This is a genomic window from Agromyces flavus (genome assembly GCF_900104685.1).
GTDB classification, from domain to species: Bacteria; Actinomycetota; Actinomycetes; order Actinomycetales; family Microbacteriaceae; genus Agromyces; species Agromyces flavus.
This window is the reverse complement of the sequence record NZ_LT629755.1, coordinates 1,077,576-1,192,918: the sequence shown is the minus strand read 5'-3', so window position 1 is coordinate 1,192,918 and position 115,343 is coordinate 1,077,576. Positions and strand designations below refer to the sequence as shown.

At 71.0% G+C, this 115,343-nt stretch carries 102 protein-coding genes and 2 tRNA genes (2 of these 104 cut by a window edge); 30 read left to right on the top strand and 74 right to left on the bottom strand.

What is annotated here, in order from left to right; genetic code table 11:
* From glgC to BLT99_RS05630, 3 genes are all read left to right on the top strand, one after another.
* Nucleotides 1-992 carry the 3' portion of a glucose-1-phosphate adenylyltransferase gene (glgC, locus tag BLT99_RS05640; protein ID WP_092670008.1) on the top strand. The gene continues 259 nt to the left of window position 1, outside the view, so only the last 992 of its 1,251 coding nucleotides appear in the window; its start codon lies off the left edge, out of view; its stop codon occupies nt 990-992.
* Nucleotides 989-1,651: a phosphoserine phosphatase SerB gene (serB, locus tag BLT99_RS05635; protein ID WP_229724633.1), complete on the top strand. Its 663-nt coding sequence runs from the start codon at nt 989-991 to the stop codon at nt 1,649-1,651. The genes glgC and serB overlap by 4 nt, the downstream gene beginning before the upstream one ends.
* Before the next feature lie 80 nt (nt 1,652-1,731).
* Entirely contained in the window at nt 1,732-2,676 is a 945-nt protein-coding gene (locus BLT99_RS05630) for an SMP-30/gluconolactonase/LRE family protein (protein ID WP_092670006.1), read from the top strand.
* A 20-nt stretch (nt 2,677-2,696) separates the two neighbouring features.
* Here the strand turns inward: BLT99_RS05630 and BLT99_RS05625 are convergent, their stop codons facing one another.
* Nucleotides 2,697-3,407: a beta-ketoacyl-ACP reductase gene (locus tag BLT99_RS05625; protein WP_092670004.1), complete on the bottom strand. Its 711-nt coding sequence runs from the start codon at nt 3,405-3,407 to the stop codon at nt 2,697-2,699.
* A 142-nt stretch (nt 3,408-3,549) separates the two neighbouring features.
* Between BLT99_RS05625 and BLT99_RS05620 the strand changes: the two genes are divergently transcribed.
* The 3 genes from BLT99_RS05620 to BLT99_RS05610 are packed head-to-tail and all read left to right on the top strand — an operon-like array spanning nt 3,550 to nt 5,089.
* The gene (locus BLT99_RS05620) at nt 3,550-3,960 is read left to right on the top strand and encodes a DUF3099 domain-containing protein (protein ID WP_092670002.1); all 411 of its coding nucleotides are present in this window, start codon (nt 3,550-3,552) and stop codon (nt 3,958-3,960) included.
* Nucleotides 3,957-4,235 (top strand): hypothetical protein, encoded by a 279-nt coding sequence (locus tag BLT99_RS05615; protein ID WP_371874213.1) that lies wholly within the window; start codon nt 3,957-3,959, stop codon nt 4,233-4,235. Before BLT99_RS05620 ends, BLT99_RS05615 begins: the two co-directional genes overlap by 4 nt.
* A complete protein-coding gene (locus BLT99_RS05610; protein WP_092670000.1) occupies nt 4,232-5,089 on the top strand; it encodes an SURF1 family cytochrome oxidase biogenesis protein in 858 nt (285 codons plus the stop codon). Before BLT99_RS05615 ends, BLT99_RS05610 begins: the two co-directional genes overlap by 4 nt.
* Nucleotides 5,090-5,157: 68 nt before the next feature.
* On the opposite strand, the gene BLT99_RS05605 is transcribed toward BLT99_RS05610, so the two are convergent.
* Nucleotides 5,158-6,756 carry an ABC-F family ATP-binding cassette domain-containing protein gene (locus BLT99_RS05605; protein ID WP_092669998.1) on the bottom strand — a complete coding sequence of 533 codons (1,599 nt, stop codon included), beginning with the start codon at nt 6,754-6,756 and terminating at the stop codon, nt 5,158-5,160.
* Between the two features lie 110 nt (nt 6,757-6,866).
* Between BLT99_RS05605 and BLT99_RS05600 the strand changes: the two genes are divergently transcribed.
* Nucleotides 6,867-7,976 (top strand): winged helix DNA-binding domain-containing protein, encoded by a 1,110-nt coding sequence (locus BLT99_RS05600; protein WP_157674939.1) that lies wholly within the window; start codon nt 6,867-6,869, stop codon nt 7,974-7,976.
* Between the two features lie 87 nt (nt 7,977-8,063).
* On the opposite strand, the gene BLT99_RS05595 is transcribed toward BLT99_RS05600, so the two are convergent.
* Together BLT99_RS05595 and BLT99_RS05590 are read right to left on the bottom strand one after the other, a co-directional pair.
* Nucleotides 8,064-8,630: a YceI family protein gene (locus BLT99_RS05595; RefSeq protein WP_092669994.1), complete on the bottom strand. Its 567-nt coding sequence runs from the start codon at nt 8,628-8,630 to the stop codon at nt 8,064-8,066.
* A gap of 72 nt (nt 8,631-8,702) precedes the next feature.
* Nucleotides 8,703-9,881: a glycoside hydrolase family 3 N-terminal domain-containing protein gene (locus BLT99_RS05590; protein WP_092669992.1), complete on the bottom strand. Its 1,179-nt coding sequence runs from the start codon at nt 9,879-9,881 to the stop codon at nt 8,703-8,705.
* Nucleotides 9,882-10,019: 138 nt separating this feature from the next.
* Between BLT99_RS05590 and BLT99_RS05585 the strand changes: the two genes are divergently transcribed.
* The 4 genes from BLT99_RS05585 to BLT99_RS05570 all read left to right on the top strand — a co-directional run bounded on the left by BLT99_RS05585 (nt 10,020) and on the right by BLT99_RS05570 (nt 14,271).
* Nucleotides 10,020-10,514 (top strand): Lrp/AsnC family transcriptional regulator, encoded by a 495-nt coding sequence (locus BLT99_RS05585; protein WP_092669990.1) that lies wholly within the window; start codon nt 10,020-10,022, stop codon nt 10,512-10,514.
* Nucleotides 10,515-10,622: 108 nt separating this feature from the next.
* Nucleotides 10,623-11,753 carry a pyruvate dehydrogenase (acetyl-transferring) E1 component subunit alpha gene (gene pdhA, locus BLT99_RS05580; protein ID WP_092669988.1) on the top strand — a complete coding sequence of 377 codons (1,131 nt, stop codon included), beginning with the start codon at nt 10,623-10,625 and terminating at the stop codon, nt 11,751-11,753.
* Complete coding sequence (locus BLT99_RS05575; protein ID WP_092669986.1) at nt 11,750-12,778, top strand: alpha-ketoacid dehydrogenase subunit beta; 1,029 nt, start codon at nt 11,750-11,752, stop codon at nt 12,776-12,778. Before pdhA ends, BLT99_RS05575 begins: the two co-directional genes overlap by 4 nt.
* Nucleotides 12,775-14,271, top strand: a complete 1,497-nt coding sequence (locus BLT99_RS05570) for a dihydrolipoamide acetyltransferase family protein (protein ID WP_092669984.1) — start codon at nt 12,775-12,777, stop codon at nt 14,269-14,271. Before BLT99_RS05575 ends, BLT99_RS05570 begins: the two co-directional genes overlap by 4 nt.
* A gap of 67 nt (nt 14,272-14,338) precedes the next feature.
* Here BLT99_RS05570 and BLT99_RS05565 read toward each other — a convergent pair whose 3' ends face one another.
* Nucleotides 14,339-14,854, bottom strand: a complete 516-nt coding sequence (locus tag BLT99_RS05565; protein ID WP_092669982.1) for a hypothetical protein — start codon at nt 14,852-14,854, stop codon at nt 14,339-14,341.
* A 121-nt stretch (nt 14,855-14,975) separates the two neighbouring features.
* Between BLT99_RS05565 and BLT99_RS05560 the strand changes: the two genes are divergently transcribed.
* Together BLT99_RS05560 and BLT99_RS05555 are read left to right on the top strand one after the other, a co-directional pair.
* Nucleotides 14,976-15,761 carry an alpha/beta fold hydrolase gene (locus tag BLT99_RS05560; RefSeq protein ID WP_157674938.1) on the top strand — a complete coding sequence of 262 codons (786 nt, stop codon included), beginning with the start codon at nt 14,976-14,978 and terminating at the stop codon, nt 15,759-15,761.
* Nucleotides 15,762-15,773: 12 nt separating this feature from the next.
* On the top strand, nt 15,774-15,989 hold the full coding sequence (locus tag BLT99_RS05555) for a hypothetical protein (protein WP_092669978.1): 216 nt from the start codon (nt 15,774-15,776) through the stop codon (nt 15,987-15,989).
* Nucleotides 15,990-16,053: 64 nt separating this feature from the next.
* Here BLT99_RS05555 and BLT99_RS05550 read toward each other — a convergent pair.
* The 10 genes from BLT99_RS05550 to rplU form a co-directional block, all read right to left on the bottom strand.
* Nucleotides 16,054-16,126 (bottom strand) — tRNA-Ala (locus BLT99_RS05550).
* Between the two features lie 79 nt (nt 16,127-16,205).
* Nucleotides 16,206-16,613: a ribosome silencing factor gene (gene rsfS / locus BLT99_RS05545; protein WP_092669976.1), complete on the bottom strand. Its 408-nt coding sequence runs from the start codon at nt 16,611-16,613 to the stop codon at nt 16,206-16,208.
* A gap of 31 nt (nt 16,614-16,644) precedes the next feature.
* Entirely contained in the window at nt 16,645-17,955 is a 1,311-nt protein-coding gene (locus BLT99_RS05540) for a hypothetical protein (protein WP_092669974.1), read from the bottom strand.
* Nucleotides 17,952-18,551 (bottom strand): nicotinate-nucleotide adenylyltransferase, encoded by a 600-nt coding sequence (nadD, locus tag BLT99_RS05535; protein ID WP_268238581.1) that lies wholly within the window; start codon nt 18,549-18,551, stop codon nt 17,952-17,954. Before nadD ends, BLT99_RS05540 begins: the two co-directional genes overlap by 4 nt.
* Before the next feature lie 16 nt (nt 18,552-18,567).
* Nucleotides 18,568-18,786 carry a hypothetical protein gene (locus tag BLT99_RS05530; RefSeq protein ID WP_092669969.1) on the bottom strand — a complete coding sequence of 73 codons (219 nt, stop codon included), beginning with the start codon at nt 18,784-18,786 and terminating at the stop codon, nt 18,568-18,570.
* A 79-nt stretch (nt 18,787-18,865) separates the two neighbouring features.
* Nucleotides 18,866-20,161 (bottom strand): glutamate-5-semialdehyde dehydrogenase, encoded by a 1,296-nt coding sequence (locus BLT99_RS05525; RefSeq protein WP_092669967.1) that lies wholly within the window; start codon nt 20,159-20,161, stop codon nt 18,866-18,868.
* Between the two features lie 46 nt (nt 20,162-20,207).
* A complete protein-coding gene (proB, locus tag BLT99_RS05520; protein ID WP_092669965.1) occupies nt 20,208-20,996 on the bottom strand; it encodes a glutamate 5-kinase in 789 nt (262 codons plus the stop codon).
* A complete protein-coding gene (gene obgE / locus BLT99_RS05515) occupies nt 20,993-22,552 on the bottom strand; it encodes a GTPase ObgE (protein WP_092669963.1) in 1,560 nt (519 codons plus the stop codon). Before obgE ends, proB begins: the two co-directional genes overlap by 4 nt.
* Nucleotides 22,553-22,622: 70 nt before the next feature.
* Nucleotides 22,623-22,880, bottom strand: a complete 258-nt coding sequence (rpmA, locus tag BLT99_RS05510; protein WP_092669961.1) for a 50S ribosomal protein L27 — start codon at nt 22,878-22,880, stop codon at nt 22,623-22,625.
* Between the two features lie 21 nt (nt 22,881-22,901).
* Nucleotides 22,902-23,210, bottom strand: coding sequence for a 50S ribosomal protein L21 (gene rplU, locus BLT99_RS05505; protein ID WP_092669959.1), 309 nt, complete (start codon nt 23,208-23,210; stop codon nt 22,902-22,904).
* 241 nt (nt 23,211-23,451) lie between these two features.
* On the opposite strand from rplU, the gene BLT99_RS05500 reads away from it, so the two are divergent.
* Both BLT99_RS05500 and BLT99_RS05495 read left to right on the top strand, forming a co-directional pair.
* Nucleotides 23,452-23,862: a hypothetical protein gene (locus BLT99_RS05500; RefSeq protein ID WP_092669957.1), complete on the top strand. Its 411-nt coding sequence runs from the start codon at nt 23,452-23,454 to the stop codon at nt 23,860-23,862.
* A gap of 19 nt (nt 23,863-23,881) precedes the next feature.
* Nucleotides 23,882-24,157, top strand: a complete 276-nt coding sequence (locus BLT99_RS05495; RefSeq protein WP_229724637.1) for a DUF4031 domain-containing protein — start codon at nt 23,882-23,884, stop codon at nt 24,155-24,157.
* On the opposite strand, the gene BLT99_RS05490 is transcribed toward BLT99_RS05495, so the two are convergent.
* Nucleotides 24,143-26,827 (bottom strand): Rne/Rng family ribonuclease, encoded by a 2,685-nt coding sequence (locus tag BLT99_RS05490; RefSeq protein ID WP_092669953.1) that lies wholly within the window; start codon nt 26,825-26,827, stop codon nt 24,143-24,145. The two genes, BLT99_RS05495 and BLT99_RS05490, sit on opposite strands and share 15 nt — an antisense overlap.
* A gap of 271 nt (nt 26,828-27,098) precedes the next feature.
* Here BLT99_RS05490 and BLT99_RS05485 point away from each other — a divergent pair, with 271 nt between their 5' ends.
* Entirely contained in the window at nt 27,099-27,722 is a 624-nt protein-coding gene (locus BLT99_RS05485; protein ID WP_092669951.1) for a vitamin K epoxide reductase family protein, read from the top strand.
* 48 nt (nt 27,723-27,770) lie between these two features.
* Here the strand turns inward: BLT99_RS05485 and ndk are convergent, their stop codons facing one another.
* The 5 genes from ndk to BLT99_RS05460 all read right to left on the bottom strand — a co-directional run bounded on the left by ndk (nt 27,771) and on the right by BLT99_RS05460 (nt 33,942).
* Nucleotides 27,771-28,193, bottom strand: a complete 423-nt coding sequence (gene ndk, locus BLT99_RS05480; RefSeq protein WP_092669949.1) for a nucleoside-diphosphate kinase — start codon at nt 28,191-28,193, stop codon at nt 27,771-27,773.
* Entirely contained in the window at nt 28,190-28,648 is a 459-nt protein-coding gene (locus BLT99_RS05475) for a DUF4233 domain-containing protein (RefSeq protein WP_092675689.1), read from the bottom strand. The genes ndk and BLT99_RS05475 overlap by 4 nt, the downstream gene beginning before the upstream one ends.
* Nucleotides 28,645-30,021 (bottom strand): bifunctional folylpolyglutamate synthase/dihydrofolate synthase, encoded by a 1,377-nt coding sequence (locus tag BLT99_RS05470; RefSeq protein ID WP_172802964.1) that lies wholly within the window; start codon nt 30,019-30,021, stop codon nt 28,645-28,647. The genes BLT99_RS05475 and BLT99_RS05470 overlap by 4 nt, the downstream gene beginning before the upstream one ends.
* Nucleotides 30,018-33,356, bottom strand: a complete 3,339-nt coding sequence (gene ileS / locus BLT99_RS05465) for an isoleucine--tRNA ligase (protein ID WP_166670919.1) — start codon at nt 33,354-33,356, stop codon at nt 30,018-30,020. The genes BLT99_RS05470 and ileS overlap by 4 nt, the downstream gene beginning before the upstream one ends.
* 235 nt (nt 33,357-33,591) lie before the next feature.
* Nucleotides 33,592-33,942: a GntR family transcriptional regulator gene (locus BLT99_RS05460; RefSeq protein ID WP_092669947.1), complete on the bottom strand. Its 351-nt coding sequence runs from the start codon at nt 33,940-33,942 to the stop codon at nt 33,592-33,594.
* Nucleotides 33,943-34,046: 104 nt separating this feature from the next.
* On the opposite strand from BLT99_RS05460, the gene BLT99_RS05455 reads away from it, so the two are divergent.
* From BLT99_RS05455 to BLT99_RS05440, 4 genes are all read left to right on the top strand, one after another.
* Nucleotides 34,047-35,390: an MFS transporter gene (locus tag BLT99_RS05455; RefSeq protein WP_229724641.1), complete on the top strand. Its 1,344-nt coding sequence runs from the start codon at nt 34,047-34,049 to the stop codon at nt 35,388-35,390.
* A 168-nt stretch (nt 35,391-35,558) separates the two neighbouring features.
* Nucleotides 35,559-38,153 (top strand): valine--tRNA ligase, encoded by a 2,595-nt coding sequence (gene valS / locus BLT99_RS05450; RefSeq protein WP_092675677.1) that lies wholly within the window; start codon nt 35,559-35,561, stop codon nt 38,151-38,153.
* Nucleotides 38,150-38,596, top strand: coding sequence for a GNAT family N-acetyltransferase (locus BLT99_RS05445; RefSeq protein WP_092669945.1), 447 nt, complete (start codon nt 38,150-38,152; stop codon nt 38,594-38,596). The genes valS and BLT99_RS05445 overlap by 4 nt, the downstream gene beginning before the upstream one ends.
* Complete coding sequence (locus BLT99_RS05440) at nt 38,596-38,832, top strand: hypothetical protein (RefSeq protein WP_092669943.1); 237 nt, start codon at nt 38,596-38,598, stop codon at nt 38,830-38,832. The genes BLT99_RS05445 and BLT99_RS05440 overlap by 1 nt, the downstream gene beginning before the upstream one ends.
* A gap of 10 nt (nt 38,833-38,842) precedes the next feature.
* On the opposite strand, the gene BLT99_RS05435 is transcribed toward BLT99_RS05440, so the two are convergent.
* The 6 genes from BLT99_RS05435 to sufB form a co-directional block, all read right to left on the bottom strand.
* Entirely contained in the window at nt 38,843-39,667 is an 825-nt protein-coding gene (locus tag BLT99_RS05435) for a class I SAM-dependent methyltransferase (protein ID WP_092669941.1), read from the bottom strand.
* A gap of 4 nt (nt 39,668-39,671) precedes the next feature.
* The gene (locus tag BLT99_RS05430; RefSeq protein ID WP_092669939.1) at nt 39,672-40,001 is read right to left on the bottom strand and encodes a metal-sulfur cluster assembly factor; all 330 of its coding nucleotides are present in this window, start codon (nt 39,999-40,001) and stop codon (nt 39,672-39,674) included.
* A 19-nt stretch (nt 40,002-40,020) separates the two neighbouring features.
* The gene (gene sufC, locus BLT99_RS05425; RefSeq protein ID WP_092669937.1) at nt 40,021-40,788 is read right to left on the bottom strand and encodes a Fe-S cluster assembly ATPase SufC; all 768 of its coding nucleotides are present in this window, start codon (nt 40,786-40,788) and stop codon (nt 40,021-40,023) included.
* A 64-nt stretch (nt 40,789-40,852) separates the two neighbouring features.
* Nucleotides 40,853-41,179, bottom strand: coding sequence for a non-heme iron oxygenase ferredoxin subunit (locus tag BLT99_RS05420; protein WP_092669935.1), 327 nt, complete (start codon nt 41,177-41,179; stop codon nt 40,853-40,855).
* Between the two features lies 1 nt (nt 41,180).
* Nucleotides 41,181-42,350: a Fe-S cluster assembly protein SufD gene (gene sufD / locus BLT99_RS05415; protein WP_229724646.1), complete on the bottom strand. Its 1,170-nt coding sequence runs from the start codon at nt 42,348-42,350 to the stop codon at nt 41,181-41,183.
* A gap of 14 nt (nt 42,351-42,364) precedes the next feature.
* Nucleotides 42,365-43,783 (bottom strand): Fe-S cluster assembly protein SufB, encoded by a 1,419-nt coding sequence (sufB, locus tag BLT99_RS05410; protein WP_092669931.1) that lies wholly within the window; start codon nt 43,781-43,783, stop codon nt 42,365-42,367.
* 249 nt (nt 43,784-44,032) lie between these two features.
* Between sufB and BLT99_RS05405 the strand changes: the two genes are divergently transcribed.
* The gene (locus tag BLT99_RS05405) at nt 44,033-44,971 is read left to right on the top strand and encodes a COX15/CtaA family protein (protein ID WP_092669929.1); all 939 of its coding nucleotides are present in this window, start codon (nt 44,033-44,035) and stop codon (nt 44,969-44,971) included.
* A gap of 10 nt (nt 44,972-44,981) precedes the next feature.
* On the opposite strand, the gene BLT99_RS05400 is transcribed toward BLT99_RS05405, so the two are convergent.
* Entirely contained in the window at nt 44,982-47,990 is a 3,009-nt protein-coding gene (locus BLT99_RS05400; RefSeq protein ID WP_092669927.1) for a helix-turn-helix transcriptional regulator, read from the bottom strand.
* 35 nt (nt 47,991-48,025) lie between these two features.
* Here BLT99_RS05400 and BLT99_RS05395 point away from each other — a divergent pair, with 35 nt between their 5' ends.
* Nucleotides 48,026-48,280 carry a hypothetical protein gene (locus BLT99_RS05395; RefSeq protein WP_092669925.1) on the top strand — a complete coding sequence of 85 codons (255 nt, stop codon included), beginning with the start codon at nt 48,026-48,028 and terminating at the stop codon, nt 48,278-48,280.
* Nucleotides 48,281-48,290: 10 nt separating this feature from the next.
* Here BLT99_RS05395 and BLT99_RS05390 read toward each other — a convergent pair whose 3' ends face one another.
* Nucleotides 48,291-49,211 carry a heme o synthase gene (locus tag BLT99_RS05390; RefSeq protein WP_092669923.1) on the bottom strand — a complete coding sequence of 307 codons (921 nt, stop codon included), beginning with the start codon at nt 49,209-49,211 and terminating at the stop codon, nt 48,291-48,293.
* A 311-nt stretch (nt 49,212-49,522) separates the two neighbouring features.
* Here BLT99_RS05390 and tkt point away from each other — a divergent pair, with 311 nt between their 5' ends.
* Genes tkt through pgl form a run of 6 tightly spaced genes read left to right on the top strand, consistent with a single transcriptional unit; the run spans nt 49,523 to nt 57,644 of the window.
* Nucleotides 49,523-51,619, top strand: coding sequence for a transketolase (gene tkt / locus BLT99_RS05385; protein WP_092669921.1), 2,097 nt, complete (start codon nt 49,523-49,525; stop codon nt 51,617-51,619).
* A 26-nt stretch (nt 51,620-51,645) separates the two neighbouring features.
* The gene (tal, locus tag BLT99_RS05380) at nt 51,646-52,758 is read left to right on the top strand and encodes a transaldolase (protein ID WP_092675675.1); all 1,113 of its coding nucleotides are present in this window, start codon (nt 51,646-51,648) and stop codon (nt 52,756-52,758) included.
* Nucleotides 52,755-54,359 carry a glucose-6-phosphate isomerase gene (locus BLT99_RS05375; RefSeq protein ID WP_092669919.1) on the top strand — a complete coding sequence of 535 codons (1,605 nt, stop codon included), beginning with the start codon at nt 52,755-52,757 and terminating at the stop codon, nt 54,357-54,359. The genes tal and BLT99_RS05375 overlap by 4 nt, the downstream gene beginning before the upstream one ends.
* A gap of 14 nt (nt 54,360-54,373) precedes the next feature.
* A complete protein-coding gene (gene zwf / locus BLT99_RS05370) occupies nt 54,374-55,915 on the top strand; it encodes a glucose-6-phosphate dehydrogenase (RefSeq protein ID WP_092675672.1) in 1,542 nt (513 codons plus the stop codon).
* Complete coding sequence (locus BLT99_RS05365) at nt 55,912-56,877, top strand: glucose-6-phosphate dehydrogenase assembly protein OpcA (RefSeq protein ID WP_092669917.1); 966 nt, start codon at nt 55,912-55,914, stop codon at nt 56,875-56,877. The genes zwf and BLT99_RS05365 overlap by 4 nt, the downstream gene beginning before the upstream one ends.
* The gene (gene pgl, locus BLT99_RS05360; RefSeq protein ID WP_092669915.1) at nt 56,874-57,644 is read left to right on the top strand and encodes a 6-phosphogluconolactonase; all 771 of its coding nucleotides are present in this window, start codon (nt 56,874-56,876) and stop codon (nt 57,642-57,644) included. Before BLT99_RS05365 ends, pgl begins: the two co-directional genes overlap by 4 nt.
* Nucleotides 57,645-57,732: 88 nt before the next feature.
* Here pgl and BLT99_RS05355 read toward each other — a convergent pair whose 3' ends face one another.
* The 12 genes from BLT99_RS05355 to coaE all read right to left on the bottom strand — a co-directional run bounded on the left by BLT99_RS05355 (nt 57,733) and on the right by coaE (nt 72,013).
* Complete coding sequence (locus BLT99_RS05355) at nt 57,733-58,101, bottom strand: RNA polymerase-binding protein RbpA (RefSeq protein WP_092669913.1); 369 nt, start codon at nt 58,099-58,101, stop codon at nt 57,733-57,735.
* A gap of 11 nt (nt 58,102-58,112) precedes the next feature.
* Nucleotides 58,113-58,364: a preprotein translocase subunit SecG gene (secG, locus tag BLT99_RS05350; RefSeq protein ID WP_067947350.1), complete on the bottom strand. Its 252-nt coding sequence runs from the start codon at nt 58,362-58,364 to the stop codon at nt 58,113-58,115.
* A 107-nt stretch (nt 58,365-58,471) separates the two neighbouring features.
* Nucleotides 58,472-59,260, bottom strand: a complete 789-nt coding sequence (tpiA, locus tag BLT99_RS05345; protein ID WP_092669911.1) for a triose-phosphate isomerase — start codon at nt 59,258-59,260, stop codon at nt 58,472-58,474.
* Entirely contained in the window at nt 59,251-60,465 is a 1,215-nt protein-coding gene (locus BLT99_RS05340) for a phosphoglycerate kinase (protein WP_092669909.1), read from the bottom strand. The genes tpiA and BLT99_RS05340 overlap by 10 nt, the downstream gene beginning before the upstream one ends.
* A gap of 10 nt (nt 60,466-60,475) precedes the next feature.
* Nucleotides 60,476-61,480 (bottom strand): type I glyceraldehyde-3-phosphate dehydrogenase, encoded by a 1,005-nt coding sequence (gap, locus tag BLT99_RS05335; protein WP_092669907.1) that lies wholly within the window; start codon nt 61,478-61,480, stop codon nt 60,476-60,478.
* Nucleotides 61,481-61,582: 102 nt separating this feature from the next.
* On the bottom strand, nt 61,583-62,209 hold the full coding sequence (locus BLT99_RS05330) for a superoxide dismutase (protein ID WP_092669905.1): 627 nt from the start codon (nt 62,207-62,209) through the stop codon (nt 61,583-61,585).
* Between the two features lie 129 nt (nt 62,210-62,338).
* Complete coding sequence (gene whiA / locus BLT99_RS05325; protein WP_092669903.1) at nt 62,339-63,319, bottom strand: DNA-binding protein WhiA; 981 nt, start codon at nt 63,317-63,319, stop codon at nt 62,339-62,341.
* Nucleotides 63,320-63,373: 54 nt separating this feature from the next.
* The gene (rapZ, locus tag BLT99_RS05320; RefSeq protein WP_092669901.1) at nt 63,374-64,246 is read right to left on the bottom strand and encodes an RNase adapter RapZ; all 873 of its coding nucleotides are present in this window, start codon (nt 64,244-64,246) and stop codon (nt 63,374-63,376) included.
* Between the two features lie 42 nt (nt 64,247-64,288).
* Entirely contained in the window at nt 64,289-66,241 is a 1,953-nt protein-coding gene (gene uvrC / locus BLT99_RS05315; protein ID WP_092669899.1) for an excinuclease ABC subunit UvrC, read from the bottom strand.
* 5 nt (nt 66,242-66,246) lie between these two features.
* Complete coding sequence (gene uvrA, locus BLT99_RS05310; protein WP_092669897.1) at nt 66,247-69,138, bottom strand: excinuclease ABC subunit UvrA; 2,892 nt, start codon at nt 69,136-69,138, stop codon at nt 66,247-66,249.
* 107 nt (nt 69,139-69,245) lie between these two features.
* The gene (gene uvrB, locus BLT99_RS05305) at nt 69,246-71,309 is read right to left on the bottom strand and encodes an excinuclease ABC subunit UvrB (protein WP_092669895.1); all 2,064 of its coding nucleotides are present in this window, start codon (nt 71,307-71,309) and stop codon (nt 69,246-69,248) included.
* Nucleotides 71,310-71,395: 86 nt separating this feature from the next.
* On the bottom strand, nt 71,396-72,013 hold the full coding sequence (gene coaE, locus BLT99_RS05300; protein WP_092669893.1) for a dephospho-CoA kinase: 618 nt from the start codon (nt 72,011-72,013) through the stop codon (nt 71,396-71,398).
* 53 nt (nt 72,014-72,066) lie between these two features.
* Here coaE and BLT99_RS05295 point away from each other — a divergent pair, with 53 nt between their 5' ends.
* Nucleotides 72,067-72,675, top strand: coding sequence for a DUF4126 domain-containing protein (locus tag BLT99_RS05295; protein WP_092669891.1), 609 nt, complete (start codon nt 72,067-72,069; stop codon nt 72,673-72,675).
* Nucleotides 72,676-72,813: 138 nt separating this feature from the next.
* Here the strand turns inward: BLT99_RS05295 and rpsA are convergent, their stop codons facing one another.
* The 5 genes from rpsA to BLT99_RS05270 all read right to left on the bottom strand — a co-directional run bounded on the left by rpsA (nt 72,814) and on the right by BLT99_RS05270 (nt 81,927).
* Nucleotides 72,814-74,262: a 30S ribosomal protein S1 gene (rpsA, locus tag BLT99_RS05290; protein ID WP_092669889.1), complete on the bottom strand. Its 1,449-nt coding sequence runs from the start codon at nt 74,260-74,262 to the stop codon at nt 72,814-72,816.
* 143 nt (nt 74,263-74,405) lie between these two features.
* Entirely contained in the window at nt 74,406-76,070 is a 1,665-nt protein-coding gene (locus BLT99_RS05285) for a DUF885 domain-containing protein (protein WP_092669887.1), read from the bottom strand.
* Between the two features lie 66 nt (nt 76,071-76,136).
* Nucleotides 76,137-78,824 (bottom strand): DNA polymerase I, encoded by a 2,688-nt coding sequence (gene polA / locus BLT99_RS05280; protein WP_092669885.1) that lies wholly within the window; start codon nt 78,822-78,824, stop codon nt 76,137-76,139.
* A 62-nt stretch (nt 78,825-78,886) separates the two neighbouring features.
* Nucleotides 78,887-81,223 carry a phosphoenolpyruvate synthase gene (ppsA, locus tag BLT99_RS05275; protein WP_092669883.1) on the bottom strand — a complete coding sequence of 779 codons (2,337 nt, stop codon included), beginning with the start codon at nt 81,221-81,223 and terminating at the stop codon, nt 78,887-78,889.
* A gap of 98 nt (nt 81,224-81,321) precedes the next feature.
* Nucleotides 81,322-81,927: an ANTAR domain-containing response regulator gene (locus tag BLT99_RS05270; RefSeq protein WP_092669881.1), complete on the bottom strand. Its 606-nt coding sequence runs from the start codon at nt 81,925-81,927 to the stop codon at nt 81,322-81,324.
* Between the two features lie 37 nt (nt 81,928-81,964).
* Here BLT99_RS05270 and BLT99_RS05265 point away from each other — a divergent pair.
* Nucleotides 81,965-82,050 (top strand) — tRNA-Leu (locus tag BLT99_RS05265).
* A gap of 96 nt (nt 82,051-82,146) precedes the next feature.
* Here the strand turns inward: BLT99_RS05265 and pyk are convergent.
* The 28 genes from pyk to BLT99_RS05125 form a co-directional block, all read right to left on the bottom strand.
* Nucleotides 82,147-83,562, bottom strand: coding sequence for a pyruvate kinase (gene pyk / locus BLT99_RS05260; protein ID WP_092669879.1), 1,416 nt, complete (start codon nt 83,560-83,562; stop codon nt 82,147-82,149).
* A gap of 68 nt (nt 83,563-83,630) precedes the next feature.
* Complete coding sequence (locus BLT99_RS05255) at nt 83,631-85,088, bottom strand: glutamate synthase subunit beta (protein WP_092669877.1); 1,458 nt, start codon at nt 85,086-85,088, stop codon at nt 83,631-83,633.
* Between the two features lie 53 nt (nt 85,089-85,141).
* Entirely contained in the window at nt 85,142-89,665 is a 4,524-nt protein-coding gene (gltB, locus tag BLT99_RS05250; RefSeq protein WP_092669875.1) for a glutamate synthase large subunit, read from the bottom strand.
* Nucleotides 89,666-89,831: 166 nt separating this feature from the next.
* Nucleotides 89,832-90,824, bottom strand: coding sequence for a prolipoprotein diacylglyceryl transferase (gene lgt / locus BLT99_RS05245; protein ID WP_092669873.1), 993 nt, complete (start codon nt 90,822-90,824; stop codon nt 89,832-89,834).
* A gap of 65 nt (nt 90,825-90,889) precedes the next feature.
* Nucleotides 90,890-91,675 carry a tryptophan synthase subunit alpha gene (trpA, locus tag BLT99_RS05240; RefSeq protein WP_092669871.1) on the bottom strand — a complete coding sequence of 262 codons (786 nt, stop codon included), beginning with the start codon at nt 91,673-91,675 and terminating at the stop codon, nt 90,890-90,892.
* Nucleotides 91,672-92,877: a tryptophan synthase subunit beta gene (gene trpB / locus BLT99_RS05235; RefSeq protein ID WP_092669869.1), complete on the bottom strand. Its 1,206-nt coding sequence runs from the start codon at nt 92,875-92,877 to the stop codon at nt 91,672-91,674. Before trpB ends, trpA begins: the two co-directional genes overlap by 4 nt.
* A 1-nt stretch (nt 92,878) precedes the next feature.
* Entirely contained in the window at nt 92,879-93,649 is a 771-nt protein-coding gene (trpC, locus tag BLT99_RS05230; protein WP_092669867.1) for an indole-3-glycerol phosphate synthase TrpC, read from the bottom strand.
* 3 nt (nt 93,650-93,652) lie between these two features.
* Complete coding sequence (locus BLT99_RS05225) at nt 93,653-93,883, bottom strand: DUF6704 family protein (protein WP_092669865.1); 231 nt, start codon at nt 93,881-93,883, stop codon at nt 93,653-93,655.
* A gap of 33 nt (nt 93,884-93,916) precedes the next feature.
* The gene (locus BLT99_RS05220; RefSeq protein ID WP_133988540.1) at nt 93,917-94,603 is read right to left on the bottom strand and encodes a Trp biosynthesis-associated membrane protein; all 687 of its coding nucleotides are present in this window, start codon (nt 94,601-94,603) and stop codon (nt 93,917-93,919) included.
* Nucleotides 94,604-94,611: 8 nt separating this feature from the next.
* On the bottom strand, nt 94,612-96,147 hold the full coding sequence (locus BLT99_RS05215; protein WP_092669861.1) for an anthranilate synthase component I: 1,536 nt from the start codon (nt 96,145-96,147) through the stop codon (nt 94,612-94,614).
* Complete coding sequence (gene hisI, locus BLT99_RS05210) at nt 96,144-96,584, bottom strand: phosphoribosyl-AMP cyclohydrolase (protein ID WP_092669859.1); 441 nt, start codon at nt 96,582-96,584, stop codon at nt 96,144-96,146. Before hisI ends, BLT99_RS05215 begins: the two co-directional genes overlap by 4 nt.
* Nucleotides 96,581-97,342: an imidazole glycerol phosphate synthase subunit HisF gene (gene hisF, locus BLT99_RS05205; protein WP_092669857.1), complete on the bottom strand. Its 762-nt coding sequence runs from the start codon at nt 97,340-97,342 to the stop codon at nt 96,581-96,583. Before hisF ends, hisI begins: the two co-directional genes overlap by 4 nt.
* 10 nt (nt 97,343-97,352) lie before the next feature.
* A complete protein-coding gene (gene hisG, locus BLT99_RS05200) occupies nt 97,353-98,192 on the bottom strand; it encodes an ATP phosphoribosyltransferase (RefSeq protein ID WP_092669855.1) in 840 nt (279 codons plus the stop codon).
* Between the two features lie 47 nt (nt 98,193-98,239).
* Complete coding sequence (locus BLT99_RS05195) at nt 98,240-98,503, bottom strand: phosphoribosyl-ATP diphosphatase (protein WP_092669853.1); 264 nt, start codon at nt 98,501-98,503, stop codon at nt 98,240-98,242.
* Between the two features lie 9 nt (nt 98,504-98,512).
* A complete protein-coding gene (gene rpe / locus BLT99_RS05190; RefSeq protein WP_092669851.1) occupies nt 98,513-99,181 on the bottom strand; it encodes a ribulose-phosphate 3-epimerase in 669 nt (222 codons plus the stop codon).
* 41 nt (nt 99,182-99,222) lie between these two features.
* Complete coding sequence (locus BLT99_RS05185) at nt 99,223-100,665, bottom strand: RsmB/NOP family class I SAM-dependent RNA methyltransferase (RefSeq protein ID WP_371874215.1); 1,443 nt, start codon at nt 100,663-100,665, stop codon at nt 99,223-99,225.
* Complete coding sequence (gene fmt, locus BLT99_RS05180; protein ID WP_092669849.1) at nt 100,662-101,627, bottom strand: methionyl-tRNA formyltransferase; 966 nt, start codon at nt 101,625-101,627, stop codon at nt 100,662-100,664. Before fmt ends, BLT99_RS05185 begins: the two co-directional genes overlap by 4 nt.
* Complete coding sequence (locus tag BLT99_RS05175; protein WP_092669847.1) at nt 101,624-103,579, bottom strand: primosomal protein N' family DNA-binding protein; 1,956 nt, start codon at nt 103,577-103,579, stop codon at nt 101,624-101,626. Before BLT99_RS05175 ends, fmt begins: the two co-directional genes overlap by 4 nt.
* 1 nt (nt 103,580) lies before the next feature.
* On the bottom strand, nt 103,581-104,774 hold the full coding sequence (metK, locus tag BLT99_RS05170; protein ID WP_092669845.1) for a methionine adenosyltransferase: 1,194 nt from the start codon (nt 104,772-104,774) through the stop codon (nt 103,581-103,583).
* Nucleotides 104,771-106,084 carry a bifunctional phosphopantothenoylcysteine decarboxylase/phosphopantothenate synthase gene (locus tag BLT99_RS05165; RefSeq protein WP_371874216.1) on the bottom strand — a complete coding sequence of 438 codons (1,314 nt, stop codon included), beginning with the start codon at nt 106,082-106,084 and terminating at the stop codon, nt 104,771-104,773. The genes metK and BLT99_RS05165 overlap by 4 nt, the downstream gene beginning before the upstream one ends.
* A 13-nt stretch (nt 106,085-106,097) precedes the next feature.
* Nucleotides 106,098-106,355: a DNA-directed RNA polymerase subunit omega gene (gene rpoZ, locus BLT99_RS05160; RefSeq protein ID WP_092669843.1), complete on the bottom strand. Its 258-nt coding sequence runs from the start codon at nt 106,353-106,355 to the stop codon at nt 106,098-106,100.
* Nucleotides 106,348-107,334 carry a guanylate kinase gene (gene gmk, locus BLT99_RS05155; protein ID WP_092669841.1) on the bottom strand — a complete coding sequence of 329 codons (987 nt, stop codon included), beginning with the start codon at nt 107,332-107,334 and terminating at the stop codon, nt 106,348-106,350. The genes rpoZ and gmk overlap by 8 nt, the downstream gene beginning before the upstream one ends.
* On the bottom strand, nt 107,327-108,205 hold the full coding sequence (gene pyrF, locus BLT99_RS05150) for an orotidine-5'-phosphate decarboxylase (protein WP_092669839.1): 879 nt from the start codon (nt 108,203-108,205) through the stop codon (nt 107,327-107,329). Before pyrF ends, gmk begins: the two co-directional genes overlap by 8 nt.
* On the bottom strand, nt 108,202-111,495 hold the full coding sequence (gene carB / locus BLT99_RS05145) for a carbamoyl-phosphate synthase large subunit (protein WP_092669837.1): 3,294 nt from the start codon (nt 111,493-111,495) through the stop codon (nt 108,202-108,204). The genes pyrF and carB overlap by 4 nt, the downstream gene beginning before the upstream one ends.
* Complete coding sequence (gene carA / locus BLT99_RS05140) at nt 111,495-112,706, bottom strand: glutamine-hydrolyzing carbamoyl-phosphate synthase small subunit (protein ID WP_092669835.1); 1,212 nt, start codon at nt 112,704-112,706, stop codon at nt 111,495-111,497. The genes carB and carA overlap by 1 nt, the downstream gene beginning before the upstream one ends.
* A complete protein-coding gene (locus BLT99_RS05135) occupies nt 112,699-113,265 on the bottom strand; it encodes a PH-like domain-containing protein (RefSeq protein WP_188434397.1) in 567 nt (188 codons plus the stop codon). Before BLT99_RS05135 ends, carA begins: the two co-directional genes overlap by 8 nt.
* The gene (locus BLT99_RS05130) at nt 113,258-114,601 is read right to left on the bottom strand and encodes a dihydroorotase (protein WP_092669833.1); all 1,344 of its coding nucleotides are present in this window, start codon (nt 114,599-114,601) and stop codon (nt 113,258-113,260) included. Before BLT99_RS05130 ends, BLT99_RS05135 begins: the two co-directional genes overlap by 8 nt.
* Nucleotides 114,598-115,343, bottom strand: the 3' portion of a protein-coding gene (locus BLT99_RS05125; protein WP_092669831.1) for an aspartate carbamoyltransferase catalytic subunit. 208 nt of this gene lie beyond the right edge of the window; only the last 746 of its 954 coding nucleotides appear in the window; its start codon lies beyond the right edge, outside the window — the gene reads right to left on this strand; it ends in the stop codon at nt 114,598-114,600. The genes BLT99_RS05130 and BLT99_RS05125 overlap by 4 nt, the downstream gene beginning before the upstream one ends.

Below are 115,343 nucleotides of genomic sequence, written 5' to 3'. Positions count from 1 at the left end.
CGGTGCCGGCCCAGCAGCGACTCGGCAAGCGGTGGTTCTCCGGATCGGCCGACGCGATCCTCCAGAGCCTGAACCTCATCTACGACGAGCAGCCCGACATCATCGTCGTCGTGGGCGCCGACCACGTCTACCGCATGGACTTCAGCCAGATGATCCAGGCCCACATCGACTCGGGCGCCGAGGCGACGGTCGCCGCCATCCGCCAGCCGATCTCGCTCGCGAACCAGTTCGGCGTCATCGAGGTCGACCCGAAGTCCCCCGACCGCATCCACCGCTTCCTCGAGAAGCCGAGCGACCCCGAGGGCCTGCCCGACTCCCCCAACGAGGTGCTCGCCTCGATGGGCAACTACGTATTCAACGCCGACGCGCTCATCGACGCGGTCCTGCGCGACGGCGAGCGCACCGATTCCAGCCACGACATGGGCGGTGACATCATCCCCGCCTTCGTCGAGCAGGGCAACGCCGGCGTGTACGACCTCAAGCGCAACGACGTGCCGGGGTCGACCGACCGCGACCGGTACTACTGGCGCGACGTCGGAACGATCGACTCGTTCTTCGAGGCGCACCAGGACCTCATCTCGGTGCTCCCGGTCTTCAACCTCTACAACCAGGAGTGGCCGATCTTCAGCCAGCAGGTGAACTCGCCGCCGGCGAAGTTCACGCGCGACGCGCGCGGCTCGCTCGGCACCGTCATCGACTCGATCGTCTCGCTCGGGTCGGTGATCTCCGGGGCGCACGTCGAGCGCAGCGTGCTCGGCCCGTGGGCCATCGTGGGCTCGGGCGCCAACGTGTCGGACTCGATCCTGTTCGACCGGGCCCGCATCGAGGCCGGTGCAACGGTGCGACGCGCCATCCTCGACAAGGAGGTCGTCGTCGAGGAGGGCGCGCACATCGGCATCGACCGAGCCGAGGACCTCGCGCGGGGCTTCGTCGTGACCGACAGCGGCATCACCGTGGTGGGCAAGGGCTCGCACGTGCGGGCCACCGCGTGACGGCCGCGCCGTCCGGCCGCCGAGGCGGCCTGCTCGTCGTGCTCGACGCCGACTCGACCCTCATCCGCGAGGAGGCGATCGAGCTGCTCGCCGAGGCGGCCGGGAGCCTCGAGCACGTCGCCGCGGTCACCGAACGCGCCATGCGCGGCGAGCTCGACTTCGCGGCGAGCCTGCGCGAACGCGTCGCGACCCTCGCGGGGCTGCCGGTCGGCGAGGTCGACGCCGCGCGCGGCCGGCTCACGCCGACCCCCGGCGTGCGGGACCTCATCGACGGCGTGCACGCCGCCGGTGGCCGCGTCGGCGTCGTGTCCGGCGGGTTCCACGAGCTCCTCGACCCGCTGGCCGAACGACTCGGCCTCGACTTCTGCCGGGCGAACCGGCTCGAGGTCGACGGCGGGCGGCTCACCGGCCATGTGCTCGGCGATGTCGTCGATGCCGAGGCCAAGCGGCGCGCGCTCGAGGAATGGGCCGAATCGTCCGGCACGCCGCTCTCGCGAACGATCGCGGTGGGCGACGGTGCCAACGACCTGCGGATGCTCGATCGGGCCGCCCTCGGCGTGGCGTTCTGTGCGAAGCCCGTGGTGCGGGCGCGGGCGGATGTCGCGATCGACCGCGTCGACCTGAGCGGCGTGCTCGCGCTCGCCGGCCTGCGGGGCTGACTCCAGCGCGTGCCGGGTGCACCGCTGGGAGCTTGCTCCGAAGCTCCACGGCATCTCCGAGCCGGTCGTAGCATGTGGCCATGTCCGGTCGCATCATCGCACGCGCATTCGCCGCCGCCGCGTTGGGCGCACTCCTCGCCGTCTCGGGCACGCATGTGGCCCTGGCCGTTCCGCAGGCTCCGCCCGGCGAACCCGAGGTGATCCCGCTTCCGAACGGCTTCCAGCCCGAGGGCATCGCGATCGCGCCGGGTGGCACGGGATACGTCGGCTCGCTGGCCGACGGCGACATCTTCGTCTTCGACGTGCGAACGGGTGAGGAGATCACGACGCTCCAGGGGCCCGGTACGCCGTCAGTGGGACTGAAGGTCGACCAGCGCGGTCGGTTGTTCATCGCGGGCGGCCCCACCGGCGAAGCGCGGGTGGTCGACGCCGCGACCGGTGACGTGCTGCAGACCTATCAACTCACGACAGGCCCCGCCTTCATCAACGATGTCGTGCTCACGAATGACGGTGCGTGGTTCACCAACAGCTTCGCGGCCGAGTTGTACTTCCTCCCGCTCGGTCCCGCGGGCGCGCTCCCGGACGAATCCGAGATCGTGACGCTGCCGCTCACGGGCGACTGGGACCAGTCGGGCGGATTCAACGCGAACGGAATCGCCGAGACGCCCGACCACCAGGCGCTGCTGGTCATCCAGTCGTCGACGGCGACGCTCTTCCGCGTCGATCCGACGACCGGCGAGGCGACGGCGGTCGACCTCGGCGGCGCGATGCTCGCCGCGGGCGACGGGCTGCTGGTCGTGGGCCGCACGCTCTACGTGGTGCAGAATCAGCTCAACACCGTCGCTGTCGTCCAGCTCTCACCCGACGGGACGAGCGGCACGGTGGTGGACCAGATCACCGATCCGGACTTCCAGGTGCCGACGACGGTCGCCCGGTTCGGCAACGACCTGTTCCTGCCCAACGCGCGCTTCGGCACACCGCCGACACCCGACACCGAGTACTCGGTGGTCCGCGTCGACCGCTGAGCGGCCGGCCGGTCGCGGGGCTAGTGCCCCATCCCGAGGCCGCCGTCGACCGGGATCACCGCGCCCGAGATGTAGCCGGCGTCGTCGCCCGCGAGCCAGGCCACGACCTTCGCGACCTCGTCGGGCGTCGCGAACCGCCCGGCCGGGATGCTCTTCCGGTACTCGGCCTGCTGGGCCTCGGGAAGCGCATCGGTCATGTCGGTTTCGATGAAGCCGGGTGCGACGACGTTCGCGGTGATGCCGCGGGCGCCGAGTTCGCGCGTGATCGAGCGGGCCATGCCGACGAGGCCGGCCTTCGAGGACGAGTAGTTGACCTGACCCGCGCCGCCGAACAGGCCGACGACGCTCGAGATCAGCACGATGCGGCCGAAGCGTGCCTTGAGCATGCCCTTGGACGCGCGCTTGACCACGCGGAACGCCCCGGTGAGGTTCGTGTCGACGACGCTCGCGAACTCGTCCTCGCCCATGCGCATGAGCAAGGTGTCGCGCGTGATCCCGGCGTTGGCCACGACCACCTCGACGGGCCCGAGCTGGGCCTCGACCTCGGTGAAGGCACGATCGATCGACGCGGCATCGGTCACGTCGGCGCGGACGGTGAGCGTGCCCTCGGGGCCTTCGCCGGAGCGTGCCGTGACCGCGACGCGGTGTCCCTGCGCGACGAACTCCTGGGCGATGGCGTAGCCGATGCCGCGGTTGCCTCCGGTCACCAGCACGGTGCGGCTCGTCGTCATGGCGGACTCCGTCTCTCTCCAGGGATGCTCGTCATGGCCCGAAGGCCCGTCCCAGCATAGAGGTTGCCGAATCCGGGGCATCGGCTCGCCGCAGCGGTCGTAGGCTTGAGGGAGAGGAGCGCCGCAGGCCACGGCGACCAGCATGAAGCACCAGCCCCTGCAGTCGATCACGTCGCTGCCTCCATCCCCCGAGGAGGAGCGCCGAGCGCGCATGATCAAGTACACGATCATGATGGGCATCCGCGTGGCCTGCATCTTCGCGCTGCTCTTCGCGCAGGGATGGTGGATCCTCGTCTTCGCGGCCGGCGCGATCTTCCTGCCCTACTTCGCGGTGGTGGTCGCGAACGTCGCGACGACGAAGCCGTCCCAGGACGTCGAGCGCCCCGGCGGGATCGTGCCCCTCGGGCAGTCCGGCGCCTGGTCGTCGCCGGACTCGACCGGAACCTCGACGACCGACGAGCAGGCCGCGGATGCGCCCGCCGACGGCGACCGGCCGGCCGACGCCGACCAGCGCCGTGACGACCGTGATGACCGCCCGGAGGCCGAACGGTGATCGGCTCACTCGGCGCCGCCCCCAAGGGCGGCTGCTCACGCGCGGGATGCCGCGAGTCGGCGACGTGGCGCATCGACTGGCGCAACCCGAAGATCCACGGCAGCGACCGCGTGAAGACCTGGCTGGCGTGCGACGAGCACGTCGACTTTCTCCGCGAGTTCCTCGCGGCACGGTCGTTCCCCGTGCGGGTGTCGGCCTTCGATGCGGCGGCTCCGGATGCCGCGGCACCGGCGCCGCTCGGAGACGTGCCGGCGGCGGGCGGTGACGGCGCATGAGCGACTGGCGCTTCCTCGCGGCTCCGCGGTGGGCCGGCTATCTCGCGCTCGTGATCGTCTTCGCGATCGCCTGCTCCGCGCTCGGCACGTGGCAGTTCAACCGACGCGCCGAGGCTTTGGCCGAGGTGGCCAGGATCGACGCGAACTACGATGCCGAACCCGTGCCCGTCGCCGAGGCGCTGCCCGACCCCGCGGCGTTCGACATCGACCAGCGCTGGCAGGTCGTCGCCCTGACCGGCGAGTACCTGCACGCCGAGGAGGTCGTCGTCCGCAATCGCCCGTTCGAGGGCAGCACGGGCTTCGAGGTCATCACGCCCCTGCGGCTGACGGATGGCACGGTCTTCATGGTCGATCGCGGATGGATCGCGCAGGACTCCGACGGCCGGCCCTCCGAGGTGCCGTCCGCACCCGAGGGCGAGGTGTCGGTCACCGCACGACTCAAGGCGGGCGAGGCGCGAATCGCGGGCCGCACGTCCTCCGGGTCCGAGATGGCGACGATCGACCTCGACGAGCTGGCCGAGCGCGTGGGCGAACCGTCGTACACCGGCGCATACGGCATCCTGGTCCAGTCGGGCGACGACGCGGCCGAGCCGCCGCTCGCGCTCCCCCGCCCGGTCCGTGACGAAGGCCCTCACCTGTCGTACGCACTCCAGTGGTTCGTCTTCGCGCTGCTCGCGTTCATCGCGCTCGGGTGGTTCGCGAACCAGGAACGCAAGGCGCTGTCGACGGATGCCGCCGAGCGGGCCGGTGCACCGCGACATCCGGCCGAACAACGCACGCCCGCACGACCCGCACGACCTGCACGCGCGCGCAGCGACGCCGACGTCGAGGACGAGATCCTCGACCGCCGCTGACGTTCGAGTCCGGAGTATCTGCGGGTCGGCTGGCACGAACCCGCCGTACCGGCGATGTCGAGATGACGTTATGCCAGCTCGATGAGCTCCTGGTACTCGCGACTCCAGTGGTCCTCGACGCCGTCGGGCATGATCAGCACGCGCTCGGGGTTCAGCGCCTCGACCGCGCCGGGGTCGTGCGAGACGAGCACGACCGCACCCTCGTAGTGGGCGAGCGCGTCGAGGATCTCGCCGCGCGACGCCGGGTCGAGGTTGTTCGTCGGCTCGTCGAGCAGCAGCACGTTCGCGCCGGAGACGACGATCATCGCCAGCGCGAGCCGGGTCTTCTCGCCGCCGGAGAGGACACCGGCGGGCTTGTGCACGTCGTCGCCGGTGAACAGGAACGAGCCGAGCACCTTGCGCGCCTCTGTCTCGGTGAGGTTCGGTGAGGCGCTGACCATGTTCTGCAGCACGGTGCGCGCGACATCCAGCGTCTCGTGCTCCTGCGCGTAGTAGCCGACCCGCAGGCCGTGCCCCGCCTCGACGGCACCCGTGTCGGGCCGGTCGACGCCCGCGAGGATGCGCAGCAGCGTCGTCTTGCCCGCGCCGTTCAGGCCGATGATGACGACCTTCGAGCCGCGGTCGATCGCGAGGTCGACGGCCGCGAAGATCTCGAGCGAGCCGTAGCTCTTGGACAGGTCTTCAGCGCTGAGCGGCGTGCGACCGCACGGCGCCGGGGTCGGGAAGCGGAGCTTCGCGACCCGGTCGACCTGGCGCACCTCCTCGAGGCCCGCCAGCAACTTCTCGGCGCGCGCGACCATCTGGTGGGCGGCCGCGGCCTTGGTCGCCTTGGCGCCGAACTTCGCGGCCTGCTGTCGCAGCGCGTCGGCCTTCTTCTCGGCGTTGACGCGCTCCTTCTTGCGTCGCTCCTCGTCGGCGGCGCGCTGGCGCAGGTAGTGCTTCCAGCCCATGTTGTAGATGTCGATCATCGACCGGTTCGCGTCGAGGTAGAACACGCGGTTCACGACCTCGCCGACGAGCTCGACGTCGTGGCTGATGACGATCACGCCGCCCTTGTAGGCCTTCAGGAACTCGCGCAGCCACACGACCGAGTCGGCGTCGAGGTGGTTCGTCGGCTCGTCGAGGATCATCGTGTCGGCGTCGGAGAACAGGATGCGCGCGAGCTCGATGCGTCGGCGCTGGCCGCCCGACAGGGTCTTCAGCGGCTGGTCGAGGATGCGGTCGGGCAGGTTGAGGTTCGACGCGATCGACGCCGCCTCGGCCTCGGCCGCATAGCCGCCGAGCGCCTGGAAGCGATCGGTGAGGTTGCCGTAGCGCTTCATCGCCTTCGCCGCGACATCCGGGTCACTGGATCCCATGAGCTCGGACGCCTCGCGCATGCCGAGCACGAGCGAGCCGAGCCCGCGCGCGTCGAGGACGCGCGTGCGCGCGAGCATCTCGGGGTCGCCCGAGCGCGGATCCTGCGGCAGATAGCCGATCTCGCCCGAGCGGTCGATGCGGCCCGAGGTGGGGAGCGTCTCGCCGGCCAGCGTCTTGGTCAGCGTCGTCTTGCCCGCGCCGTTGCGGCCGACGAGGCCGATCTTGTCGCCGTCGGACACGCGGAAGTTCACGCCCTCCATGAGCAGGCGCGCGCCCACGCGGATCTCCAGGTCCTGGACGGCGAGCACGATGACCTCCGGTCGAGCGGCGTTGGGATGACGTGCCGAGCGGCACAGCCCTCCAGTCTAGCGTCGGGCGGCGGATGGCTCGTGTCGGCGGCGCACGGCAGACTGGCGTGATGGCGACGGCGTCCTCCCCCGCGCTGCGCGCGGCACGGCTCGCCGCGCACGGCTTCCGCGATCGCGCCGACGACGCCGTCACCGTCGTCGAGCGCCTCGGTGCGATGCAGGCGCAAGACCTGGCGGCCTCGAAATGGGCGATCGGCAGCCGGATGTCGCATCCCACGGTCCAGGCGGTCGACGCCGCGATCGAGTCGCGACGCATCGTGCGCTCCTGGCCGATGCGCGGCACGCTCCACCTGCTCCCGACGCGGATGCTGCGACCGCTGCTCTCGATCACCGGTCCGCGCGTGCTCGCCCAGGCGAAGCTCCGCCACCGGCAACTCGAGCTCGGCCCGGCCGAGTACCGCACCGCGCGCACGACCGTCGAACGCGAGCTCGCCGGCGGGTCGACTGCGACGCGAGAGCAGCTCGGCGCGATGTGGGCGGCGGCGGGCCTCGAGACGCCGGGCCAGCGCCTGTACCACCTCATCTGGTGGCTCGCGCAGGATGCCGTGCTGTGCGGCGGCCCGGTCGACGGGCGTGTCCAGCACTTCGCCCTGCTCGACGAGTGGGCGCCGGCGCCGGCCGATTCGCCGACCGAGCGCGACGACGTGCTCGGCGAGCTGTTCGCCGCCTACATCGGCGGACACGGCCCGGCGACCGTCGCCGACTTCGCCTGGTGGACCGGCCTCACGCTCGCCGACGCGCGCACAGCGCACTCGACAGCCGGCGATCGGATCGAGCCGTTCCCGGGTGGTGGCGACCGGTTCATCGGCGCCGGGGCGACGGATGAGGCAGCCACGCGGCCGCACGGTGCGCTCGCGCTCGCGGGGTTCGACGAGTACTTCCTCGGCTACGCCGACCGGTCGGCCGTGTGCGAGCCCGAATTCGCCGACCTCGTCGTCCCCGGCCGAAACGGCGTGTTCCAGCCGCTGCTGGTGCTCGACGGACGGGTCGTCGGCACGTGGGCGCGCGCGGGCACCGCTGCCAGGCCGCGGGCCGAACTGCGATGGTTCCGGTCCATGCCGTCGGGTGCGTCGGCGCGCTTCGACCGCCCCCTCCGCGCGTGGGCGCGGTTCGCAGGTGTCGCGCTCACGGGGATCGACGAGCGCGTGCACCGGGCCTGACCGGGCGGGCGCCCCATCCGCTCGCATCAATGCCGACGGGCGGCCCGGCCGAAGCCGGACCGCCCGTCGGGACGTCTCACGCCGAGGTCACGCCTGGACGAGCGCCGCCTGCAGCTCGAGGGTGATCGTGACCTGCTCGCCGAGGAGCACGCCGCCGGTCTCGAGGGCCGCGTTGTAGGTGAGGCCGAAGTCCTCGCGGTTCACGACGGCCTTGGCCGTGGCGCCGCCCTTGTAGTTGCCGTAGGGGTCGCCGCCGAAGCCGCCGAAGTCGAAGTCGAACGTGACGGGCTTGGTGACGCCGCGCATGGTCAGGTCGCCGTCAACCTTGAACTCGCCGTTCTCGACGCGAACGCCGGTCGAGACGAAGTCGATCGTCGGGAACTGGTCCGCCGCGAAGAAGTCGCCCGTGCGAAGGTGCGCATCGCGGTTGGGCTCGTTCGTGGTGATCGAGGCGACCTCGGCCGACGCGGTCACGCTGGACTCCAGCGGGTCCTCGGCGGTCACGAAGGTGGCGTCGAAGCGCTCGAACTTGCCCTTCACCTTGCTGATCATCAGGTGGCGGATGCTGAAGCCCACCTCGCTGTGCGTGGGGTCGATCTTCCAGGTGCCGGCGCGGTAGCCGGGGATCTCGATCGTCGTCGCGGTCGTCGTCATGCGGTGTCTCCCGTGTGTCTGCGTTGGCGGCCGAGTGGCCACAGTCAATGCAAACGCATGGAGCGAGCGGTTCTATTCCCGACTCGCGAGCGCGATCTCGCGACGGAGCTCGAGGACCCGCGTGGCGGCGTCATCGAGTCGATCCTCCGGGATCCTTCCGGACGCGACCGCACCGGCGATCGCGCCCGCCAGCCCGTCCACGCTGATGCCGAACTCCGACGGGTCGGCCGGCAGCACGTAGAGGAGCAGGTCCCCGCCCGCCGCGATCGCCCTGACCGCGTTCTCGTTCGGGTCCGCGAACTCGGGCAGCTCGTTGTGCTGGAGCATGAGCATGTCGTCGGTGACGACGACGCCGTCGAACCCGAGCTCCTCCCGCAGGATGCGGTGCCACTCGGGCGAGAGCGACGCGGGCGCGGCATCCACTGAGGGGTAGGCCAGGTGGCCGGTCATGACCAGCTCGGTGCCGGCGTCGATGCCGGCGGCGAACGGCCGCGCCGCATCGGCCCGCCACTGCTCGAGTGTGAGCGGCGCACTCGGCACCGACGTGTGGGAGTCGCCGGGGGCCGCCCCGTGGCCCGGGAAGTGCTTGAGCGTGCTCGCGACCGCGCCGCGTTCGCCGGTGACGGCGGCCGCCACGCGCTCGGCCGACGCCGTGGCGTCAGTGCCGAGCACGCGCTCGAAGATGAACGATGCGGGGTCGGCCGTGACGTCGGCGACGATGCCGAAGTTCACGTTGGCACCGGATGCCGCGAGTGCGCCGGCCCGTGCGGCGAAGGCGTCCTGCACGGCCGCCGCCGGAAGTCCGCGGAGTTCCATGGGCGACGGCGCTGGATCCCAGTCGATCCGGCTCACGATCCCGCCCTCCTGGTCGATGCCGACGAGCGTCGCCGCCTCGGGGTCGGTCTGCAGGGCGCCCGCGAGCGCGGCCGTCGCGGCCTGGTCGGCGGCGATGTTGTCGCCCATGAGGATGACGCCGGCGATACCCTCCTCGAGCAGTGCGAGCATCGGGCCGGCCTCGGTGCCCGGCGCGTGCAGCATGAGCAGGGAGGCCGCCTTCTCCTCATCCGTCATCGATGACACGCGCTCCGCGGCCCACTCGGCGGCCGTCGCGGGTGTCGGCGCCGGCGACGGCGACGCCGACGCGGATGCCGCGGGAGTGGGAGCCGGTGCGGCCGTCGGCCCCGCGCACGCCACCAGCGTCGTCGCTGCGACGAGGGCCACGGCGACCAGCGAGGGGGTGGGGCGACGCATCGGACGAGTCTACGTCCGGTCGCGCTGCCCGACATGCCCTCCCGTGCCGACGAGGCCGGCCCGACGTCCCGAGGCGGCCCCTCTCCCGCGCGGGCGGCAGGGCAGCCGCTACGCTGAGAGTGACCTGCAAGGACGAGGATGACCCAGCACGCACCGAACCGCGGAGAACCGCTCGACGCGATCGATCGACGCATCGTCGCCGAGCTCAGCCGCGACGGTCGGCTCTCGGTCCGCACGCTGGCCGAGCGGGTGCACATCTCGCGCACCGCCGCGCACAACCGCGTGCTCGCGCTGCAGCAGCGCGGCGTCATCACGGGATTCGGCGCGCAGATCGACCGCAAGGCGATCGGGCTGAACATCTCCGCGCTCGTCGTCGTCCGCATCGGCGACGTGTCGTGGGAGGAGATCGCGGCGAAGCTCGCGACCCTCCCGTTCGTCGAGAAGGTGCAGGCCGTGTCCGGCGACATCGACATCATCCTCACGGTGAGCGCGCCCGACCACGAGCAGCTGAGCCAGGCCATCCTCCGAGACATCCACGACATGCCCGGCGTCGTCTCCACACGGTCGCACCTGATCCTCGCCGAGATCGACGGTCGACCGCCCGCGCAGTCGCTGGACATCTGGCGCGCCTGAGCCGACGCTCGGCGGACGATCGGCACCTGTTCGGCCGTCGCCGTGCCGTTCGTTCACGGTTCTCGCGTACCCCGAGCGAGGGGGCTCAGACTGTCGCACCATGGCCGTATGAGCCTCAACGTCGAGCATCACGACACCCGCGTCCTGCCCTCCGAGAAGCCGTTGCGACTGCTCGACAATGCGGGGCACGCCCTCCACGGCCGCGAGACCGGCGGCTTCGCGCTTCCGGCCGTCGAGACGTTGCTGGAGCTCTACCGGCGCATGGTGATCGCCCGGCGGTTCGACGTGCAGGTGACCGCGCTCACCAAGCAGGGGCGACTCGCGACGTACCCGTCGGCGTACGGCCAGGAGGCCTGCGAGATCGGCGTGATCTCGGCCATCACCGCCGATGACTGGTTCTTCCCGACCTATCGCGACAGCATCGCACTGCTGACCCGCGGACTCGCGCCCGGCGAGATCCTGAAGTCCTTCCGAGGTGACTGGCACAACGGCTGGGACCAGCACGAGCACCGCACCGCGTCGATGGCGACGCCGCTCGCGACGCAGGCGCTCCACGCCGTCGGCCTCGCCCACGCCGCGCGTCTGCGCCGCGATCCGATCGTCGCACTGACGTTCCTGGGCGACGGGGCCACGAGCGAAGGCGACGCGCACGAGGCGTTCAACTTCGCGGCCGTCTGGCAGGCCCCGACCGTGTTCCTCGTGCAGAACAACCAGTTCGCGATCAGCACGCCGCTCGCACGGCAGACCCGCGCCGCGACGCTCGCGGACAAGGCCGTGGGCTACGGCATGCCCGGCTATCACGTCGACGGCAACGACATCGCGGCCATGTACGCCGTCGCCGAGGCGGCGGTCGAACGCGCCCGTTCCGGCGGCGGCCCCACCCTCATCGAGGGACTGACGTACCGCATCGAGTCGCACACCAACTCCGACGACCCCACCCGGTACCGGCAGCAGCGCGACGTCGAGCACTGGAAGCGCCGCGACCCGATCGAGCGACTCGAGAAGTACCTCGTCTCCGAGGGCGCGCTCACCGATGCGCTTCGCAAGGAGATCGGCGAGGCCGCCGAGGACCTCGCCGCCCGCACACGCGAGGCGATGAGCGAGGAGCCCGAGCTGGATCCGCTGGAGCTGTTCGATCACGTCTACGCGAACCCGCGCGCGTCGCTCGCCGAGCAGCGCGCCGCGCTCGAGGCAGAACTCGCCGCGCGCGGCATCGGCGCGGAGGTGACCGCCCGATGAGCGCGACGGCGACCGAACGTGCGGCGGATGCCGCGGCATCCGCCCCTCAGCCCCTGACCATGGCGGGCGCGCTCAACGCCGCGCTGCGCGACGCGATGGAGGCCGACGACCGCGTCGTGCTGTACGGCGAGGACGTCGGCCCGCTCGGCGGCGTGTTCCGCGTGACCGACGGCCTGCAGGCACGCTTCGGCGACGAACGCGTGTGGGACTCGCCCCTCGCGGAGTCGGGCATCATCGGCACCGCGGTCGGCATGGCCATGTACGGCCTGCGTCCCGTCGTCGAGATGCAGTTCGACGCGTTCAGCTATCCCGCCTTCGAGCAGATCGTGTCGCACGTGGCGAAGATGCGGAACCGGACGAAGGGCCGCGTCGCGCTGCCCATGGTCATCCGCATCCCATGCGCCGGTGCGATCGGCGGCGTCGAGCACCACTCCGACTCCTCCGAGGCGTACTGGACCGCGACCCCCGGCCTCACCGTGGTGATGCCGTCGAACCCCGCCGACGCGTACTCGATGCTGCGCGAGGCCATCGAGAGCGACGACCCGGTCGTGTTCATGGAGCCGAAGAGCCGCTACTGGTCGAAGGCGAACCTCGAGCTGCCCGTCCGCACCGCGCCCATGGACCGAGCCGAGGTCGTGCGCGAGGGAACCGACGTGACGCTCATCGGGTACGGCCCCACCGTTCGGACCGCGCTCGACGCGGCGGCCGCCGCCGAGGCCGAGGGGCTCTCGATCGAGGTCGTCGACCTGCGGAGCCTGTCGCCGTTCGACGACGAGACGGTCGGCGTGTCGGTGCGGAAGACCTCGCGCGCGGCGGTCATCCACGAGGCGGCGCAGTTCGGCGGCTACGGCGCCGAGGTCGCTGCCCGACTGACCGAGCGCAACTTCTTCCACCTCGCCGCGCCGATCCTGCGCATCACGGGGTGGGACATCCCGTTCCCGTCGCCGAAGCTCGAGGAGCACCACCTGCCGACACCCGATCGCGTCCTGGACGCGCTCGCCTCGTGGGAATGGGACCTGGCATGAGCGCGCGCGAGTTCATCCTGCCCGACCTCGGCGAGGGCCTGACCGAGGCCGAGGTCGTCGCGTGGCTCGTGCAGCCCGGCGACGAGGTGAGCGTCGACCAGCCGGTCGTCGAGCTCGAGTCCGCGAAGTCCGTGGTGCAGCTGCCGACGCCGTTCGCGGGCGTCGTCGAGTCCCTCGGCGGCGAGGTCGGCCAGGTGCTGCACGCCGGCGCCGTGCTGATGCGGCTGACGCCGGTCGGTGCCGGCGCCGAGTCGGACACCGCGGTCGAGGAGACGGCGGACGGCGCCGCGGCCCAGCAGCCCGTCCCGGCCGAGCCCGGCGTGGCCGTGCCCACCGAGGCGGCGACAGAGGAGTCCGGCGCGGTGCTGATCGGGTACGGCACGCGCCCGAGCGCGGCGACCGCGCGCTCGGCGTCGGCGCCGTCGCGATTCGGCAGCCGGCGCCCGACCGGTCCGTCGTCCGACGAATCGACGCCGTCACCGGCGCCGGCCGCGGTGCCCGCCGACTCGACGAGCGAACCGGGCTCCGACGCCGACGACCCGCGCGCGGCCCTCGACCACGACCGCCACTCCCCCGTGGTGTCGCCGATCGTCCGTCGACTCGCGCGGGAGCACGGCTTCGACGCGACCGAGCTGCTCGGCTCGGGTCCTGACGGCCTCGTGACGCGCGGCGATGTCGAGGCCTTCATCCAGGAGCTCGAGGCGGCCCGCGCCGGCACGCACACCGGCGTCACGGCCGCCCACGCCGGGGCGGCACCATCCGTCGCACCCACGCCGAGCCCGACGCCGGTTCCGACCGGGGCCGGCGACCATCGCGTTCCGCTCGATCGGACGGCTCGGGCCGCCGCAGCGCACTTCACCCGGTCGCGCCGCGAGATCCCCGAGGCGACGGTCTGGATGGACGTGGACGCGACCGAGCTGCTGACCGCCCGGCGTCAGCTCCAAGACGCCACGGGCGAGCGCTTCGGCATGACGGCGCTCGTGGCGCGCTTCGTGGTCGCTGGGCTGAAGCGCCATCCGTCGCTGAATGCGAGCTTCGACGCCGACCGCAACGAGCTGGTGCTGCACTCGGCGATCAACCTCGGCCTCGCGGCGCAGACCCCTCGCGGGCTGCTCGTGCCGGTCGTCCACGGCGCCGAGCGGATGTCGCTGCGCGAGTTGCGCGACGCCGTGCAGGCACGCACCGAGCAGGCGACCACCGGCGCGTTCCCGCCGGACGCGCTGACGAAGGGCACCTTCACGCTGAACAACTACGGCACGCTGGGCGTCGACGGCTCCGCGGCGATCATCAACCACCCGGAAGCCGCCATGCTCGGCATCGGGCGGCTCGTCGAACGACCCTGGGTGGTCGACGGGCAGCTCGCCGTGCGCACCGTGACCGAGCTGACGATCTCGTTCGATCATCGCGTCTGCGACGGCGCCGAGGCGGCCGCGTTCCTCACCTACGTCGCGCGGTGCATCGAGCGGCCGATCTCGTTGCTCGCGGATCTCTGAGATCCGCGACACGGTCGAGGCGCACCCGCCATGGGTGCGCCTCGACCGTTTCCGGGCTCCGGCCGGATCAGAAGAAGTCGTCGGGGGTTCCGGCGGCGCGCTCGACATCGCGCGTCTCGATGCGAGCGGCGGCGAGCTTGGCGACGGCGACGCGCAGGCCGGATTCCATCTGAGCGGCCCAGGCGTCGGACTCGCGCGCGGTCGTCTCGGCGGCGCGGGCACGCGCCTCCGCTGCGTCGGCCGCACGGCGCGCGTCGCCGACCTGTCGAAGGGCGAGCGAGATGCCGTAGTACGCGGCGACCATCGTCGCGATGGGAGCGGCGACGACCGCGAGCGCGCTGACACCCGCGGCGTTGGGCGTGAACGCGACGACGAGCGCGAACGCAAGGAACAGCGCCGCGATCGCGACGATCACGACGAGCATGAATCGCAGGTCGCGACCCCAGGGCTTCGGGTTGCGTCCGGCGGGTTCGGGTCGCGGCTCGGCGACCCTGTCGGGCTCGGGAGCGCTGCCGAACACCGCGGTGTCGCCGTAGCGGACGTCGGAGACGGGATCGGAGGTGCGGGCGGTCGTGTCGCTCATGTGGCGGAACCCCTTGTGTCGGATCGTCCCCTCATTCTGTGCCGCGTTCGGGGGTCGGTCAAGGAAGCGCGCCGAGCGCAAGGCCTCCCCCGGGACCTCGCCGGCGACTACGTTCGATGCCGTGTCGGAACGCACCCTCGAGACCAGCGAGCACGACGAGTGCGTGGCGGGTCGCCAGTACCGCGTCCACGTCTCGGGGCGGTCCTCCACCGACGGGGCGGCGACCATCCTCCTCGTGCACGGCATCGGGATGACGCACGCCTCGCTCGATCCCGTGCAGCATCGGCTGCCGGCCGGCATCCGGTGCCTGAACGTGGACCTCGCGGGCTTCGGCTCGACCGAGCGCCCGAGGAGGGCGGTGCCGATCGAGGAGTATGCGGCGGACCTCGCCGAGGTCGTGGACCGACTCGATGCCTGGCCGATCGTCGCGACCGGACACTCGATGGGCACGCAGGTGGTGCTCGAGCTCGCCCGGCTCCGGCCGAAGGGGGTGCGGACGCTCGTGATGGTCGGTCCGGTGGTCGACGACGCGCGCCGGACGGTTCCCCGCCAGGCCGTCGATCTGGCACGTGACACGTTCGGCGAACCGTTGCCCGTGAACGCCCTCGTCCTCCGCGACTACGTCCGCGGCGGCATCCGCTGGTACGTCGCCGTGCTGCGGGAGATGATGCGCTATCCGACGCTGGAACGGATGCGGGAGTGCCCGGTTCCGGCGATCGTCGTGCGGGGCCGCCACGATCCCATCGCGCGCGCCGACTGGTGCGTGCGATTGGTGGAGGCTGCCCCCGGCGAGGCGCGGTTGCTCACGGTGCAGGGCGACCACCACGTCGTGCCGTGGACGTCGCCGGAGTGGCTGGCGGCCGAGTTGGCGACGCTCGCTCGCGGATCGGATGTCGGTGGGTACTGAGATGCTCTCACTATGGAGATCGTCGAGTTGAAGCAGACCAGGGAGCTCGCCGTGGGCGACACGCTGGTCAGCGCGACGGGCGATGCGTACGACGTCACGAAGCTCGCACGCATCGGCCGTGGCATCCGTGTCCAGTACGTGACCACCGACGGCCGCACCGGCCGATTCACCGCGGCGCCCGATGCGGTCACGCGCGTCCGCCGCGCCGATTCCCTGCATGCGGCGTGAGGCCGACGCGCGGCGAGCTCGAGAAACACGGAACGCGGTGCTCGATGAGCACCGCGTTCTTCGGTGGATCTGAGGGGACTCGAACCCCTGACCCCCTGCATGCCATGCAGGTGCGCTACCAGCTGCGCCACAGACCCGTGTGAGATGTGCCGCCCCGCTCGGGGCAACGGATTCAGCCTACACCAGCCGTCGGGGGGAAATGAAATCGAGGCGACCTCACCCGGACGCCCCCGGGTTCGAGCCGGCCGACGATTCGTCGCGCTCGATGAGGGGCGTGACGGGGATGGCGGGGCAGTCGCGCCAGAGCCGTTCGAGACCGTAGTACATGCGCTCCTCGCGATGGAAGACGTGCACGACGAGGTCCCCGAAATCGAGCAGCGCCCAACGGCCGGCGTCGCGACCCTCGCGGCGCAGCACCTCGGCCCCCGAGTCGCGCACCGACTCCACGACGGCGTCGGCGATCGCGACCACGTTGCGCTCGGAGTTGCCGCTGACGAGCAGGAACACGTCGGTGAACGGAAGCGGCTCGGACACATCCAGTGCGACCAGGTCCTCACCTCCCTTGGCATCCGCGGCGCGAGCGGCGGCGGTGAGCAGGCGGTGTGCGTGGTCGGATGCGGTCATGTCCTCGACTTCCGGGAAACGGTCATGACGGTCAGAAGAGGCCCGCGACGGCACCGACGACGAGCGTCGCGACGACGCCGAGCGCCAGGACTCCGGCGGTGACCGCGAGCACGAGCGGCACGTTCATGCCCTCCTTCGAGGGCGGCGCCATCATCGCCTTGCTCGGAACCTGCGTGCTGATCGCGCGGGTGGCGGCCACGGGCGCGACTCCGGGTCCGGCCACGTCCTCGACGCTGGTGTCGAACATCCGGTCGACCTCGCTCGAGTCGATCTGGCTGGGGTGCACACCCGTCGAGCCGTAGCTGCGCGGCAGGTCGATCGAACCGGTGACGATGATCTCGCCGCTCGGAGCCAAGGGGGTTCCGAGCGCACCCTGGTCGGGCAGCGTCGGCAGGATCAGCGCGTTGGTCGTCGTGGGGACACCTCGCGGCGAGCCGCCCCGTGAGAGCAGCTGGTCGTAGGGCTCGACGCGCTCGTCGGGCAGGTTCAGCTGGGAGGTCCAGTGGCCGACGGGCTTGGGGGCGACGACCGGCTCATCGAGCCCCGCGTCGACGGTGGTGTGCGGCGCCGGCGCGCGACCCGGTGCCGGCTGGTGCGGATGGCGCTGCGCCGCCGGCGGCTGAGCAGCGGGCCGCCGCTGCTCGGGCGCCCCCTGGGGTGGCCGCTGCGGTCCGCCGGGGGCGCGCTGCGGCTGCGGCGCGGGTCGCTGCGGTGCGTCGTCGAACTCGTCGGCGTCGAAGCCGTCGCCCGAGTGGGCATCGAGCATGGCTCGGAGCTCACGCCGCGTGAGCGTGCGTTCGGGTGTGGTCTGCTGCGCGGGCGCGCTTCGGGGCGGGCCCTGCGGAGGGCGCGGCGCGGCCCCCTGCGGCGGACGCTGCTGGCCCTGCGCGCGCGGATCGCCCTGCGGCACCGGCATCGAACCAGAGGTGTGCGCATCACGGGGCAGGGGCATCGAACCGGACGTGTACGCGTCACGCGGCTGCCCGGCAGGCGCGGGGCCGGGAGCGCCGCCCTGCGGACCGCGCGTCGGGGCATCCGACCACTGCTGCGGCTGGCGGCCGGGCGGCGGAGCCTGACGCGGCTCGGCCGGTCGCTGCGGTTGGGGCGTTCCGCCACCGGGTGCTCCCCTGCCGGGCCCGCCCTGCGGCCCGCCGGCGGGCTGCGGCACACGCGGCGGCGCGTACTGCTGCGGAGTCGCCGGGTACGACGGCGGAGTCGGCTGCTGGGGCGGTCCGGCGGCCTCGGGCTGCTGGGACGCCGTGGCAGCCTTCTGCTGCTCGATCAGCCGCTCGCGCTCGCGAATCTCGCGGCGCGTGAGCGGCGGTTCCTGCGACGACGTCATTCGACACTCCGATAGAGGTGGTGCTTGGAGATGTACTGGACGACCCCGTCAGGCACCAGGTACCACACCGGGAAGCCCCGGTGCACTCGGTCCCGGCAATCCGTCGACGAGATCGCCAGCGCCGGAACCTCCAGCAAGCTTACGTCCTGCTCAGGCAGACCCGAAATGGACAACACGTGTCCCGGTCGACTCACAGCCACGAAATGGGCGAGCGACCAGAGCTCCTCGACGTCCTTCCAGGAGAGGATCTGTGCGATGGCGTCCGCCCCCGAGATGAAGAAGAGGTCGGCCTCGGGGCGTTCGGCCCGGATGTCGCGGAGCGTGTCGATCGTGTAGGTCGGCTTCTCGCGGTCGATGTCGACCCGGCTCACGGTGAAGCTCGGATTCGAGGCCGTGGCGATCACGGTCATGAGGTAGCGATGCTCGGCCGGGGTCACGACCTCCTTGTAGTACGGACGGCCGGTGGGGACGAAGATCACCTCGTCGAGGCCGAACGACTGGGCGACCTCGCTGGCCGCCACGAGGTGGCCGTGGTGGATGGGGTCGAACGTGCCGCCCATCACGCCGATGCGTGGTCGGCGCACCTGCGTGCTCACGACGGGCTCGTCAGCCTCAGTGACCGCCGGGCTCCACTCCGCCGTGGCGAGCGGCGTAGGCCGCGGCCTTCGCGCGATGGCGGTTCGCGACATCGCGGTAGGAGTATGCGACGCCGCCGAGCACGGCGAAGAGGGCGATCGCGATGAGGCCGTAGGCGAAGGGCTCCATCGGGAGCTCCCTCGCGTGCACGGTCTCGGTCAGCACCGTGCTGGTCAGCACTGTCGCAAGGCTCATTCGCCGCTCCTTCGGTTCGCGCGGGGATCGCGGGGTAACGCTCAGGACAGTCTAGCGGGGAGGCGCAGGCCGTTCCGCGTCAGGCGCGCACGTGACCGGCCCCTCTGACGATCCACTTGGTGCTGGTCAGCTCGGGCAGCCCCATCGGCCCGCGCGCGTGGAGCTTCTGCGTCGAGATGCCCACTTCGGCGCCGAAGCCGAACTCGGCGCCGTCGGTGAACCGGGTCGACGCGTTGACCATGACGGCCGCCGCGTCGACCTCCTCGAGGAAGCGCTCGGCGTTGCCGAGGTCGTTGGTGACGATCGACTCCGTGTGCCGGGTCGAGTAGCGGCGGATGTGCGCGAGCGCATCGTCGAGCGAGTCGACGACGCCGACCGAGAGGTCGAGGCTCATGTGCTCGGTGGCCCAGTCCTCGTCGGTCGTGGGCACGGCCGACGGATGCAGCGCACGCACGCGATCGTCCCCGTGCACGGTCACGCCCGAGGCCTCCAGCTTCGCGAGCACCGGCGGCAGCAACCGCTCGGCGGCGTCGGCGTGCACGAGCAGCGTCTCGAGGGCGTTGCAGACGCTCGGACGCTGCACCTTCGCGTTGTGCACGAGGTCGATCGACCAGTCCTCTCGCGCGCTGGCATCGAGGAACATGTGCACGACGCCGGCCCCCGTCTCGATGACGGGAACCGTCGCCTCGTCGACGACCGCGCGGATGAGCGCCGCACTGCCCCGAGGGATCAGCACGTCGATGAAGTCGCGGGCCCGCATGAGATGCCGTGCACCGTCGCGACCGTAGTCGTCGACGGTCTGGACCGCGTCGCCCGGCAGGCCGGCGCTCGTGATGGCCTCGCGCAGCACCTCGACGAGCACCGCGTTGGTGCGTTCGGCGGCCGAGCCGCCGCGGAGCGCGACGGCGTTGCCGCTCTTGAGAGCGAGGGCGGCGATGTCGACCGTGACGTTGGGCCGCGCCTCGTAGATCGCGCCGACGACGCCGAGCGGGACGCGCACCTGCTCGATCCGCACGCCGTTGGGCAGCGTGCGGCCGCTGACCGTCTCCCCGATCGGGTCGGTCAGCGAGACGACGTCGAGCACGGCATCGGCGATCGCGCCGATGCGGCGTTCGTCGAGCGTGAGTCGGTCGAGCAGTCCGGTCGCGAGGCCTGCATCGCGGCCCGCCTCGAGGTCGAGTGCGTTCGCGGCCACGATGTCGTCGACGCGGGCGCGGAGCCGATCGCTGATCGCCTGCAGCGCGGCATCCTTCTCGGCGGTGGTCGCCCGCGCCAGACGGCGCGAGGCGTCCTTGGCGGCGGAGAGCCGCTCGTCGAGCTCGGACGCGAGGCTCGCCATGAAGTCGGCGGCAGGATCGGAACGGACGTCGGTCATACTGCCAAGCCTAGTTCGCGGGCGTCACCCGCGCGCCCGTGTGACGTCAGCTCGCGGGTTCGAACCAGGTGCCGATCGCCTCGCCGCCCAGGGCCTCCGAGACGAGCGAGGTCGCCGTGACGAGCACGCCGGTACCGGATGCCGCGGCGATGCGGGCCGCGGAGACCTTGGTCTCGGCGCCTCCCGTGCCGACGCCGGCGCGCCCGATCGAGCCGATCTCGACGCCCGACAGTTCGTCGCCGAACGGCACCCTCGAGATTCGCTCGGCCCCCTCGAGGTGCGGGGGGCGCGTGTAGAGGGCGTCCACGTCGGAGAGCAGGACGAGCAGGTCGGCATCGACCAACTCGGCCACCATCGCGGCGAGCCGGTCGTTGTCGCCGAAGCGGATCTCGTGGGTCGCGACCGTGTCGTTCTCGTTGACGATCGGCAGGATGCGCAGGCCGAGGAGCCGTTCCATCGCGCGCTGCGCATTGAGCCGGTGCGTGTCGTTCTCGAGGTCGCCCGCGGTGAGCAGCACCTGGCCGGCCACGATGCCGTAGCGGCGCAGCGAGTTCTGGTAGCGGTAGATGAGGACGTTCTGCCCGACGGATGCCGCGGCCTGCTGCGTCGCGAGGTCGTCGGGTCGCGCGTCGAGCTGCAGGAACGGCATGCCCGTGGCGATGGCACCCGAGGACACGAGGATCACCTCGGCCCCGCGCGAGTAGGCGGTCACGAGGGCATCGACGAGCGGATCGATCTGGTCGGCGTTCTCTCCGGAGATCGACGAGGAGCCGACCTTGACGACGATCCGTCGCGCGGTCGCGACCGAGTCGCGCGTCAGGCGCGCCCGCGTCATCGCCCGTCCTCGCCGATGTTCCCATCGCCGTCGTCGATTCCAGCGTCCGTCTCATTCGCGTCGGCCCACAGGCCCGCCTCGCGCTCGCGGTCGAGCTCGGCCCGGGCCTCGGCCTTGGCGTCCATGCGCTCGTGGTAGCCGCTGCGTCGCTCGGCCCTGGTGGCGCGCCGGTTCTCGTCGAGGCGCACGTCGGACCCGCGCGGTGACGTGATGAGCTCGGCCGTCGAGGTCAGCGTGGGCTCCCAGTCGAACACGACGCCGGCGCCGGGGCCGATGACGACGGTCGAGCCGGCGACGGCGCCGGCACGGACGAGCTCGTCCTCGACGCCGAGGCGTGCCAGGCGGTCGGCGAGGTAGCCGACGGCCTCGTCGTTCTGGAAGTCGGTCTGCGCGACCCACCGCTCGGGCTTGGTGCCGAGGATGCGGTAGAACGTGCCGTAGCTGCCGCCCTCGGGTCGCACGACGAAGTCGACCTCGCGCACGGCCTTCGGACGCAGCACGATGCGCGGGGCGGCCGCCGCCTGCTCGGCGGCATCGGCCCGCGCGCCGTCGACGACCTCGCCGAGCGCGAAGCCGAGCTGGCGGAGGCCCTCGTGGCTGACCGTCGAGATCTCGAACACGCGGTACCCGCGGGACTCGAGCTCGGGCCGGACGAAGTCGGCGAGTTCGCGCGCCTCGGGCACGTCGATCTTGTTCAGCGCGACGAGCTGCGGACGCTCGAGCAGCGGCACCTGTCCCTCGGGGACCTCGTAGGCGGCCAGCTCGGCGAGGATCACGTCGAGGTCGCTGATCGGGTCGCGCCCGGGCTCGAGCGTGGCGCAGTCCAGCACGTGCAGCAGCGCCGAGCAGCGCTCGACGTGGCGGAGGAACTCGAGGCCCAGGCCCTTGCCCTCGCTCGCACCCTCGATGAGTCCGGGCACGTCGGCGACGGTGAAACGGTGGTCGCCGGCCTGCACGACGCCGAGGTTCGGATGCAGCGTGGTGAAGGGGTAGTCGGCGATCTTCGGCCGGGCCGCGGACATGGCGGCGATGAGGCTGGACTTGCCGGCCGACGGGAAGCCGACGAGCGCGACATCCGCGATGGTCTTCAGCTCGAGGGTGACCTCGCCCTCGAAACCGGGCGTGCCGAGCAGCGCGAAGCCGGGCGCCTTGCGCTTCGGCGACGACAGCGCGGCGTTGCCGAGCCCTCCCTGGCCGCCGGGCGCGATGACGAAGCGCATGCCCGGCTCGGTGAGGTCGGCCAGCTCGGCGCCGTCGGCGTCCTTCACGACCGTGCCGACGGGCACGGGGAGTTCGAGGTCCTCGCCGGTCGCGCCCGAACGGTTGTCGCCCATGCCGGGCTGCCCGTTCTCGGACGACCGGTGCGGTCGCCCGTGGTACGAGAGGAGCGTGGTGACCTGGGGGTCGGCGACGAGGACGATGTCGCCGCCGTCTCCGCCGTTGCCGCCGTCGGGACCGGCGAGCGGCTTGAACTTCTCGCGGCGCACCGACACGCAGCCGTTGCCGCCGTGGCCGGCGCGCACGAAGAGCCGCACCTGGTCGACGAAGCTCACCATGGCCGCGTCACTCCTCTCTGGAAACACGTGAGGGCGAGCCGAAGCCCGCCCTCACGAAACCGACCGACGACTACGCGTCGACCGCGACGATGTTCACGACCTTGCGGCCGCCCTTGTTGCCGAACTCGACCGCGCCGGCCTCGAGGGCGAACAGCGTGTCGTCGCCGCCGCGACCCACACCCGCACCGGGGTGGAAGTGCGTGCCGCGCTGGCGGACGAGGATCTCGCCCGCGGAGACGACCTGGCCGCCGAAGCGCTTCACGCCGAGGCGCTTGGCGTTCGAGTCACGACCGTTGCGAGTGGAGCTCGCACCCTTCTTGTGTGCCATTGTCCCTGTCTCCTCTGGCCGTTACTTGATGCCGGTGATCTTGACGCGCGTGAGCTCCTGACGGTGGCCCTGGCGCTTCTTGTAGCCGGTCTTGTTCTTGAACTTCTGGATCACGATCTTCGGGCCGCGGAGGTCGCCGAGGACCTCGGCCGTGACCGTGACCTTGGCGAGCGACTTCGCGTCGGAGGTGATCTTGTCGCCGTCCACGAGGAGGACCGGGGTGAGCTGGACGTTGCCGTCCTTGTCGGCCTTGATCCGGTCCATCGTCACGATGGTGCCGACCTCGACCTTCTCCTGCCGGCCGCCGGCGCGCACTACTGCGTAAACCACTTCTCGTACCTATCTCCGGGGAGCCTCTGGGCTCCGTCAACTTGATGGGATGTCACTGCGCGGATGACCCCAGCGGGAAGGAGGGTCGTCACTGCCAGAAAACTGTGCGGGCACACCGGGATAAGACGGTGGCACCAGCGGTCGAGTCTACCGGATGCCCTTGGGGCGGTCAAACGGGGCCCGGCCGCGTGTCGCGGCAGTCCGAGCGGATGTCGCTCGCTTCGCGGCGTACACTCGCCGCATGGCCGTGCTCATCGATCCTGCGGTGCGACCCGCCATGACGACGTGGGCCACGGCCCTGTTGATCATGAACGGCGGCCTGTTCCTCATCCCAATCTTGGCGATGTCCGTCTTCGGCGTCTGGCCCCTGATCGCGCCCGATCTTCTCACTGCGGTCTTCGTTCTCGCGGCACTCGGAATCACGCTCATGCTGGCCGCGTGGGCCGCTTGGCGAGGATCGCAGTGGCCTCGGCTCTACCTGCTCGTGGTCGCTGTCGGTGAGTTCGTCGGTCTGGTGATGGGGTACGGATATCTCCTGGCCGCCCTCGCCCTCCTCGTTCCGGCGGTCTGGCTGCTCTGGCGACCCTCCGCCGTCGCGTTCGCCGCGGATGCGAGCAAGTCACCCCGCCGCGTTCAGCGGAGTCTCCCATGACGACACGCGAGGTGCTCACTTGATACTCATCGATCCGCCGCTCTGGCCGAAGCACGGCACGGTGTGGTCGCACCTGGTCAGCGATGCGTCGATCGAGGAGTTGCGCGAGTTCGCCGACCGCAATGGGATCCCCCGCCGCGGATTCGACCTCGACCACTACGACGTCCCCGCCGAGCGCTACGACGACCTGGTCGCCGCGGGCGCCGAACCCGTGCCGCCGCGCGAGCTCGTGCGGCGGCTCGCGGCGAGCGGACTGCGGGTCAGGCCCCGCGAACGCCGGTCACTCGGCGCCTGAACCGGGCGTACCGTCGGGACGCGTGATCACCGGCGGCGCACCGGCCGGGCTCAGCGCCGCGGTCGAGACACGACGGCCGCGCGATCGCGCGCGCCCCTCCCCCGCAGCCTTCGGCGCAGGCAACGCGTCGAGCACGGAGTCGAGCAGCGTCCCGGCCTCGGCGACGCGCGCGGGCCGCTCGCGTCGGACCGGAGCGTCGGGCAGGTCGATGATCGGCGCCGGCTGTTCGGCTCGCTCACCTCGGTCGTCCTTCTGGACCGGCTCGGCGGGGGCCGCGACGGGCTCGGACGCGTCGGCGACAGGCTGCACCGACGGCGCCTCGGCAACTCCGCCCGTGCTGCGATCGCCGCCCGAACCGCGCGAGGCGCGCCGGCGGCCGCGTCGACGACCGCCCGACGACTCCGACGGCTGGTCGGAGGCCTCGGCGGGCGCAACGGTCGGCTCGATCGCCTCGGCGGGCTCGTTCGCGGACTCGGATTCGGTCGAGGCCGGGGTCGCGGCCGGCCGCTGCTCGGGGTGCGCGACCGTCGAGGCCGCGATCTGCGCGAGCGCGTGCTTGACGTCCTCGGTGATGGCGTGCGTACCCGCGTGCGCCTTGTCGGTCGCGGGAGCGGAGGACCCGGACCCGTTGCCGCCGCCTCCGCCGCCGCCGCCGCGGTTGCGCCGACGCTCGACCTGCTGCTGCGGCGCGCGGTGCTTGGCGATCGGCTCGTGATGCACGATGATGCCGCGGCCCGCGCACACCTCGCACGGCTCGCTGAACGACTCGAGCAGCCCGAGGCCGAGCTTCTTGCGGGTCATCTGCACGAGGCCGAGCGAAGTGACCTCGGCCACCTGGTGCTTGGTGCGGTCGCGCGACAGGCACTCCACGAGCCGCCGCAGGACGAGGTCGCGGTTCGACTCGAGCACCATGTCGATGAAGTCGACGACGATGATGCCGCCGATGTCGCGCAACCGCAGTTGGCGCACGATCTCCTCAGCGGCCTCGAGGTTGTTCTTGGTGACCGTCTCCTCGAGGTTGCCGCCCGAACCGACGAACTTGCCGGTGTTGACGTCGATGACGGTCATCGCCTCGGTCCGGTCGATGATGAGCGAACCGCCCGACGGCAGCCAGACCTTGCGCTCGAGCGCCTTCTCGATCTGCTCGGTGATGCGGAACTCGTCGAACGCGTCGCGCTCGCCCGAGTACGCCTCGACCCGCTCGAGCAGGTCGGGGGCGACCTGTCCGAGGTACTTCTCGATCGTGCGTCGCGCCTCGTCGCCGGCGATGATCATCTTCTGGAAGTCCTCGTTGAAGACGTCGCGGACGATCTTGATCAGCAGGTCGGGCTCGGAGTGCAGCAGCGCCGGCGCCTGCACCTTCTCGATGGTGGTCGAGATGTCGGCCCACTGGGCGATGAGCCGGTTGACGTCGCGCGTGAGCTGCTCCTCGGTGGCGCCCTCGGCCGCGGTGCGGACGATGACGCCCTGGTTCTCGGGGAGCACCTCCTTGAGGATCTTCTTGAGGCGCGCACGCTCGGTGTCGGGAAGCTTGCGGCTGATGCCGTTCATCGAGCCGTTCGGCACGTAGACGAGGTAGCGGCCGGGCAGCGAGATCTGGCTCGTGAGCCGCGCGCCCTTGTGGCCGACCGGGTCCTTCGTGACCTGGACGAGCACGCGGTCGCCCGGCTTGAGGGCGAGCTCGATGCGGCGGGGCTGGTTCTTCTCGCCGTTCTCGGCCGCCGCATCCCAGTCGACCTCGCCGGAGTACAGCACCGCGTTGCGGCCGCGCCCGATGTCGACGAACGCGGCTTCCATGCTGGGCAGCACGTTCTGAACGCGACCGAGGTAGACGTTCCCGATGAGCGACGCGTCCTGGTTGCGGGCGACGTAGTGCTCGACGAGCACGCCGTCCTCCATGACGCCGATCTGGATCCGTCCACCCTTCTGGCGGACGACCATCTGGCGGTCGACCGACTCTCGACGGGCGAGGAACTCGGCCTCGGTGATGACGGCGCGTCGGCGGCCGGCGTCGCGGCCGTCGCGGCGGCGCTGCTTCTTGGCCTCGAGGCGGGTCGAGCCCTTGACCTTCTGCGGCTCGGTGATGAGCTCGGGCTCGCGCGGCTTGCGGACCTTGACGACGGTGTTCGCGGGCTCGTCGCCCGCACTGCGCGACTCCTCGCCGCTGCGACGCCGGGCGCGGCGGCGCACACTCGAGCCCTCGCCGGAGCCTCCGTCGCGCTCCTCGCGCTCCTCGGTCGGCGGAACGAACACCGGCGGCGCGTGGAAGATCAGCGAGGTGGTGGAGAGCACGGCAGGGATCGGCGATTCGGTCGCGAGGAGCTCCTCGGCGGCATCCGCCGGAGACTCTCCCTGGGACTCGGCGTCGGCGTCGGTGCCGTCGGCCGGCGACTCGGCGGTCTCGGCCGGCACGTCCACGGCGCTCGCAGCGGTGTCGGCGACCTGCGCGTCGGGCGCCGCCGAGTCGAGCACCGCGGCGTCGGCGCCCTCGTCGGGCGCCCGGCCCGCCTCATCGGTCATCGTCGGCTCGGCGGTCGCCTCGACGGCGCCGCCCTCTCGCGGCACGACCTGTGCGCGACGACCGCTGCGCCGCGACCCGAAGAGTCCCGCGCGACGGCGCGGCGCCTCGTGCTCGGATGCGTTCGGCGGTGTTCCGTTGTCTTCCACCATCTCTGGTGCACTCCTACGCCGGGACCGATGGCCGCGCCATCTCGCCCGTACTCCTCAGAGCGATCCGCTGCCGTGCGGCGGGATCGCCAATCCTTCACTGCTGCGCCCGGCGGGTGCCGGTGACGCCAAATCTCGCGGTTGCTCCGCGGATGGGATGCGGTGCATCCTCAAAGCCCTCGTTGGCGTCGCACCGGGCGCGGCCCGGACGACTCATCCGATTATCGCACGGTCTCCCAGCCCTGCGCGGAATCGGCGTGCCAGAATACGGATCATGCCCGACTCCCCCAGCACGGCGCGGCCGCTCGCGTTCGCTGTCTTCCTCGTGATCGCGGGCGCACTCGGGCTCCTCGCAGCCTTCGAGCTGTCCATCGAGAAGATCCTCACGCTCTCCGACCCGAGCTACGAGCCGGGCTGCAACGTGGGCGTGCTCGTCGGGTGCAGCACCAACCTGGCGTCCCAGCAGGGAGCGATCTTCGGCTTCCCCAACCCGTTCATCGGACTCATGGCATGGCCGGTCGTGATCACGATCGGGATGGCGCTGCTCGCGCGCGCCCGGTTCGACCGCTGGTTCTGGGTCGGGCTCAACGTCGGCGTGACCGGCGCGCTGGTGCTCGTCGCGTGGCTCATCGCGCAGAGCATCTACGTGCTCGACGTCCTGTGCCCCTGGTGCATGCTCACGTGGGCGGTCACCATCCCGACGTTCCTCGCGGTGACCTTCCGCAACCTCCGCGAGGGCGTGTTCGGAGGTGGCGAGCGCGTGCGGCGCGTGGGTGCGGTGGGCCTCGGCTGGATCGTGGTCGTCACGCTCGCGTGCTACGTGCTCGTGATCGTGCTCGCCCAGGTCCAGATGAACGCCATCCCGCGCGTCATCGCCGACCTGAGCACGCTGTTCTGAGTCGGGCGGGGCATCCGGTCGATCGGATGCCGCCGCCCGGCGACGCGCTCAGGCGAACCAGAGCGCGAGCTCGCGCTCGGCCGACTCCACCGAGTCGGAGCCGTGCACGAGGTTCTGCTGCACCTTGAGGCCCCAGTCGCGACCGAAGTCGCCCCGGATGGTCCCGGGCGCGGCCGTGGTCGGGTCGGTCGTGCCGGCGAGCACGCGGAAGCCCTCGATGACCCGGTTGCCGGCGACGCGGACCGCCACTGAGGGCCCGGACTGCATGAACTCGAGGAGCGGCTCGTAGAACGGCTTGCCCTCGTGCTCGGCGTAGTGGTGCGCGAGCAGCTCGCGATCGGCCTGCACCATCCGGATGTCGACGAGCGAGTAGCCCTTGGCCTCGATGCGGCGGAGGATCTCGCCGGTGAGGTTGCGGGCCACGCCGTCAGGCTTGATCAGGACGAGCGTCTCCTCGATGGCGGTGGTCATGCCGGTTCCTTTCCTGGTTCGGTACCCGGTGCGGCCTCCGCCGCCCGGGCGCGGTCGATGCGCGCGCCGACGATCATGCAGTACGCCCACATGCCGCCGAAGATCGCGCCGATCAGGTACATCGCGGGGTTGAGCAGTCCGGCGGCGAGGATGAGCACCTGCAGCGCCCAGCCGAGCACGTAGGCCCACTCGAAGCGCAGGAGCGCGATGGTCGCGAGGGTCAGCAGGATGAGCACGCCGCCCGCGGCCAGCGGCACCCACGTGGGAAGCCCGAACGGGCCGCCGTCCTCGCGCGAGAGCCCCCAGATCACGAGCGCGGCGAGGAAGATGATGATCAGCTCGAAGGTCAGCAGCACCGAGGCGAGGCTGCGGCGGAGCGACCGAGCGGGTTGCGCCGTCGGCTCAGCAGCGGCGTCGGGCGCGTCCCCGGGGGCATCGGGGGCCGTGTCGCTCATCGGGCGCCCCACTCGCGGTCCTCGGCGATGGCGATGGCGTCGCCGACGAGCGTGATCGAGCCCGTCACGACCACCCCGCGCTTCTCGCCGCGGGTGGCCCAGTCGCGGGCTTCGTCGAGCGCGTCGTCGAGCCGATCGGCCACGTCGACGCGGTCGGCGCCCACGAGGGCGGCGACGGATGGCGCGAGCTCGGTCGCCGGAACGGCCCGGTCGGACTCCGACTGGGTCACGAGGAACCGGGCTCCGCCTGAATCGAGCGCCCGGACGATGCCGGCCGCGTCCTTGTCGGCGAGCACGCCGAACACGTACAGCACCTCGTCGAAATCGAAGTACTCGCCGAGTGCCTCGACGAGGGCGGCGGCACCGTGCGGGTTGTGCGCCGCGTCGACGAGCACGGTGGGCTCGGTCGAGATCGGGTGCAGACGGCCCGGCGACGTCACCGCGCCGAGGCCCTCCTCGAGGACGTCGTCGGCGAGGCGCACGGCGCCGCCGCCGAGGAACGACTCGACGGCCGCGACGGCGACGGCCGCGTTCTCGGCCTGGTGGCGCCCGTAGAGCGGGAGCGCGACGTCGCGGTACTCCCCCGCGAGCCCGCGGATGCCGACGAGCTGACCGCCGACCGCGACTCGGGAGTCGAGCACGGCGAAGCCGCCGCCCTCGATCGCGACCGTCGCGTCGTTCGCCGCGGCGACCTCGTGCAGCACCCCGAGCGCCTCGGGCGCCTGGAAGGCGGTGACCACCGCGGCACCGGGCTTGATGATCCCGGCCTTCGTCCGAGCGATCTCGGCGACCGTGCGCCCGAGCCGCGACTCGTGGTCGAGCGCGATGGGCGTGAAGACCGCGACCTGGCCGTCGGCGACGTTCGTGGAGTCCCACTCCCCGCCCATGCCGACCTCGAGTACGACCACGTCGACGGGAGCGTCGGCGAAGGCCGCGAACGCGAGTACCGTGAGCGCTTCGAAGAAGGTCAGCGGCTCCTCCCCACGGTCGGAGAGCTCGGCGTCGACGAGCCCGATGAAGGGCTCGATCTCGTCCCAGATCCGGGCGACGGCCTCGTCGGTGATCGGCTCGCCGTCGATGCGGATCCGCTCGGTGAACCGCACGAGGTGCGGGCTCGTGAGCAGTCCCGTCCGCAGGCCCTCTGCGCGGAGGATGCTCTCGATCATGCGGCTCGTCGACGTCTTGCCGTTGGTGCCGGTGAGGTGGATGACGGGTGCCGCCCGGTGCGGGTCGCCGAGCAGTTCGACGGCGCGTCGGGTCGCGTCGAGGCGCGGCTGCGGCGCGGCCTCGCCCACGCGGGCGAGCAACGCGGCGTACACGGCGTCGGCCGCGTCGCGCTCCTCGGGCGTCGCGTCGGGGATGGCGTCGGTCACGGGACGGTCACCTCCGCGGTCTCGTCGGCCTTCGCCAGCGTCACCACGAGCCGGGACCCGTCGCCCACCGCGCGGGCGCCGTCGCCGCCGGCGTCGCCGGCGGCGATGCGCAGGTCGGTCGCGAGCGTCTCGCGGGCGATGAGGTCGCGGTGCGCCTCGGCCGCGGCCGCGCCGGCGGCGTCGAGCGTGAGCTCGAGCCGGATCCGGTCGCCCACCTCGAGGCCGGCGGCCTTGCGCGACTCCTGCACGGCGCGGACGACGTCGCGAGCCAGGCCTTCGGCCTCGAGCTCGGGGGTCGTCGTCGTGTCGAGGATGACGAAGCCGCCCTCGGCGAGGAGCCCGAGCGCGCTGCCACCCTCGCCGGAGCCCCCGGCCTCGAGCACCAGCTCGTACTCGTTCGGCTCGAGAGCGATCCCGCCGGCCACGACCGTGTCACCGTCGAGCGACCAGTCGCCCGAGCGCGCCGACTGGATGGCCTGCTGCACCTGCTTGCCGAGGCGCGGGCCCGCGGCGCGCGCGTTCACGGTCAGCCGCTTCGTCACGCCGTAGGAGGCGGCGCTCGACTCGTCGAGCGCGACCAGGTCGACCCGCTTGACGTTGAGCTCGTCGCGAAGGATCGACTCGAACGGCGTGAGCGCCGCGGCATGCGAGGTCACGACCGTGAGCGACGCGAGCGGCAGGCGCACTCGGCGGCCGGCCTGCTTCCGGAGCGCGAGGACCGTTCCGGTCACCTCGCGCACGGCGTCCATGGCGGCCACCAGCTCGGGGTCGGCCGGGAACTCGTCGGCCACGGGCCAGTCCTCGAGGTGGACGCTGCGCCCGCCCGTGAGTCCACGCCACACCTGCTCGGTCACGAGGGGCAGCATCGGCGCGGCGAGCCGGGTGAGCGTCTCGAGCACCGTGTACAGGGTGTCGAACGCCTCGGTGCCCGTGCCGTCCGGATCGACGCCCTGCCAGAACCGATCGCGCGACCGGCGCACGTACCAGTTCGTGAGCACGTCGGCGAAGTCGCGGAGCTTCTGGGCCGCGAGCGGGGAGTCGAAGTCCTCGAGATCGGCGGTCACCGCCTCGACGAGGTCGCGCAGCTTGGCGAGCAGGTACCGGTCGAGCACGTCGGCCGAGTCGGTGCGACGGGATGCCTCGTAGCCGCCCTCGCGCGCCGTGTTGGCGTAGAGCGAGAAGAAGTACCAGGTGCTCCACAGCGGCAGCATGAGCTGGCGCACGCCCTCGCGGATGCCCTCCTCGGTCACGACGAGGTTGCCCCCGCGGAGCACCGAGCTCGACATGAGGAACCAGCGCATCGCGTCGGAGCCGTCGCGGTCGAACACCTCGTTGACGTCGGGGTAGTTGCGCAGCGACTTCGACATCTTCTGCCCGTCGTTGCCGAGCACGATGCCGTGGCTCACGACGTTCTTGAACGCCGGCCGGTCGAAGAGGGCGGTCGAGAGCACATGCAGCGTGTAGAACCATCCGCGCGTCTGGCCGATGTACTCGACGATGAAGTCGGCCGGGCTGTGCGTGTCGAACCATTCGCGGTTCTCGAACGGGTAGTGCACCTGCGCGAACGGCATCGAGCCCGAGTCGAACCACACGTCGAGCACGTCGGGGATGCGGCGCATCGTCGACGCCCCGGTGGGGTCGTCGGGGTTCGGGCGCGTGAGTTCGTCGATGAACGGACGATGCAGGTCGGGCTCGCCGTGCTGATTGCGCGGCAGGCGGCCGAAGTCGCGCTCGAGCTCCTCGAGCGAGCCGTACACGTCGATGCGCGGGTACGCGGGGTCGTCGGACTTCCACACCGGGATCGGCGAGCCCCAGTACCGGTTGCGGCTGATCGACCAGTCGCGTGCACCCGAGAGCCACTTGCCGAACTGGCCGTCCTTGACGTTGGCGGGCACCCACTCGACGTCTTGGTTGAGCTCCTCCATGCGGTCGCGGAACTCGGGCACGCGCACGAACCAGCTCGACACCGCCCGGTAGATGAGCGGATTGCGGCAGCGCCAGCAGTGCGGGTAGGAGTGCTCGTAACTCGCGTGGCGGAGCAGGCGCCCCTCGGCGCGGAGCAGGCGGATGAGCGGCGTGTTCGCGTCGCTCCACAGCTGCCCCGCGACATCCGTCACCTCGGGGAGGAAGCGACCGCCCTCGTCGAGCGAGAGCCACACGGGGATGCCGGCGGCCTCGCACGCCTTCTGGTCCTCCTCGCCGTAGGCGGGCGCCTGGTGCACGATGCCGGTGCCGTCCTCGGTCGTGACGTAGTCGGCGACGAGCACCTTCCACGCGTTCTGCAGGCCCCACCGCTCGACGTCGGCGTAGTAGTCGAAGAGCCGGTCGTAGGTGACATCCTCGAGTTCGGCGCCGCGCACGGTCCGTCGCACGGCGGCGCGGGCCTCGTCGGGCGAGTCGTACCCGAGTTCCTTGGCGTAGCTGCCGACGAGGTCGAGGGCGATGAGGTACTCGCCGCCGAGCACCTCGGTGTCGGATGCCGCGCCGCCGGCGCGCTCGCGAAGGACGGTGGCGTCGGGGGTGCCATTCGGGCCGGCGGGCACGACCGCGTACTCGATGTGGGGCCCGACCGCGAGCGCCGCGTTCGTGGGCAGCGTCCACGGCGTCGTCGTCCAGGCGAGCGCTCGTACGGCGGTGAGCCCGAGCGACTCGGCCTTCGCTCCCGTGAAAGGGAAGGTCACGGTGACCGAGGGGTCCTGCCGCATCTTGTAGACGTCGTCGTCCATGCGCAGCTCGTGGTTCGACAGCGGCGTCTGGTCGCGCCAGCAGTAGGGCAGCACGCGGTGGCCCTCGTACGCGAGCCCCTGGTCGTGGAGCCGCTTGAACGCCCAGACCACCGACTCCATGAAGGTCACGTCGAGCGTCTTGTAGTCGTTGTCGAAGTCGACCCAGCGCGCCTGGCGGGTGACGTACTCCTCCCACTCCTCGGTGTACCGGAGGACGGCGTCGCGCGCGGCCTGGTTGAAGGCGGCGATGCCCATGCGCTCGATCTCGCTCTTGTCGGTGATCCCGAGCTGGCGCTCGGCCTCGAGCTCTGCGGGCAGGCCGTGCGTGTCCCAGCCGAATCGGCGCTGCACCTGCTTGCCGCGCATGGTCTGGAAGCGCGGGAAGATGTCCTTGGCGTAGCCGGTGAGCAGGTGCCCGTAATGGGGCAGGCCGTTCGCGAACGGCGGCCCGTCGTAGAAGACCCATTCGGGTGCGCCCTCGCGCTGGTCGATGGACGCCTGGAAGGTGCCGTCGGCCTTCCAGTGCGCGAGCACGGCCTGCTCGATCGCCGGGAAGGACGGCGACGGCGTGACGGACTGCTGCTCGGGGTCCTGGCCCTTGGGGTACAACGCTCGCTCCTGCTGGATTCGCCGGTTCCACGAGGACGGTGCGCTCGTCGAGCGCCACCGCGGTACCACCCCGCTTGCCCCGGCCGAGCCGGAGCCTCTCGTTCCTCAGCTGTGACGGGCTGGTCCCGTCCGGTTCTAGTGACGAGCTGGATGCCGCGGCATCCGTCTCGCGTTCTTCCGGAGACTCCCCGGTGATGGCCGGATCGCAGTCGTTGCCTCCAGCGTACCGGACGGCTCAGCGGTACGCCTCGCGGATGAGCGAGATGAGCGCCGGGGCGTCGACGCCGTTCAGGCGTGCCTCGTCGACGAGGTCGTGGATGGCGCCGGCCAGCGCAGTGTGGTGGCCGAGACGCTTGGCGACGGTCGCGCCGCGGCCGGGGTGCAGCTCGATCAGGCCCTCGTCGCGCAGCACCCGATAGGCGCGGAGCACGGTGTGCACGTTGACCTGGAGCGCCGACGCGAGATCGCGTGCGGCGGGAAGGCGCTCGCCGTAGCCCACGCGGCCGTCGACGATGGAGGCGCGCAGCGAGGAGGCGAGCTGCTCGAACAGCGGGCCCGGCGTCGCGAGGTCGAGTCGGATGCGCACGATCCGAACCTATGGCTCCCGAACGGGTACTTCAAGTACTTGTGCTAGTGCGAATCGCACAAGTTCCTTGTCGTGCCGTCCGCTCGCTGTCAGGATGGTCAGCCGTGACCACTGCAGTCCCCTCCACGGAACCCCTCCCTCCGAGCTCCTCCCCGGTGCGACGCGTCGCCTGGGCGTCGATGATCGGCACCTCGCTCGAGTCGTTCGACTTCTACGTCTTCGCCTACTTCAGCGCGTACTTCATCGGCCCGCTCTTCTTCGACCCGCTTGGCGAGTTCGGCGGCACGCTCGCCGCGTTCGCCACGATCGGCGTCGCGTTCGTCGTGCGCCCCATCGGCGCGGCGATCTTCGGCCACCTCGGCGACCGGATCGGCCGCCGCGCCACCCTGCTCTGGACGGTCGGCATCATGGGCGTCGCGACCGGCCTCATCGGGCTGCTGCCGACGTACGCGCAGGCCGGATGGCTCGGCGCCGTGCTGCTCGTGCTGCTCCGCGTCGCCCAGGGCCTGTCGCTCGGCGGCGAGTGGGGCGGCTCGATCCTGCTCGCGACCGAGCACGCGAGCCCGATCAAGCGCGCGTTCTACGCGGCAGTGCCGCAGCTCGGGTCGCCCGTGGGATCGATCCTGTCCGCGGTGGTGTTCATCGTCATGACGCTGGCGCTGCCGGCCGACCAGCTGGCCGAGTGGGGATGGCGCATCCCGTTCCTCCTCGCGTTCCCGCTCCTGCTCGTCTCCCTGTGGCTGCGCCTCTCGATCGACGAGACCCCGGTGTTCAAGGCGGTCGTGTCGGAGCAGCGCCGCGACCGTGTCCCCTTCGCCACGATGTTCCGCGCCCAGCCCGTCGCGCTCCTCGTCGCATTCGGCGCCGCGCTGCTCGGCATCGGCTCGTACTCGCTCATGAACACGTACACCGTCAACTACGGCGTGACGACGCTCGGGTTCAGCTTCCAGGGCCTGCTCATCGCGACCACGATCGGCGCCCTACTGCAGCTGGTCACGATCCCGCTGTTCGGCTGGTGGGCCACGCGCGTCGGGTCGGCGAAGGTCGTCGCCTACGGTGCGCTCGGGACGCTGCTGATCACTTTCCCGATGTACTGGCTCCTGCAGTTCGCGAGCTTCCCCGTCCTGGTGGGCACCATGATCGTCGGCGGCATCCTGCCCACCATGTCATGGGCGGCGCTCGGCGGGCTGATGAACGACCTGTTCGCCGACCACTACCGCTACTCGGCGCTGTCGGTCGCGTACGCCGTCGCGGCCGCGATCTCCGGGTTCATCCCGCTCGTCACGCTGTGGCTCGGCGGTCTGACCGACTTCGCGTGGTGGCACCCCGGCGTCGTGCTCGCGCTGCTGTCGGCCATCACGCTGGTCTCGGCGTGGGCGGCGGCGCGCATGCGACACGCTCCGATCGCCGAGGACGGCCGCGAGGTGGCCGAGCCGGTCGCCGCGTAGGCGACGAGCGGATGTCGCGGCGCGCGCTCGCGACATCCGCTCGCCGTCATGGGGATCGCCCGGCGTTCGGGCCGGTCACGGCGCGGATGCACCGACTCCGGTAGGCTTGAGCGTCCACATTCAGGCACCCCCATGGACTCGGTGCCGCATATACCGAACCGGAGCATCATGACCGACACCGCGCGCATTCCCGACAAGCCCGCTCTCGAGGGCCTCGAGTCGAAGTGGGGCGGCGTCTGGGAATCCGAGGGCACCTACCGGTTCCGGCGGGAAGGTGCGACGCGCGATTCGATCTACTCGATCGACACTCCCCCGCCCACCGCCTCGGGCTCGCTCCACATCGGCCACGTGTTCTCGTTCACGCACACCGACCTCGTCGCACGCTTCCAGCGCATGCGCGGCAAGTCGGTCTTCTACCCGATGGGATGGGACGACAACGGCCTGCCCACCGAGCGCCGCGTGCAGAACTACTACGGCGTGCGCTGCGACCCGTCGCTGCCCTACGTGCCCGACTTCACGCCGCCGCACGAGGGCACCGAGGGCAAGACGATCAAGCCGGCCGACCAGGTCCCCATCAGCCGCCGCAACTTCATCGAGCTGTGCGAGCGGCTGACCGCCGAGGACGAGCAGCAGTTCGAGGAGCTGTTCCGACAGCTCGGTCTCTCGGTCGACTGGACCCAGACCTACCGCACGATCGCCGACGAGGCGCTGTTCACCTCGCAGCTCGCGTTCATCCGCAACGTCGAGCGCGGCGAGGCCTACCAGGCCCTCGCGCCGACCCTGTGGGACGTCACGTTCCGCACCGCGGTCGCGCAGGCCGAGCTCGAGGACCGCGAGCAGCCCGGCCACTACCACCGGGTCGCGTTCCACCGGCCCGACGGCGGCCACGTCGAGATCGAGACGAGCCGGCCCGAACTCATCCCGGCCTGCGTCGCGCTCGTGGCGCATCCCGACGACGAGCGCTACCAGCCGCTGTTCGGCACGACCGTGACGACGCCCGTGTTCGGGGTCGAGGTGCCCGTGGTCGCGCACCACCTCGCCCAGAAGGACAAGGGCACCGGCATCGCCATGATCTGCACGTTCGGCGACGTGACCGACGTGGTGTGGTGGCGCGAGCTCGATCTCCCCAACCGGGCGATCATCGGCTTCGACGGCCGCATCATCGCCGAGGCGCCCGAGGCGATCTCGTCCGATGCGGGACGCGAGGCGTACGCGAAGCTCGCCGGCAAGACCGCGTTCTCGGCCAAGCAGGCGGTCGTCGAGCTCCTGCGCGAGTCGGGCGACCTGCTCGCCGACCCGAAGGCCATCACCCACCCCGTGAAGTTCTACGAGAAGGGCGATCGTCCGCTCGAGATCGTCTCCACGCGGCAGTGGTACATCGTCAACGGCGCGCGCGACGAGGCGCTGCGCGACCGCCTGGTGAGCCGCGGCCGCGAGATCGACTGGCACCCCGACTTCATGCGCGTGCGCTACGAGAACTGGGTCGGCGGCCTGTCGGGCGACTGGCTCATCTCGCGTCAGCGCTTCTTCGGCGTGCCGATCCCGGTCTGGTACCCGATCGACGCGGAAGGCGAGCCCGTGTTCGACCAGCCGATCATCGCCACGCGCGAGATGCTGCCCGTCGACCCCTCCTCGACGCCGGCGCCCGGGTTCGACGAAGCGCAGCGCGACCAGCCGAACGGGTTCACGGGCGAGCACGACATCATGGACACGTGGGCGACGTCGTCGCTCACGCCGCAGCTCGCGGCCGGCTGGGAGCGCGACGCCGAACTGTTCGAGCTGCTCTTCCCCTACTCGCTGCGTCCTCAGGGCCAGGACATCATCCGCACGTGGCTGTTCTCGACCGTGCTCCGCGCCGAGCTCGAGCACGGCGTCGCGCCATGGGGCAACGCCGCCATCTCGGGCTTCATCGTCGACCCCGACCGGAAGAAGATGTCGAAGTCCAAGGGCAACGTCGTGACGCCCGCCGGGCTGCTCGAGCAGCACGGCTCCGACGCCGTGCGCTACTGGGCGGCCTCGTCGCGCCTCGGCACCGACGCGGCGTTCGACCCGCAGAACCCCACGCAGGTCAAGATCGGCCGGCGCCTCGCGATCAAGGTGCTGAATGCCGCCAAGTTCATCCTCGGGTTCGAGGGCCGGGCGGATGCCGCCGTCACGGTGCCCATCGACCGGAGCATGCTGGCCGGACTCGCGACGGTCGTCGAGCAGGCCACGCGTGCGCTCGAGGCGTACGACCACGCGCGCGCGCTCGAGGTCACCGAGACCTTCTTCTGGACATTCTGCGACGACTACCTCGAACTCGTGAAGGAGCGCGCCTACGGCGAGGCGAGCGAGGAGCAGGCGTCGGCGGTCGCGGCGCTCAAGACCGCGCTCAGCGTGCTGCTGCGCCTGTTCGCCCCCGTGATCCCGTTCGCGGCCGAGGAGGCGTGGCGCTGGTCGCACGACGGCTCGGTGCACCGGGCCTCGTGGCCCACGGCCGACGAGCTCGCCGCGCGCGGCGACGCGGGCGTCGAGTTGCTCGAACTGGCGAGCCTCGCGCTCACGGGCATCCGTCGCGCCAAGACCGACGCGAAGGCGTCGCAGAAGACGCCGGTCGCCCGTGCGGTCATCGCGGCACCCCACGCTGCAACGGCGCTGCTCGCGCACGCCGAGTCCGACCTGCGCGCCGTCGGCCGCATCGGCGTGCTCGAGTTCGACGCGTCCGACGAGCTCGAGGTCCGCGACGTCGAGCTGGAGATCCCCGCAGAGGAGGCCCGCGCATGAGCGTCACCGTCCGCGACATCGCCGAGAACGACTTCTTCGGCTGGCTGCCCCTGTTCGACGCCTACTGCGCCTCGCGCGGAGCGCAGCTCGACGACACGAAGGCGCTCATCGTGTGGAGCTGGATCCAGGAGCCGCGCAATCCGCTGCGCGCCGCCCTCGCGGTCGATGACGAGGGCACGCCGATCGGTCTCGTCCACTACCACGCAGAATCGCGCACCTTCGACGCGAGCACCGGAGTCGTGGTCGACGACCTCTACGTCGGCGACGCGCACCGCGGCAACGGCGTCGGCCGGCAGCTGCTCGACCTCGTGCGCGAGCAGGCGTCCGAGCTCAACGCGTCGCGCATCACGTGGACGAACGATCCCGCCGACGCGGAATCCCTGCGCCTCTCCGACGAGCTCGGACGGCGCAGCGCCGCGATCGGCTTCGAGCTGGACGTCTGATGCGGCTCGGCACGCGCTGGTCCTTCGGCGATGAGCCGCCGGCCTCGGTGCCGGCAGACCTCCGACCGCTCATCGAGGCCGCCGAAGCTCGCGCTGCCGATGGAACCGGCCGGCACTGGACGCTGACCTGGCTCGAGGGCCGTCCGATCGCCGAGCTCGACGACGGGACAATCGTGACGACCGCGCCGGTCGACACCGGGCCTGCACCGTCGGGAGAGTCCGACGACGACTGGTGAGCCGGCGCCGTCAGGCGCGCGCGACGATCTCCCCGTGCGGCATGAGCAGCCAGCCTTCGGGGTCGACGGCCCACGTCCGCCAGGCCTCTGCGACGGATTCGAGCTCGGCGATCGACGCATGACCCGACTCGATGGCGTGCGCCGCGAACTGCGACTTCGTCGCCCGGTCCGCCCAGGCGCCGCCCCACCACTCTCGCTCGCGATCGGATGAGAACACCCAGACCGAGCCCGTGGCCTCGACGTCGTCGAACCCGGCCGCACGGGCCCACCGCTTGAGCAGGCGGCCCGCGAGCGCCTCCCCGCCGTTCCACCGGTAGATGTCGCGATTCAACTGCAGCCAGCGGGCGAGCCCGTCGGACGCAGGGCTCCAGATCACGCCGCCGTAATCGGCATCGCGTGCCGCCAGCACCCCGCCCGGTGCGAGGACCCGCCGGATCTCTCGCATGGCGTCGACGGGACGCGCGAGGTGCTGCATGAGCTGGTGCGCATGGACCACGTCGAAGCTGTCGTCGTCGAAGTCCAGCGTGTACGCGTCGCCGACGCGGAACTCGACGTTCGTCACACCCTGGCTCGCGGCCAGGCCCGCCGCTCGCTCGACGATATCGGCCGACGCGTCGATGCCCACGACGGATCCGGGGCGGACGCGCCGCGCGAGGTCGATCGAGATCGTCCCCGGCCCGCTTCCGACATCGAGGATCCGCAGGCCCTCCCGTAGGTGCGGGATCAGATACGCGGCGGAGTTGTCGACCGAGCGCCACTCGTGGACCCGGAGCACGCTCTCGTGATGGCCGTGCGTGTAGCCCTCGCGTGAAGCGGGAGCCGGCGCGCCGTCCATGGGATCAGATCGCGAAACCGAGTGCGCGCATCATGTCGCGCCCGTCGTCGGTGATCCGCTCAGGACCCCACGGCGGCATCCACACCCAGTTGATGCGGAATCGCTCGACCGTGCCGTCGAGCGCCTCGGCGGTCTGCTCCTCGATCACGTCGGTGAGCGGACAGCCGGCGCTCGTGAGGGTCATGTTGATGACGAGCGCGTCGTGCTCGTCATCCCAGTTGAGGTCGTAGATGAGCCCGAGATCGACGATGTTCACGCCGAGTTCGGGGTCGACGACGTCCTTCAGCGCCTCGCTGATCTCATCGAATCGCTCGGGAGCGAGTGAGGTGACCATGTCTGGAGTCTACCGTCGCCTACTGGGTGGCCGACTCGGCCACGTTGTAGCGGTCGTAGCCCTCGTCCTCGAGGCGCTCGGCCAGCTCGGGTCCGCCCTGCTCGGCGATCCTGCCGGCCACGAAGACGTGCACGAAGTCGGGCTTGATGTAGCGCAGGATCCGCGTGTAGTGCGTGATCAGCAGGATGCCGACGTCGGTGTTCTCGTGGGCGCGGTTCACGCCTTCGGAGACGATGCGGAGCGCATCGACGTCGAGGCCCGAGTCGGTCTCGTCGAGCACCGCGAACTTCGGCTTGAGCAGCTCGAGCTGGAGGATCTCGTTGCGCTTCTTCTCGCCGCCGGAGAAGCCCTCGTTGACGTTGCGCTCGGCGAAGGCCGGATCCATCTTGAGGTTGTTCATCGACTCGCGGACGTCCTTGACCCAGCCGCGGATCGAGGGCGCCTGGCCGTCGATCGCGGTCTTCGCGGTGCGGAGGAAGTTCGTGACCGTGACGCCGGGGATCTCGACGGGGTACTGCATCGCGAGGAAGAGGCCCGCTCGCGCGCGCTCGTCGACCGTCATCTCGAGCACGTTCTCGCCGTCGAACAGGATCTCGCCCTCGACGACGGTGTACTTCGGGTGACCGGCGATCGTGTAGGCCAGCGTGGACTTGCCGGAGCCGTTCGGCCCCATGATGGCGTGGATCTCGCCCTCGTTGATGGTCAGGTCGACGCCGCGGAGGATCTCGCGGGTGCCCTGGTCGGTCTCGACGTTGACGTGCAGGTTCTTGATCTCGAGCACGGACATGGTGATTCGGTGGTCTCTTTCGTTGCGGGCCGCAAAGCGGCCGGAGGTCGTGGGAAGTCGGGATTCAGACGGCGAGCTTCACCGCGGGGTCGATGACGACGCCCCCGTCGGTGATCTCGACCTTGAAGACGGGCACGGGCTCGTACGCCGGCAGCGTGAGCGGCTTGCCCGTGGCGAGGGAGAACTTCGAGCCGTGCGCCCAGCACTCGAGCGTGTCGTCCTCGACGAACCCCTCGGAGAGGGAGATGTCGCCGTGCGTGCACGTGTCGCCGATCGCGAAGATCTCGCCCGCGGCATCCTTCACCACGGCGATCGGCACGCCGTCGACGACGAACCGCTGTGCCTCGTTCACGGCGAGGTCGTCGACCCCGCACACGCGCGTGCCTGCCACGTCAGCTCCCCTGGAGTTCGGCTTCGAGCGCCGCCATCAGGCGCTCCTCGAGTTCGGCGTCGCCGATCTGCTGGACGACCTCGGCGAGGAAGCCGCGCACGACGAGGCGTCGGGCCTCCTCTTCGGGGATGCCCCGTGCCTGGAGGTAGAACAGCTGCTCGTCGTCGAACCGGCCGGTCGCGCTCGCGTGGCCGGCGCCTTCGATGTCGCCGGTCTCGATCTCGAGGTTCGGGACGGAGTCGGCGCGCGTGCCGTCGGTCAGCACGAGGTTGCGGTTCTGCTCGTAGCTGTCGGTACCGGTCGCCGCGTTCCCGATGAGGACGTCGCCGATCCAGACGCTGCGCGCGCCCTCGCCCTGGAGTGCGCCCTTGTAGGTGACGCGCGAGCGGGTGTGCGGCGCATCGTGGTGGACGAACACCTGCTGCTCGAGATGCTGGCCGGCGTCGGAGAAGTACAGGCCGAGGGCCTCGACGTCGCCGCCCTGCTCGGCGAGGTGGGTGGACGGGTTGACCCGCACGACCTTGCCGCCGAGCGAGACGACGATGTGCTTGAGCTTGGCGTCGCGCGCGATCCGCGAGAAGTGGCTGGCGAGGTGCACCGAGTCGTCGGTCCACTCCTGGAGGGACACGACCGTCAGGTTCGCCCCCTCGCCCACCACGACCTCGACGTTCTCGGCCAGGCGGGCGTCGCCCGTTCCGCGCAGCACGACGAGCGCGCGGCTGTTCGGCGCCGCCTCGATCACGGTGTGCGCGCCGCGAGGAGCGATGCCGAGGCCCGAGCGCGTCACGGTGACGGTCTTCGCCTCCTCGCCCGAGATCGCGACCAGGAGCGCCTCGTCGAAGCTCGACCACGCGTTCGCGGACGCACGGTCTTCCGGAATGCCGGCGCGGCCGATGCGGGCGTCGTCGCTCGGGATCCACGAGACCGAGACGCCCGCGACATCCGTCGACTCGACCTCGACTCGCGCGCCGTCGAGCTCACCCGAGGTGAGGTCGGCGAACGCCGCGACCGGCGAGTACTTCCACTCGTGCTCGCGCCCGGTCACCGGCGGGAACTCCGCGACATCCGTCGACCGGAAGCGCTCGGAACGCGTCTGCACGGGGACGAACGCGCCGTCGGAATGGGGTCGGAAGCCGTGCTGCTCCGAAGTGGGCATGGCGGTGCTCTGCATAGTGTCGGTCATTCCTAGCCGACCGATCCTTCCATGCCCATCTCGATGAGCTTGTTGAGTTCCATCGCGTATTCCATCGGCAGCTCGCGCGCGATCGGCTCGATGAACCCGCGCACGATCATGGCCATCGCCTCGTCTTCGGGGATGCCGCGCGCCATCAGGTAGAAGAGCTGCTCCTCGCTGACCTTCGACACCGTGGCCTCGTGGCCGAGCTGCACGTCGTCGACGCGGATGTCGATGGCGGGGTACGTGTCGGAGCGCGAGATCGTGTCGACGAGCAGCGCGTCGCATCGCACGGTGTTCGCGGCGTGGTGGGCGTTGGCGTCGACGCGCACCTCGCCGCGGTACCCGGCGCGGCCGCCGCCGCGCGCGATCGACTTCGACACGATCGACGACTGCGTGTACGGAGCCATGTGGATCATCTTGGCGCCGGCGTCCTGGTGCTGACCCGGGCCCGCGAAGGCGACTGAGAGCGTCTCGCCCTTGGCGTGCTCGCCCATCAGGAAGATCGACGGGTACTTCATCGTCACCTTGGAGCCGATGTTGCCGTCGACCCACTCCATGGTGGCGCCCTCGTGGGCGACCGCACGCTTCGTGACGAGGTTGTAGACGTTGTTCGACCAGTTCTGGATCGTGGTGTAGCGAACGCGAGCGTTCTTCTTCACGATGATCTCGACGACGGCCGAGTGCAGCGAGTCGGACTTGTAGATCGGGGCGGTGCAGCCCTCGATGTAGTGCACGTACGAGTCCTCGTCGGCGATGATGAGGGTCCGCTCGAACTGGCCCATGTTCTCGGTGTTGATGCGGAAGTACGCCTGCAGCGGGATCTCGACGTGCACGCCCTTCGGCACGTAGACGAACGAGCCGCCCGACCATACCGCGGTGTTGAGCGCCGCGAACTTGTTGTCGCCCGCGGGGATCACCGTGCCGAAGTACTCCTCGAAGAACTCGGGGTGCTCCTTGAGCGCAGTGTCCGTGTCGAGGAAGATGACGCCCTGCTCCTCGAGGTCCTCACGGATCTGGTGGTACACGACCTCGGACTCGTACTGCGCGGCCACACCGGCGACGAGGCGCTGGCGCTCGGCCTCGGGGATGCCGAGTCGCTCGTAGGTGTTCCGGATGTCCTCGGGAAGGTCCTCCCAGGTCTGGGCCTGCTTCTCGGTGGAACGGACGAAGTACTTGATGTTGTCGAAGTCGATCTCCGACAGGTCGGCGCCCCAGCTCGGCATGGGCTTGCGGTCGAACAGCTGCAGTGCGCGGAGCCGTCGCTGCAGCATCCACTCGGGCTCGTCCTTCAGCCGAGAGATGTCGGCCACCACTTCGGGCGACAGGCCACGGCGAGCGGATGCCCCGGCCACGTCGGAGTCGGCCCAGCCGAACTCGTACGTGCCGAGCCCTTCCAACTCGGGGCGGTCGATCAGTACGTCCGTCATGCTCTCCCTCTTCTCCTCCCACTCACCGGATATCAGTCCGGCCACTCCTGCCTCCCGGTCGAGGCGCCGGTGCGGTCGTGGAGTGATGTGCGGGTGGCGTCGTCGCGAACCTAGAATGGCTGTGCGCCGGTGCCGCGCCGAAGCGCGCGCGTCGGGCCGTGCCAACCCATCAAGTCTATAGGGTCCAAGGTCCCGGAGTCCTGACTCCCAGAACCCTCCCACTGCGACCCGGATCAGGAATCCACGAGCGTGAACCGCGTGACCGCCTGGCTGCCCGACCGCATCGACCGCCGCGTGCGCGTCGTGGCGTGGCTGTCGTTCCTCGCCCAGACGATCATCATCGCCACCGGCGGGGCCGTCCGGCTCACCGGTTCGGGCCTCGGCTGCCCGACCTGGCCGCTCTGCACCGAGGGCTCGCTCGTGACCACGCCCGAGATGGGCATCCACGGCATGATCGAGTTCGGCAATCGCCTCATGACCGGCGTCGTCGGCATCGTCGCCGTGCTCGTGGTGCTCTCGATCTGGCGGATCCGTCGCGAACGCCGCGACCTGTGGACGCTCGCCGTCGTGGTGGTGCTCGGGATCGTCGCCCAGGCGATCGTCGGCGGCATCACCGTCTGGACCGGGCTGAACCCCTTCATCGTCGGCTTCCACTACGTCGCGTCGCTGGTGCTCGTGTGCGTCACGGCCGCGTACCTCGTGCGCCTCGACGCCGTTCCGGGTCCGCGGGAGCTCGCGGTGCCCAGCTGGTACGCCGGCCTGACGCACGCGACCACCGCGGTCCTTGCCGTCTCGATCGTGTTCGGCGTGCTGACGACCGCGTCGGGGCCGCACTCGGGCGACGCCGACGCCGGCCGCACCGGATACAACGCCGAACTGCTCGAGCACGTGCACGCCTGGCCGGGATACGCGCTCTTCGTGCTCACGCTCGTGCTGCTCGTTGGCGCCTCGCGCCTGCGCCTTCCGGTGCGCCGATGGGTCGTCGTGCTGCTGCTGGTCGAGGTCGTGCAGATCGCCGTCGGGCTCTACCAGGCCCGCAACGGCCTGCCGCCGCTGGCCGTCGGCGTGCACATGGTGCTCGCCGCCCTGACGGCGGCCACGATGACCGTCCTCGTGCTGAAGCTCAAGCGGCCGACCGCGACCGCCGCCCCCGCAGGCGACGCCGCGGTCGCGGCATCCGCTCGCTGACCCGGCGGCGTCACTCGCCGCCGCGGTTTCCGTCCGCTCCCACGCGGTGAACGAGCCGCGCCAGCTCGACGCGGTTGGCGGAACCCGTCTTCGCGAGCAGGTGCGAGACGTGGGTGCTCACCGTCTTGTCGCTGATCATCAGCTCGCGCGCGATCTCCGAGTAGGTCCGGCCGACCGCGACGAGCGCGAGCACCTCGCGTTCGCGCTCGGTCAAGGAGGGCAGGTTCGTGTCGGCGGCGACCCGGACCGGGCGTGACTCCTCGATCGGGATCCTGGCACGCTGCGCCAAGTCGAGCAGCTCGTCCACGACCGGCCGCGCGCCCAGGTGACGGGCGAGCACGAGTCCAAGCCGCAGCATGTCGGCGCCGGCGAGCCGATCGCCGCCCCGCACCAGGAGCGCCTCCGCAGCCCGCCACCGCGCATAGGCCTCCTCCCACGGCAGTCGCGCCGCGTGGCACCGGTGCGCGGCGAGGACCCACGCCTCCGCCGCGCCGGCCGACCCACGGGCGCGAGCGCACTCGGCGGCGTACACCGCGTCGAGCGCGGTGTTCTGCCGCCGCATGAGCTCGGTCCACGATCCGACGTCCTCGATCACGTGCGGGAAGCGCTCGACGAGCGCGTCGAGTGACGCGAGCGCCGCTCGGTCCGATTCGCCGACGTCCCTCGCCGCCTGCGCCCGGTCGGCGAGGGCGCGCGCCGCGAACGGCAGCAGCCATTCGGCCATCGTGGGCGGGGATCCCCGATCGGCCGCACCCGCGAGTGCCGCGTCGTACGCGCCCGCGGCGTCGCCGGCCCCCAGTCGGACTTCCGCGCGGACGGCGTCGTACTCGAGGTTGCGGAAGGTCGACCCGTCGACGATCAGCTCTTCGACGCGGCGCAGGTGATCCTCGGCCTCGCGCTGACGACCCTGCAGCACCGCGAGCCGTGCCGCCGCCAGCCGTGCCTCGACGTCGCCGAGCGGGCCGGGGTCCGAACCGAGCGCGATGCGCAGCCGCATCTCCGCCTCGTCCGGCGATCCGCTCGTGAGCCGCGACAGCGCTTCGGACGTGGCGAGCCAGGCGACGTACGGGTGGGGGCCGCCGTGCTGAACGAGGGCGAGGGCGCGATCCCGCATCATCGACGCGTACGCCTCGCTCGCCCAGGTCTCGACGGCGTTCGCCGCCCACATCGACGCGTGGACGTATTCCCACCAGGCACGCGCCCGGAGCGCCGGGGCGAGGGCCTCCGTCCCGAGCTCAGCGGCACTCGACAGATCGCCCGCGAAGCTGGCCGCCATCGAACCGGCCGCGAGCGCGAGCGCGAGCGCGCGTGGATCGGCGGTCCGGCGCGCCACGGCGATCGCCGTCTCGGCATGCTCGCCGGCGTCGGGCAGCCCGGCCCACAGCTCGGCGTGCGCGAGCTCGGCGAGGGCGAGCGAGTACTCCGGACTCGAGCGGTCGGCCTCGGCGAGTCGCACGGCCTCCTGCATCTCGCGGACGTCGATGAATCCGAGGCCGGCCATGAAGCGGAGGTGCATCCGCCGGACCAGCAGCTCGCTGGCCACGAGCGGCGCCGCGGTCGGATCCACCGTCGCGAGCAGGCGTTCGACCGCCCAGAGCTCATCCTCCGTCTGCCCGGCCTCTGCCGCCACCGCGCGGATGCTGCGGAGGATCGATTCGAGCGACCTCCCCGCGCCGAGCAGCTCGATGCGCAGCTCGGCGGCCCGCCGCAGCAGGCGGATCTGCTCGGCGTGCCCGGCGACCGCGCCTGCGGCGTCCGCGGCGGCCAGTGCGGCCTCGAAAGCCTCGTGATCCTGCCCCGCGCGGTATCGGTGGTCGGCGAGCGACACCGCCGAACCGACTGCCAGGGACGTTCCACTCGCGGCGGCGGCGAGGTCGTCGGCGAACCGGCGGTGCCAGCCTTGTCGCTCGTCCTCTCCGAGCGTGGCCTCCAGGACCTCGGCATTCAGCGGATGGTGGAACCAGACGGTGCCGTCCTCCAGCCGGTCGAGCGTGCCCGAGTCGACCGCCTCCCGCAGGGAGGCCCTGACGTCCTCGCTCCCGCCGCCGTTCGCGACGATCCGTGCGAGCTCGTCAGCGCTCATCGCGCGGCCGCCGACCGCGAGCACGGACGCGAGCTCGCGGGTCGGCTCCGAGAGGCGGTACCACGACTGCAGGACCGCGGAGCTCAGGTCGGAAGGGAAGGCCGCGGGCACGCCACGGGCCTCAGGAGGGAGCCCCGCCACCAGCAGTCGGGTGAAGTACGGGTTGCCGCGGCTCCGTGAATACACGTCGTCGATGAGCGACTGGTGCGGCGATCCCCCGAGCAGGATTTCGATCTGGGCGGCCGTGGCCTCCCGGTCGAGGGGCGCGAGCTCCATCTCGAACGTCCGCGGCATGCGCCGGACATCCGCGAGCCAGCGCTGAAGCGGATGCCCGAGCCCGATCTCACCGGCCCGCAAGGTCATCACGATGGCGAGCCGACGGGACGGCGATCCCGCGATGGCGTACATGAGGGTATCGAGCGTGCTCCGGTCGGCCCACTGGACGTCGTCCACGACGAGGACGACCGGGGTCCGCGCGGTCTGCTCGTCGAGCCAGGCGTCGAAGCGCAGCGCGAACTCGCGTTCGCCGCCGTCGACGGGCGCCTCCGGAGGGGCCACCAGATGCGGGTTGGCGCGCAGTGCTGAGCGGATGGGCAGGAACGGGATCGACATCGAGGTCAGCGGAAGGCAGGTCCCGATCAGGGCCTCCCCTCCCCGGTGGTCGGCGCAGGCGCGCGCGACGAGCGCCGTCTTGCCGACGCCCGAATCGCCCGAGACGACGACCGAGTGCGCCTCCTCGGCCCACGCACGGTCGAGGAGTCCCCCCAGGATGTCGAGCTCCCGCTCACGGCCGACGAGGTCGGGCCCGGCGGTCGCGGCCGAAACGACCACCGAACCAGTGTCCCATCCGCCGGACCCGAAATCAGGACTTTCGTCCGGGATCTCAGGGGGTGCGCCCGATCCCGTCGCACCCCCGCGCGACGAGCCTCGAGGCATCGAACACGCCGAACCGTGAAGGAAGGACCGGCATCATGCGCACCACCAGCACCACGATCACCACCGCGACCACCACGGCCCTCGTGGCCTCGGCCGCCGCACTCATCGTCGGCATCGCCGCCGCACCTGCGGTCGCCATACCGGATCCCGGGCAGTGGCCCGCCCGTCACGTGCAGCTCGGCGACCGCGACGCGTGCGAGCTCCAGCGGGTCGGCACCCAGTTCGTCAAGTGCGACGACCTCACGGGAGCCGGTGTCCCCGCCCCGAGCTACATCCCCGAGCACCCGTGAGGTGCGCGGATCAGAACGGGAGCAGCGGGTCGATGCCGACCGCGAGGAACAGCAGGGAGAGGTACACGATCGAGCCGTGGAACACGCGCATCGGCGACACCTCGACGCCGCGGATGGCGAGGCTGTAGAGACGGTGGCACTCGGCGATGAACCACACGCCGGTGACGAGCGCCACGCTCGAGTAGAGCAGCCCCATCCCGGCGACGGGGATGAGCAGCAGTGATGCGGCGACCGTCGCGTAGGCGTAGAGGATGACCTGGAGGCCGACCTGCGCGCGTCCGCGGACGACCGCGAGCATCGGCACGCCGGCGGCCGCGTAGTCCTCCTTGTACTTCATGGACAGCGGCCAGTAGTGCGGCGGCGTCCAGAGGAAGATGACCAGGAACAGGATGAACGGCGCCCAATCGAGGCTGCCGGTCACGGCTGCCCAGCCGATGAGCACGGGCATGCATCCGGCGACGCCGCCCCACACGATGTTCTGCGCCGTGCGGCGCTTGAGGATGAGGCTGTAGAAGACGACGTAGAGGAGGATGGCGAGGAGCGAGAGCCCGGCCGCGACCCAGTTGGTGAACACCCCGAGCCAGAGGATCGAGGCGATGCCGAGGGCGTAGGCGAACACGAGCGCCTCGCGGTCGGTGAGCTCGCCCGTTACGAGCGGACGGCCCTTGGTGCGCTTCATGACGCGGTCGATGTCGCGGTCGATGTAGCAGTTGAACGCGCCGGCCGATCCGGCGCTCATGGCGCCGCCGATGAGCGTGGCGACGAGCAGCCAGAGGTCGGGCAGCCCGTTCGACGCGAGGATCATGGTCGGCGCCGTGACGACGAGGAGCAGCTCGATGACCCGCGGCTTGGTCAGGGCGACGTAGGCGGCGACCTTGCGTCGCACGCTCATCGCCGGACGAGCTTCACGGGTGATGGCAGCGGCCTGCATTGATTCCTCTTCCGGGGCGCGCGCGAACGGCGGGCGTGCGCATCCCGTTCGAGTCTAGGACATCGAGACGCCGCGCCCTCGACTTCCGGGCGGCTCGGGTGCCGAGTCGCGGGCCGTCAAGGCCCGTCACAGAGTGAGGACCACTCCATATACTGAACCCAGCGCGCCCGGCGGCGCGGATTCGACGTGCACCTCCACCTGCGCATGACCGGATCGTCGCCGGGCTCCACCGCGCCGTCGCGTTTCCCGGCGGGTCGGGAGCCGCCTGTGAGCTCCCCGACGCCCGTCACAACCGGAAGGAACAGCTACCCGTGGCACCTCTGCACTGGGACCCCATCGACGACCGCGCGGTCGACACGGCGCGCGTGCTCGCCGCCGACGCCGTGGAGAAGGTCGGCAACGGCCACCCCGGCACGGCGATGAGCCTCGCGCCCGTCGCCTACCTGCTCTACCAGAAGGTGATGCGCCGCGACCCGGCCGACCACCACTGGCTCGGGCGCGACCGGTTCATCCTGTCGGCCGGTCACAGCTCGCTCACCCAGTACGTCCAGCTCTACCTCGCGGGCGACGGGCTCGAACTCGTCGACCTCGAGTCGCTCCGCACGTGGGGCTCGAAGACGCCCGGCCACCCCGAGTACGGCCACACCGACGGCGTCGAGATCACGACCGGCCCGCTCGGCCAGGGCCTCGCGTCGGCCGTCGGCTTCGCCTACGCCGCGCGCTACGAGCGCGGCCTGTTCGACCCCGACGCGGCGGCCGGCGAGAGCCCGTTCGACCACCACGTCTTCGTGATCGCGAGCGACGGCGACCTCGAAGAGGGCGTGACCAGCGAGGCGTCCTCGCTCGCGGGTCACCAGCAGCTGGGCAACCTCGTGGTCATCTACGACTCGAACCAGATCTCGATCGAGGATGACACCGACATCGCCTTCACCGAAGACGTCGCGAAGCGCTACGAGGCCTACGGCTGGCACGTGCAGACGGTCGACTGGAAGAAGGCCGGCGAGTACGTCGAGGATGTCGCCGAGCTCGACGAGGCGATCGCCGCGGCGAAGGCCGAGACGGGCAAGCCCTCCATCATCGTGCTGAAGACGATCATCGGATGGCCCGCCCCGAACAAGCAGAACACCGGCAAGATCCACGGCTCGGCGTTGGGCGCCGACGAGTTGGCCGCGACCAAGCAGGTGCTCGGCTTTGACCCCGAGAAGCACTTCGTCGTCGCCGACGAGGTCATCGAGCACACCCGCGGCAACGCGCGGGATCGCGCCGCCGAGGCGAAGGCCGCCTGGCAGGAGTCGTTCGACGCGTGGGCCGCAGCCAACCCCGAGCGCAAGTCGCTGCTCGACCGCCTCGAGGCGGGCGAGCTTCCCGACGGACTCGAGGCGGCGCTGCCCGTGTTCGAGGCCGGCAAGGACCTCTCGACGCGTGCCGCTTCGGGCAAGGTCATCAACGCGCTCGCCGCGCAGCTGCCCGAGCTGTGGGGCGGCTCGGCCGACCTCGCCGAGTCGAACCTCACCACGATCAACGACGCTGCGTCGTTCATCCCCGAGCAGTGGTCGACGCACGAATTCAGCGGCAACCCGTACGGTCGGGTGCTGCACTTCGGAATCCGCGAGCACGCGATGGGCTCGATCATCAACGGCATCGTGCTGCACGGCCCGACCCGCGCGTTCGGCGGCACGTTCCTGATCTTCAGCGACTACATGCGCCCCGCCGTGCGCCTGGCCGCGCTCATGGGCATCCCCTCGATCTTCGTCTGGACGCACGACTCGGTCGCGCTCGGCGAGGACGGCCCCACGCACCAGCCGATCGAGCAGCTGTCGGCGCTGCGTGCCATCCCGAACCTCTCGGTCGTGCGTCCCGCCGACGCGAACGAGACGGCCTACGCGTGGCTCGAGATCCTCAAGCGCCGCGGCGGTCCGGCCGGCATCGCGCTGACGCGCCAGAACATCCCCGTGTTCGAGCGCGGCGAGGGCGCGGCATCCGGCGACACGCTGGCCTCGGCGGACAACGTGTCGCAGGGTGCGTACGTGCTGGCCGATGCGGCGTCGGGTACACCCGATGTGATCCTCATCGCGACCGGCTCCGAGGTGCAGGTCGCGCTCGCCGCCCGCGAACAGCTCGCCGCCGACGGAGTCGCCGCGCGCGTCGTCTCGGCGCCGAGCCTCGAGTGGTTCGAGGAGCAGGACGCCGAGTACCGCGAATCGGTGCTGCCGGCGTCGGTCACGGCGCGCGTGAGCGTCGAGGCGGGCCTCGCCCTCAGCTGGTACCGCTACCTCGGCACGCGCGGACGCGCCGTGTCGATCGAGCACTTCGGCGCGTCCGCCGACTACAAGACGCTGTTCCGCGAGTTCGGGATCACGGCCGAGGCCGTCGTCGCCGCCGCGAAGGAATCGCTCGCCTCCGCGTGAGTCCGAGCATGAAGGAGACCACTGTCATGAGCACCAACACTCCGACCGCCGCCCTCTCGCAGGCCGGCGTGAGCATCTGGCTCGACGATCTGTCGCGCCAGCGCATCACCTCCGGCGGCCTCGAGCGACTGATCGCCGAGCGCGACGTCGTCGGCGTCACCACGAACCCGACGATCTTCGCCGCGGCGCTGACCGACGGCGAGTCGTACCGCGAGCAGCTGCACGCGCTCGCCGCCGACGGCGCCGACGTCGACCGCGCGGTCTTCGAGATCACGACCGACGACGTGCGCGACGCGGCCGACCATTTCCTGCCGGTCTACGAGCGCAGCCAGGGCTACGACGGGCGCGTCTCGATCGAGGTCTCCCCCGATCTCGCGCACGACACGGACGCGACCGTCGCCGAGGCGCACCGCCTCTGGGAGAAGGTCGACCGGCCGAACGTCATGATCAAGATCCCCGCCACCCTCGAGGGGCTGCCGGCGATCACCGCCGCGATCGCCGCCGGGATCAGCGTCAACGTCACGCTCATCTTCAGCCTCGACCGCTACCGCCAGGTCATCGACGCCTACCTCACCGGGCTCGAGCAGGCCAAGGCCGCCGGCATCGACCTCTCCACCATCCACTCAGTCGCGTCGTTCTTCGTCTCGCGCGTCGACACCGAGATCGACAAGCGCCTCGCCGCGATCGGCACGCCCGAGGCCGCCGCGCTGAAGAGCCGGGCGGGCGTCGCGAACGCGCAGCTCGCCTACGAGCTCTTCGAGCAGGAGTTCGCGAGCCCCCGGGCCGTCGCGCTCCTCGACGCCGGGGCGAACCGCCAACGCCCGCTGTGGGCCTCGACCGGTGTGAAGGACCCCTCGCTGCCCGACACGCTGTATGTGACCGAGCTCGTCGCCCGCGGCGTCGTCAACACGATGCCCGAGAAGACGCTCGAGGCCACCTACGACCACGGCGTGATCGAGGGCGACTCGGTGACCGGGAAGTACGCCGAGGCGGGCCGCCTCCTCGACGCGCTCGCGAGCGCCGGCGTCGACTACGACGACGTCACCGCACTGCTCGAGCGCGAAGGCGTCGAGAAGTTCATCGTGTCGTGGAAGGAACTCCTGGACACGGTTCGCGGCGCGCTGGAGTCGGCGCGATGAACGTCCGCATCTCCGTCAGCGGCCCCGCCGCCGAGGCGGTCCGCCGCCTCGTGCCCCAGCTCGTCGCCGACGACGTCGCGTCGCGCATCACGGCGCTCGACGCGTCCCTGTGGGGTCCCGAGGCCGAGCCCGAGGCGTCGAAGCGGCTGGGGTGGACCGAGGCCGTCGCGATCTCGCGACCCCTCCTCCCCGAGATCGCTGCACTGCGCGACCAGCTGCGCGCCGATGGCGTCGACCACATCGTGCTGGCCGGCATGGGAGGCAGCTCGCTGGCACCCGAGGTCATCACTCGGACCGCGCGCGCACACCTCACGGTGCTCGACTCGACCGAGCCCGCGCAGGTCGGCGCCGCGCTCGCCGACCGGCTCGAGCGCACGGCGCTCGTGGTGTCGTCGAAGTCGGGTTCGACCGTCGAGACCGACTCGCAGCGCCGCATCTACGAGCAGGCGTTCCGCGATGCCGGCATCGACCCGGCGTCCCGCATCGTCGTCGTCACCGACCCCGGATCGCCGCTCGACGAGTCGGCTCGCGCCGTGGGCTACCGGGTCTTCAACGCCGACCCGACGGTCGGCGGCCGGTACTCGGCGCTCACCGCGTTCGGACTCGTGCCCTCGGGCCTCGCGGGCGTCGACCTCGAGGAACTGCTCGGCGAGGCCGAGGCCATCGAGCTCGCCCTCGCGGTGGACTCCGAGGAGAACCCAGGACTCGTGCTCGGCGCGGCGATCGCCGGTGCCGAGCCGCGACGCGACAAGCTCGCGATCGTCGCCGACGGCACGCACATCGTGGGCTTCGCCGACTGGGCCGAGCAGCTCATCGCGGAGTCGACCGGCAAGGACGGCACCGGCATCCTGCCCGTGGTCCTCGACCGCGGCGCTCCCGAGCTGGCGAACGTCGCCGATGACGTCCAGGTCGTGCGCCTGGTGAGCGACGCCGGCACCGACCTCTTCGTCGATGACACGCACGGCGAGATCCGGGTCTCGGGAACGCTCGGCGCCCAGCTGCTCGTCTGGGAGTACGCGACCGCGGTGGCCGGACGCATCCTCGGCATCAACCCGTTCGACCAGCCCGACGTCGAGTCGGCGAAGATCGCGGCACGCGGCCTGCTCGATGCGCGTCCCGAGCCCGCTCCGGCCGCATTCGTCACCGACGGCATCGAGGTGCGGGGTACGCCCGACGTGATCGGTGCCGCGAGCGACCTCACGTCGGCGATCGAGGTGCTCCTCGAGGAGGTTCCGGCCGACGGGTACATCTCGGTGCAGGCCTACGTCGACCGCGTCGCTCACCCCGAGTTCGCGGAGCTCCGCGACCAGCTCGCGGCGCGCAGCGGCCGGCCGGTCACCTTCGGGTGGGGGCCGCGCTTCCTGCACTCGACGGGCCAGTACCACAAGGGCGGCCCGGCGCACGGCGTGTTCCTGCAGCTCGTGCAGCGGTCGGCCGACGACCTGGCCATCCCCGAGCGGCCCTTCACCTTCGGCGAGCTCATCGCCGCGCAGGCGTCGGGCGATGCGTCGGTGCTGGCCGAGCACGGCCGTCCGGTGCTCACGCTCACGCTGAACGATCCGAGCGCCGACCTCGCGTCGCTGCGCTCCGCGATCGGCTGATGCCGGGAGCGCACATGCATCCGGTCGAGATCACGGCGACGCACAACCCCCTGCGCTCGCCGAAGGACTACCGCCTGAACCGGATCGCCGGACCGTCGAGCCTCATCATCTTCGGCGTCACCGGCGACCTGTCGCGCAAGAAGCTCATGCCCGCGGTCTACGACCTCGCCAACCGGGGGTTGCTTCCTCCCGGCTTCGCGCTCGTGGGCTTCGCGCGTCGCGACTGGGAGGACCAGGACTTCGAGAAGGTCGTGCACGACTCGGTGCAGCAGTACGCCCGCACCGAGTTCCGCGAGGACGTGTGGCAGCAGCTCGCCCGCGGCATCCGCTTCGTGCCCGGCGCCTTCGACGACGACGCGGCGTTCGACCGCCTGCGCCGGACCGTCGAGGAGCTGGATCGCGAACGCGGCACCATGGGCAACCACGCGTTCTACCTCTCGATCCCGCCGAAATCGTTCCCGATCGTCACCGAGCAGCTCAAGCGCTCGGGACTGACGGAGCAGAAGGAGGGCCAGTGGCGACGCGTCGTCATCGAGAAGCCCTTCGGCTCCGACCTGAAGACGGCGATCGAGCTGAACGACGTGGTGGCCTCGGTCTTCCCGCCCGACTCGGTCTTCCGGATCGACCACTACCTCGGCAAGGAGACGGTCCAGAACATCCTCGCGCTGCGGTTCGCCAACCAGCTCTACGAGCCGATCTGGAACGCCAACTTCGTCGACCACGTGCAGATCACGATGGCCGAGGACATCGGCGTGGGCGGCCGCGCGGGCTACTACGACGGCATCGGCGCAGCGCGCGACGTCATCCAGAACCACCTGCTGCAGCTGCTCGCGCTCACCGCGATGGAGGAGCCCATCTCGTTCGACGCGGCCGACCTCCGCGCCGAGAAGGAGAAGATCCTGCGAGCGGTGCGCCTGCCCGACGACCTCGCCACCGCCACGGCCCGCGGGCAGTACTCGGGCGGTTGGCAGGGCGGCGAGAAGGTCATCGGCTTCCTCGACGAGGACGGCATGAACCCCGACTCGACGACCGAGACCTATGCCGCCATGAAGCTGCTCATCGGCACCCGCCGGTGGGCCGGCGTGCCGTTCTACCTCCGCGCGGGAAAGCGCCTGGGCCGCCGCGTCACCGAGATCGCGGTCGTGTTCAAGCGCGCGCCGCAGCAGGTGTTCGCCGACAGCCAGACCTCGCAGCTGGGCCAGAACGCACTCGTGATCCGGGTCCAGCCCGACGAGGGCGTCACCATCCGGTTCGGCTCCAAGGTGCCCGGGGCCGGCATGCAGGTGCGCGACGTCACGATGGACTTCGGCTACGGCCACGCGTTCACCGAGGCGAGCCCCGAGGCCTACGAGCGACTCATCCTCGACGTGCTCCTCGGCGACCCGCCGCTGTTCCCCCGTCAGGAGGAGGTCGAGCTCTCGTGGAAGATCCTCGACCCGATCGAGGAGTTCTGGGCGACGCAGGGCCGGCCCGAGCAGTACAGCCCCGGCTCGTGGGGCCCGGCGTCCGCTGACGAACTCCTCGCCCGCGACGGCCGCACCTGGAGGCGCCCATGATCGTCGAACTGCCAGACACCACGACCAGCCAGGTGTCGAAGACCCTCGTGAAGATCCGCGAGGAGGGCGGCGTGGTCGCCCTCGGGCGCGTGCTGACCCTCATCATCGACACCACGCACGATGGCGAGGAGGAGGCGATCGAGGCGGCGAACGACGCGTCGCGCGAGCACCCCATGCGCGTCATCGTCGTCTCCGAGGACGACGACGGCTCACCCGCGACCGAGAGCCGCATCGACGCAGAGATCCGCGTCGGCGGCGACGCGGGCGCGAGCGAGGTGATCATCCTCCGTGCGCGCGGCGACGCGGCCGACGACGAGCAGAGCCTGGTCATGGGCCTCCTGCTCCCCGACGCGCCCGTGGTGACGTGGTGGCCGGGTGCGGCGCCCGAGGTGCCGGGCGACTCGCCCCTCGGCCGCATCGCCCAGCGCCGCATCACGGATGCCTCGACGCAGCCAGACCCGCAGGACGCGCTGGACCGGCTCGCCGCGAGCTACCGTCCGGGAGACGCCGACTTCGCGTGGACGCGGCTCACGCTGTGGCGCGCCCAGCTCGCGGCCGTCCTCGACCAGCCGCCGTACGATCCGGTGACGGCGGTGAGCGTCACCGGCGCGGTCGACTCGCCGTCGACCACGCTCCTCGCGGCCTGGCTCTCGATGCAGCTCGGCGCCCCGGCCGACTGCACGCTCACCGGCCTCGAGCACGGCTCGCACGGCATCCACGGCGTCCACCTCGTCCGGCCGAACGGCCGCATCGAGCTGGTGCGCGATCAGCCCGGCGTCGCGACCCTGCGTCAGCCCGGACAGCCCGTCCACGACCTCGCACTCCCCCGGCGCAGCCTCCGCGACTGCCTTGCCGACGAGCTGCGCCGACTGGACCCCGATGAGCTGTACGGTGAGGTGATCACCAGGGGGCTCGCGCTGGTCTCGCAGCGAGCGGCGAACGACGAAGGAGCGACCGCATGACGAACGAGCGCCGAGTGCTCGTCCATCCCGACAAGGACACCCTCGCCGGAGCGGTCGCCGCGCGATTCATCACCAAGGTGCTCGATCTGCTGGACGCGCAGGAGACCGTGCACGTCGTGCTGACGGGCGGGTCGATGGGCGGTGCGGTGCTCGAGGCCGTGCGCGAGTCACCCGCCCGGCAGTCCGTGGACTGGGATCGCGTCCACTTCTGGTGGGGCGACGAGCGCTGGGTGCCCGATGGCGATGCCGACCGCAACGATCGGCTGTCGCGCGAGGCGCTCCTGGACGCGCTGCAGCTGCCGGCCGGGAACATCCACCCGTTCCCGGCGTCCGACCAGGGCATCAGCCTGGACGAGGCGGCCGACGCCTACGCGGCCGAGCTGGCGCGATTCGGCGCGGAGGGGCTCGCGCATCCCGTGTTCGACATCGTGTTCCTCGGCGTCGGTCCCGACGGCCACATCGCTTCGCTGTTCCCGCACCGTTCCGGCATCCAGGTCGTCGACCGGCCCGTGATCGCCGTGCGGGAATCCCCGAAGCCCCCGCCCGAGCGCCTGAGCCTCACGCGTCCCGTGATCAACGCGTCGCAGCGCGTGTGGCTGGTGCTCGCGGGTGCCGACAAGGCGGCCGCCCTCGGGCTCGCGCTCGCCGGCGCCAGCCGCGACGAGGTCCCCGTGGCCGGAATCAAGGGTCGCCGGCGCACCGTGTTCTTCGTCGATCGGGATGCTGCGGCCGAGGTGCCCGACGCACTCATCGCGCGCGACTACTGAACGCACCTCGCATGCGAGAACGGGCCGCCCCACTCGGGGCGGCCCGTTTCGTCGTCGTGCTCGCCGACGCCGATCGGCGGCGCCTGCGTCAGTCGGTCGCCTGCGCGGTGCCGCGGCGCGCGCGAAGCTGCTGCAGCGCCTCTTCGAGGAGGGCGGCCGCCTCTTCCTCGGTGCGGCGCTCCTTCACGTACGCGAGGTGCGTCTTGTACGGCTCGAGCTTCGCGACCGCGGGCGGGTTGTCCTTGTCGCGCCCGGCCGGCAGGCCCGTCGAGGGGCTGTCGATGACGTCGGGGATCTCCTCCTCGGGGAGGTTCGCCGCGAAGTACCGGACCGTCTCATTGCCCTGGGCGTCCCAGTAGCTGACGGCGACCCTGTCGGCATGGAAGCCGCGGTCCTGCTCGCCCATAGGTCCGGAGCCGACTCGCGAGCCCCGGATCGCGCTGTTGCCTGATGCCACGTGGCCCTCCGTCAGATTCCGGCGTCGAACTTCGTGATGAGCCCGAGCACCACGATGCACGTCACCCACACGAGACCGAGGATGATCGTGATGCGGTTCAGGTTGCGCTCCGCGACCCCGGACGCGCCGAGGTTCGACGTGACGCCGCCGCCGAACATGTCGGACAGACCGCCGCCGCGACCCTTGTGCAGCAGGATCAGGAGCGTGAGCAGGATGCTCGTGAGGCCGAGCAGCACCTGCAGGACGACCTGGAGAATCTCCACGGTGAAACCTTTCCGGGCATGACGAAGTGTCGATGCCGCCAGTCGAGTATAGCCGCCCGCGCCGCCCCGCCCACGTCACGAGGGCACGGGCGACGCGGGAGGACGAGTCAGGCGCCGACGTGCTTCTTGAAGCGGACGATGCTCGAGAACTCGTCGATGTCGAGGCTCGCCCCGCCGACCAGCGCGCCGTCGACGTCGGGCTCGCGGAGGAAGGATGCGATGTTCGCGGCCTTGACCGAGCCGCCGTACAGGATCCGCGTGGACGCGGCGAGCTCATCCCCCGCGAGCTCGGCGAGCACGGCGCGGAGCGCCGCCGCGACCTGCTGCGCCTGCTCGGGCGTCGCGGCCTGTCCGGAGCCGATGGCCCAGACCGGCTCGTACGCCACGACGAGTCCCTTCGAGACATCCACGCCGTCGAGCGCTGCCCGCAGCTGCGCCACGGGGACCGCGCTCGCGCCGTGCTGCTCCAGGTCTTCCGCCGTCTCGCCGACGCAGAGCACCGGGACGAGCCCGTGGCGGTGCGCCGCAGAGACCTTGGCGTTCACGACCTCGTCGGTCTCGGCGTGGTACTGCCGCCGCTCGGAGTGGCCGATGATGACGTACGCGCAGTCGAGCTTCGCGAGGAACGCCCCCGACACCTCGCCCGTGTACGCGCCCGAGTCGTGCTGCGACAGGTCCTGCGCACCGAAGCCGAGCGGCAGGTCGTCGGCCGAGATGAGCGACTGCACCGACCTCAGGTCGGTGAAGGGCGGGAACACCGCCACCTCGGCGTCGGCGAAGTCGTGCTTCGCGTCCGAGAGGCTCCACGCGAGCTTCTGCACGAACGCGATCGACTGCAGGTGGTCGAGGTTCATCTTCCAGTTGCCCGCGATGAACGGGGTGCGGGTCACTGCCATCCGAGGACCTCCAGTCCGGGGAGTTTCTTGCCTTCGAGGAATTCCAGGCTCGCGCCGCCGCCCGTCGAGATGTGACCGAACGCGCCTTCGTCGAACCCGAGCTGCCGCACGGCCGCGGCCGAGTCGCCGCCGCCGACGACGCTGAGCCCGTCGACCTCGGTGAGGGCGGATGCCACGACGCGCGTGCCCTCGGCGAACGGCGCGAGTTCGAACACGCCCATCGGGCCGTTCCAGAACACGGTCTTGGCGTCTCGGATCCGCTCGGCGAACGCGGCCGCGGTGTCGGGACCGATGTCGAGGCCGAGGCCCGACGCGCCGAACGGCGTCTCCTCGATGGCGTCGGCCGGGGCGACCTCGTGCTCGGCGTCGGCCGAGAACGAGGCCGCGACGACCACGTCGGTCGGCAGCAGGATGTCGACGCCGCGGTCCGCGGCATCCGAGAGGTAGCCCTTCACGGTGTCGATCTGGTCGGCCTCGAGCAGGCTCGAGCCGACCTTGTGACCCTGTGCCGCGAGGAAGGTGAACAGCATGCCGCCCCCGATCAGGAGGGCGTCGACGCGTGGCAGCAGGTGCTCGATGACGCCGAGCTTGTCGGACACCTTGGAGCCGCCGAGCACGACCACGTACGGCCGCTCGGGGTTCTCGGTGAGCCGGTCGAGCACGTCGAGCTCGGCCGCGATGAGGGATCCGGCGGCGCTCGGACGAAGCTGCTCGAGCTCGTAGACGCTCGCCTGCTTGCGGTGCACGACGCCGAAGCCGTCGGACACGACCGCATCGGCGAACTCGGCCAGCTGCCCGGCGAACGCCGTGCGCTCGGCCTCGTTCTTGCTCGTCTCGCCCGGGTTGAAGCGGAGGTTCTCGAGCACGAGTACCTCACCGTCGCCCAGGGCCGCGACTTTGGCGGTCGCATCGTCGCCCACCGTGTCGGAGGCGAAGGCCACCGGAGCGTCGAGCACCTCGCCGAGGCGCGTCGCCACCGGCTCGAGGCTGTACTTCGGATCGGGCGCGCCCTCGGGGCGGCCGAGGTGCGAGATCACGATGACCTTGGCGCCCTGTTCGACGAGCGCGGTGAGCGTGGGGACCGACGCGCGCACGCGGCCGTCGTCCGTGATGACCCCGTCCTGCAAAGGGACGTTGAGGTCGCAACGGACGACGACGCGCCTGCCGGCGAGCGGACCCAGTGAATCGATGGTTCGGAGGGTCACGTCACTCGCCTCAGAGTCGCTCGGCCACGTACTCGGTGAGGTCGACCAACCGGTTCGAGTAGCCCCACTCGTTGTCGTACCAGCCCGACAGCTTGACCTGGTCGCCGATCACGCGCGTCAGTCCGGCGTCGAAGATGCAGGAGTACGGGTCGGAGACGATGTCGCTCGAGACGATGTCATCCTCCGTGTACTTGAGGATGCCCTTCAGCGAGCCCTCGGCGGCCTTCTTGTACGCCGCCTTCACCTCGTCGACCGTCACCGGGCGCGAGCTGGTCACGGTGAGGTCGGTGATGGAACCGGTCGGGACCGGGACGCGCAGCGCGAAGCCGTCGAGCTTGCCGCGCAGTTCGGGAAGGACGAGGCCGATCGCCTTCGCGGCGCCGGTCGAGGTCGGCACGATGTTGATCGCCGCGGCGCGCGCACGCCGGAGGTCCTTGTGCGGACCGTCCTGCAGGTTCTGGTCGGCCGTGTACGCGTGCACCGTGGTCATGAGCCCGCGCTCGATGCCGAACTCGTCGTTGAAGACCTTCGCGAGCGGCGCGAGGCAGTTCGTGGTGCAGGACGCGTTCGAGATGATGTGGTGGTTCGCGGGGTCGTACGACTCCTCGTTGACGCCCATCACGAAGGTGGCATCCTCGTCGGTCGCCGGAGCGGAGATGAGGACCTTCTTCGCACCCGCGTCGATGTGCTTGCGCGCGTCGACGGCCTTGGTGAAGAACCCGGTCGACTCGATGACGATGTCGACTCCGAGCTCGCCCCAGGGCAGGTTGGCGGGGTCGCGCTCGGCGAACGCCTTGATCGCCTTGCCGTCGACGATGATGTGGTCGTCGTCGTAGTCGACCGTCGCGCCGAGCGGCCCGGTGACGGAGTCGTACTTCAGCAGGTGGGCGAGCGTCTTGTTGTCGGTGAGGTCGTTCACGGCGACGATCTCGAGGTCGGCGCCCTGCGCGAGGGCTGCTCGGAAGTAGTTGCGGCCGATGCGGCCGAAGCCGTTGATGCCGATCTTTACGGACACGGGTGTCTCCCTGTCGTGAAGGCGCGATCGCGCGATCGAGATGGATCTGATGGGGCTGATCGGACGGCGGTGTCCCCGGACGGAGCCCGGGGACACCATCCGCTATGACAGTAGCAGCAGGCCTGAGGTCTTCTCAGAGGCGGCCGTGAAGCGCTGCTGGACGTTCTCCCAGTTCGCGATGTTCCAGAACGCCTTGACGTAATCGGCACGCACGTTCTTGTAGTCGAGGTAGTAGGCGTGCTCCCAGACGTCGAGCATCAGCAGGGGCACGATGCCCGCGGGCAGGTTGCCCTGCTGGTCGAAGAACTGCACGATGATCGGGCGCCGGCCGATCGAATCCCACGCGAGCACCGCCCAGCCGGACCCCTGCACGCCGAGCGCGGTCGCGGTGAAGTGCGCCTGGAACTTGTCGAACGATCCGAAGTGGTCGTCGATCGCCGAGGCCAGCTCGCCGGTGGGCTTGTCGCCGCCGTCGGGCGAGAGGTTGGTCCAGAAGATCGAGTGGTTGACGTGGCCGCCGAGGTTGAACGCGAGGTCCTTCTCGAGCTTGTTCACGTTGGCGAGGTTGCCGGAGTCGCGCGCCTCGGCCAGCTGTTCGAGGGCGGTGTTCGCACCGGTCACGTACGCCTGGTGGTGCTTCGAGTGGTGCAGCTCCATGATCGTGCCGCTGATCGACGGCTCGAGGGCCGAGTAGTCGTAGGCGAGTTCAGGGAGGGTGTAGTCAGCCATTGCTTCTCCTTGTCAGCAGCCGGGCGTCCCGGACCTCTGCCCGGGTGGACCGCGGCTTCCTCGATCCTATGCCCGGGGCCGCGACGGATGACGGGGGTTGACGCTCTTCGGCGCCGGTTCGCCGAGCGCTCAGACGTCGTCGAGGTCTGGCGGCAGGTTGGCCTCGGTGCCGGGTACGCCCAGCTCGGCGGCGCGCTTGTCGGCCATCGCGAGCAGTCGGCGGATGCGGCCGGCGACCGCGTCCTTCGTCAGCGGCGGGTCGGCATGATGGCCGAGCTCGTCGAGGCTCGCGTCGCGATGCGCGAGGCGGAGCTCGCCGGCGTACTTGAGGTGGTCGGGGATCTCCTCGCCGAGGATCTCCATGGCGCGCTCGACGCGGGCGCACGCCGCGACCGCGGCCTGCGCCGAGCGACGCAGGTTCGCGTCGTCGAAGTTCACGAGCCGGTTCGCGGTGGCGCGAACCTCTCGACGCTGCCGGAGTTCCTCCCAGTTGCGCACGGTCTCGGTCGCACCCATGAGCGCGAGCATCGCGCTGATCGCCTCGCCGTCGCGGATGACGACGCGGTGGACGCCGCGGACCTCGCGCGCCTTGGCCGCCACCCCGAGCCGGCCCGCGGCCCCGACGAGCGCCATCGCCGTCTCGCCGCCGGGGCAGGTCACCTCGAGCGCGGCGGACCGGCCCGGATCGGTGAGGCTGCCTCGCGCCAGGAACGCACCGCGCCAGACCGCGGCGACGTCGTCGCGCGAGCCGGTCGTGAGCTTGTTCGGCAGCCCGCGGACGGGCCGCCGGCGCGCGTCGAGCAGGCCGGTCTGGCGCGCGAGGGTCTCGCCGCCGTCGAGCACGCGCACGAGGTACTGGTTCGTGCGGCGCAACCCGGACGCCGAGATGACCGAGACGTCGGGACGGACGCCGTACAGCTCGCCGAGGTCGCGGGTCACGCGCCGCGCAATGGTCGGCGAATCCAGCTCGGCCTCGATGGCGATGCGCCCGGAGATGATGTGGAGTCCGCCGGCGAACCGGAGCACCGAGGCGAGTTCGGCGGCGCGCACCGACGTCTTCGTCACCTCGACCTTCGCGAGCTCCTCTTTCACCTCAGCCGTCAGGGCCACGTGGTCGTCCTCTCTCTCGCTGTCATCCGTCGTGGGCGCCCCTCGGGCGCCGGGTCATTCGCGGCCGAGGTCGCGGTGCTTGACGCTGACCGCGAGCCCCGGGATGCTCCGGAGTCGCGCGGCCAGCTCACGCACCATCGCGACGGAGCGGTGCTTGCCGCCGGTGCAGCCGATCGCGATCATCGCGTGGCGCTTGTTCTCGCGCTGGTACCCCTCGAGCACGGGGCGGAGCGCCTCGACGTACGCGTCGAGGAACTCGCGGGCACCCGGCTGGTCGAGCACGTAGTCGCTGACCCTCTGGTCCTCGCCGGTGAGGGGCCGCAGTTCATCCTGCCAGAACGGATTGGGCAGGAAGCGCGCGTCGGCGACGAGGTCGGCGTCGGCCGGCACGCCGTACTTGAAGCCGAAGCTCTGCACGGCGACCTGGAGGCCCGCGCGATCGGCCTCGGCGAACGTGTCGGTCACGAGGTTGGCGAGCTGGTGGATGTTGAGGTCGGACGTGTCGACGATGATGTCGCTCGCCTCGCGGACCCCCGCCACGCGGGAGCGTTCCGCCGTGATGCCGTCGAGCAGCGTGCCGTCGCCCTGCAGCGGGTGCGGGCGCCGCACGGACTCGAAGCGGCGCACCAGGACGGCATCGGCGGCATCGAGGAACACCACGCGCACGTTCACGCCGGCGCGGAGCGCCTGCACGATGTCGCGGAACTCGGAGAAGAAATCGCCGCCTCGGATGTCGACGACCGCCGCGATGCGCGGCAGCGACGCGCCGGCGCGCTCGACGAGCTCGACGAGCGGGCGAAGCATCTGCGGCGGGAGGTTGTCGACCACGTACCAGCCGAGGTCCTCGAGCGCGTCGGCGACCGTCGAGCGCCCCGCGCCGGACATCCCCGTGACGATGAGCATCTCCTGTCGGTCGCCGTCGCCCATGGTGTCGGCGCTCCCTTCCTGCAACTCCCCCGGCCACCCAGCCTAGTCGGCGCTGGACCCGGCCTGATCGTGCAGGTGCGTGCGGATGGCGCCCGCGAGGGCCGGTCCGATGCCCGGTACTTCCGCGATCGCCCCCTCGTCGGCGCCCCGGAGCCGCGCGACCGAGCCGAAGTGCTTCAGGAGCGCCTTCACGCGGGCCGGGCCGAGGCCCGGCACCTCGCTGAGCACGGTGCCGATGTCGCGCTTGCGGCGCTGGCGCTGGTGCGTGATGGCGAACCGGTGCGCCTCGTCGCGGACGCGCTGGAAGAGGAACAGTGCGTCGCTGTTGCGCGGCAGGATGACCGGGAAGTCGGACTCGGGGGTCCAGATCTCCTCGAGCCGCTTGGCGATGCCGCAGAGGTAGATGCCCTGCACGCCCGATTCACGGAGCGCCCGCTCGGCGGCGGCGACCTGCGGCTGGCCGCCGTCGACGACGAGGAGGTTGGGTCGGTACGCGAACTTCCTGCGGCGCTCGGGCGCCACCGGGGCATCTGCCGCATCGGACCCGCCTGCGTCGGCATCGGGGCTCATCGCCCGGCCGGCCGGATCCTCGGAGGGCTTCGCGAGGTAGGCGAGCCGGCGCGTGAGCACCTGGTGGATGGAGTCCGTGTCGTCGGTCGAGTTGGGGATGGTGAACCGGCGGTACTCGTCCTTGCGCGCCAGCCCGTCCTCGAAGACGACCATCGAGGCGACGATGTTCGTTCCGCTCAGGTGCGACACGTCGAAGCACTCGATGCGCAGGGGCGCGTCAGCCATGCCGAGGGCCTCCTGGATGTCCTCCAGGGCCTGCGAACGGGTCGTGAAGTCGGCGCTGCGGCGGGTCTTGTAGAGCATGAGGGCCTGCTTGGCGTTCTGCGTCGCGGTCGCGAGCAGCTGGGCCTTCGCTCCGCGCTGCGCCACGCGCAGTCGGACGTTGCGGCCGGCGAGCCCGGTGAGCCACGCCTCGAGCGCCTCGGCGTCGTCGGGCAGCTCGGGCACGATCACCTCGCGCGCCGGTGTGACATCGTCGCCGTACGCGTTCTCGACCACGAAGCCGACGAGCTCGCCGAACGGCACGTCGAGCTCCTTGTCGACGGTCCACGACCGCTCGCCTCGGATCCGCCCGCCGCGCACCATGAACAGGTGCACCGCGGCGGCGAGTTCGTCGTGCTCGATGCCGAACACGTCGAGGTCGACCCGGTCGCCGAGGACGACCGCGCTCTTCTCGAAGAACGCCGTCGCGGCCTGCAGCTGGTCGCGCTTGCGGGCCGCGGTCTCGTAGTCCTGCTCGGCCGCCGAGGCGCGCATCTCGCGCTCGAGGTCGCGCATGATGCGGGGATCCTGGTTCTGCATGAACGCGACGAACCGATCGACGTTCGCCCGGTGCTCGTCGATGGTGACCTTGCCCGAGCACGGCCCGAAGCACCGGCCGATCTGGCCGGCGAAGCACGGCTTGCCGGTCGCCATCGCGCGCCGGTAGTCGCTGTCCTTGCACGTGCGGATCGGGAACAGCTTGATGAGGATCTCGAGCATGTCGGTGACGGCCCACATCTTCGGGTAGGGGCCGAAGTACCGCGCACCCGGGATGCCGCGCTTGCGAGAGACCATCGCCCGCGGCGCCTCGTCGGCGAGGGTCACCACGAGGTAGGGGTAGGACTTGTCGTCCTTGAATCGCACGTTGAACGGCGGTTTCAGCTCGTTGATCCACGTGATCTCGAGGTTGAGGGCCTCGACGTCGCTCGCGACCACCGTCCATTCCACCGACGCCGCGCTGAGCACCATGCGCCGGGTGCGCTCGTGCAGGCTGTACAGCGGTGCGAAGTAGTTCGACAGCCTCGCGCGCAGGTTCTTCGCCTTGCCGACGTAGAGCACGCGCCCGTCGGCGTCACGGAATCGGTAGACGCCCGGGCGGGTCGGGATCTCCCCCGGCCGCGGGCGGTACGGGACGCCCTCGTTCCTCGATCGTGCCGTGCTCATCCTCGTCAGCTGGCGACCTCGACGTGGGCGGACGCCGCGTCGAAGATCTCGCGCAGGAAGTACCCCGTGTGGCTCTCGTGCACGTCGGCGACCTGTTCGGGCGTGCCGACCGCGACGACCTGGCCGCCGCCGGATCCGCCCTCGGGACCGAGGTCGATGATCCAGTCGGCCGACTTGATGACGTCGAGGCTGTGCTCGATCACGATGACGGTGTTGCCCTTGTCGACCAGCTTGCCCAGCACCTTGAGGAGCTTGCGCACATCCTCGAAGTGGAGGCCGGTGGTCGGCTCGTCGAGCACGTAGACGCTGCGGCCGTTGGATCGCCGCTGCAGCTCGGTGGCGAGCTTGACGCGCTGCGCCTCGCCGCCCGAGAGCGTGGTGGCGCTCTGGCCGAGCTGGACGTAGCCGAGGCCGACGTCGACCAGCGTCTTCAGGTAGCGGTGGATCGCAGAGATGGGCTCGAAGAACTCGGCCGCCTCGCTGATCGGCATCTCGAGCACTTCGGCGATGTTCTTGCCCTTGTAGTGCACCTGCAGGGTCTCGCGGTTGTAGCGCTTGCCGCCGCACACCTCGCACGCGACGTAGACGTCGGGCAGGAAGTTCATCTCGATCTTGATCGTGCCGTCGCCCGAGCAGGCCTCGCAGCGACCGCCCTTGACGTTGAAGCTGAAGCGCCCCGGGAGGTACCCGCGCGCCTTGGCCTCGGTGGTCTCGGAGAACAACGTGCGGATGCGGTCGAACACGCCCGTGTACGTCGCGGGGTTCGAGCGAGGGGTCCGGCCGATCGGCGCCTGGTCGACGTGCACCACCTTGTCGAGATGGTCGAGCCCGCTCACGCGGCGGTGCTTGCCGGGCACCTTGCGAGCGCCGTTGAGCCGGTTGGCGAGCACGCGATAGAGGATGTCGTTGACGAGGGATGACTTGCCCGAGCCGCTCACGCCGGTCACCGCGGTGAACGTGCCGAGCGGGAACGAGACGTCGACGCCTCGCAGGTTGTTGGCCTGGGCACCCTCGACCGTGATCATGCGCTCGGGGTCGACCGGTCGACGGCTCGACGGGATCGCGATCTCGCGACGACCCGCGAGGTAGTCGCCAGTGATCGACCGGGTGTTCTTGACGAGGTCGGCGTAACTGCCGCTGTGCACGACGGTGCCGCCGTGGATGCCGGCGCCTGGACCGATGTCGACGATCCAGTCGGCCGTGCGGATGGTGTCCTCGTCGTGCTCGACCACGATGAGCGTGTTGCCGAGGTCGCGCAGCGCCACGAGGGTGTCGATGAGCCGTCGGTTGTCGCGCTGGTGGAGTCCGATGCTGGGCTCGTCGAGCACGTAGAGCACGCCGGTGAGTCCGGAGCCGATCTGCGTGGCGAGCCGGATCCGCTGCGCCTCGCCGCCCGAGAGCGTGCCGGCGGCGCGAGCGAGGTCGAGATAGCTGAGGCCGACGCGGATGAGGAAGTCGAGCCGGAGCTTGATCTCGCGGAGCACCTGGGCGGCGATGGCCTGCTCGCGCTCGGTGAGCTGCAGCCGGTCCATGAAGGAGCGTGCGTCGTGCAGGCTGAGCCGGCAGACGTCGGCGATCGACGCGTCGTGGATGAGGACGGACAGCACTTCGGGCTTGAGCCGATCGCCCTCGCACACCGGACACGGGACCTCGCGCAGGTACTCGGCCCAGCGCGCGCGCTGCACGTCGGTCTCGGCCTGCAGGTACTGCCGCTCGATGTAGGGCACGACGCCCTCGAAGCCGGAGGTGTAGCTCATCTCGCGCCCGTACCGGTTGCGCCAGCGCACCTTGACCTCGAAGTTGTCGCCGCGGAGCACCGCGTTGCGGGCACCGCCCGGCAGCTCTTCCCATGGGGTGTCGAGCGAGAAGCCGAAGTCGCGGGCGAGGCCGTCGAGCAGCTTCTCGTAGTAGTTGTAGAGACTCTTGCCCTGGGAGGTCCACGGCAGGATCACTCCCTCGGCGATGCTCATCGTGGGGTCGCCGAGCAGGAGGTCCTCGTCGACCGACATCCGCGTGCCGAGACCCGAGCATTCGGGACACGCCCCGAACGGCGCGTTGAACGAGAACGTGCGCGGCTCGATCTCGGTGAGCGCGATGGGGTGCTGGTTCGGGCAGCTCAGCTTCTCGGAGAACGTCTGCCACGCATCGTCGCCCTCGAGGGCGACGTAGTTGATCTGCACGAGCCCGTCGGTCAGGCGCAGCGCGGTCTCGAGCGAGTCGGTGAGGCGGCCCAGCATCTCGTCGGAGGCCACCAGCCGGTCGATGACGACCGAGATGTCGTGCTTGACCTGCTTCTTCAGCAGCGGCGGCTCGTCGAGCCGGATGAGCTCGCCGTCGACCACCGCCCGGGAGTACCCCTGCGAGGAGAGCTCGCGGAAGAGGTCGACGAACTCGCCCTTCTTCTGCGAGACCATCGGGCTCAGGATCTGGAAGCGCGTTCCGGACGGCAGCTCCATCAGCTGGTCCGCGATCTGCTGCACGGTCTGGCGCTGGATGCGCTCGCCGCAGACGGGGCAGTGCGGCACGCCGATACGCGCCCAGAGGAGGCGCATGTAGTCGTAGATCTCGGTGATCGTGCCGACCGTCGAACGCGGGTTGCGGTTGGTCGACTTCTGGTCGATGGACACCGCGGGGCTGAGGCCCTCGATGAAGTCGACGTCGGGTCGGTCGACCTGGCCCAGGAACTGGCGCGCGTAGGCGGACAACGACTCGACGTAGCGGCGCTGGCCCTCGGCGAAGATGGTGTCGAACGCGAGCGACGACTTGCCCGAGCCCGACAGGCCGGTGAACACGACCATCGCATCGCGCGGGATCTCGACATCGACGTTGTGCAGGTTGTGCACGCGGGCACCGCGGACGCTCAGGCGCGAGTGGGCATCGAGACGTGAAACTGGCACCCTACGAGTGTACGAACCGCCTCCGACACTCCCGCCCGGATCGCACGCGCTGAGAGCGAACACACGTTCGATTCTCGGCTCATCGGCCTCCGGCTCCCTCGCCGGACTCAGGCGAGGTGCCCCGCCTTCTCCATCTGGCGGAGCTCGCGCTTGAGCTCGGAGACCTCGTCGCGGAGGCGCGCCGCGAGCTCGAACTTGAGCTCGCCCGCCGCCTCGAGCATCTGCTCGTTCAGGTCGCGGATGAGCTCCTCGAGGTCGTTCGCCCCGGCCGCGGCGATGCCCTCGCGCTTCATCGGCACCGGGGAGGTCTTCCGGGTGTCGCGCCCGGCCAGCAGCGCCGCGGTGTCGGCGCCCTCGCGTGCGAGCACCTCGGTGATGTCGGCGATGCGCTTGCGCAGCGGTGTGGGATCGATGCCGTTCACCCGGTTGTACTCGAGCTGCTTGTCGCGCCGGCGGTTGGTCTCGTCGATGGCCGAGGCCATCGACTCGGTCATCACGTCGGCGTACATGTGCACCTCGCCGGACACGTTGCGCGCGGCGCGCCCGATCGTCTGGATGAGCGAGGTCGACGAGCGCAGGAAGCCCTCCTTGTCGGCGTCGAGGATCGCGACGAGCGACACCTCGGGCAGGTCGAGGCCCTCGCGGAGCAGGTTGATGCCGACGAGGACGTCGTAGACGCCGGCCCGCAGCTCGGTCAGCAGCTCGACCCGGCGGAGGGTGTCGACATCGGAGTGCAGGTAGCGCACCCGCACGCCGGCCTCGGTGAGGAAGTCGGTCAGCTCTTCGGCCATGCGCTTGGTGAGCGTGGTGACGAGCACGCGCTCGTCGCGCTCGGCGCGCACGTGGATCTCTTCGAGGAGGTCGTCGATCTGGCCCTTGCTGGGCTTCACGACGATCTCGGGGTCGACGAGACCGGTCGGCCGGATGATCTGCTCGACCACGCCGTCGGCCACGCCCATCTCGTAGGACCCGGGCGTCGCGGACAGGTAGACGGTCTGACCGACGCGAGCCTTGAACTCATCCCACTTCAGCGGGCGGTTGTCGAGCGCGCTGGGCAGGCGGAACCCGTGCTCGACCAGCGTGCGCTTGCGGGAGGCGTCACCCTCGTACATCGCGCCGATCTGCGGAACGGTCACGTGCGACTCGTCGATGACGACGAGGTAATCGTCGGCGAAGTAGTCGAGCAGGCAGTGCGGCGCCTCGCCGGGAGCGCGACCGTCGATGTGCCGCGAGTAGTTCTCGATGCCCGAGCAGAACCCGATCTGCTCCATCATCTCGAGGTCGAAGGTCGTGCGCATGCGGAGGCGCTGCGCCTCGAGCAGCTTGCCCTCGCGCTCGAGCTCCTGCAGGCGCTCGTCGAGCTCGTCGCGGATCGTGCCGATCGCACGCTGCATGACATCGGTGCTGGCGACGTAGTGGGACGCGGGGAACACCGCCACCGCGTCGAGCTTCGAGATCACCGACCCGGTGAGCGGATGGAGGCTGTGCAACGCCTCGACCTCGTCGCCGAACATCTCGATGCGGATGGCGTGCTCTTCGTAGACCGGGATGATCTCGATCGTGTCGCCACGGACGCGGAAGGTGCCACGCGAGAACGCGACATCGTTGCGCTGGTACTGCATCGACACGAACTTGCGGATCAGCCAGTCGCGGTCGAGCCGCTGGCCCACCTGAAGCGGCATCATCGCACTGAGGTACTCCTCGGGCGTGCCGAGGCCGTAGATGCACGACACGGTCGAAACCACGACGACATCGCGTCGGCTCAGCAGCGAGTTCGTGGTCGAGTGCCGCAGCCGCTCGACCTCGGCGTTGATCGACGAGTCCTTCTCGATGAACGTGTCGGTCTGCGGCACGTAGGCCTCGGGCTGGTAGTAGTCGTAGTACGAGACGAAGTACTCGACCGCGTTGTTCGGCATGAGCTCGCGGAACTCGTTCGCCAGCTGGGCGGCGAGGGTCTTGTTGTGCGCGAGCACGAGCGTGGGCCGCTGCACCTGCTCGATGAGCCAGGCCGTGGTCGCCGACTTGCCCGTACCGGTGGCGCCGAGCAGCACCACGTCGGTCTCGCCGGCGTTGATCCGCCCCGCGAGATCGGCGATCGCCTGCGGCTGGTCACCGCTCGGCGCGTACTCGCTGACGACCTGGAACGGGCGCACGGAACGGGTCGACTGCATGGATTCGAGTCTAGGTCGGCCCTCCGACACGCGGCCCGGGTACGCCGACAGCGAAGCGGACGGCGCCGCCCCGCGCCATCCGGACCCTACGCTCGCTTCGCCCGGCGCTCGCGATCGATGCGGACCCAGAGGTCGTCGGCCTGGCTCATGGTGTGCGCGAGCGAACCGCCGGTGTCGATCACCACGTCGGCGACGGCGCGACGATCGGCGTCGCTGACCTGCGCGTCGACGCGCGCCTCGGCCTGGATCGGGTCGAGCCCGCGCTCCCGGACGAGGCGCTCGACCTGCGTGCGCTTGGGTGCGCTCGTGACGACGATGAGGTCGAACGGGTGGTCGACCTGCGCTTCGACGAGCAGCGGCACGTCGTAGACCACGACCGCGTTCGGGTCCTCCTGCTCGGCCTTCGCGATGAGCCGACCGGAGAGCTCGCGGACCGCGGGGTGGACGATCGCGTTGAGGCGCGCACGCGCACCTTCCTCGCGGAAGACGATCTCGCCCAGCTTCTGCCGGTCGAGCATGCCGTCATGGGTCACGACGCCCTCGCCGAACTCGCGCATGATGGCGTCGAGGCAGGCGCTGCCGGGTTCGACGACACGCCGCGCGAGCTGGTCGGCATCGAGGTGGATCGCACCGTGCTCGACGAGGCGGCGGGCGACGGTGGACTTTCCGGAGGCGATCCCCCCGGTGAGGCCGATCAGGTACACGTCTCCCACCCTATCCGTGTGCCACACTCGACTTCGAACCGTCAGGAGGCGACGTGCTCGAAGTCCTCACCGCATCAGGCCTGGCGCTCGCCGCCGGCCTCAACGCGTGGATTCCGCTGCTCGTCCTGGGCGCGCTCGATCGCTTCACCGATCTCGTCGACCTGCCCGTGGGCTGGGAGTGGCTCGCGAACGAGTGGGTGCTGCTGGTCCTCGTGGTGCTCCTCATCGTCGAGGTCGTCGCCGACAAGGTCCCGGGGCTCGACTCGCTCAACGACATCGTCCAGACGGTCGTGCGGCCGACCGCGGGCGGACTCGCGTTCGGCTCGGGCGTGGGTGCGTCGACGGTCGCGGTCACCGATCCCGAGGCGTTCTTCACCTCGCCCGATTGGATCCCGGTGGCCGTCGGGGTCGTGCTCGCGCTCGGCGTGCACCTGGCCAAGGCCGGAGTGCGTCCGGTGGTGAACGCCTCGACGGCCGGCGTGGGCGCGCCGGTCGTGAGCACCGTGGAAGACGTGGGCAGCGTGCTGCTGTCGTTCCTCGCGATCCTCGTCCCGGTGCTGATCGTGATCGCGCTCGGGGTCATGATCGGGCTGGTCGTGGTGGTCGTCCGTCGTCGGCGGCGACGGCGAGCCGGAACGGATGTCGCCGCGCCCGGATCCTGACGCGGTGACCGCCCCGCCCACCCGCTCCGGCAGGCGTAGCGGCACCGGTACGATGGACGCCCGGCGTCTGGGCTCCGCCGCAGACGCCGGAAGGCCGGCCCCCTGCGGGACCGGCCTTCCGTGGTGCGTTCGGGCTTGCTAGTTGCTCGAGAGCTTCTCGCGCAGTGCCGCGAGCGACGCGTCGTCGGCGAGCGTGCCGCCCGACGAGGACTCGCTCGTGTACGACGAGGTGCCCGACGAGAACGAGTCGTCCGAAGCCTGGGCCGCGAGCGACGACGCGACCTGCTTCTTGTGCGCCTCCCAGCGAGCCTGGGCGGCAGCGTACTCCTGCTCCCACTTCTCGCGCTGGGCCTCGAAGCCCTCGCGCCACTCGTTGGTCTCGGGGTCGAAGCCCTCGGGGTACTTGTAGTTGCCCTGCTCGTCGTACTCGGTGAGCATGCCGTAGAGCGCCGGGTCGAACTCGGTGCCCTCGGGGTCGACGCCCTCGTTGGCCTGCTTGAGCGAGAGCGAGATGCGGCGACGCTCGAGGTCGATGTCGATGACCTTGACGAAGACCTCCTCGCCGACCGACACGACCTGCTCGGCGAGCTCGACGTGACGACCCGACAGCTCGGAGATGTGCACGAGGCCCTCGATGCCGTCGGCCACGCGGACGAACGCGCCGAACGGCACGAGCTTCGTGACCTTGCCCGGGGTGACCTGGCCGATCGCGTGCGTGCGCGCGAAGACCTGCCACGGGTCCTCCTGGGTCGCCTTGAGCGACAGCGAGACGCGCTCGCGGTCGAGCTCGACGGAGAGCACCTCGACGGTGACCTCCTGGCCGACCTCGACGACCTCGGACGCGTGCTCGATGTGCTTCCACGAGAGCTCGGAGACGTGGACGAGGCCGTCGACGCCACCGAGGTCGACGAACGCACCGAAGTTGACGATCGACGAGATGACGCCCTTGCGGATCTGTCCCGGGTGGAGGTTCTGCAGGAAGGTCGAGCGCGACTCCGACTGGGTCTGCTCGAGCAGCGCACGGCGCGAGAGCACGACGTTGTTGCGGTTCTTGTCGAGCTCGAGGATCTTCGCCTCGATCTCCTGGCCGAGGTACGGCGTGAGGTCGCGGACTCGGCGGAGCTCGATGAGCGACGCGGGAAGGAAGCCGCGCAGGCCGATGTCGACGATGAGGCCGCCCTTGACGACCTCGATGACCGAGCCGGTGACGACGCCGTCGTTCTCCTTGATCTTCTCCACGTCGCCCCACGCGCGCTCGTACTGCGCGCGCTTCTTGGACAGGATCAGACGGCCTTCCTTGTCCTCCTTCTGGAGGACGAGGGCCTCGACGGTGTCGCCGACGTTGACGACCTCGCTGGGGTCGACGTCGTGCTTGATGGAAAGTTCGCGTGAGGGGATGACACCCTCGGTCTTGTAGCCGACGTCGAGGAGGACCTCGTCGCGGTCGATCTTCACGACGGTGCCCTCGATCAGGTCGCCGTCGTTGAAGAACTTGAGCGTCTTCTCGACCGCGGCGAGGAAATCGTCAGCAGATCCGATGTCGTTGATCGCGACCTGCTTGGGCGCCTTGGTCGTTGCGGTTGTCATGTAGTGGATGCTCCGTTATGGACAAAATCAGGCCCGTCGCGGAAAGAGCGTGTTGTAGGACCGCGGCGGGCAGGCGGACATGGATGTCACACGAGTGACGCTCCATCCTAGCCTCAACGCCCGTTCGGCGGCAACCACGCCCCTCAGCCGGCCAACGCCCGGCGAAGCGTGTCGAGTCCGACGCCTCCGAGGGCGAGTGCCCGTGAGTGGAAGGAGCGGATGTCGAATCCGTCGCCCTCGCGTCGCCGCACGTCCTCGCGAAGCTGTTCCCAGATCCGCTGGCCGACCTTGTAGGACGGCGCCTGGCCCGGCCAGCCGAGGTAGCGATGCACCTCGAAGCGGACGAACTCGGGCGGCATGTTCACGTTCGCGCCCATGAACTCGAACGCGTACTCCCCCGTCCAGGCGCCCTGGCCGTCGGGTCGCGACTTGCCGAGGTGCACGCCGATGTCGAGCACGACGCGGGCCGCGCGCATCCGCTGCCCGTCGAGCATGCCGAGCCGGTCGGCGGGGTCGTCGAGGTAGCCGAGCTCCTCCATGAGCCGCTCGGCGTAGAGCGCCCAGCCCTCCGCGTGCCCCGACGTGCCCGCGAGCTGCCGCCGCCAGGTGTTCAGGAGCCCGCGATTGACGACCGCCTGGCCGATCTGCAGGTGGTGGCCCGGCACGCCCTCGTGGTAGACGGTCGTCTTCTCGCGCCACGTGTCGAACTCGGTGACGCCCTCGGGCACGGACCACCACATGCGGCCGGGGCGCGAGAAGTCGTCGCTGGGACCGGTGTAGTAGATGCCGCCCTCCTGCGTGGGCGCGATCAGGCACTCGAGGGTGCGGATCTCATGCGGGATGTCGAACTGGGTGGCGCCGAGCTCGGCCACGGCACGGTCGCTCGTCTCCTGCATCCAGCGCTGCAGCGCATCGGTGCCGACCAGCTTGCGGGAGGGATCGGCCTCGAGGTGCGCGACGGCCTCGGCGACGGAGACACCCGGCAGGATCTCCCGCGCGATGGCCTCCTGTTCCGCGACCATGCGGGCGAGCTCCTCGATGCCCCACTCGTACGTCTCGTCGAGGTCGATCACCGCGCCGAGGAACCGGCGGGACTCGAGCGCGTACACGTCACGGCCGACGGCGTCCGCGTCGCCGGCGCTCGGAGCGAGCTCCCGCTCGAGGAAGTCCGCCAGGCGCTCGTAGGCGGATGCCGCGGCACCCGCGCTCCGGTCGAGCTCGCCCCGGAGCGCCTCGCCCGTGTGCTCCCCCGCACCTGCGACGAACGTGGGGAAGAAGCCGTCCGGGCGGGCGTGACGCCGAGCCTGCACGGCGACCTCGCGGACCTGCCGCACCGCCGGCACGACGCCCCTGCGGATGCCGAGGCGGAGCGTCTCGATGTAGCCGTCGATGGCCCCCGGCACGGCGCCGAGCCGCGTGGCGATGCGCTCCCACTCGGGCGTGCCGTCGGTCGGCATGAGGTCGAAGACCTCGCGGATGTCCTGCGCCGGGCTCGCGATGACGTTGAGGTCGCGCAGGTGCAGCTCGGCGGCGTCGCTCTCGAGGTCGAGATCGAGTTCGCTGCCGAGGTCGGCCACGGTGATCCGGTCGACGTCGTCGGCCGGTGAGGCGGCGCGAAGCGCGGCCAGCGCCGCTCGCTTCGCCTCGATGCGCGCCGCGTGCCCGTCGGGCGAGAAGTCGGGCAGGCGGTGATCGTGGTCGGTGCGCCCGATGTAGGTCCCGGCGATGGGGTTGAGCCCGACGATCGTGTCGACCCAGTCCTCGGCGACGCGGTCGACATCGGTGGGCGTGCGCACTGCGGTGGCCATGCGGGCGAGCCTAGACGAGCGGATGTCGCAGCCGCACCTGCGAGGACTCCTCGCCTCGGCCGGCGATCAGTGCGCGGCGTCCTCCCAGTCGCGACCACGCCCGACCTGCACGTCGAGCGGCACGAGCAGGTCGGCGGCGTGCGACATCCGATCGTGCACGATCGCCTCGACCTCGTCGCCCTCGCCGGCCGCGACCTCGAAGATGAGCTCGTCGTGCACCTGCATGAGCATGCGCGAGCGCAGCTCGCGAGCTCGCAGCTCGCGCTCGACCCCGATCATCGCGAACTTCATGATGTCGGCGGCCGAACCCTGGATGGGCGCGTTGAGCGCGGCACGTTCGGCGTTCTCGCGCAGCACGCGGTTCGGGCTGTTCAGGTCGGGGAACGGTCGACGGCGACCGAAGATCGTCTCGGTGTACCCGTCGAGCCGGGCCTGACCGACCACGCCGCGGAGGTAGTCGCGCACCGCACCGAAGCGCTCGAAGTACTCGTTCATGAGCTGCGTCGCCTCGGCGCGGTCGATGCGGAGCTGCTTGGAGAGGCCGAACGCGCTGAGTCCGTAGGCGAGGCCGTACGACATGGCCTTGACCTTGGTGCGCATGAGCGGGGTCACGTCGGCCGGGTCGACGTCGAAGATGCGCGCGCCGACGAACCTGTGCAGGTCTTCACCCGAGTGGAACGCCTCGATGAGACCCGGGTCCTGGGAGAGGTGCGCCATGATCCGCATCTCGATCTGCGAGTAGTCGGCGGTCAGCAGCTCGGCGTACTCGGTGCCGTAGGTGAAGGCCGCACGGATGCGTCGCCCCTCCTCGGTGCGGACGGGGATGTTCTGCAGGTTCGGATCGGTCGACGAGATGCGACCGGTCGTGGTGCCGACCTGCACGTAGCTCGTGTGCACGCGGCCGTCGGACTGGATGGACTTGTCGAGCGCATCGACGATCTGGCGGAGCTTCGTCGCGTCGCGATGCTCGAGCAGCAGGCCGAGGAAGGGGTGCGGGTGCGACTCCTGCAGGTCGGCGAGCGCACCGGCGTCGGTCGAGTACCCGGTTTTGGTCGCCCGCGTCTTGGGCATGCCGAGCTGGTCGAAGAGCACCTCCTGCAGCTGCTTGGGCGAGCCGAGGTTCACCTCGCGTCCGAGCTCGGCGTAGGCCGCCTCGGCGAGCGACGCCGCCCGCTCGCCAAGCTGCGCCGACAGGTCGGCGAGCTTGCCGTGCTCGACGGTGACGCCGCGCAGTTCCATCTCGGCGAGGATCGCGACAATGGGGATCTCGATGTCGGCGAGCACGCGACGCGAACCCTCGGAGAGCGCCGCGAGCACGACCGGCGCGACCCGGAGCGAATACCACGCGAACTCGGGCGCGCCGGCGGTCGAGTCGGCGTCGGGGACGAGCTGCGACGGGTCGGCCATGGGCACGGTCTCGCCGAGGTAGCGCGAGACGAGGTCGGGCAGGTCCTTCTCGACGAGGCTGGGGCGCATGAGCCATCCGGCCACGAGGTTGTCGACGACCAGGCCCTCGAACGCGAGGCCGGAGCGGCGCATCGCCTTGAGCTGCGGCTTCGCATCGGTCATGATCTTGGGCGCATCGCTCGCCAGCCACCGCTCGAACGGCTCGAGGTCGGGCGTGCCGGGCTTCCAGGCGAGCTGTACGGACTCGGTGCTCGTCGCGATGCCGGCGCCGATGACCTTGCCGTCGAGCGTCTCGAGGCTGAGACCGAGCCCGGCGGGCTCGGCCACTGTCGCGCGCTCGAACCAGGTCGCCAGCTCGGCGCCGTGCAGCTCGCGCGGCGTCGGGGCCGTCGCCGCGGGCTCGGGCTCGGCCGCGAGCGCCGCCGTGCCATCGGCGGTGAGCCCGTTGGACTCGGCCGCCATCTTGCTCACGCGCTCGAGGAGCGTCTTGAACTCGAGCCGGTCGAAGAGCTCGCGGACCGCCGCCTCGTCCATCGGCTGGGCGGCGAGCTGGTCGAGCTCGAGGTCGAGTTCGAGGTCGCGCACGAGCCGGTTGAGCCTGCGGTTGCGGACGGCGTTCTCGCGCTCGCGCCGGAGGTTGTCGCCCACGACGCCCTTGATCTCGTCGATGTGCTCGAGGATGCCGTCGAGGCTGCCGTAGAGCCCGAGCCACTTCACCGCGGTCTTCTCGCCGACCTTCGTGATGCCGGGCAGGTTGTCGCTCGTCTCCCCGACGAGCGCGGCGACGTCGGGGTATTGCTCGGGCCGCACGCCGTAGCGCTCGACCACGGCGTCGGCGTCGTAGCGCTTGAGCTGCGAGACGCCCTGCACGTTGGGGTAGAGCAGCGTGACGTCGTCGTCGACGAGCTGGATCGTGTCGCGGTCTCCCGAGACGACGAGCACCTCGTAGCCCTGTTCCTTTCCCCGCGTGGCGAGCGTGGCGAGGATGTCGTCGGCCTCGAAGTCCTCTTTCTCGAGCACCGTGATGCGCATCGCGCGCAGTGCGTCCTTCAGGAGCCCGATCTGGCCCTTGAACTCGGGCGGCGTCTGGCTGCGGTTGGCCTTGTACTCGGTGTACTCGCGCGTGCGGAACGACTGGCGCGACGTGTCGAACGCCACCGCGAGGTGGGTGGGCCGCTCGTTGCGCAGCAGCATGAGCAGCATCGAGAGGAAGCCGTGGATCGCGTTGGTGTGCTGCCCGTCGCGCGTGCTGAAGCTGTCGACGGGCAACGCGTAGAAGGCGCGATAGGCCAGCGAGTGGCCGTCGACGACGAGGAGGGTGGGCTTTTCGAGGGTGGGGCTCGGCACCCACCAAGACTACAAGCGGCCACCGACGCCCGATCGTCCTCGGCGCCGGGCCGCGCGAGTGCTCAGCCGTCGCCCGAGTGCCGTGCCGCGTCGAGGAGGATGCGCCGCTCGGCGGAGGCGATCACCCGACGCGTGCGGTCCGCGGCATCCGGGTTCACCGAGATCGAGTCGATGCCGAAGCGTACGAGGTGCTCGGCGAACGCCGGCGAGTTCGAGGGCGCCTGGCCGCACAGCGACGACGTGATGCCGGCGGCGTGGCAGGCCGTCACGATGCGCTCGATGGCGTCGAGCACGGCGGCATCGGATTCGTCGAAGAGCTCGGCGCAGATCTCCGAGTCCCGGTCGACGCCGAGCATCAGTTGCGTCAGGTCGTTGGAGCCGATCGAGACGCCGTCGATGCCCATCGCGGCATACTCGGGGATCCGGTAGACCACCGAGGGGACCTCGGCCATCACCCAGCGCTTGAGTCCGCGCTGGCGGCCGAGCGGGCTCGCGTCGATGAGTTCGAGGCATGCCTCGAGTTCCCAGCGCGTGCGCACGAACGGCAGCATGACGTTGAGGTTCGGCGTCTCCTCCCGCACGCGCGCGAGCACCTCGAGCTCGAGCGAGAAGAGCTCGGGCTCCTTCACGTATCGATAGGCCCCGCGATAGCCGATCATGGGGTTGTTCTCCTGCGGCTCGAACCGGTCGCCGCCCTCGAGCCCGCGGAACTCGTTCGTGCGGAAGTCGATCGAACGGTAGACCACGGGCCGTCGACCGAACGCGCGCGTGACCGTGAGCAAGGACGCGCTCATGCGGCGGACGAACTCCTCGCGCTCGCCCCTCGCCAGCATCTCGCGCGGGTGCAGGCCGCCGAGCGCGTCGGTGATCATGAACTCGGCGCGCAGCAGTCCCACGCCGTCCACGTCGAGCGCCGCGACGTCCGTGGCGCGCTCGGCGATCGCGAGGTTGACGTAGAGCTTCGTCGCGAGCGGCACGGCGGCCACTGCGGGCGCCGCGGCCGAGACGGAGACGGGCGCGGGGGCGGGGGTGCCGGATGGCGCGACATCCGCGCCCTCGACGACCTCGCCGTTCGCCCCGTCGACCGTGACCAGCTCGCCGTCGCGCAGCACGTGGGTCGCGGTCCTCGCGCCGACGACGGCGGGGACGCCGAGCTCGCGCGCCACGATGGCGGCGTGGCATGTCATGCCGCCGCCGTCGGTCACGACCGCGGCCGCACGTCGCATCGTCGGGACCCAGTCGGGGTTGGTCATGGGCGCCACGAGGATCTCCCCCGCCTGCAGCGCCGCCCCGTCCTCGGGACCCTGCAGGATCCGCACCCGCCCGCTCACGCGGCCGGGCGCCGCGGCGAGGCCGCGCAGCAGCACGGTCCCGACCGGAGCCTTGCCGGGCTCGCCCGCCCCATCCCCTGATGGCGTCACCGTGGGACCGCCGAGCGTCGTGACCGGCCGCGACTGCAGCATCCAGAGCCGCCCGTGGGAGTACGCCCACTCGGTGTCCTGCGGCTCGCCGTAATGGGCCTCGACGCGCAGGCCCAGCGCCGCGACCTCGAGCACCTCGTCGTCGGTGAGCACCCTCGCGTCCGCCAACGCGGGCTCCAGTTCTTCCCGGCGCACCGTCCCGTCGTCGATCGCGGCGAGACGGTGGGTCTGGCGGCCCACGCGAATGGAGACCAGCCGCGGTCCGTCCTTGCCGACGATGTAGGTATCGGGCTCGACCGCGCCCGACACGACGACCTCGCCGAGCCCCAGTGCCGCCTCGATCACCATGTGGTCGCGCGCGCCGGTCGACGGGTCGACGGTGAACATCACGCCCGAGCGGTCGGAGACGATCTGGGTCTGGATGACGACCGCGAGCTCGGGTTCCTCGTCCATGCGCTGGCTCGCGCGGTAGGCGATGACGCGGTCGCCGTAGAGCGAGGCCCAGCAGTCGCGGATCCGCTCGATGACCTCGTCGTCGCCGACCACGTTGTTGTACGTCTCGTGCATGCCGGCGAACGACGTGCCCTCGGCGTCCTCCGACGTCGCCGACGACCGCACCGCCACGGCGATGCGGTCGCCCAGTCGGTGGTACTCGTCCAGGATCGCCCGGCGGACGTCATCGGGGACCGCGAGGCCCTCGACCGTCTCGCGCAGGTCGGCCGCCGCACTCGCGAGCGCCGCCGGATCGTCGACCACGTTCGCGGCCGCGCGGAACCCGTCGAGCAGACGCTGCCGGACTCCGGCCCCGTCGATCGCGTGGAGGTAGGCCTCGGCGGTCACCACGAAGCCGGGAGGGATGGGCAATCCTGCGGCCGTCATCTCACCGAGGTTCGCCCCCTTGCCGCCGACCGAGCCGGCGTCGCCCAGGCGAACCTCCTCGAACCGGCTGACCAGCGTGGTCGTGGCGTCGTGCAGCATGCGCGTGTACCCCTCGTTCCGGACGGAACCGGGCCGGAGCGGGCCCGGGATACACCCACACTCGCCTACGCCGCCGAGCGGTCGTAGGGCCGGAGGGCCTACTTCTTCGGTGCGAGCTGCTCGATGATGGCCTGCGAGACGTCGCGCATCGTGAGGCGACGGTCCATCGAGGCCTTCTGGATCCAGCGGAAGGCCTCGGGCTCGGTCAGGCCCATCTTCTCGTTGAGCAGGCCCTTCGCACGGTCGACGAGCTTGCGGGTCTCGAAGCGCTCGACGAGGTCGCCGACCTCGGCCTCGAGCGCGATGATCTGCGCGTGGCGGGCGAGCGCGATCTCGATCGCGGGAAGCAGGTCGTTCGGAGTGAAGGGCTTCACGACATACGCGAGGGCACCCGCCTCGCTGGCGCGCTCGACGAGCTCCTTCTGGCTGAACGCCGTGAGGAGCACGACCGGGGCGATGTGCCCCTTGGAGAGCCGCTCCGCGGCGGAGATGCCGTCGAGCTGGGGCATCTTCACGTCCATGATGACGAGGTCGGGACGCAGCTCGGTCGCGAGCTGGACCGCCGTCTCGCCGTCTCCGGCCTCGCCGACCACCTCGTAGCCGTTGTCGCGCAGGATCTCGACGATGTCGAGGCGGATGAGCGACTCGTCTTCCGCGACGACGACGCGTCGCGGTGCCGGCTGGGTGTCTTCGGTGTCTGTCACGCTGAAAAGCCTACGGTATTCTGGCCGGGGCCTTCGGGCCGGTGTGGCGGAATGGCAGACGCGGAGCACTCAAAATGCTTTGCCCGAAAGGGCGTGTGGGTTCGACCCCCACCACCGGCACCAGCAGCGGTCGCGACGGTCGCAACGGCCGCCGCGCGCGCACGCCGAAGGCCCGGCCATCCGCTCGGATGACCGGGCCCTCGGACCGGCGAACTACAGTTAGAGCACCTCGCCGACGACGTGCACGCGCACGTCGTTCGTGGTGCCCGGGATGCCGGGAGGCGACCCGGAGATGATGACGACCTTCTCGCCGGCCTCGGCCTTGCCGGTGCGGGCGAGCACCTCGTCGACCTGGCCGACCATCTGGTCGGTGTGGGTGACGCGCTCGACGACGAACGACTCGACGCCCCAGTTCAGCGCCATGCGGCGACGGATCTCGGGGTAGGGCGTGAAGGCCAGGATGGGGATGATGCTGCGCAGGCGCGACATCCGTCGCACCGACTCGCCCGTCTCGGTGAACACGCAGAGGTACTTCGCCTCGACGAAGTCGGCGACCTCGACCGCAGCGAGCGTGATGGCACCTGCCTGCGTGCGCGGCTTCGTGCCGAGCGGCGCGATGCGGTGCAGGCCGTGCTGCTCGGTCGACGAGATGATGCGCGCCATGGTCTTGACCGTCTGGACGGGGTACTCGCCCACGCTGGTCTCGCCGGAGAGCATGACCGCGTCGGCGCCGTCGAGGATCGCGTTCGCCACGTCGGATGTCTCGGCGCGCGTCGGAACGGGCGCGTGGGTCATCGACTCGAGCATCTGCGTCGCGACGATGACGGGCTTCGCGAGGCGGCGCGCGATCTCGATGGCGCGCTTCTGCACGATGGGCACCGCCTCGAGCGGGAGCTCGACGCCGAGGTCGCCGCGCGCGACCATGATGCCGTCGAACGACTCGATGATGTCCTCGAGCGCGTCGACCGCCTGCGGCTTCTCGATCTTCGCGATCACCGGGAGGCGACGGCCCTCTTCGGCCATGATCTCGTGCACGCGGACGATGTCGTGCGCGTTGCGCACGAACGAGAGGGCGATGATGTCGGCGCCGAGCTGGAGCGCCCAGCGCAGGTCGGCCTCGTCCTTCTCGGAGAGGGCCGGCACGTTGACGGCGACGCCGGGAAGGTTGATGCCCTTGTTGTTCGAGACGGGTCCGGCGACGACGACCTTCGTCGTCACGACCGTGCCATCCGTCTCGAGGACCTCGACGCGCACCTTGCCGTCGTCGATCAGGAGGTGGTCGCCCGGCTCGACGTCGTGCGGCAGGCCCTTGAAGGTCGTGCCGACGATCTCCTTGGTGCCGAGGATGTCCTCGGTCGTGATCTTGAAGATGTCTCCCTCGGCCAGCTCGTGGGGGCCGTTCTCGAACTTGCCGAGCCGGATCTTCGGGCCCTGCAGGTCGACGAGCACCGCGACCGCACGGCCGGAGTCGTTCGCCGCCTTGCGCACGTTCTGGTAGACGCCCTCGTGCACGTCGTAGCTGCCGTGGCTGAGGTTCATGCGGGCGACGTCGATGCCGGCATCGATGATCGCGCGGATCTGCTCGTAGCTGGACGTGGCCGGCCCGAGCGTGGCGACGATCTTCGCTCTTCTCATATCGGTGTGTGCTCCATGGTTGCGCGCCGAAGCGCTGGTACGGACTGTCAGGCGCCGGATGACGCGGGTCAGATGGCGAAGGCTCGCGCCGTCGCGGGGATCGGGCTCGGCAGTTGCGTCTCACCCTCAAGGTAGCGGTCGACGGCCGCAGCCGCAGCACGGCCCTCGGCGATCGCCCACACGATGAGCGACTGCCCGCGCCCCGCGTCGCCGGCGACGAAGACGCCCGGCTCGGAGGTCGCGTAGTCGGCGCCGCGCGCGAAGTTGCCGCGGTCGCTGGCCTGCAGGCCGAGCTGGTCGTTCGCGGCCTCGGTCTCGGGGCCGGTGAAGCCCAGCGCGAGCAGGACGAGGTCGGCGGGGATCTCGCGTTCGGTGCCGGCCTTCGGCACGCGGCGGCCGTCGAGGTACTCGGTCTCGGCCACGCGGATGGCGCGGACTTCGCCGACCTCGTTGGCCAGGAACTCGACCGTCGAGGCGAGGTACTGGCGCACTCCGCCCTCCTCGTGCGCGCTCTGCACCTCGAACAGGGTCGGATGCATCGGCCACGGCTGCTCGGTCGGACGGGTCGGGCTCGGCTGCTTGCCGATCGCGAGGTTCGTGACCGAGAGCGCGCCCTGGCGGTGCGCGGTGCCGATGCAGTCGGCGCCCGTGTCGCCGCCGCCGAGGACGACGACGTGCTTGCCCTCGGCCGTGATCTGGTCGAAGACGTCCTCGCCGGCGATGCGGCGGTTCGACTGCACGAGGTACTCCATGGCGAAGTGCACGCCCGGCAGGTCGCGGCCGGGGATCGGGAGGTCTCGCGGCACGATGGCCCCGGTCGCGACCACGACCGCGTCGTAGCGACGACGGAGCTCGCTCCACGACAGGTCGACGCCGATCTCGACGCCCGCGCGGAAGCGCGTGCCCTCGGCCGTCATCTGCGCGAGGCGCGCGTCGAGGACCTTCTTCTCCATCTTGAAGTCGGGGATGCCGTAGCGCAGGAGTCCGCCGATGCGGTCGTCGCGCTCGTACACGGCGACCGTGTGGCCGGCGCGCGTGAGCTGCTGCGCCGCCGCAAGCCCGGCCGGGCCGGATCCGACGACGGCGACCGTCTTGCCCGTGAGCCGGCCGGGCGGCTGCGGCTGCACCCAGCCGTTGCCGAACGCCTGGTCGGCGATCGAGACCTCGACCTGCTTGATCGTCACGGCGGGCTGGTTGATGCCGAGCACGCACGCCGACTCGCACGGCGCCGGGCACAGGCGGCCCGTGAACTCGGGGAAGTTGTTCGTGGCGTGCAGGCGCTCGCTCGCCGCGCGGCCCTCGCCGCGCCACGTGAGGTCGTTCCACTCGGGGATCAGGTTGCCGAGCGGGCAGCCCTGGTGGCAGAACGGGATGCCGCAGTCCATGCAGCGACCGGCCTGGCGACGCAGCTGCGCCGAGTCGCCGGCCTCGTAGACCTCTTTCCAGTCCATGATGCGCACCGGCACGGGGCGCCGCTTGGGCAGCTCGCGCTCGGTGACCTTCAGAAAGCCCTTCGGGTCAGCCACCCGTCACCTCCAAGCGGTCAATGGGCACAGCCCGAGTCCGGACGACCGTCGTCTCAGCCACCCGTCACCTCCAAGATCCGAGTCCAGACCACGTCGCCGTCGGGGTCCAGCCCCTCGTCGACCGCCGTCTGACGGGTTCGGAGCACCGCCGCGTAGTCGCGCGGCAGCACCTTCGTGAATCGGTCGAACGCGGCGTCCCCGTCGGCGAGGAGTGCCGCGGCGACCGCGGAATCGGTGTGCTCGAGATGCTGCTCGAGCAGGTCGCGCACGATCTCGTGGTCGGCGCTGCCGAGCGCGTGCAGCTCGAGTTCGCCGCTCGAAAGGGCCTCGCGGTTGACCAGCGACTCGGCCAGGTCGAGCACGTAGGCGGTGCCGCCCGACATGCCCGCGCCGAGGTTGCGTCCCGTCGCGCCGAGGATCAGCGCGAGCCCTCCGGTCATGTACTCGAGCGCGTGGTCGCCCACGCCCTCGACGACCGCGGTCGCACCCGAGTTGCGGACCAGGAAGCGCTCGCCCACGATGCCGCGGATGAACATGCTGCCCTGCGTCGCGCCGTAGCCGATGACGTTGCCGGCGATAACGTTGCGCTCGGCGACGAAGCCGGCCTCGCGCGACGGGCGGACGATGATCTGCCCGCCCGAGAGGCCCTTGCCGACGTAGTCGTTCGAGTCGCCCTCGAGCCGAAGCGTGATGCCGCTCGGCAGGAACGCGCCGAGCGACTGCCCCGCCGAGCCGGTCAGCGTGACGTCGATCGACGCGGTGGGCAGGCCCTGTGCGCCGTGCCGCACCGTGACTTCGTGGCCCAGCATCGTGCCGACTGCGCGCTCGGTGTTCCGGATCGGCAGCGAGATCTCGATGCGGCCGCCCTGCTCGAGCACGAGCTGGCTGCGGCGGATGAGTTCGTTGTCGAAGTGCTCGTCGAGCTCGTGGTCCTGCGCTCGGCCGTTGCGACGCGGGTCGGACTCCGAGAAGTCGGGGCCGACGAGCACCGGCGTGAGGTCGAGGCCCGACGCCTTCCAGTGCGCCACCGCGCGGTCGACGTCGAGCAGCTCGCGGCGGCCGATGATCTCGTCGATCGAGCGGTACCCCAGCGCGGCGAGGTACTCGCGGACCTCCTGGGCGATGAACTCGAAGAAGTTCACGACGAACTCGGGCTTGCCCGTGAAGCGCTTGCGCAGTTCGGGGTTCTGCGTGGCGACGCCGACGGGGCAGGTGTCGAGGTGGCACACGCGCATCATGACGCAGCCCTCGACGATGAGCGGGGCGGTCGCGAAGCCGAACTCCTCGGCGCCGAGCAGCGCGCCGATCACGACGTCGCGGCCCGTCTTCAGCTGGCCGTCGACCTGCACGACCACGCGATCGCGCATGCCGTTCAGCATGAGCGTCTGCTGCGTCTCGGCGAGGCCGAGCTCCCACGGGGTGCCGGCGTGCTTCAGCGAGTTCAACGGGCTCGCACCGGTGCCGCCATCGTGCCCCGACACGAGGATGACGTCGGCCAGGGCCTTGGCCGTGCCCGCGGCGACCGCGCCGATGCCCGACTGGCTCACGAGCTTCACGTGGATCCGTGCCTGCGGGTTGGCGCGCTTGAGGTCGAAGATGAGTTGCTTGAGGTCTTCGATGGAGTAGATGTCGTGGTGCGGCGGCGGCGAGATCAGCCCGACGCCGGCGGTCGCGTGACGCGTGCGGGCGACCCACGGGTACACCTTCGTGGGCGGCAGCTGCCCGCCCTCGCCGGGCTTCGCGCCCTGGGCGAGCTTGATCTGGATGTCGTCGGCGTGCGTGAGGTACATGCTCGTGACGCCGAAGCGGCCGGACGCGACCTGCTTGATCGCGCTGCGACGCTCAGAATCGAGCAGCCGATCGAGGTCCTCACCGCCCTCGCCGGTGTTCGACTTCGCGCCGAGCCGGTTCATGGCGATCGCGAGCGTCTCGTGCGCCTCCTTCGAGATCGAGCCGTAGCTCATCGCACCGGTCGAGAAGCGCTTCACGATCGACTCGACCGGCTCGACCTCGTCGATCGGCACGGCCGGCCGAACGCCCGTGCGCAGCGCGAACATGCCGCGGAGCGTCATGAGCTGCTCGGCCTGCGAATCGACCATGCCGGTGTACTCGCGGAAGACGTCGTACCGGCGATTGCGGGTCGAGTGCTGCAGGCGGAACACCGTCTCGGGGTTGAAGAGGTGCGGCGAGCCGTCACGGCGCCACTGGTACTCGCCGCCGGTCTGCAGGCGCTCGTGCGCCCGCACCGCGGCATCCGCCGGGTAGGCCACGGCGTGGCGGGCGAGGTTCTCGGACGCGATCACCTCGATGCCGACTCCCCCGAGCTTGGAGGTGGTGCCCGTGAAGAACTCGTCGATGAACTCCTGCGCGAGGCCGACGGCCTCGAAGGCCTGGGCGCCGGCGTACGACGAGATCGTCGAGATCCCCATCTTCGACATGATCTTCAGCACGCCCTTGCCGAGCGCGGTGATGACGTTGCGCACCGCCTGCTCGGGCGTGACGTTCGCGAGCACGCCGGAGCGCACGAGGTCCTCGCACGTCTCCATCGCGAGGTACGGGTTCACCGCGGACGCGCCGAAGCCCACGAGCAGCGCGACGTGGTGCACCTCGCGGACGTCGCCGGCCTCGACCACGAGGCCGGCCTTCATGCGCGTCTCGGAGCGGATGAGGTGGTGGTGCACCGCGGAGAGCATGAGCAGCGACGGGATCGGCGCGAGGTCCTTCGTGGAGTCGCGGTCGCTGAGCACGATGAACGAGGCGCCCTCGTCGATCGCCTCGTCGACCTCGCGGCAGAGCTCGGCGAGGCGCGCACGCAGGCCGTCGGGCCCCTCGTCGACGCGGTACAGGCCGCGAAGCGTGCGGCTCGCCCGTGCACCGGACGGCGCGGTCATGTGCACGATCTTGGCGAGCTGGTCGTTGTCGATCACCGGGAAGTCGAGCGAAACCTGGCGGGCGTGCTCGGCTCCGGCCGAGAGCAGGTTGCGCTCGGGACCCAGAGAGGTCGACAGGGAGGTGACGACCTGCTCGCGGATCGAGTCGAGCGGCGGGTTCGTCACCTGTGCGAACTGCTGCGTGAAGTAGTCGAACAGGAGGCGAGGACGCTCGGACAGCACCGCGATCGGAGTGTCGGATCCCATCGCGCCGATCGGCTCCTGGCCGTTGGCGGCCATGGGAGCGAGCAGGATCTTCACCTCCTCCTCGGTGTAGCCGAAGGTACGCTGGCGGCGGTTGACCGAGGCCGGCGGGTGCACGATGTGCTCGCGCTCGGGCAGGTCGGCGAGGTGGATGCGCCCCTCGTCGAGCCATTCGCCCCAGGGCGCTGATGCGGCCAGGTCGGACTTGATCTCGTCGTCCTCGATGAGGCGGCCCGCATCGGTGTCGACGAGGAACATCCGACCCGGCTGGAGCCGGCCCTTGCGGACGATCCGCCGCTGGGGTAGGTCGAGCACGCCGATCTCGCTCGCGAGCACGACGAGTCCGTCATCGGTGACGACGTACCGGCCCGGACGGAGGCCGTTGCGGTCGAGCGTCGCGCCCACCAGGGTGCCGTCGGTGAAGACGATCGCCGCGGGTCCGTCCCACGGCTCCATGAGCATCGAGTGGTACTCGTAGAACGCGCGACGCTCGGGGTCGATCTCGGTCTGCTTCTCCCACGCCTCGGGGACCATCATCATGACGGCGTGGGGCAGGCTGCGGCCGGCGAGCGTGAGCAGCTCGACGACCTCGTCGAACGAGGCGGAGTCGCTCGCACCCGGGGTCACGATCGGCATGAGCGGCGCGAGGTCGCCGAGCAGCTCGGACTCGAGCTGCGACTGGCGTGCGCGCATCCAGTTGCGGTTGCCCTGGATCGTGTTGATCTCGCCGTTGTGCGCGATCATGCGGAACGGCTGTGCGAGCGGCCACGACGGGAACGTGTTCGTGGAGTAGCGCGAGTGCACCAGCGCGAGGCGCGAGGCGAACCGCTCGTCGGAGAGGTCGGGGTAGAACGGCTCGAGCTGGAGCGTCGTGACCATGCCCTTGTAGACGAGCGTGCGGCTCGAGAGCGACGCGAAGTACAGCTCGAGCTCGCGCTCGGCGCGCTTGCGCAGGCGGAACGTGAGGCGGTCGAGGGCGATGCCCGCGAGGTGCTCGCCCTCGGACGTGCTCGCGGAGCTGCGAACGTAGAGCTGCTGGACCACGGGCATTGCGGCTCGTGCGAGAGTGCCGAGCTCCTCGGGTCGCACGGGGACCTCGCGCCAGCCGAGCACCTCGAGCCCCTCGGACGCGGCGATGCGCTGAAGCCGCTGCTTGATGGCGCTGCGCGACGTCGGGTCGACCGGGAGGAACGCGTTGCCCACGGCGTAGCTGCCGGCCGGCGGCAGCGGGAAGCCCGCCACCTCGCGCAGGAACGCGTCGGGAACCTGCGTGATGATGCCCGCGCCGTCGCCGGTGCCGGCGTCGGAGCCGACCGCGCCGCGGTGCTCGAGGTTGCGCAGCGCGTCGAGCGCGGCGGTGATGATGTCATGCCCGGCGCTGCCCCGCAGGGTCGCGACCATCGCGAGCCCGCAGGCATCCTTCTCTGCGGCAGGGTCGTACATGCCCTGGGCGGGCGGCACGGTTCCGAACCGCGAGTGGGGAGGGTGAAGCGACACGTTGGACCGTCCTCGGTATCTCGGTGGCACGGGGACGACGTCGGCCCACGATGGAGGATTCGCGGCGCGAGGTGCGGCGCCGCGGCGGAGAACGTGGTGGTGGCGTGGCCCCTTACGCGGAGGCCGAGCGGCTCGAGCTTGTGGCAGCCGGCTCGCCGGGTTCGTTCTCACCCTCGACGCCATCGTCGAGAGAGTCTGAGTCGGACTCGGTGGAGTCGTCCGAGTCTACCTCAGCATCGGCGGGCTTCCATTCACGGCCGGGGCGGTACACGCTCGGCTCGATGCCGGGGTGACGGCGGCGCTGCACGAGGATGATGACGATGCCGATGAGGATCGCGAGGAAGGACGCCCACACGTTCGACCGGATGCCGAGGAACATCTCGCTCGGATCGACGCGGATCGTCTCGAACACGGCCCGCCCCGTGCCGTACCAGATCAGGTAGGCACCGAACATCATGCCCCAGCGCAGTCGGAAGAACCGCTCGAGACCGAGCAGCACGACGATGCCGACGATGTTCCAGATGATCTCGTAGAGGAACGTGGGATGGAACAGCGTTCCGTCCTCGAGGCCGGCCGGGAAGGCCGGGTTGGTCGACTCGATCTCGAGCCCCCAGGGCAGGTCGGTGGGCCAGCCGAACAGCTCGTGGTTGAACCAGTTGCCGAGGCGGCCGATCGCCTGCGCGAGCAGGAGGCCGGGAGCGAGTGCATCGGCGAACGACCAGAAGCGCAGGCCGGTGAGGCGGCAGGCGATGATCACGCCGACGGCGCCGCCGATGAGCGAGCCGTAGATGGCGTTCCCGCCCTCCCAGATCGCGAACACCCGCCAGAGCTCCTGGCCGGCGAAGTAGTCGTCGGGGTGCGTGAGCACGTGGTAGATGCGCGCACCGATGATGCCGAGGGGCACGGCCCAGAGCACGACGTCGAGCACGATGCCCGGCTCGGCGCCGCGCTTCGTGAGCCGGCGCGAAGTCCAGATCGTGGCGACGATGATGCCCGCGAGGATGCACAGGGCGTACATCTGGATGTTCAGCGTGCCCCACGGGACGGGGATCTCGAGCGTGCGCCACGCCTCGTCGGGGCTCGGGATGCTGATCGGTGCGATCACGCCGGCGTCTGCCTTTCGTCGATGGTGCGAGGCGCGCCCTGCGTGGCGGCCCCGTCGAGACTACTTCACTTGCGGGCGGTGCCGCGCGCGAGCTCGGCCGCGAGCGCGCCGGCGGCATCGACGCCGCCCTCGGCGAGCGCCTTCACGAGGGCCGACCCGACGATCGCGCCCTCGGCGTACTCGAGCACCTCGGCGACCTGCGTCGCCGTGGAGATGCCGAGCCCGACGCAGCTCGCGGTGGAGCCCGCCTCCCGCAGCCGCGCCACGAGGCCGCGCGCTGCCTGGTCGACGTCGGTGCGCGCGCCGGTGATGCCCATCGTCGAGACGGCGTAGACGAACCCACGACTCGAGTCGACGGCCTGGCGCAGGCGTGCGTCGGTCGACGTGGGCGCCGCGAGGAAGACGCGGTCGAGACCGGTGCGCTCGGATGCCGCGATCCAGTCGGCTGCCTCGTCGGGGATGAGGTCGGGCGTGATCAGGCCCGCTCCCCCGGCCGCCGCGAGGTCGTCGGCGAACCGATCGACCCCGTACTGCACCACGGGGTTCCAGTAGGTCATGATCAGGACCGGCGCCTCGACGCGCTCGGTGATCCGGCGCACGGCTTCGAAGCCGTGCGCGAGACGGAAGCCGTTGGCGAGCGCCTGCTGCGTGGCCGCCTGGATCACGGTGCCGTCCATGACGGGGTCGGAGTAGGGCAGCCCGAGCTCGAGCACGTCGACACCGTTCTCGACGAGCGCGATCGCGGCCTCGACGCTGTCGTCGAGCGTCGGGAAGCCCACGGGCAGGTAGCCGATCAGGGCACCGGCCGCCTCGTCGTTGCGGCGCCGGATGACGGGACCCACGCCGCTCATGCGTCGGCTCCGTCGTACAGCCCGAAGTACTTCGCCGCGGTGTTCATGTCCTTGTCGCCGCGTCCGGAGAGGTTCACCAGGATGACCGCGTCGCGACCGAGCTCATGGCCGAGTTCGAGCGCGCCGGCCAGTGCGTGCGCGGACTCGATCGCGGGGATGATGCCCTCGGTGCGCGTGAGCAGGCGCAGCGCCTGCATGGCGGCGTCGTCGGTGACGGCGCGGTACTGCGCTCGGCCGAGCGCGGCGAGCCACGAGTGCTCGGGGCCGACGCCCGGGTAGTCGAGTCCGGCCGAAATCGAGTGCGACTCGATGGTCTGGCCGTCCTGGTCCTGGAGGAGGTAGCTGCGCGCGCCGTGCAGGACGCCGGGTCGGCCCTTGGAGATCGTGGCGGCGTGGCGGGGCGTGTCGACCCCCTCGCCACCCGCCTCGAAACCGTACAGCGCGACATCCGCGTCGTCGAGGAAGGCATGGAAGATGCCGATCGCGTTCGATCCGCCGCCGACGCAGGCCGCGACCGCGGTCGGCAGCTGCCCGGTCAGCTCGAGGACCTGCTCGCGCGCCTCCTCGCCGATGACCTTCTGGAAGTCGCGGACCATCTCGGGGAACGGGTGCGGCCCGGCCACGGTGCCGAAGATGTAGTTCGTGGTCTCGACATTGGTCACCCAGTCGCGCATCGCGTCGTTGATGGCGTCCTTGAGCGTGCGCGAACCGGTCTTGACGGCGATCACCTCGGCGCCGAGGAGCCGCATGCGCGCGACGTTGAGCGCCTGGCGCTCGGTGTCGACCTCCCCCATGTAGATGGTGCACTCGAGCCCGAACAGCGCGGCGGCCGTGGCGGTCGCCACGCCGTGCTGTCCGGCGCCGGTCTCGGCGATGACGCGGCGCTTGCCGATGCGACGGGTGAGGAGCGCCTGGCCGAGCACGTTGTTGATCTTGTGCGAACCGGTGTGGTTCAGGTCTTCGCGCTTCAGGATGACGCGAGCGCCCCCCGCGTGCTCGGCGAAGCGCGGCACCTCGGTGATGATCGACGGCCGGCCGGTGTAGGTGCGGCCGAGCTCGTCGAGCTCGCGCTCGAACTCGGGGTCGAGCTTGGCGAGCGTGTACGCCTCGGAGAGCTCGTCGAGCGCGGCGATCAGGGATTCGGGGACGAACCGCCCGCCGAACTCGCCGAAGTACGGACCGGTCTGGGCTCGAAGCGCCATGTCATACCGCCAGGAATGCTGAGAGGTTCGCGATGGGATCGCCCGTGACGAGGGCCTCGCCGACGAGCACGGCGTCGGCGCCGGCCGCGCGGTAGTGCGCGACGTCGGCGGCCGACAGCACGGCCGACTCGGCCACGCGGATCGCTCCCTCGGGGAAGCGGTCGGCGAGGCGGCCGAAGAGGTCGCGGTCGAGCTCGAAGGTGGTGAGGTCGCGAGCGTTCACGCCGATGAGCCGTGCGCCGAGCTGCGCGGCGCGCTCGAGCTCGTCGGCGGAGTGGGTCTCGACCAGCGGCGTCATGCCGAGCTGGGTGATGAGCCCGTGCAGCTCGCCCAGCGTCGCGTCGTCGAGCGCGGCGACGATCAGGAGCACGAGGTCGGCGCCCGCAGCGCGCGCCTCGAAGACCTGGTACGGCGTCGCGATGAAGTCCTTGCGGAGCACGGGCAGCGACACCGCGGCGCGCACGGACTCGAGGTCGGCGAGCGACCCGCCGAACTTGCGGCCCTCGGTCAGCACGCTGATCGCGCTGGCGCCGCCGATCTCGTACGTGCGCGCGAGCGCCGCCGCGTCGTCGATGCTGGCGAGCGCGCCGCGCGACGGGCTCGAACGCTTGATCTCGGCGATGACCTTGACGCGCTCGGCCGGGGCCAGCACCGCGAGCGCATCGATGGCGGCCGGGCGCGCGAGCGCCGCGGCCTCGACCTCGGCGAGGGGACGATCGGCGCGACGCGTCTCAGCGTCGGCGACCGCGTTCGCCGTCAGCTCGGAGAGCACGCGTCAGTGCACCTTGGGCGCGGTCTTCGCACCGTCGACACCGTAGCCGGCGCGGGCGAGGGCCCAGCCGACGATGATGCCGATCACGAGCAGCCCGGCCGAAGCCCACACGAGCCACGGCACGTCGAGGAAGAACGCCACCGTGCCGACGGCGATGGCCACGAGCATGATCACCACCGCGGTCCACGCCGCGGGCGAGTGTCCGTGGCCGGGGTCGGCGTGCTCAGTGCTCATGGTGCTCCTTCTGTGCTGGGGTCGCTGCAAAGTCTAGCGGGTGGGTTCGGAGGGGTCGGTCGCGTCGTCCGCGTCGGTGTCGCGCGTCTCCGCTCCGGGCTCGGGATCGGTGTCCTCGGTCGGGTCGTCGCCGCGGCTGAGCCCGTCCCAGTCGTCGACGGCTCGATCGGAGGTCGCGACCGTCGCGGTCCCGTCGGCGGCCAGCCGCGCGCCGCCGCCGTACCGGCGCGACGTGGGCCAGGCGCGACCGGTGGCGACGACGAGCACTCCGGCGAGCACGACGAGCACGCCGCCCACGATCGCGACCACCGGCCAGGCGGTGGCGGTGACCGATGCGATGAGTCCGGCGGTCGACTCGGCACCGGCCACACCCGTCGCCTCCGCGACGGCTCCGGAGACCGATGCCACCGGAGCGGCGGACGAGAGCGACGCGGCGAGCACGAGGCATCCGCCCAGCACCGCGGCGAGCAGGCCCAGCACGATCCGGATCAGCGGGCCGGCGATGGCCAGCGCCCCCGCCAGTGCGAGTCCCGCGAGCGCCAGCGCGGCGATGGCCGGCGACGCGGTCGCGCCACCGACCTCGAGGGTCGTGGCGCCGGCGGCGGCAGCCCCGTCGACGAGCGTCACGGCGAACCAGGTCTGGCTCCAGGCCAGCAGGCCGAGCCCCGACCCGGCGAGGATGCCGACGATGGCGGGCAGCTTCATCCGTTCAGGTCGCACGAGCACCCCTAGCGGACGCGCCGCATGGCGTTGGCGACGGCCACGGCGCGCAGCGGAGCGGCCGCCTTGTTGACCGATTCCTGGTACTCCGACTCGGGGTCGGAGTCGGCCACGAGGCCGCCCCCGGCCTGCACGCGCGCCACGCCGCCCGAGATCGTCGCGGTGCGGATCGCGATGGCGAGATCGGCGTCGCCGCCGAACCCGAAGTAGCCGACCACTCCCCCGTACACCCCGCGCTGCGCCGGCTCGAGCTCGTCGATGATCTCGAGCGCGCGCGGCTTCGGCGCGCCCGAGAGCGTGCCGGCAGGGAACGTCGCCCGGAAGACGTCGATCGCGTTGGCATCCCCGCGCAGGTCGCCCTCGACCGACGAGACGAGGTGCATGATGTGGCTGAACCGCTCGACGCGCATGAACTCGGTCACCTCGACCGAACCCGCGTCGCACACCTTCGCGAGGTCGTTCCGCGCGAGGTCGACGAGCATGAGGTGCTCGGCCTGCTCCTTCGGGTCGGCGATGAGCTCGGCCTCGAGGTCGGCGTCGTCCTCGGGCGTGGCGCCGCGAGGCTTGGATCCGGCGATGGGGTGCGTGTAGACCCGGCCGTCCTCGACCTTCACGAGCGCCTCGGGCGAGGAGCCGACGATCCAGTACGGCTCGCCCGCGACATCCTCGAGATGCAGCAGGTACATGTAGGGGCTGGGGTTGAGGCTGCGCAGCACTCGGTAGACGTCGATCGGGTGCGCCGCCGCATCCTGCTCGAATCGCTGGGATACGACCACCTGGAAGATGTCGCCCTCGCGGATGTAGTGCTTCGACCGCTCGACCGCCGCGAGGAAGTCGGCCTTCTCGGTGCGGTACCGCGGCTCGGCCGCGCGGGTGAGATCGATCTCGGCGAGGTACGCCTCGGCCGGCGTCGCGAGCGCGGCCTGCAGGCGATCGAGCCGGGCCTGCGCGTCGGCCCAGAGCGCCTCGGGCGCGTCGCCGAGGTCGTTCAGCACGGATGCGACGAGCTGGACCGTGCCCGTGCGGTGATCGATCACGACCAGTTCGGACACGAATGCGAACGCCTGCCCGGGAACGGAGAAGTCGGCGGGCGGCCGGTTCGGCAGGTGCTCGATCTGGCGGATGGCCTCCCACCCGATGAAGCCGACGAGCCCGCCGGTCAGGGGTGGCGCACCCGGGACGTCCTCGGTCGCCCACCGCTCGTACAGCGCCTCGAGGGCCGCGAGGGGCGCGAGCCCCTCGGATGCGTCGCCCAACGCGCGCTCGCGCGACAGGCCGGTGTCGATCCAGTCCACCGTGCGGTCGCGCTCGGTGAGCACCCCGTAGGAGGCGGCGCCCACGAAGGAGTAGCGCGACCAGATGCCGCCCTGTTCGGCGGACTCAAGCAGGAACGTGCCCGGCCGGTCGCCGGCCAGCTTGCGGTAGATGCCGACGGGCGTCTCGCCGTCGGCGAAGAGCTCGCGGACGACCGGGACGACGCGGCGTCCGTCGAGCAGCGCGGCGAAGTCGTCGAAGCGGGTCGTGGCGGTGTTGGCGGCCGTCATCGTGCTCCTCCGTGCGGGTCGTCGGGGTCGGTCGGGGCGTCGGGGCTCGCGACCAGGACGGGCAGCGGGTCGCCGTCGAAGCAGGTGCGCGTTCCCGTGTGGCACGCCACCCCGACCTGCTCGACCTTCACGAGCAGCGTGTCGGCGTCGCAGTCGAGGGCGGCGGCCTTCACGAACTGCGCGTGGCCGGACGTGTCGCCCTTGCGCCAGTACTCCTGCCGCGAGCGCGACCAGAACGTGACGCGCCCCTCGGTGAGCGTGCGCCGCATCGCCTCGCGATCCATCCACCCGAGCATGAGCACCTCGCCGGTGTCCCACTGCTGGATGACGGCGGGCAGCAGCCCGTCGGCATTGAACGCGGCACGGTCGACCGCGGTCGCATCCGGCGACCACACGTCGCTCGTGAACTCGAGTTCCTCGTCGCCCGTGCCGTTCATCGCACGCTCCTCCCGTCGGCCGCGAGGGCGCGCTTGACGTCGCCGATCGTCAGCTCGCCGTTGTGGAACACGGATGCCGCGAGCACCGCGTCGGCTCCGGCGGCGATCGCCGGGGCGAAGTGCCCGGCCTCGCCGGCGCCGCCCGACGCGATGACGGGCACCGACGAGACCTCGTGCATGCGTCGAACGAGCTCGAGGTCGAAGCCCTGCTTGGTGCCGTCGGCGTCGATGGAGTTGACGAGCAGTTCGCCGGCGCCGAGCTCGATCGCGCGGCGCGCCCACTCGAGCGCATCCAGGTGAGTCTCGGTTCGGCCGCCGTGCGTGGTCACGACGAAGCCCGACTCGGTGCGCTCGGAGCGCGTGACGTCGAGCGAGAGCACGCACACCTGCGCGCCGAACCGGTCGGCGATCTCGGCGATGAGCTGGGGGCGCGCGATCGCGGCGCTGTTCACGCCGATCTTGTCGGCGCCGTGGCCGAGCAGCCGCGCGACATCCTCAGCGGATCGGACGCCGCCGCCGACCGTGAGCGGGATGAACACCTGCTCGGCCACCTGCCGCACCATGTCGTAGGTCGTCGAGCGGTCGTCGACCGTGGCCGTCACGTCGAGGAAGGTGAGCTCGTCGGCCCCCTGCTCGGCGTACCGCGCCGCGAGCTCGACGGGGTCGCCGGCGTCGCGGAGGTTGAGGAAGTTGACGCCCTTGACGACGCGGCCACCGGCCACGTCGAGGCACGGGATCACGCGGACGGCGAGGCTCATCGACCGCTCCCTACAGTCGCGCCGCGTGGATGGCGCTGACGAGGATGGCTCGGGCGCCGAGGGCGTACAGCTCGTCCATGACGTGGTTCATCTCGGTGCGCGGGATCATGACCCGCACTGCGACCCATTCGGGATCGTGCAACGGCGACACCGTCGGCGACTCGAAGCCGGGCGCGACCTCTGTGGCGGCTTCGAGCTGCGCGACCGGCACGTCGTAGTCGAGCAGCACGTACTGCCGCGCGACGAGCACGCCCTGCAGGCGTCGGACGAGCGTCTGCGTGCCCGGCTTCTCGACGCCGGAGCCGATGAGCACCGCGTCGGACTCGAGGATGACCGGGCCGAAGATGTCGAGGCCGGCCTTGCGCAGCGTCGACCCGGTCGAGACGACGTCGGCGACGGCATCCGCGACGCCGAGCCGGACGGCGGACTCGACCGCTCCGTCGAGCTTGACGAGGTTGGCGGTGACCCCGTGCCGGGCGAGGAAGTCGCCCACCAGCCCCGGGTAGCTCGTGGCCACGCGCACGCCCTCGAGGTCGGCGAGCTCGGTGAACGCACCGGGCGCCCCGGCGAAGCGGAAGGTGGACTCGCCGAATCCGAGCGGCGCGATCTCGGCCGCCTCGGACCCGGAGTCGAGCAGCAGGTCACGACCCGTGATGCCGACGTCGAGGGCGCCCGAGCCGACGTAGGTCGCGATGTCGCGCGGACGGAGGTAGAAGAACTCGACCCCGTTGCGCGGATCGGCGACGATCAGCTCCTTCGGGTCGCGGCGACCGGTGTACCCGGCCTCGTAGAGCATCTGCGCGGCGGTCTCGGCGAGCGAGCCCTTGTTGGGCACGGCGATTCGGAGCATTCCCTGGCTTTCGTGTCGACGGAACTGGTCTGCGGTCATGGGCGCGATCACAGATGTCGGTACACGTCGGCCGGGGTCAGTCCCTTCGCGAGCATGAGGACCTGGAGGTGGTAGAGCAGCTGCGAGATCTCCTCGGCCGTCTCGGCGTCGCTCTGGTACTCGGCGGCCATCCAGACCTCGGCCGCCTCCTCGACGATCTTCTTGCCGATGGCGTGGACGCCGGCATCGAGCTGCCGGACGGTGCCGCTGCCGTCGGGGCGCGTGCGGGCCTTGTCCTCGAGCTCGACGAAGAGGTCGTCGAAGGATTTCACCCGACCAGCCTACCGATGCGCGTGCGGGTGCGACGCCACGGCGTCGCGCAGCAGCTCGATCTGCTCCTCGGGCACGCCGCGGAACACGGCCGAACCGGCGACGAAGGTGTTCGCGCCGGCCTCGGCGGCGACGCCGATGGTGTCGACGGAGATGCCGCCGTCGACCTGGAGCCAGACGTCGAGCCCCGCATCGGTGACGGCGTCGGCGACACGTCGCAGCTTCGGCATCGTCTCGGGCATGAACGACTGCCCCCCGAAGCCCGGTTCGACGGTCATGACGAGCACCTGGTCGAACTCGTGCAGCACGTCGAGGTACGGGTCGACGGGCGTCCCGGGCTTCAGCGCGATGCCCGCGCGTGCGCCGATGTCGCGGAGCCGGCGTGCCAGGGCGATCGGGTCGCGTGCGGCCTCGACGTGGAACGTGACGGATGCCGCGCCGGCCTCGGCGTACCCTGGCGCCCAGCGGTCGGGGTCGTCGATCATGAGGTGCACGTCGAGCGGGATCGGCGAGACCTCCTGAAGGCGCTCGACCATCGGCAGTCCGAACGTGAGGTTCGGTACGAAGTGGTTGTCCATGATGTCGACGTGCACGAGGTCGGCGCTCGAGATGCGCCCGAGCTCGCGCTCGAGGTTCGCGAAGTCGGCCGCCAGGATGCTCGGGTTGATGCGCATGGGCATGGCGTCGAGCCTACCGGCGGGGCGATTCGGGATGACGCGGGTCAGCGCCGTCGCAGGAGCGCGATGAACATGGCGTCGGTGCCGTGCCGATGCGGCCAGAGCTGCACGGTGCGGCCGTCGCCGGCGAGGTCGAGCGGATGGCGCGACAGCCCCTGCACGACGGAGGCGGTGTCGAGCTGCTCGGCGTCGGCTCCCCAGCGCTCGAGGGCCCGGCCGAGCGTGCCGTGCGTCTCCGCCGCGTGCGGCGAGCACGTGACGTAGGCCAGCACGCCGCCGGGCGCCAAGGCGCGGAACGCGGCATCCGCCAGCTCGCCCTGCAGGGCCGTGAGCTCGGGGACGTCGGCCGGCGACTTCCGCCAGCGCGCCTCGGGGCGGCGACGCAGCGCTCCGAGCCCCGTGCACGGCGCATCGAGCAGGATGCGGTCGAACCCGCCCGGGGCGCCGAGTTCGCCGGGGTCGAGCTCGCGGCCGTCGCCTTCGCGGACCGGCACGTCGAGCGGGACGGGTGCGACCGCGCGTCGCACGAGCTCGGCGCGAGAGGGGACGACCTCGTTGGCCACGAGTGTCGCGCCGCCCGCGAGCGCCTCGGCCGCCAGCAGCGCGGTCTTCCCGCCCGGACCCGCGCAGAGGTCGAGCCACCGCTCTCCCGTGCGCACCGGCATGGAACGACTGAGCGCCAGCGCGGCGAGCTGCGAGCCCTCGTCCTGCACGCGCACGCGACCCGCGTGCTGCTCGACGACGCGGAGCGGCTGGTCGGCGGTCGACCCGACCGGCGAGTATCGATCGGGGTCGCCGAGCGCGGCCGGATCGTCGACCAGGCCGGGCAGCGCGACGAGGTTCACGCGCGGCGACGCGTTGTCGGCCTCGAGCAGCTCGACCAGCTCGTCGGCACGGCCTTCGCGATCGAGCGCCGTGCGGAGCGCCCGGACGACCCACAGCGGGTGCGAGTGCACTGCGGCGAGCGCCTGGTCGGGCGAGCCGGCCTCAGCGGCGACGAGCTCGCGCCACCGGTCGGCCTCGCGACGCGACACGGTCCTGAGCACGGCGTTGACGAAGCCGGCCGCCTTCGGCTGGACGCGCCGCGCCAGCGCGACCGACTCGTTCACCGCGGCGTGCGTGGCCACCCGCGTGGCGAGGAGCTGGTGTGCGCCGAGCCGGAGCACGTCGAGCACGCCCGGGTCGATCGCGTCGATCGGTCGACCGGCGGCGAGGGCGATCACCGCGTCGTAGTACCCCTGACGTCGGAGCGTGCCGTAGGTCAGTTCGGTCGCGAACGCGGCGTCGGCCTCCGACAGCCCGGCGCGGCGGATCCGCGCCGGGAGGAGCAGGTTGGCGTACGCGTCGGAATCCCGGACGGCCTCGATCACGTCGTAGGCGACCTGTCGTGCCCGCGAGATCGTGTCGGGACGGCCGCCACGGCCCTGCGGCCTCTTCCCGCGCGCGCCGCTGCGCTTGGCTTCGTCGCGCCCGCCGCCGTCGGTCACCGGGCCTCCGCCCGATCGACGCCGAGGCCGCGCCACCAATCGGCGGCCGCCATCGCGGTGCGGCCCGCGGGCTGCACGCGCCGGAGTTCGATCGCGCCGTCACCGGTGCCCGCGAGCACGCGTCGGGCGACCAGCCGGAGCTCGCCGGGCGCGAGCCGAGGGTCGTCTGCGGCGGGCACCGGATGCGCCGGAGCCGCGTCGAGCACCTTCACCCGAACCCCCTCGACCTCGGTGAATGCGCCCGGCTCGGGCGTCACGCCGCGGTACCGCGCATCGACCTCGGCGGTCGGCCGCTGCCAGTCGAGCCGCGCATCCTCGATCGCGAGCTTCGGCGCGAACGTCGCCTCGCCCTCCTGCGGCACGGCCACCGCGGTGCGGTCGGCGATCCCCTCGACCACCTCGGCGACCAGGTCGGCCCCGGATGCCGCGAGCGACTCGAGCGCGAGCCCGGCCGTCTCACCCGGGGCGACCGGCCGCGTGCGCATCGCGTACACGTCGCCGGCGTCGAGCTCGGGCACGAGGCGGAACACACTCGCCCCCAATTCGTCGTCGCCCGCGATGAGGGCGTGCTGCACGGGCGCCGCACCGCGCCACGCCGGCAGCGCCGAGAAGTGCAGGTTGATCCATCCGTGCCGGGGCGTCGAGAGGAGCGGCTCGCGCACCAGCCCGCCGTAGGCGACGATCACGCCGAGATCTGGACGCAGTGCCGTGATCCGCGCGGTCGCGTCGGCGTCGAGCCGACGCGCGTCGATGACCGGGATCCCGAGCCGTTCGGCGGCCTGTGCGACCGGCGAGGGCGTGAGCACGCGCTTGCGACCCGTCGGCGCCGGCGGGCGGGTCACGACGCCGACGACCTCGTGCGGAGATTCGGCGAGGCGGTCGAGGGTGGGCACGGCGGCGGCGGGCGTTCCCGCGAACACGATCCGGAGCTGGGGCACCACCCCATCATCCCAGCCGGTCATGGCAGGTCGGGATCGTCCATTCGCACGCGCAGCGTGGGCGGACGACCGGGGCGACGACCCGCCACAGGCCGGCGACGCTCGGTCGCGGCGCGGATCGCCTCGGCCTTCAACGCGGCGGCGACCTCGGCCCCCTGGGCATAGCCGAATCGGACGACCGCCCGTTCGAGGCCGTCGTCGACCGGCGCAGGTCCCAGCACGTCGACCCCGCCGATTCCGCGGATGCGCTCGAGGCCCTCGGCGAGCCGTTCACGGCTGGACACGACCGACGCCATGCGCACGGCCGGCGGGAACCGCAGCGCCCGGCGGCTCGCAAGCTCCTCGGCTGCCCACGCCGGCTGCGTCCAGGTCGCCAGCGCGGTGCCGATCGCTCCGCCCACGCCGACGAGGAACACGGGGGCGCCGGGCGCTGCGAGCGCCGCGGCGTTCGACCACCAGCGCAGGCAGTCCTCGGCCACCCGCAGCGACTCGCGCAGCAGCATGCGCTCCCCGTCGAGCAGCAGCACCGAACGGTAGCCGCCGTCGGCGATGGGCTCCGCGCCGCGCGTCGCGACGACGAGCTTCGGCTCGGCGTCGACCCGCACGAGCGGTCGCTCGCCGTCGGAAACGACGACCCGCGACCGCGGGAAGGCGCGTCCGAGCTCCTCGGCCGTGCGACTCGCGCCGACGACCGCGGCTCGCAGCCGCGTGCCCTCGCAGATGCGGCATCGCCACCCGTTCGCGCTCGTGCCGCACAGCACGCACGATGCGGGGCCGCCCGAGCGCGGAACGGCCAGCGCGCCCCCGCAGGCCGTGCACCGCGCGGGCTCGCGGCACCGATCGCACACGAGCATCGGCGCGTGGCCGGGCCGCGCCACCTGCACGAGCACCGGACCCTGGGCGATGGCCTCCTGCGCCTCGCGCCACGCCGCGGACGGGATGCGCGCGCCGCCGCTCTCGGGGGCCGGCTGCTGCTCGGTGAGCACCACTCGCGGACGGGTGCCCCGGCGGAGCGGCACGTCGTGCACCCAGCCGACCTCGACGAGTCGCTGGACTTCGACGCTGCGGGTCTGGGCGATGAAGACCAGCGCGGCGTCGCTCTGCTCCTGCCGGATGAGCGCCGCGTCGCGCGCGTGCACGCCCGGGGCGAGCGGCTCGGACTGCAGCCCGTCGCCGTCGTCGAACACTGCGATGAGGCCGAGTCGGGCGGCAGGCGCGTACACCGTGGAGCGATTGCCGACGACGATGCGTGCGGCCTCGCCCGTGGCGTCAAGGAACGCACGGTAGCGGTCGCGACCGGACTGGCGTGCGTCGGTACGGATCACCCGGCGCGGATCGACCAGCTCGCCGAGCGCGGCCTGGAGCTGCTCCTGGTCGCGGTAGTCGGGAACGCCGATGACCGACGACCGGTCGTGCGCGAGGACGTGTGCGGCCGCCTCGGCGAGGGTCACGGCCCACGCGCCGACCCAGGTGCCCGAGGGAAGCCGGACGGTGCGGGGGTCGGCGTGCAGCGCCATCCGCTCGCCCTCGGCGAGCCCCCGCTCGACGCGGCCCGGCTCGTAGCCGTCGATCGCCCGACCCGACGCCGGCAGCGCGCCGGGTTCGCCGGGATCGGCGCGCCACGCCTTCTCGGCGCGCACATAGCGACCCGGGATGGCGAGGCGGAGGATGTCGCTCGCGTTGCCCGCCCCGCGATCGGCAGCGGCGCGAGCGAGCCGCCACACGTCGGGCATGAGCAGCGGCACGTCGGTCACGACGTCCTGGACCTCGCTCAGCTCGCCGCGGAACTCGGATCGCCCGGCGAGCTCGACGACCCAGGCGTCGGCGATGCGGCCGCCCGTTCGCAGCGGCACGCGCACGCGCACGCCGGCCGACACCGCGTCGGCGAGCCGAGCCGGGACGCGGTAGTCGAGCAGCTGGTCGAGCTGCGGCAGCGGCGAGTCGACGAGGACCCTCGCGACCGGCCCCGAGGCCACGTCAGAGCCCGGCGGCCGCGCGGAGGTCGTCGACGCGGTCGAGCCGCTCCCACGTGAAGGCGGGCAGCTCACGGCCGAAGTGACCGTAGGTCGCCGTGTCGGCGTAGATGGGCCGAAGGAGGTCGAGGTCGCGGATGATCGCGGCGGGACGCAGGTCGAACACCTCGCGGATCGCTCCGATGATGCGCTCGTCGGGGAGCTTGGCGGTCCCGAAGGTCTCGACGTAGAGCCCGACCGGGGCTGCGGCGCCGATCGCGTACGCGACCTGCAGCTCGAGCCGGTCGGCCAGGCCCGCGGCCACGGCGTTCTTCGCGACCCAGCGCATCGCGTATGCGGCCGAGCGGTCGACCTTCGACGGGTCCTTGCCGCTGAAGGCGCCGCCGCCGTGCCGGCTCGCACCGCCGTAGGTGTCGATGATGATCTTGCGGCCGGTGAGCCCGGCGTCGCCCTGCGGGCCGCCGATCTCGAAGCGGCCGGTCGGGTTGATCAGGACCTTGAGGTCGTGACGCGACAGCTCGACGGTGTCGAGGACCGGACGGATCACGAGTTCCTCGACCTCGGCGCGCAGCTGCTCGGTCGACACGCTCGGGGCGTGCTGCGTGGAGAGCACCACGGTCTCGATCGTGCGGGCGGTCTGCCCGTCGTAGCCGATCGTGACCTGGGTCTTGCCGTCGGGACGCAGGTAGTCGAGCTCGCCGTCCTTGCGAACCCGTGCGAGCCGCTCGGCGAGGCGATGCGCGAGCCAGATGGGCACCGGCATGAGCTCGGGCGTCTCGCGGACCGCGTAGCCGAACATGATGCCCTGGTCGCCCGCGCCCTGTCGGTCGAGCTCGTCGATGCTCGCGCCCTCGCGGGACTCGTACGCGTGATCGACGCCCTGCGCGATGTCGGGCGACTGCCCGCCGATCGAGACCGAGACGCCGCACGAGCGCCCGTCGAACCACACGTCGGACGAGTCGTAGCCGATGGACGTGATGCGGTCGCGCACGATCGCGGGGATCTCGACGTACCCCGAGGTCGACACCTCGCCGGCGACGTGCACGAGCCCGGTCGTGACGAGCGTTTCGACCGCGACGCGCGCCTGCGGGTCGACGGCGAGCAGCGCATCGAGGATCGCGTCGGAGACCTGGTCGCAGATCTTGTCGGGATGACCCTCGGTGACGGACTCCGAGGTGAACTGGCGCAGTGCGCTCATGCGGGGTGGGGTTCCTTCGTCGTGGGGTCGGGCTCGTCGCCATCGGGAAGCCGGGCGGCGACGACGTCGAGGATGCCGTGCGCCACCGACATCTTGGTTCCGGATGCCTCGGCGACGACCTCGTCGGCGGGCCCGATGATCGTCACGGCGTTCTCGTCGGCGGCGAAGCCCTGCGTCCACCCCACCCGATTGACCACGAGGAGGTCGGCGCCCTTCGCCCGGCGCTTGGCACGGCCGAGCTCGAGCAGGCGCACCGGGTCGGCCTCGGTCTCGGCCGCGAAGCCGACGAGCAGCGTGCCGTCGTGCGGAGACGCCCCCAGGCCCGCGAGGATGTCGGGGTTGCGGACCAGCTCGAGCGTCATGTGGTCGCGGCCGTCGACCTTCTTGATCTTGGCCTCGCTCACCGTCGCCGGCCGGTAGTCGGCGACGGCCGCGGCCATCACGACGACATCGGCGCCGGCGACGGCCTCGGTCATCGCGTCGCGAAGCTCGAGGGCCGTCGACACCGCGCGGACGCGGCATCCGCCCGGATCGGGGACCTCGAGGTTCGCGGCGACCAGCGTGACCTCGGCGCCGCGTGCGGCGGCGGCCTCGGCGATCGCCACGCCCTGCCGTCCGCTCGAGCGGTTGCCGAGGAAGCGCACCGGGTCGAGCGGTTCGCGCGTGCCGCCTGCGGAGACGACGATGCGTCGGCCGGCGAGGTCCTGCGGATGTGCCGGGCTCGCGGCATCGGGAGCCGCGGCCGGCGCGACTCCGGAAGCGCTCGCCTCGAGGCCGTGGCGGCGGGCGACGTCGAGCGCCGCGGCGACGATCACGTCGGGCTCCTCGAGCCGCCCGGGCCCGCTGTCGGTGCCAGTCAGCTGGCCGACGGCGGGGCCGACGATCGTCACCCCGCGGTCGCGCAGGGTCGCGATGTTCGCCTGGGTGGCCGGATGGCGCCACATCTCGGTGTGCATCGCCGGGGCGATCACGACGGGCGCCTCGCTCGCGAGGACGGTGTTGCCCAGCAGGTCGTCGGCCAGTCCCGCGGCGAGCTTCGCGATGCTGTTCGCGGTCGCCGGGGCGATCACGATGAGGTCGGCGGCCTGGCCGATGGCGACGTGGCGCACCTCGGCGACGCCCACGAAGAGGTCGGTCTGCACCGGGTTGCGCGAGATCGCCTCGAGCGTGGGCCGGCCGACGAATCGGAGCGCCGACTCGGTGGGCACGACGTGGACGTCGTGACCGGCGAGGACGAGCGAACGCACGACCGACACGGCCTTGTACGCCGCGATGCCGCCGGTGATGCCGACGACGATGTTCAGCGCCATGCGCGCCTGCCGGCTACTCGCCGATCGGGCGGAGGCGCAGCTTGTCCTCGTTCACCTCGTGGAGCGCGACCGAGAGGGGCTTGTCGTCGATCGACGAGTCGACGAGCGGTCCGACGTTGTCGAACAGGCTGCCTTCGTGCAGGTCGGCGTAGTAGTCGTTGATCTGGCGCGCGCGCTTGGACGCGAAGATGACCAACTGGTACTTCGAGTCGACCTTCGACAGCAGGTCGTCGATGGGCGGGTCGATGATGCCGGACAGCTTCTCAGCCATGCAGGGACTCCTTCGAGTGAGGCGCATCCGTGATGCGCGGAAGATCGTGGCGCGGGGCAGGCTGACGCCGACCCCGGCGAGGCCGCATCAAGTCTACGACCTTTTGCGCCGCCTCGCGGACCTCGTGATTCACGACCTGGTGGTCGAACTCCTCGACGGCGGCGAGTTCGACCTTCGCCGTCTCGAGCCGTCGCTGCTGTTCGGCGGCGCTCTCGGTGCCTCGCCCGACCAGGCGTCGGACGAGTTCGTCCCAGGTCGGCGGCAGCAGGAAGACGAGGGTCGCCTCGGGCATGGCGCGGCGGACCGAGCGCGCGCCCTGGATGTCGATCTCGAGGAGCACGCTGTTGCCGGCGGCGATCGCCTCCTCGACGGCGCGCCGCGGCGTGCCGTAGCGGTACGCGTTGTGCACGGTCGCCCACTCGAGCAGCTCGCCCGAGGCGACCATGCGGTCGAACTCGTCGTCGGAGACGAAGAAGTAGTGCTCGCCCTCGACCTCGCCGGGGCGCGGCGCACGTGTCGTCGCCGAGACGGAGAGCTTGACGTCGGGATGGTGCTCGCGGATGTATCCGGCGACCGTGCCCTTGCCGACGGCGGTGGGGCCGGCGAGGACGACGAGCCGGTCCCCCGTGCCGCCGTGATCGGCGACCCACTCGGCGACGAACTCGCGGAGCCGTCGACGCTGCAGTCGGCCGAGCCCGCCCAGTCGCTTGGCGTTCGCGATCTGCAGCTCGTCCATGATGCGCGCGCACTTGGTCTGCCCGATGGCGGGGATCGAGGTGAGGAACTCGGTCACCCGCAGGCGCCCCTCGGCCCCCTCGGGTTCCTCGTAGGCCGCCCGGAGCACGTCGAGCGGGCTGCGATCGCCGGTCGAGATGTCGTGCTTCACGGCCGCGCGGGCGCGGCGGGCGGCGACGGCCGCTCGCGACGCGGCAACGCGGTCGACCTCGGGCGGCGCGGAGGTCGCGGTGCGCTCAGACACGGGCGGCTCCGATCTCGTCGGCACGGCGGACGATCGCCTCGGCGAGCCCGTCGGGCCCTTCGCCGAGCAGCGAGCGCGACTCGCTCACGACGACCCCGGCCGCGAGCGACCCGTAGATCGCGTCGAGGTCGCGCACGTCGGCGCCCTGGTGGCCGAACCCGGGCGCCAGCACCGGCAGGGTCGGTGCGACGGGGTCGGCCGACGTGTCGATGCCGGATGCCGCCAGGTCGACAGTGGCGCCGAGGACCACGCCGATCGAACCCATGGGGCGCTCCGCGGCGTCTTCGCGCGAGGCGTTCCAAGCCGCGACGCCCGCGCAGATCGCCCCGGCGACCGTGTCGCCCTCGCGACTGGACTGCTGCAGGATCGCGCGCTGGATGGCGGCGGCCTCGGGGTTCGACGTCGCGGAGAGCACGAAGAGGCCCTTGCCCGCGGCATCCGCTCGGCGCATGACCGACTCGATCGAGCCGAGCCCCTGGTACGCGCTGATGGTCATGGCGTCGGATTCGAGCGAGGAGCCGGGTCGCAGCCACGCCTCGCCGTACGCGTCGACGCTCGTGCCGATGTCGCCGCGCTTGACGTCGGCGATCACCAGCAGGCCGGCGTCGCGCGCCTCGGCGAGCACGCGCTCGAGGGCGACGTAGCCCGCCGCGCCGTGCCGCTCGTAGAAGGCGACCTGCGGCTTCACGATTCCGGCGCGGCCCGCGGCGGCGCCCACCACCCTGAGGCCGAATTCGCGCACGCCCTCGGCGGAGTCGTCGAGGCCCCATCGATCGAGCAGCGACGCGTGCGGATCGATCCCGACGCAGAGGCGACCCCATGCGGCGAACGCCCCGTGGAGTCGCTCGCCGAACGAGGCGGCGCCGTTCACGCGACCACCTCGACCGCGCGGCGCTCCGCGTACTCCTGCAGGCTGGTCACCTCGAAGCCGCCCTTCACCGCGTCGAGCGACGCGACGGCCGCCGAGAGCTCGGCGATCGTGGTGAACAGCGGGATGTCGGCGGCGACGGCTGCGGCGCGGATCTCGTATCCGTCGGCGCGCGCCGACCGACCGCTGGGCGTGTTGACGACCACGTCGATCTCGCCGCGGTGGATGAGCTCGACGACCGAGACGGCGTCGCCACCGTGCTTCTCGCTGAACTTCAGCACGGTGCCGGCCTCGATGCCGTGGCGGCGCAGCACCTCGGCGGTCCCCTCCGTGGCGACGAGGTCGTAGCCGAGCTGCTGCAGGCGCAGCACGGGCAGCACGATGGCCCGCTTGTCGCGGTCGGAGACCGACACGAACACGCGGCCCGAGAGCGGCATCCCGCCGTAGGCGGCCAGCTGGCTCTTCGCGAACGCCGTCGGGAAGTCGCGGTCGATGCCCATGACCTCGCCGGTCGAGCGCATCTCGGGGCCGAGCACCGAGTCGACCATGATGCCCTCGCGCGTGCGGAAGCGGTGGAACGGCAGCACGGCCTCCTTGACGGCGACCGGGGCGTCGAGCGGCACGCGCGACCCGTCGACCTCGGGCAGCAGGCCCTCGTCGATTAGGTCGCGGACCGTCGCGCCCACCATGATGCGGGACGCGGCCTTCGCGAGCGGGATGCCGAGCGCCTTCGAGACGAACGGCACCGTGCGGCTCGCACGGGGATTGGCCTCGAGCACGTAGAGCACCCCGGCGCCGATCGCGAACTGCACGTTGAGCAGGCCCTGCACGCCGATGCCCTCGGCGATCGCGCGGGTCGCCTCGCGTACGCGGTCGATCTCGGCGCGGCCGAGCGTCACGGGCGGCAGCGTGCAGCTCGAGTCGCCCGAGTGGATGCCGGCCTCCTCGATGTGCTCCATGACCCCGCCCACGTAGAGCTCGGTGCCGTCGTAGAGCGCGTCGACGTCGATCTCGATGGCGTCGTCGAGGAACCGGTCGACGAGCAGCGGATGGCTCGGGCCGACGATGCCCTGCCCCTCGATGCGGGCGAAGTAGTCGGCGAGCGAGGCGGTGTCGTACACGATCTCCATGCCCCGGCCGCCGAGCACGTAGCTCGGGCGGACCAGCACGGGATAGCCGATCTGCTCGGCGACGTGCACGGCGCCGGCGAGGTCGATCGCCGTGCCGTTGCGCGGTGCGAGCAGGCCAGCGCGCTCGAGGATCCCGGCGAAGAGCCCGCGCTCCTCGGCGAGGTCGATCGCCTCGGGGCTCGTTCCGAGGATCGGGACACCCGCGGCCTCGAGGCCCTTGGCGAGCCCGAGGGCGGTCTGCCCGCCGAGCTGCACGACGACGCCGACGAGCTCGCCCGACTGCGATTCGGCGTGGATGACCTCGAGCACGTCCTCGAGCGTGAGCGGCTCGAAGTAGAGCCGGTCGCTCGTGTCGTAGTCGGTCGAGACGGTCTCGGGGTTGCAGTTGATCATGATCGTCTCGAACCCGGCGTCGGACAGTGCGAACGACGCGTGCACGCACGAGTAGTCGAACTCGACGCCCTGGCCGATGCGGTTCGGGCCCGAGCCGAGGATCACGACCTTGCGGCGCTCGCTCGGCGCGACCTCGGTCTCGAGGTCGTAGCTCGAGTAGTGGTACGGCGTGAGCGCCGGGAACTCGCCGGCGCACGTGTCGACCGTCTTGAACACCGGCCGGATGCCGAGGATGTGCCGCACCTCGCGGACGTCGGCCTCGCCGAATCCGCGGAGCTGGCCGATCTGGACGTCGGAGAAGCCGTGGTCCTTCGCGAGCAGCATGGTCTCGGTGTCGAGCGCCGGCGCGGCCGCGACCTGCTCGGCGACCTCGTTGATCAGCGCGATCTGATCGAGGAACCAGGGGTCGATCTTCGTGGCCTCGAATGCCTGCTCGATCGTGGCGCCCTTGCGCAGCGCCTGCTGCACGAGCACGATCCGGCCGTCGGTCGGCACCGTGGACGCCTCGAGCAGCTCCTCGATCGAACGCGGCTCGTCCTCCCAGTGGAAGCTCGACCCGCGCTTCTCGAGCGAGCGCAGCGCCTTCTGCAGCGCAGTCGTGAAGTTGCGTCCGATCGCCATGGCCTCGCCGACGGACTTCATGGTCGTGGTCAGCGTGGGGTCGGCGGCCGGGAACTTCTCGAACGCGAACCGGGGCACCTTCACGACGATGTAGTCGAGCGTCGGCTCGAAGGACGCCGGCGTGACCTTGGTGATGTCGTTGGGGATCTCGTCGAGGCGGTAGCCGATCGCGAGCTTCGCGGCGATCTTCGCGATCGGGAAGCCCGTCGCCTTCGACGCGAGCGCCGACGACCGCGACACGCGCGGGTTCATCTCGATCACGATGATCCGGCCGTCCACGGGGTCGACCGCGAACTGGATGTTGCAGCCGCCCGTGTCCACGCCGACGGCGCGGATGATGTCGATGCCGATGTCGCGGAGCTTCTGGTACTCGCGGTCCGTGAGCGTGAGCGCCGGCGCGACCGTGATGGAGTCGCCCGTGTGCACGCCGACCGGGTCGACGTTCTCGATCGAGCAGACGACGACCGTGTTGTCGGCAGTGTCCCGCATGAGCTCGAGCTCGTACTCCTTCCAGCCGAGGATGGACTCCTCGAGGAGCACCTCGGTGGTCGGCGAGTCGTGCAGGCCCTGCGTCACGATGCGGACGAGGTCCTCCTCGGTGTACGCGAAGCCCGAGCCGAGTCCGCCCATCGTGAAGGACGGGCGGACCACGAGGGGGTACCCGAGGTCCTCGGCGAATTCCTTCGCCTGCTCGAGCGTGGTGGCCACGTGCGAGCGGGCGACATCGGCCCCGGCCTCGATCACGAGGTCCTTGAACAGCTGCCGGTCCTCGCCCTTGCGGATCGCGTCGACCTTCGCGCCGATGAGCTCGACGCCGTGCTTCTCGAGGATGCCCGCGTCGTGCAGGGCGATCGCCGCGTTCAGCGCGGTCTGCCCGCCCAGTGTGGGCAGGACGGCGTCGGGCCGCTCCTTGACGATGATCGACTCGATCACCTCGGGCGTGATCGGCTCGACGTAGGTCGCGTCGGCGAAGTCGGGGTCGGTCATGATCGTCGCCGGGTTCGGGTTGACGAGGATGACGCGCACGCCCTCCGCGCGGAGGACGCGGCAGGCCTGGGTACCCGAGTAGTCGAACTCCGCCGCCTGGCCGATGACGATGGGTCCCGATCCGATGACGAGGACGGAGTTGATGTCGTCGCGCTTGGGCATTACTCGCCGGCCTCCTGGCTGTCGTCGGTGGTCTTGCTCGCGATGACCATGTCGCGGAAGCGGTCGAAGAGGTAGTTGGCGTCGTGCGGCCCGGCCGCCGACTCGGGGTGGTACTGCACCGAGAACGCGGGGATGTCGAGGCAGTTCAGCCCTTCGACCACGTTGTCGTTCAGGCCGACGTGGCTGACCTCGACCCGCCCGAAGCCCTCGGCGGAGTCGCTGACCCGATCGGTCGGCGCGGCCACCGCGAAGCCGTGGTTGTGGGCGGTGATCTCGACGCGACCCGTCTCGCGGTCGAGCACCGGCTGGTTGATGCCGCGATGGCCGAACGGGAGCTTGTATGTCTCGAAGCCGAGCGCGCGCCCGAGCAGCTGGTTGCCGAAGCAGATGCCGAAGTACGGCAGTCCCTCGCGCAGCGTCGTGCGGAGCAGCTCGACATGGCGGTCGGATGCGCCGGGGTCGCCCGGGCCGTTCGAGAAGAACAGCGCGTCGGGCTTCAGCGCCATGACGTCGTCGGCGGTGACGGTCTGCGGCAGCACGTGCACGTCGAATCCGCGCTCCGCGAGATACTTCAGCGTCGAGGTCTTGACGCCGAGGTCGAGCACCGCCACGGATCCCACGCGCTCGCCGACGGCGTCGAGCGAGTAGAGCTCGTCGGTCGACACCGCACCGGAGAGGTTCCGGCCCGCCATCTGCTCACCGCCCTGGACGAGCTCGAGCTGCTCGCCGGGCGACAGCCAGGCGTCCTCGCCCGAGAACACGCCCGCGCGCATGGCGCCGAGTGAACGGATGTGACGCGTCACCGCCCGCGTGTCGATGCGGCTGATGCCGACGATCCCGGCCTCGGCGAGGTCGTCGTCGAGGCTGCGCTGCGACCGGAAGTTCGAGACGACGCGTGAGGGGTCGCGTACGACGAAGCCCGCGACCCAGATCTTCGACGACTCCATGTCGTCGTCGTTCATGCCGGTGTTGCCGATGTGCGGCGCGGTCATGAGCACGATCTGACCCGCGTACGACGGGTCGGTGAGGGTCTCCTGGTAACCGGTCATGCCCGTCGCGAAGACGGCCTCGCCGAAGGTGCGGCCACGCGCGCCGTAGGCGCGGCCCTCGTAGCGCGAGCCGTCCTCGAGCACGAGGACCGCGCGGTCGAGGTCGACAGCGACGGGCACGGCACCGGTGTCGGCGGGGATCGGGTTCGGGGTCTCAGTCATCGGAGGCCTCGCTCTCTGCGTTCTCTGCGGCCGGCCGCACCTCGGCGGGCGCGGCGGCGATGTCGTTCAGGGCGGTCACCAGCCGGGCGGAATCTCCCGGATACCGGCACCGCAGGTAGCTGTCGACCCGGGTCGGCGTCTCGGGCTCGGACCGGTCGTCGACGATCCAGGTCAGGGCGACGAGGCCCTCGGGCTCGACCCCCCGGTCGATCGCGTAGGTCGCGGTTCCGGCGGCCACCAGCCGGTCGGCCGGGATGAAGCTCGGTTGCTCGCCCGCGATGCGCAGCAGCACGCCCGCGTCGTGCACCTCGATCCGGGCCGATCCGCGGAAGGCGAGCCCCTCGACCGCGAGCCGTTCGAGCGGCTCGGACTCGGGCGTGGTCGCGACGTAGAGCGCCTCGATCTCGAGCACCGGAGCGCCGAGGCCCGCAGGCGCCACGTACGCCGCGAGCGTCTCATCGCGCTCGGTCCGCCGACGCCACGAGCGCACCATCAGCCAGGCCGCGGCGCCGATCAGCACCACCGCGACGACGGTTCCGACGATCCAGCCGCTAGCCACGCGCCACCTCTTCCGCCGGGCGTACGACGCCGTCGAGGACCGTGGGGATGCCGCGATGGAACGTCGCGACGACCCGGCCGGGCAGCACGCGTCCGAGGTAGGGCGAGTTCACGCTCCGGCCCGCGAGGCGATCGGTGCCGAATTCGGCCGACGCGGTCGGATCGACCAGCGTGAGCTCGGCGCCCGAGCCCTCGGCGATCGGCTCGCCGTGACCCGAGAGGCGGCCGATCCGCGCCGGGGTCGACGACAGGACGCGCGCGACGTCGGCCCACCCCATGCGGCCCGTGTCGACCATCGCGTGCTGCACGACGGAGAGGGCCGACTCGAGGCCGATCATGCCGTTGGCCGCGGCGTCCCATTCGCCTTCCTTCGCCTCGACCGGGTGGGGCGCGTGGTCGGTCGCGACGATGTCGATCGTGCCGTCGGCCAGCGCGGCGCGGAGCGCCTCGACGTCCTCAGGGCGGCGCAGGGGCGGGTTGACCTTGAACCGCGGGTCGTAGCCCGCACCGTCCCCTCCGCCGTCGCCACGTCCGGCGATCAGCTCCTCGGTCAGCAGGAGGTGGTGCGGCGTGACCTCGGCGGTCACGTCGATGCCGCGTGCCTTCGCCCACCGGATCACCTCGACCGAGCCGGCCGTGGACACGTGGCAGACGTGCAGTCGCGAGCCGACGTGCTCGGCGAGGAGCACGTCGCGCGCGATGATCGACTCCTCGGCGACCGCGGGCCACCCGGCCAGGCCGAGCTCGCCCGAGAGGGCGCCTTCGTTCATCTGCGCACCCTGCGTGAGGCGCGGTTCCTGCGCGTGCTGGGCGATGACGCCGTCGAACGCCTTCACGTACTCGAGCGCGCGGCGCATGAGCAGCGGGTCGAAGACGCAGAACCCGTCGTCGCTGAAGACGCGGACCCGGGCGCGCGAGGCCGCCATCGCGCCGAGCTCGGCGAGCTGCTCGCCCTTCAGTCCGACCGTGACCGCGCCGATCGGCTGGACCGTGGCGTAGCCTGCGGCCTCGCCGAGCGAGAGCTCCTGCTCGACGACGCCCGCGGTGTCGGCCACGGGGAACGTGTTGGCCATCGCGAACACCGCGGTGAATCCGCCGGCCGCGGCGGCCTGCGTCCCGGTGAGCACGGTCTCGCTCTGCTCGTAGCCCGGTTCGCGCAGGTGCGTGTGCAGGTCGACGAGGCCGGGCAGCGCCACGAGCCCGTCGGCATCGACCACCGTGGCTCCCCCGGCATCCGTCACCGAGCCGACCCGGGTGACACGGCCTCCATCGAGCAGGATGTCGGCACGCTCGCCCGAGGGCAGGGCGGCGCCCCGGATGAGGAACGCGTCGCTCATCGGGCCTCACCCCGCTCGCCGGACAGCAGCAGATAGAGGGCGGCCATTCTCACTGATACTCCGTTCGCAACCTGCTCGCGCACCGTGGACTGCGACGAGTCGGCGGCGCGGGCGGCGATCTCGAGCCCGCGATTCATCGGGCCGGGGTGCATGACCATGGTAGTCGCGGGCAACCGCTCGAATCGCGCGTCGTCGAGACCCCAGGTGCGGGCGTATTCGCGGCTGTTCGGGAAGAACGCCCCGTGCATGCGCTCGGCCTGGACGCGGAGCATCATGACCACGTCGGGCTGCGCAGCGAGCGCGCGATCGAGGTCGTAGTCGACCTCGGCGGGCCATCCCGACACGTCGACCGGCACGAGCGTCGGCGGCGCCACGAGCGTCACCTCGGCGCCGAGCGTCTCGAGGAGCCACACGTTCGACCTCGCGACGCGCGAGTGCAGGATGTCGCCGACGATGACCACGCGGATGCCGTCGAGGTCGCGACCGCGGGATGCCGCTCCGTGCAGGCGTCGTCGCATGGTGAACGCGTCGAGCAGCGCCTGAGTGGGGTGCTCGTGCGTGCCGTCGCCGGCGTTGACGACGCCCGCGTCGATCCATCCGCTCGTCGCGAGGGTCGACGGCGCGCCCGACGACGGATGCCGGATCACGACGCCGTCGGCGCCCATCGCCTGGAGCGTCTGCGCGGTGTCCTTGAGGCTCTCGCCCTTGGACACGCTCGAGCCCTTGGCGCTGAAGTTGATGA

Coding starts and splice junctions, on each gene's coding strand:
- BLT99_RS05630 (WP_092670006.1), top strand. CDS start 1,732: ATGTCCGGTCGCATCATCGCACGCGCATTCGCCGCCGCCGCGTTGGGC.
- BLT99_RS05625 (WP_092670004.1), bottom strand. CDS start 3,407: ATGACGACGAGCCGCACCGTGCTGGTGACCGGAGGCAACCGCGGCATC.
- BLT99_RS05620 (WP_092670002.1), top strand. CDS start 3,550: ATGAAGCACCAGCCCCTGCAGTCGATCACGTCGCTGCCTCCATCCCCC.
- BLT99_RS05610 (WP_092670000.1), top strand. CDS start 4,232: ATGAGCGACTGGCGCTTCCTCGCGGCTCCGCGGTGGGCCGGCTATCTC.
- BLT99_RS05600 (WP_157674939.1), top strand. CDS start 6,867: ATGGCGACGGCGTCCTCCCCCGCGCTGCGCGCGGCACGGCTCGCCGCG.
- BLT99_RS05595 (WP_092669994.1), bottom strand. CDS start 8,630: ATGACGACGACCGCGACGACGATCGAGATCCCCGGCTACCGCGCCGGC.
- BLT99_RS05590 (WP_092669992.1), bottom strand. CDS start 9,881: ATGCGTCGCCCCACCCCCTCGCTGGTCGCCGTGGCCCTCGTCGCAGCG.
- BLT99_RS05585 (WP_092669990.1), top strand. CDS start 10,020: ATGACCCAGCACGCACCGAACCGCGGAGAACCGCTCGACGCGATCGAT.
- pdhA (WP_092669988.1), top strand. CDS start 10,623: ATGAGCCTCAACGTCGAGCATCACGACACCCGCGTCCTGCCCTCCGAG.
- BLT99_RS05575 (WP_092669986.1), top strand. CDS start 11,750: ATGAGCGCGACGGCGACCGAACGTGCGGCGGATGCCGCGGCATCCGCC.
- BLT99_RS05570 (WP_092669984.1), top strand. CDS start 12,775: ATGAGCGCGCGCGAGTTCATCCTGCCCGACCTCGGCGAGGGCCTGACC.
- BLT99_RS05565 (WP_092669982.1), bottom strand. CDS start 14,854: ATGAGCGACACGACCGCCCGCACCTCCGATCCCGTCTCCGACGTCCGC.
- BLT99_RS05555 (WP_092669978.1), top strand. CDS start 15,774: ATGGAGATCGTCGAGTTGAAGCAGACCAGGGAGCTCGCCGTGGGCGAC.
- rsfS (WP_092669976.1), bottom strand. CDS start 16,613: ATGACCGCATCCGACCACGCACACCGCCTGCTCACCGCCGCCGCTCGC.
- BLT99_RS05540 (WP_092669974.1), bottom strand. CDS start 17,955: ATGACGTCGTCGCAGGAACCGCCGCTCACGCGCCGCGAGATTCGCGAG.
- BLT99_RS05530 (WP_092669969.1), bottom strand. CDS start 18,786: ATGAGCCTTGCGACAGTGCTGACCAGCACGGTGCTGACCGAGACCGTG.
- BLT99_RS05525 (WP_092669967.1), bottom strand. CDS start 20,161: ATGACCGACGTCCGTTCCGATCCTGCCGCCGACTTCATGGCGAGCCTC.
- proB (WP_092669965.1), bottom strand. CDS start 20,996: ATGACGCGGGCGCGCCTGACGCGCGACTCGGTCGCGACCGCGCGACGG.
- obgE (WP_092669963.1), bottom strand. CDS start 22,552: ATGGTGAGCTTCGTCGACCAGGTGCGGCTCTTCGTGCGCGCCGGCCAC.
- rpmA (WP_092669961.1), bottom strand. CDS start 22,880: ATGGCACACAAGAAGGGTGCGAGCTCCACTCGCAACGGTCGTGACTCG.
- BLT99_RS05500 (WP_092669957.1), top strand. CDS start 23,452: ATGGCCGTGCTCATCGATCCTGCGGTGCGACCCGCCATGACGACGTGG.
- BLT99_RS05490 (WP_092669953.1), bottom strand. CDS start 26,827: ATGGTGGAAGACAACGGAACACCGCCGAACGCATCCGAGCACGAGGCG.
- BLT99_RS05485 (WP_092669951.1), top strand. CDS start 27,099: ATGCCCGACTCCCCCAGCACGGCGCGGCCGCTCGCGTTCGCTGTCTTC.
- ndk (WP_092669949.1), bottom strand. CDS start 28,193: ATGACCACCGCCATCGAGGAGACGCTCGTCCTGATCAAGCCTGACGGC.
- BLT99_RS05475 (WP_092675689.1), bottom strand. CDS start 28,648: ATGAGCGACACGGCCCCCGATGCCCCCGGGGACGCGCCCGACGCCGCT.
- valS (WP_092675677.1), top strand. CDS start 35,559: ATGACCGACACCGCGCGCATTCCCGACAAGCCCGCTCTCGAGGGCCTC.
- BLT99_RS05445 (WP_092669945.1), top strand. CDS start 38,150: ATGAGCGTCACCGTCCGCGACATCGCCGAGAACGACTTCTTCGGCTGG.
- BLT99_RS05440 (WP_092669943.1), top strand. CDS start 38,596: ATGCGGCTCGGCACGCGCTGGTCCTTCGGCGATGAGCCGCCGGCCTCG.
- BLT99_RS05435 (WP_092669941.1), bottom strand. CDS start 39,667: ATGGACGGCGCGCCGGCTCCCGCTTCACGCGAGGGCTACACGCACGGC.
- BLT99_RS05430 (WP_092669939.1), bottom strand. CDS start 40,001: ATGGTCACCTCACTCGCTCCCGAGCGATTCGATGAGATCAGCGAGGCG.
- sufC (WP_092669937.1), bottom strand. CDS start 40,788: ATGTCCGTGCTCGAGATCAAGAACCTGCACGTCAACGTCGAGACCGAC.
- sufD (WP_229724646.1), bottom strand. CDS start 42,350: ATGCAGAGCACCGCCATGCCCACTTCGGAGCAGCACGGCTTCCGACCC.
- sufB (WP_092669931.1), bottom strand. CDS start 43,783: ATGACGGACGTACTGATCGACCGCCCCGAGTTGGAAGGGCTCGGCACG.
- BLT99_RS05400 (WP_092669927.1), bottom strand. CDS start 47,990: ATGCCTCGAGGCTCGTCGCGCGGGGGTGCGACGGGATCGGGCGCACCC.
- BLT99_RS05395 (WP_092669925.1), top strand. CDS start 48,026: ATGCGCACCACCAGCACCACGATCACCACCGCGACCACCACGGCCCTC.
- BLT99_RS05390 (WP_092669923.1), bottom strand. CDS start 49,211: ATGCAGGCCGCTGCCATCACCCGTGAAGCTCGTCCGGCGATGAGCGTG.
- tal (WP_092675675.1), top strand. CDS start 51,646: ATGAGCACCAACACTCCGACCGCCGCCCTCTCGCAGGCCGGCGTGAGC.
- BLT99_RS05375 (WP_092669919.1), top strand. CDS start 52,755: ATGAACGTCCGCATCTCCGTCAGCGGCCCCGCCGCCGAGGCGGTCCGC.
- zwf (WP_092675672.1), top strand. CDS start 54,374: ATGCATCCGGTCGAGATCACGGCGACGCACAACCCCCTGCGCTCGCCG.
- BLT99_RS05365 (WP_092669917.1), top strand. CDS start 55,912: ATGATCGTCGAACTGCCAGACACCACGACCAGCCAGGTGTCGAAGACC.
- pgl (WP_092669915.1), top strand. CDS start 56,874: ATGACGAACGAGCGCCGAGTGCTCGTCCATCCCGACAAGGACACCCTC.
- tpiA (WP_092669911.1), bottom strand. CDS start 59,260: ATGGCAGTGACCCGCACCCCGTTCATCGCGGGCAACTGGAAGATGAAC.
- BLT99_RS05330 (WP_092669905.1), bottom strand. CDS start 62,209: ATGGCTGACTACACCCTCCCTGAACTCGCCTACGACTACTCGGCCCTC.
- rapZ (WP_092669901.1), bottom strand. CDS start 64,246: ATGGGCGACGGCGACCGACAGGAGATGCTCATCGTCACGGGGATGTCC.
- uvrC (WP_092669899.1), bottom strand. CDS start 66,241: ATGAGCACGGCACGATCGAGGAACGAGGGCGTCCCGTACCGCCCGCGG.
- uvrB (WP_092669895.1), bottom strand. CDS start 71,309: ATGCAGTCGACCCGTTCCGTGCGCCCGTTCCAGGTCGTCAGCGAGTAC.
- rpsA (WP_092669889.1), bottom strand. CDS start 74,262: ATGACAACCGCAACGACCAAGGCGCCCAAGCAGGTCGCGATCAACGAC.
- BLT99_RS05285 (WP_092669887.1), bottom strand. CDS start 76,070: ATGGCCACCGCAGTGCGCACGCCCACCGATGTCGACCGCGTCGCCGAG.
- ppsA (WP_092669883.1), bottom strand. CDS start 81,223: ATGCTGCACGACGCCACGACCACGCTGGTCAGCCGGTTCGAGGAGGTT.
- pyk (WP_092669879.1), bottom strand. CDS start 83,562: ATGAGAAGAGCGAAGATCGTCGCCACGCTCGGGCCGGCCACGTCCAGC.
- gltB (WP_092669875.1), bottom strand. CDS start 89,665: ATGTACGACCCTGCCGCAGAGAAGGATGCCTGCGGGCTCGCGATGGTC.
- trpA (WP_092669871.1), bottom strand. CDS start 91,675: ATGAGCGGCGTGGGTCCCGTCATCCGGCGCCGCAACGACGAGGCGGCC.
- trpB (WP_092669869.1), bottom strand. CDS start 92,877: ATGGCGCTTCGAGCCCAGACCGGTCCGTACTTCGGCGAGTTCGGCGGG.
- BLT99_RS05225 (WP_092669865.1), bottom strand. CDS start 93,883: ATGAGCACTGAGCACGCCGACCCCGGCCACGGACACTCGCCCGCGGCG.
- BLT99_RS05215 (WP_092669861.1), bottom strand. CDS start 96,147: ATGACGGCCGCCAACACCGCCACGACCCGCTTCGACGACTTCGCCGCG.
- hisI (WP_092669859.1), bottom strand. CDS start 96,584: ATGAACGGCACGGGCGACGAGGAACTCGAGTTCACGAGCGACGTGTGG.
- hisF (WP_092669857.1), bottom strand. CDS start 97,342: ATGAGCCTCGCCGTCCGCGTGATCCCGTGCCTCGACGTGGCCGGTGGC.
- hisG (WP_092669855.1), bottom strand. CDS start 98,192: ATGCTCCGAATCGCCGTGCCCAACAAGGGCTCGCTCGCCGAGACCGCC.
- rpe (WP_092669851.1), bottom strand. CDS start 99,181: ATGCCCATGCGCATCAACCCGAGCATCCTGGCGGCCGACTTCGCGAAC.
- fmt (WP_092669849.1), bottom strand. CDS start 101,627: ATGACCGGCTGGGATGATGGGGTGGTGCCCCAGCTCCGGATCGTGTTC.
- metK (WP_092669845.1), bottom strand. CDS start 104,774: ATGAGCGCACTGCGCCAGTTCACCTCGGAGTCCGTCACCGAGGGTCAT.
- BLT99_RS05165 (WP_371874216.1), bottom strand. CDS start 106,084: ATGGCGCTGAACATCGTCGTCGGCATCACCGGCGGCATCGCGGCGTAC.
- rpoZ (WP_092669843.1), bottom strand. CDS start 106,355: ATGGCTGAGAAGCTGTCCGGCATCATCGACCCGCCCATCGACGACCTG.
- carB (WP_092669837.1), bottom strand. CDS start 111,495: ATGCCCAAGCGCGACGACATCAACTCCGTCCTCGTCATCGGATCGGGA.
- carA (WP_092669835.1), bottom strand. CDS start 112,706: ATGACTGAGACCCCGAACCCGATCCCCGCCGACACCGGTGCCGTGCCC.
- BLT99_RS05130 (WP_092669833.1), bottom strand. CDS start 114,601: ATGAGCGACGCGTTCCTCATCCGGGGCGCCGCCCTGCCCTCGGGCGAG.